94 protein-coding genes, 1 other RNA gene and 2 pseudogenes (2 of these 97 only partly in view) are annotated in these 115,343 nt (G+C 57.7%); 45 read left to right on the forward strand and 52 right to left on the reverse strand.

The window, feature by feature from the left end:
- The 7 genes from ACI512_RS30800 to ACI512_RS30830 all read left to right on the forward strand — a co-directional run.
- A protein-coding gene (locus tag ACI512_RS30800) for an FAD-binding and (Fe-S)-binding domain-containing protein (RefSeq protein ID WP_236378478.1) crosses the window boundary here: on the forward strand, positions 1-823 show its end. The gene continues 1,988 nt to the left of window position 1, outside the view; the window shows 823 of its 2,811 coding nt (coding positions 1,989-2,811); the start codon falls outside the window, past its left edge; it ends in the stop codon at positions 821-823.
- 149 nt (positions 824-972) lie between these two features.
- Positions 973-1,251, forward strand: a complete 279-nt coding sequence (locus tag ACI512_RS30805) for a hypothetical protein (protein WP_064053113.1) — start codon at positions 973-975, stop codon at positions 1,249-1,251.
- Between the two features lie 104 nt (positions 1,252-1,355).
- Positions 1,356-1,752, forward strand: a transfer-messenger RNA (tmRNA) gene (gene ssrA, locus ACI512_RS30810).
- Between the two features lie 838 nt (positions 1,753-2,590).
- Positions 2,591-3,523, forward strand: coding sequence for a chemotaxis protein CheV (locus ACI512_RS30815; RefSeq protein WP_405121480.1), 933 nt, complete (start codon positions 2,591-2,593; stop codon positions 3,521-3,523).
- 75 nt (positions 3,524-3,598) lie between these two features.
- Positions 3,599-4,744, forward strand: a complete 1,146-nt coding sequence (locus tag ACI512_RS30820; RefSeq protein ID WP_405121481.1) for an HD-GYP domain-containing protein — start codon at positions 3,599-3,601, stop codon at positions 4,742-4,744.
- Between the two features lie 130 nt (positions 4,745-4,874).
- Positions 4,875-7,037 (forward strand): methyl-accepting chemotaxis protein, encoded by a 2,163-nt coding sequence (locus ACI512_RS30825; RefSeq protein ID WP_064053096.1) that lies wholly within the window; start codon positions 4,875-4,877, stop codon positions 7,035-7,037.
- 146 nt (positions 7,038-7,183) lie between these two features.
- A complete protein-coding gene (locus ACI512_RS30830; RefSeq protein WP_236382520.1) occupies positions 7,184-8,617 on the forward strand; it encodes a glycosyltransferase family 39 protein in 1,434 nt (477 codons plus the stop codon).
- Positions 8,618-8,632: 15 nt separating this feature from the next.
- Here ACI512_RS30830 and ACI512_RS30835 read toward each other — a convergent pair whose 3' ends face one another.
- Positions 8,633-9,121: a TIGR00645 family protein gene (locus tag ACI512_RS30835; RefSeq protein ID WP_010206662.1), complete on the reverse strand. Its 489-nt coding sequence runs from the start codon at positions 9,119-9,121 to the stop codon at positions 8,633-8,635.
- 163 nt (positions 9,122-9,284) lie between these two features.
- Between ACI512_RS30835 and ACI512_RS30840 the strand changes: the two genes are divergently transcribed.
- Positions 9,285-11,108, forward strand: a complete 1,824-nt coding sequence (locus ACI512_RS30840; protein WP_236382518.1) for a hypothetical protein — start codon at positions 9,285-9,287, stop codon at positions 11,106-11,108.
- A gap of 7 nt (positions 11,109-11,115) precedes the next feature.
- Here ACI512_RS30840 and ACI512_RS30845 read toward each other — a convergent pair whose 3' ends face one another.
- A complete protein-coding gene (locus ACI512_RS30845) occupies positions 11,116-11,433 on the reverse strand; it encodes a hypothetical protein (protein WP_015885972.1) in 318 nt (105 codons plus the stop codon).
- 374 nt (positions 11,434-11,807) lie between these two features.
- A complete protein-coding gene (locus ACI512_RS30850; RefSeq protein ID WP_236382516.1) occupies positions 11,808-14,246 on the reverse strand; it encodes a Lon protease family protein in 2,439 nt (812 codons plus the stop codon).
- Positions 14,247-14,515: 269 nt separating this feature from the next.
- Here ACI512_RS30850 and ACI512_RS30855 point away from each other — a divergent pair, with 269 nt between their 5' ends.
- The 4 genes from ACI512_RS30855 (at position 14,516) to ACI512_RS30870 (ending at position 18,713) form a co-directional block, all read left to right on the forward strand.
- On the forward strand, positions 14,516-15,004 hold the full coding sequence (locus tag ACI512_RS30855; protein ID WP_015885974.1) for a DUF3015 domain-containing protein: 489 nt from the start codon (positions 14,516-14,518) through the stop codon (positions 15,002-15,004).
- Positions 15,005-15,096: 92 nt separating this feature from the next.
- Positions 15,097-16,950 carry a DUF4105 domain-containing protein gene (locus ACI512_RS30860; RefSeq protein ID WP_236382515.1) on the forward strand — a complete coding sequence of 618 codons (1,854 nt, stop codon included), beginning with the start codon at positions 15,097-15,099 and terminating at the stop codon, positions 16,948-16,950.
- Positions 16,951-17,123: 173 nt separating this feature from the next.
- Positions 17,124-17,450, forward strand: coding sequence for a chorismate mutase (locus tag ACI512_RS30865; protein ID WP_236383674.1), 327 nt, complete (start codon positions 17,124-17,126; stop codon positions 17,448-17,450).
- A gap of 177 nt (positions 17,451-17,627) precedes the next feature.
- Positions 17,628-18,713: a type I restriction endonuclease gene (locus tag ACI512_RS30870; protein WP_236383671.1), complete on the forward strand. Its 1,086-nt coding sequence runs from the start codon at positions 17,628-17,630 to the stop codon at positions 18,711-18,713.
- Between the two features lie 100 nt (positions 18,714-18,813).
- Here ACI512_RS30870 and ACI512_RS30875 read toward each other — a convergent pair whose 3' ends face one another.
- Positions 18,814-19,116, reverse strand: a complete 303-nt coding sequence (locus ACI512_RS30875) for a DUF3077 domain-containing protein (RefSeq protein WP_405121926.1) — start codon at positions 19,114-19,116, stop codon at positions 18,814-18,816.
- A 102-nt stretch (positions 19,117-19,218) separates the two neighbouring features.
- On the opposite strand from ACI512_RS30875, the gene ACI512_RS30880 reads away from it, so the two are divergent.
- Together ACI512_RS30880 and ACI512_RS30885 are read left to right on the forward strand one after the other, a co-directional pair.
- Positions 19,219-19,575 (forward strand): hypothetical protein, encoded by a 357-nt coding sequence (locus ACI512_RS30880; RefSeq protein ID WP_236383672.1) that lies wholly within the window; start codon positions 19,219-19,221, stop codon positions 19,573-19,575.
- A gap of 70 nt (positions 19,576-19,645) precedes the next feature.
- The gene (locus ACI512_RS30885; protein ID WP_064053091.1) at positions 19,646-20,134 is read left to right on the forward strand and encodes a GreA/GreB family elongation factor; all 489 of its coding nucleotides are present in this window, start codon (positions 19,646-19,648) and stop codon (positions 20,132-20,134) included.
- On the opposite strand, the gene gdhA is transcribed toward ACI512_RS30885, so the two are convergent.
- Both gdhA and ettA read right to left on the reverse strand, forming a co-directional pair.
- Positions 20,131-21,468: an NADP-specific glutamate dehydrogenase gene (gene gdhA / locus ACI512_RS30890; protein WP_236383673.1), complete on the reverse strand. Its 1,338-nt coding sequence runs from the start codon at positions 21,466-21,468 to the stop codon at positions 20,131-20,133. The two genes, ACI512_RS30885 and gdhA, sit on opposite strands and share 4 nt — an antisense overlap.
- 259 nt (positions 21,469-21,727) lie before the next feature.
- Positions 21,728-23,392, reverse strand: coding sequence for an energy-dependent translational throttle protein EttA (gene ettA, locus ACI512_RS30895; RefSeq protein WP_015885979.1), 1,665 nt, complete (start codon positions 23,390-23,392; stop codon positions 21,728-21,730).
- A 163-nt stretch (positions 23,393-23,555) separates the two neighbouring features.
- Here ettA and ACI512_RS30900 point away from each other — a divergent pair, with 163 nt between their 5' ends.
- From ACI512_RS30900 to glyA, 3 genes are all read left to right on the forward strand, one after another.
- Positions 23,556-24,167: a LysE family translocator gene (locus ACI512_RS30900; RefSeq protein WP_405121482.1), complete on the forward strand. Its 612-nt coding sequence runs from the start codon at positions 23,556-23,558 to the stop codon at positions 24,165-24,167.
- A 116-nt stretch (positions 24,168-24,283) separates the two neighbouring features.
- Positions 24,284-28,135, forward strand: a complete 3,852-nt coding sequence (locus ACI512_RS30905; protein ID WP_329616552.1) for an EAL domain-containing protein — start codon at positions 24,284-24,286, stop codon at positions 28,133-28,135.
- Positions 28,136-28,364: 229 nt separating this feature from the next.
- Complete coding sequence (gene glyA, locus ACI512_RS30910; protein ID WP_015885982.1) at positions 28,365-29,618, forward strand: serine hydroxymethyltransferase; 1,254 nt, start codon at positions 28,365-28,367, stop codon at positions 29,616-29,618.
- Positions 29,619-29,736: 118 nt separating this feature from the next.
- Here the strand turns inward: glyA and yjiA are convergent, their stop codons facing one another.
- The 3 genes from yjiA to ACI512_RS30925 form a co-directional block, all read right to left on the reverse strand.
- The gene (gene yjiA, locus ACI512_RS30915; RefSeq protein WP_015885983.1) at positions 29,737-30,696 is read right to left on the reverse strand and encodes a GTPase; all 960 of its coding nucleotides are present in this window, start codon (positions 30,694-30,696) and stop codon (positions 29,737-29,739) included.
- Positions 30,697-30,844: 148 nt separating this feature from the next.
- Entirely contained in the window at positions 30,845-31,042 is a 198-nt protein-coding gene (locus ACI512_RS30920) for a YbdD/YjiX family protein (protein WP_003176208.1), read from the reverse strand.
- Between the two features lie 15 nt (positions 31,043-31,057).
- Entirely contained in the window at positions 31,058-33,124 is a 2,067-nt protein-coding gene (locus tag ACI512_RS30925; protein WP_015885984.1) for a carbon starvation CstA family protein, read from the reverse strand.
- Positions 33,125-33,298: 174 nt separating this feature from the next.
- On the opposite strand from ACI512_RS30925, the gene ACI512_RS30930 reads away from it, so the two are divergent.
- Both ACI512_RS30930 and ACI512_RS30935 read left to right on the forward strand, forming a co-directional pair.
- Positions 33,299-33,667, forward strand: a complete 369-nt coding sequence (locus tag ACI512_RS30930) for a PilZ domain-containing protein (RefSeq protein ID WP_231808048.1) — start codon at positions 33,299-33,301, stop codon at positions 33,665-33,667.
- Positions 33,668-33,676: 9 nt separating this feature from the next.
- The gene (locus ACI512_RS30935) at positions 33,677-34,423 is read left to right on the forward strand and encodes a sulfite exporter TauE/SafE family protein (protein ID WP_064053086.1); all 747 of its coding nucleotides are present in this window, start codon (positions 33,677-33,679) and stop codon (positions 34,421-34,423) included.
- 27 nt (positions 34,424-34,450) lie between these two features.
- Here ACI512_RS30935 and ACI512_RS30940 read toward each other — a convergent pair whose 3' ends face one another.
- From ACI512_RS30940 to katB, 4 genes are read right to left on the reverse strand one after another with little or no spacing between them, the layout of a single operon-like run.
- Positions 34,451-35,185, reverse strand: coding sequence for a hypothetical protein (locus ACI512_RS30940; RefSeq protein ID WP_236381979.1), 735 nt, complete (start codon positions 35,183-35,185; stop codon positions 34,451-34,453).
- A 16-nt stretch (positions 35,186-35,201) separates the two neighbouring features.
- A complete protein-coding gene (gene radA / locus ACI512_RS30945) occupies positions 35,202-36,569 on the reverse strand; it encodes a DNA repair protein RadA (protein WP_003235145.1) in 1,368 nt (455 codons plus the stop codon).
- 35 nt (positions 36,570-36,604) lie between these two features.
- The gene (locus tag ACI512_RS30950; RefSeq protein ID WP_236381981.1) at positions 36,605-37,144 is read right to left on the reverse strand and encodes an ankyrin repeat domain-containing protein; all 540 of its coding nucleotides are present in this window, start codon (positions 37,142-37,144) and stop codon (positions 36,605-36,607) included.
- 58 nt (positions 37,145-37,202) lie between these two features.
- Positions 37,203-38,744, reverse strand: a complete 1,542-nt coding sequence (katB, locus tag ACI512_RS30955) for a catalase KatB (protein ID WP_064053083.1) — start codon at positions 38,742-38,744, stop codon at positions 37,203-37,205.
- A gap of 287 nt (positions 38,745-39,031) precedes the next feature.
- Between katB and mscL the strand changes: the two genes are divergently transcribed.
- Entirely contained in the window at positions 39,032-39,451 is a 420-nt protein-coding gene (mscL, locus tag ACI512_RS30960; protein ID WP_015885990.1) for a large-conductance mechanosensitive channel protein MscL, read from the forward strand.
- Positions 39,452-39,688: 237 nt separating this feature from the next.
- On the opposite strand, the gene ACI512_RS30965 is transcribed toward mscL, so the two are convergent.
- On the reverse strand, positions 39,689-40,465 hold the full coding sequence (locus tag ACI512_RS30965; RefSeq protein WP_236381043.1) for a ferredoxin--NADP reductase: 777 nt from the start codon (positions 40,463-40,465) through the stop codon (positions 39,689-39,691).
- Between the two features lie 377 nt (positions 40,466-40,842).
- Here ACI512_RS30965 and ACI512_RS30970 point away from each other — a divergent pair, with 377 nt between their 5' ends.
- Both ACI512_RS30970 and ACI512_RS30975 read left to right on the forward strand, forming a co-directional pair.
- Positions 40,843-41,553, forward strand: coding sequence for a LuxR family transcriptional regulator (locus ACI512_RS30970; RefSeq protein ID WP_015885992.1), 711 nt, complete (start codon positions 40,843-40,845; stop codon positions 41,551-41,553).
- Between the two features lie 158 nt (positions 41,554-41,711).
- Complete coding sequence (locus ACI512_RS30975; protein ID WP_093544276.1) at positions 41,712-42,836, forward strand: class I SAM-dependent methyltransferase; 1,125 nt, start codon at positions 41,712-41,714, stop codon at positions 42,834-42,836.
- 66 nt (positions 42,837-42,902) lie between these two features.
- Here ACI512_RS30975 and ACI512_RS30980 read toward each other — a convergent pair whose 3' ends face one another.
- From ACI512_RS30980 to ACI512_RS30990, 3 genes are read right to left on the reverse strand one after another with little or no spacing between them, the layout of a single operon-like run.
- Entirely contained in the window at positions 42,903-43,070 is a 168-nt protein-coding gene (locus ACI512_RS30980) for a DUF2474 domain-containing protein (RefSeq protein WP_010206690.1), read from the reverse strand.
- Positions 43,071-43,082: 12 nt separating this feature from the next.
- A complete protein-coding gene (cydB, locus tag ACI512_RS30985) occupies positions 43,083-44,090 on the reverse strand; it encodes a cytochrome d ubiquinol oxidase subunit II (RefSeq protein ID WP_015885994.1) in 1,008 nt (335 codons plus the stop codon).
- A 1-nt stretch (position 44,091) separates the two neighbouring features.
- Positions 44,092-45,531, reverse strand: a complete 1,440-nt coding sequence (locus ACI512_RS30990; RefSeq protein WP_015885995.1) for a cytochrome ubiquinol oxidase subunit I — start codon at positions 45,529-45,531, stop codon at positions 44,092-44,094.
- Between the two features lie 316 nt (positions 45,532-45,847).
- Between ACI512_RS30990 and ACI512_RS30995 the strand changes: the two genes are divergently transcribed.
- Complete coding sequence (locus tag ACI512_RS30995; RefSeq protein WP_015885996.1) at positions 45,848-47,098, forward strand: MFS transporter; 1,251 nt, start codon at positions 45,848-45,850, stop codon at positions 47,096-47,098.
- Positions 47,099-47,219: 121 nt separating this feature from the next.
- Here the strand turns inward: ACI512_RS30995 and ACI512_RS31000 are convergent, their stop codons facing one another.
- From ACI512_RS31000 to ACI512_RS31015, 4 genes are all read right to left on the reverse strand, one after another.
- Positions 47,220-49,403 carry a xanthine dehydrogenase family protein molybdopterin-binding subunit gene (locus tag ACI512_RS31000; protein ID WP_236381040.1) on the reverse strand — a complete coding sequence of 728 codons (2,184 nt, stop codon included), beginning with the start codon at positions 49,401-49,403 and terminating at the stop codon, positions 47,220-47,222.
- Positions 49,400-50,389 (reverse strand): xanthine dehydrogenase family protein subunit M, encoded by a 990-nt coding sequence (locus ACI512_RS31005; RefSeq protein ID WP_015885998.1) that lies wholly within the window; start codon positions 50,387-50,389, stop codon positions 49,400-49,402. The genes ACI512_RS31000 and ACI512_RS31005 overlap by 4 nt, the downstream gene beginning before the upstream one ends.
- Positions 50,386-50,892: a (2Fe-2S)-binding protein gene (locus tag ACI512_RS31010; RefSeq protein WP_236381038.1), complete on the reverse strand. Its 507-nt coding sequence runs from the start codon at positions 50,890-50,892 to the stop codon at positions 50,386-50,388. The genes ACI512_RS31005 and ACI512_RS31010 overlap by 4 nt, the downstream gene beginning before the upstream one ends.
- Positions 50,893-50,987: 95 nt before the next feature.
- Positions 50,988-51,434, reverse strand: a complete 447-nt coding sequence (locus ACI512_RS31015; protein ID WP_102060215.1) for a DUF4879 domain-containing protein — start codon at positions 51,432-51,434, stop codon at positions 50,988-50,990.
- A gap of 173 nt (positions 51,435-51,607) precedes the next feature.
- On the opposite strand from ACI512_RS31015, the gene ACI512_RS31020 reads away from it, so the two are divergent.
- Positions 51,608-52,903: an NCS2 family permease gene (locus ACI512_RS31020; protein ID WP_015886001.1), complete on the forward strand. Its 1,296-nt coding sequence runs from the start codon at positions 51,608-51,610 to the stop codon at positions 52,901-52,903.
- The gene (trmA, locus tag ACI512_RS31025) at positions 52,900-53,979 is read left to right on the forward strand and encodes a tRNA (uridine(54)-C5)-methyltransferase TrmA (protein WP_064053077.1); all 1,080 of its coding nucleotides are present in this window, start codon (positions 52,900-52,902) and stop codon (positions 53,977-53,979) included. Before ACI512_RS31020 ends, trmA begins: the two co-directional genes overlap by 4 nt.
- Here the strand turns inward: trmA and ACI512_RS31030 are convergent.
- From ACI512_RS31030 to ACI512_RS31060, 7 genes are all read right to left on the reverse strand, one after another.
- Positions 53,962-54,432, reverse strand: coding sequence for a DUF2442 domain-containing protein (locus ACI512_RS31030; RefSeq protein WP_236381037.1), 471 nt, complete (start codon positions 54,430-54,432; stop codon positions 53,962-53,964). The two genes, trmA and ACI512_RS31030, sit on opposite strands and share 18 nt — an antisense overlap.
- The gene (locus ACI512_RS31035) at positions 54,429-54,857 is read right to left on the reverse strand and encodes a DUF4160 domain-containing protein (protein WP_236381035.1); all 429 of its coding nucleotides are present in this window, start codon (positions 54,855-54,857) and stop codon (positions 54,429-54,431) included. The genes ACI512_RS31030 and ACI512_RS31035 overlap by 4 nt, the downstream gene beginning before the upstream one ends.
- A gap of 135 nt (positions 54,858-54,992) precedes the next feature.
- On the reverse strand, positions 54,993-56,309 hold the full coding sequence (locus tag ACI512_RS31040) for a TolC family outer membrane protein (RefSeq protein ID WP_236381033.1): 1,317 nt from the start codon (positions 56,307-56,309) through the stop codon (positions 54,993-54,995).
- Complete coding sequence (locus ACI512_RS31045) at positions 56,306-57,631, reverse strand: HlyD family type I secretion periplasmic adaptor subunit (protein WP_405121483.1); 1,326 nt, start codon at positions 57,629-57,631, stop codon at positions 56,306-56,308. Before ACI512_RS31045 ends, ACI512_RS31040 begins: the two co-directional genes overlap by 4 nt.
- A complete protein-coding gene (locus ACI512_RS31050) occupies positions 57,628-59,364 on the reverse strand; it encodes a type I secretion system permease/ATPase (protein WP_236381030.1) in 1,737 nt (578 codons plus the stop codon). The genes ACI512_RS31045 and ACI512_RS31050 overlap by 4 nt, the downstream gene beginning before the upstream one ends.
- A 173-nt stretch (positions 59,365-59,537) precedes the next feature.
- Positions 59,538-60,170: a heme acquisition protein HasA gene (locus tag ACI512_RS31055; protein WP_015886008.1), complete on the reverse strand. Its 633-nt coding sequence runs from the start codon at positions 60,168-60,170 to the stop codon at positions 59,538-59,540.
- 103 nt (positions 60,171-60,273) lie between these two features.
- Positions 60,274-63,030, reverse strand: a complete 2,757-nt coding sequence (locus tag ACI512_RS31060; protein ID WP_236381028.1) for a TonB-dependent receptor — start codon at positions 63,028-63,030, stop codon at positions 60,274-60,276.
- A gap of 582 nt (positions 63,031-63,612) precedes the next feature.
- Here ACI512_RS31060 and ACI512_RS31065 point away from each other — a divergent pair.
- Entirely contained in the window at positions 63,613-64,914 is a 1,302-nt protein-coding gene (locus tag ACI512_RS31065) for an IS4 family transposase (protein ID WP_405121912.1), read from the forward strand.
- A gap of 682 nt (positions 64,915-65,596) precedes the next feature.
- Here the strand turns inward: ACI512_RS31065 and ACI512_RS31070 are convergent.
- The gene (locus ACI512_RS31070) at positions 65,597-66,595 is read right to left on the reverse strand and encodes a FecR family protein (RefSeq protein ID WP_015886010.1); all 999 of its coding nucleotides are present in this window, start codon (positions 66,593-66,595) and stop codon (positions 65,597-65,599) included.
- A gap of 63 nt (positions 66,596-66,658) precedes the next feature.
- A complete protein-coding gene (locus ACI512_RS31075; RefSeq protein ID WP_015886011.1) occupies positions 66,659-67,180 on the reverse strand; it encodes an RNA polymerase sigma factor in 522 nt (173 codons plus the stop codon).
- Positions 67,181-67,388: 208 nt separating this feature from the next.
- Between ACI512_RS31075 and aroQ the strand changes: the two genes are divergently transcribed.
- A complete protein-coding gene (aroQ, locus tag ACI512_RS31080; RefSeq protein WP_015886012.1) occupies positions 67,389-67,838 on the forward strand; it encodes a type II 3-dehydroquinate dehydratase in 450 nt (149 codons plus the stop codon).
- Positions 67,835-68,683 (forward strand): shikimate dehydrogenase, encoded by an 849-nt coding sequence (locus ACI512_RS31085; RefSeq protein WP_236381415.1) that lies wholly within the window; start codon positions 67,835-67,837, stop codon positions 68,681-68,683. The genes aroQ and ACI512_RS31085 overlap by 4 nt, the downstream gene beginning before the upstream one ends.
- 134 nt (positions 68,684-68,817) lie before the next feature.
- On the opposite strand, the gene ACI512_RS31090 is transcribed toward ACI512_RS31085, so the two are convergent.
- Both ACI512_RS31090 and quiC read right to left on the reverse strand, forming a co-directional pair.
- The gene (locus tag ACI512_RS31090; RefSeq protein WP_043205941.1) at positions 68,818-69,459 is read right to left on the reverse strand and encodes a TetR/AcrR family transcriptional regulator; all 642 of its coding nucleotides are present in this window, start codon (positions 69,457-69,459) and stop codon (positions 68,818-68,820) included.
- A gap of 77 nt (positions 69,460-69,536) precedes the next feature.
- Positions 69,537-71,438 carry a 3-dehydroshikimate dehydratase QuiC gene (gene quiC / locus ACI512_RS31095; protein WP_405121484.1) on the reverse strand — a complete coding sequence of 634 codons (1,902 nt, stop codon included), beginning with the start codon at positions 71,436-71,438 and terminating at the stop codon, positions 69,537-69,539.
- A gap of 221 nt (positions 71,439-71,659) precedes the next feature.
- On the opposite strand from quiC, the gene ACI512_RS31100 reads away from it, so the two are divergent.
- Positions 71,660-72,994, forward strand: a complete 1,335-nt coding sequence (locus ACI512_RS31100) for an MFS transporter (protein WP_064052944.1) — start codon at positions 71,660-71,662, stop codon at positions 72,992-72,994.
- Positions 72,995-73,007: 13 nt separating this feature from the next.
- On the opposite strand, the gene ACI512_RS31105 is transcribed toward ACI512_RS31100, so the two are convergent.
- Positions 73,008-73,886 carry a DMT family transporter gene (locus tag ACI512_RS31105; RefSeq protein WP_046036589.1) on the reverse strand — a complete coding sequence of 293 codons (879 nt, stop codon included), beginning with the start codon at positions 73,884-73,886 and terminating at the stop codon, positions 73,008-73,010.
- A gap of 199 nt (positions 73,887-74,085) precedes the next feature.
- Between ACI512_RS31105 and ACI512_RS31110 the strand changes: the two genes are divergently transcribed.
- Genes ACI512_RS31110 through ACI512_RS31120 form a run of 3 tightly spaced genes read left to right on the forward strand, consistent with a single transcriptional unit; the run spans position 74,086 to position 76,433 of the window.
- Positions 74,086-74,499 (forward strand): membrane lipoprotein lipid attachment site-containing protein, encoded by a 414-nt coding sequence (locus ACI512_RS31110; protein ID WP_064052945.1) that lies wholly within the window; start codon positions 74,086-74,088, stop codon positions 74,497-74,499.
- A gap of 56 nt (positions 74,500-74,555) precedes the next feature.
- Positions 74,556-75,443: a neutral zinc metallopeptidase gene (locus ACI512_RS31115; protein WP_015886019.1), complete on the forward strand. Its 888-nt coding sequence runs from the start codon at positions 74,556-74,558 to the stop codon at positions 75,441-75,443.
- On the forward strand, positions 75,444-76,433 hold the full coding sequence (locus ACI512_RS31120) for an alpha/beta hydrolase (protein ID WP_236381413.1): 990 nt from the start codon (positions 75,444-75,446) through the stop codon (positions 76,431-76,433). It begins immediately after the preceding gene.
- A gap of 57 nt (positions 76,434-76,490) precedes the next feature.
- Here ACI512_RS31120 and ACI512_RS31125 read toward each other — a convergent pair whose 3' ends face one another.
- From ACI512_RS31125 to ACI512_RS31135, 3 genes are read right to left on the reverse strand one after another with little or no spacing between them, the layout of a single operon-like run.
- Positions 76,491-77,090 carry an HAD family hydrolase gene (locus tag ACI512_RS31125; protein WP_236381412.1) on the reverse strand — a complete coding sequence of 200 codons (600 nt, stop codon included), beginning with the start codon at positions 77,088-77,090 and terminating at the stop codon, positions 76,491-76,493.
- Positions 77,087-77,956: an acyl-CoA thioesterase II gene (tesB, locus tag ACI512_RS31130; RefSeq protein WP_015886022.1), complete on the reverse strand. Its 870-nt coding sequence runs from the start codon at positions 77,954-77,956 to the stop codon at positions 77,087-77,089. Before tesB ends, ACI512_RS31125 begins: the two co-directional genes overlap by 4 nt.
- 38 nt (positions 77,957-77,994) lie before the next feature.
- Entirely contained in the window at positions 77,995-78,564 is a 570-nt protein-coding gene (locus ACI512_RS31135; RefSeq protein ID WP_015886023.1) for a GNAT family N-acetyltransferase, read from the reverse strand.
- 75 nt (positions 78,565-78,639) lie between these two features.
- Between ACI512_RS31135 and ACI512_RS31140 the strand changes: the two genes are divergently transcribed.
- Positions 78,640-79,560 carry a histone deacetylase gene (locus ACI512_RS31140; RefSeq protein ID WP_015886024.1) on the forward strand — a complete coding sequence of 307 codons (921 nt, stop codon included), beginning with the start codon at positions 78,640-78,642 and terminating at the stop codon, positions 79,558-79,560.
- Between the two features lie 171 nt (positions 79,561-79,731).
- On the forward strand, positions 79,732-80,958 hold the full coding sequence (locus ACI512_RS31145; RefSeq protein WP_236381411.1) for a TIGR03862 family flavoprotein: 1,227 nt from the start codon (positions 79,732-79,734) through the stop codon (positions 80,956-80,958).
- A 136-nt stretch (positions 80,959-81,094) separates the two neighbouring features.
- Here the strand turns inward: ACI512_RS31145 and ACI512_RS31150 are convergent, their stop codons facing one another.
- Positions 81,095-82,429, reverse strand: a complete 1,335-nt coding sequence (locus tag ACI512_RS31150) for a DEAD/DEAH box helicase (protein ID WP_064052950.1) — start codon at positions 82,427-82,429, stop codon at positions 81,095-81,097.
- Positions 82,430-82,477: 48 nt separating this feature from the next.
- Positions 82,478-83,374, reverse strand: coding sequence for a drug/metabolite exporter YedA (gene yedA / locus ACI512_RS31155; RefSeq protein WP_015886027.1), 897 nt, complete (start codon positions 83,372-83,374; stop codon positions 82,478-82,480).
- A gap of 160 nt (positions 83,375-83,534) precedes the next feature.
- Here yedA and ACI512_RS31160 point away from each other — a divergent pair, with 160 nt between their 5' ends.
- Together ACI512_RS31160 and ACI512_RS31165 are read left to right on the forward strand one after the other, a co-directional pair.
- Positions 83,535-83,990 carry an Lrp/AsnC family transcriptional regulator gene (locus ACI512_RS31160; protein WP_405121485.1) on the forward strand — a complete coding sequence of 152 codons (456 nt, stop codon included), beginning with the start codon at positions 83,535-83,537 and terminating at the stop codon, positions 83,988-83,990.
- Positions 83,980-84,678, forward strand: coding sequence for a cyclase family protein (locus ACI512_RS31165; RefSeq protein ID WP_236380938.1), 699 nt, complete (start codon positions 83,980-83,982; stop codon positions 84,676-84,678). Before ACI512_RS31160 ends, ACI512_RS31165 begins: the two co-directional genes overlap by 11 nt.
- Before the next feature lie 22 nt (positions 84,679-84,700).
- Here the strand turns inward: ACI512_RS31165 and ACI512_RS31170 are convergent, their stop codons facing one another.
- Positions 84,701-84,940, reverse strand: coding sequence for a hypothetical protein (locus tag ACI512_RS31170; RefSeq protein WP_064052952.1), 240 nt, complete (start codon positions 84,938-84,940; stop codon positions 84,701-84,703).
- 230 nt (positions 84,941-85,170) lie between these two features.
- Between ACI512_RS31170 and ACI512_RS31175 the strand changes: the two are divergent.
- Positions 85,171-85,490 (forward strand): annotated as a pseudogene (locus ACI512_RS31175) (DUF3077 domain-containing protein).
- A 133-nt stretch (positions 85,491-85,623) separates the two neighbouring features.
- On the opposite strand, the gene ACI512_RS31180 reads toward ACI512_RS31175, so the two are convergent.
- The 3 genes from ACI512_RS31180 to ACI512_RS31190 all read right to left on the reverse strand — a co-directional run bounded on the left by ACI512_RS31180 (position 85,624) and on the right by ACI512_RS31190 (position 87,619).
- Positions 85,624-86,235, reverse strand: a complete 612-nt coding sequence (locus tag ACI512_RS31180; protein ID WP_236380925.1) for a PolC-type DNA polymerase III — start codon at positions 86,233-86,235, stop codon at positions 85,624-85,626.
- Positions 86,236-86,278: 43 nt separating this feature from the next.
- A complete protein-coding gene (locus ACI512_RS31185) occupies positions 86,279-86,755 on the reverse strand; it encodes an NYN domain-containing protein (RefSeq protein ID WP_015886033.1) in 477 nt (158 codons plus the stop codon).
- Between the two features lie 117 nt (positions 86,756-86,872).
- Positions 86,873-87,619 (reverse strand): DUF2076 domain-containing protein, encoded by a 747-nt coding sequence (locus tag ACI512_RS31190; RefSeq protein ID WP_015886034.1) that lies wholly within the window; start codon positions 87,617-87,619, stop codon positions 86,873-86,875.
- 176 nt (positions 87,620-87,795) lie between these two features.
- Here ACI512_RS31190 and ACI512_RS31195 point away from each other — a divergent pair, with 176 nt between their 5' ends.
- Positions 87,796-88,455: a YciC family protein gene (locus ACI512_RS31195; RefSeq protein WP_015886035.1), complete on the forward strand. Its 660-nt coding sequence runs from the start codon at positions 87,796-87,798 to the stop codon at positions 88,453-88,455.
- 40 nt (positions 88,456-88,495) lie between these two features.
- Complete coding sequence (locus ACI512_RS31200; protein WP_015886036.1) at positions 88,496-89,584, forward strand: endonuclease/exonuclease/phosphatase family protein; 1,089 nt, start codon at positions 88,496-88,498, stop codon at positions 89,582-89,584.
- Between the two features lie 608 nt (positions 89,585-90,192).
- Here the strand turns inward: ACI512_RS31200 and ACI512_RS31205 are convergent.
- A complete protein-coding gene (locus tag ACI512_RS31205; protein ID WP_405121486.1) occupies positions 90,193-91,191 on the reverse strand; it encodes an SMEK domain-containing protein in 999 nt (332 codons plus the stop codon).
- Between the two features lie 675 nt (positions 91,192-91,866).
- Between ACI512_RS31205 and ACI512_RS31210 the strand changes: the two genes are divergently transcribed.
- Positions 91,867-94,386 (forward strand): DEAD/DEAH box helicase, encoded by a 2,520-nt coding sequence (locus tag ACI512_RS31210; protein ID WP_405121487.1) that lies wholly within the window; start codon positions 91,867-91,869, stop codon positions 94,384-94,386.
- A 346-nt stretch (positions 94,387-94,732) separates the two neighbouring features.
- On the opposite strand, the gene ACI512_RS31215 is transcribed toward ACI512_RS31210, so the two are convergent.
- Positions 94,733-97,066, reverse strand: coding sequence for a type I restriction enzyme HsdR N-terminal domain-containing protein (locus tag ACI512_RS31215; RefSeq protein WP_405121488.1), 2,334 nt, complete (start codon positions 97,064-97,066; stop codon positions 94,733-94,735).
- 360 nt (positions 97,067-97,426) lie between these two features.
- On the opposite strand from ACI512_RS31215, the gene ACI512_RS31220 reads away from it, so the two are divergent.
- The 4 genes from ACI512_RS31220 to ACI512_RS31235 all read left to right on the forward strand — a co-directional run bounded on the left by ACI512_RS31220 (position 97,427) and on the right by ACI512_RS31235 (position 104,112).
- Positions 97,427-98,230, forward strand: a complete 804-nt coding sequence (locus tag ACI512_RS31220; RefSeq protein ID WP_405121489.1) for a restriction endonuclease — start codon at positions 97,427-97,429, stop codon at positions 98,228-98,230.
- A gap of 555 nt (positions 98,231-98,785) precedes the next feature.
- The gene (locus tag ACI512_RS31225; protein ID WP_405121490.1) at positions 98,786-100,171 is read left to right on the forward strand and encodes an ABC-three component system protein; all 1,386 of its coding nucleotides are present in this window, start codon (positions 98,786-98,788) and stop codon (positions 100,169-100,171) included.
- 597 nt (positions 100,172-100,768) lie between these two features.
- Positions 100,769-103,663: an AAA family ATPase gene (locus ACI512_RS31230; RefSeq protein ID WP_405121491.1), complete on the forward strand. Its 2,895-nt coding sequence runs from the start codon at positions 100,769-100,771 to the stop codon at positions 103,661-103,663.
- A 179-nt stretch (positions 103,664-103,842) separates the two neighbouring features.
- Positions 103,843-104,112 (forward strand): transposase, encoded by a 270-nt coding sequence (locus ACI512_RS31235; protein ID WP_405121492.1) that lies wholly within the window; start codon positions 103,843-103,845, stop codon positions 104,110-104,112.
- Here the strand turns inward: ACI512_RS31235 and ACI512_RS31240 are convergent.
- The 5 genes and pseudogenes from ACI512_RS31240 to ACI512_RS31260 form a co-directional block, all read right to left on the reverse strand.
- Positions 104,096-104,281: pseudogene (locus ACI512_RS31240) on the reverse strand (transposase); the annotation flags it as partial. The gene ACI512_RS31235 and the pseudogene ACI512_RS31240 sit on opposite strands and share 17 nt — an antisense overlap.
- Positions 104,282-104,507: 226 nt before the next feature.
- The gene (locus ACI512_RS31245) at positions 104,508-107,150 is read right to left on the reverse strand and encodes a DEAD/DEAH box helicase (protein ID WP_405121493.1); all 2,643 of its coding nucleotides are present in this window, start codon (positions 107,148-107,150) and stop codon (positions 104,508-104,510) included.
- 2 nt (positions 107,151-107,152) lie between these two features.
- A complete protein-coding gene (locus ACI512_RS31250; RefSeq protein WP_405121494.1) occupies positions 107,153-108,664 on the reverse strand; it encodes a site-specific DNA-methyltransferase in 1,512 nt (503 codons plus the stop codon).
- A 239-nt stretch (positions 108,665-108,903) separates the two neighbouring features.
- The gene (locus ACI512_RS31255; RefSeq protein WP_405121496.1) at positions 108,904-109,224 is read right to left on the reverse strand and encodes an antitoxin Xre/MbcA/ParS toxin-binding domain-containing protein; all 321 of its coding nucleotides are present in this window, start codon (positions 109,222-109,224) and stop codon (positions 108,904-108,906) included.
- 227 nt (positions 109,225-109,451) lie between these two features.
- On the reverse strand, positions 109,452-109,955 hold the full coding sequence (locus ACI512_RS31260) for a hypothetical protein (RefSeq protein WP_405121498.1): 504 nt from the start codon (positions 109,953-109,955) through the stop codon (positions 109,452-109,454).
- A gap of 36 nt (positions 109,956-109,991) precedes the next feature.
- Here ACI512_RS31260 and ACI512_RS31265 point away from each other — a divergent pair, with 36 nt between their 5' ends.
- On the forward strand, positions 109,992-110,273 hold the full coding sequence (locus ACI512_RS31265; RefSeq protein ID WP_405121499.1) for a helix-turn-helix domain-containing protein: 282 nt from the start codon (positions 109,992-109,994) through the stop codon (positions 110,271-110,273).
- A gap of 804 nt (positions 110,274-111,077) precedes the next feature.
- Here ACI512_RS31265 and ACI512_RS31270 read toward each other — a convergent pair.
- From ACI512_RS31270 to ACI512_RS31280, 3 genes are all read right to left on the reverse strand, one after another.
- The gene (locus ACI512_RS31270) at positions 111,078-111,488 is read right to left on the reverse strand and encodes a hypothetical protein (RefSeq protein ID WP_405121501.1); all 411 of its coding nucleotides are present in this window, start codon (positions 111,486-111,488) and stop codon (positions 111,078-111,080) included.
- 2 nt (positions 111,489-111,490) lie between these two features.
- A complete protein-coding gene (locus ACI512_RS31275; protein WP_405121502.1) occupies positions 111,491-113,320 on the reverse strand; it encodes an integrase in 1,830 nt (609 codons plus the stop codon).
- A gap of 218 nt (positions 113,321-113,538) precedes the next feature.
- A protein-coding gene (locus ACI512_RS31280; protein WP_405121504.1) for a hypothetical protein crosses the window boundary here: on the reverse strand, positions 113,539-115,343 show its 3' portion. It continues 121 nt past the right edge of the window; only the last 1,805 of its 1,926 coding nucleotides appear in the window; the start codon falls outside the window, past its right edge; it ends in the stop codon at positions 113,539-113,541.

A 115,343-nucleotide genomic window follows, 5' to 3' on the forward strand; every position in this document is an offset into this window, starting at 1 on the left:
GCTGTCGGCCAGCGTGACCAAGCTGTCCAAGGGACAGATTCCGCAATGGACCCCTGCCATGCCGCAGCCGGAAAAAGCCATTCGCTTCAGCCCGGCCGTGACGGACGAGCGGCCACGCGTGGTCTACCTGGCCGCCTGCGTGTCACGCGCCATGGGCCCGGCGGCGGGGGATAAGGAACAGATGTCGCTGTATGACAAAACCCGCAATCTGTTGGAAAAAGCCGGTTACCAAGTCGTGTTTCCCGACAATCAGGACAGCCTGTGCTGCGGCCAGCCTTTCGCCTCCAAAGGCTATGCCGAACAGGCCGAACACAAGCGCCAGGAACTGATCGGCGCGCTGCTGCACGCCAGCCGTGGCGGGCTCGATCCGATCTACTGCGACACCAGCCCCTGCACCCTGCGCCTGGTACAGGACCTGGGCGAAACCCGCCTGGATCTTTACGACCCGGTGCGTTTTATCCGCACCCACCTGATGGATCGCCTCGACTTCACGCCCCAGGAAGCGCCGATCGCCGTGCACGTCACCTGCAGCACCCAGCACCTGGGCGAAAGCCAGGCCCTGATCGACCTGGCCCGACGCTGCTCCAACACCGTGGTCATCCCGGAGGGCATTCATTGCTGCGGTTTTGCCGGCGACAAAGGCTTCACCACGCCGGAGCTCAACGCCCACTCACTGCGCACGCTCAAGGACGCGGTGCAATATTGCAGCGAAGGCATCTCCACCAGCCGCACCTGCGAGATCGGCCTGAGCCAGCATGGCGGCATTGATTATCACGGCTTGGTCTACCTGGTGGACCGTGTTACCCAGGCCCGCGCACACTGATCCAGCAAAAATGATCCTGCAAAAAACAGAACCCCTGCGCGCCGGCGCAGTCATCTGCATAGGCCTCGACAAACGAGGCTCATCCGTGATGTCGCTGGCAGCCGTTCAACGCCAGCAGCGTCGAGCCCCTTTGCGCAAGGAGATACCCTATGAAGCGTTCCGCTCTTGCTGGCTTGTTCGTTACCGCTGCGATGTTGGCTTCGCCTGTGTTCGCTGCGGGCGAGCCCGATCTGTGCAAAATCAATCTGGACAAAATCAACAACGGTAAAGCGCTGCTCGCCACTGACACCAGCGGTAAAAGCGGCGAGATCGACACCGCCGTCTCCCAGGCCAAAGCGGCCCACGCCGCGGGCGATGACAAAAGGTGCATCGAGATCACCTCGAAGGCGCTGCAAGACCTGCAGAACAGCGAAAAAGGCGGTCAATAGGCTGCTCCTTCACGGAAGGCCAACCTTCGGGTTGGCCTTCCGTGACCGTTTGGCGTACACTGCACAGGCTTGTCACTCACTAAGAAACAACGAGTTACAAGCACGGGGCCGTTTAGGATTCGACGCCGGTCGCGAAACTTTAGGTGCATGCCGAGTTGGTAACAGAACTCGTAAATCCACTGTTGCAACTTCTTATAGTTGCCAATGACGAAAACTACGGCCAGGAATTCGCTCTCGCTGCGTAAGCAGCCTTAGCCCTGAGCTTCTGGTACCTTCGGGTCCAGCAATCACCAGGGGATGTCTGTAAACCCAAAGTGATTGTCATATAGAACAGAATCGCCGTGCAGTACGTTGTGGACGAAGCGGCTAAAACTTACACAACTCGCCCAAAGCACCCTGCCCTTCGGGTCGCTGAGGGTTAACTTAATAGAAACGGCTACGCATGTAGTACCGACAGCGGAGTACTGGCGGACGGGGGTTCAAATCCCCCCGGCTCCACCACTTCAACGAAAAAAGACGTCCTTGGACGTCTTTTTTTGTGCCTGAAATCCAGGAAATGCAGGGCTTCAGCGCTTAGGGGCTTTGCAAGGTTTGTGAGTTCCAGGCGCGTTGGCATTCCAGGTGGCGACAGCGGCAGCCCTCGGCAACACGTCATTGACGGCGAGTGCGTGCGGTGGCGAGGTGTTTCGAGCGACTGATAACCAGACACCCGCCGAGGGAATGACCGATCAGATTGACCGTATCAATGCCCAAGTGGTGATCACGCTGGGACCCACTTAGCTGATCAAGCAGCGAGCGGCCCATATCCTCGGCTCGAGGACGGATTTGTCAAAAATGCGAGCCACAGTCGACTGCGGCGTCCGATTGAAATAGGTGAAATACGCTCGACGGCCATGGCTTGGCGATGATGATCATGTGCGCACATAGCGCGACGCCGACCAACACCGCCAGTACGTCGGCGTCCCTGCCAAAAAACCCGCACATATGGGGACAAAAAGCCCAGCAGCAAGCCGATATTCGCTACAGCACGAGGCGCGCGCTGGGTGTCCGCACCGGCCCGCTGCACAACCGCCGCTTAACAAAGTTAAATGACGCGTCCTGTACTGAACGGACAACACACGCAGTATGAAACTGCCGTTCTAAATCGTTCTCAACAATAGCACCAATAAGTTAGCCAACTAACCATTTCAAACACTCATCCGAATAGACAACCAATTAATTTCATATCGCTTTAACGATAAACCCAAGATTTATTTATTTTCACATATCTTTTACATAGCCCTACATAGGATAGTGTCATTACGGCATCAACGCTGTCAGCCGAGCTAAAGGAGTGTGTATGACAGGTGTATTGGCATCCGTTAACAGTCGCACACAACTGGTCGGTCAGAACCGGCTTGAACTGCTACTCTTCAGGTTCAACAACCTCCAGCTGTACGGGATCAACGTTTTTAAAGTTCGAGAAGTTATACGTTGCCCAAAGTTATCTCTACTACCAAAGTCTAATAACAATATCTGTGGCGTTGCCAATATTCGAGGCGCCTGCATTCCTATTCTAGACCTCGCCATGGCCACTGGACTGCCAGGCGTACAAGACCAGGAAAGTGCTTTTATCATACTTACGGAGTACAACAACCGCGTTCAAGGCTTCCTCGTCTATGCGGTTGAGCACATCGTCAATTTGAACTGGGAAGACATTCATCCACCGCCCAAGGGCAGTGGTGAACACAATTACCTGACGGCCGTGACCCATGCGGATGATCGTCTGGTCGAGATTATTGACGTTGAAAAAGTACTGACTGAAATATCGCCATCGTCCGAGGAAATATCCAGCGGCGTGGTGGATCACGACGTCACCCTGCGGGCCAGGCACCTGCGTGTCCTGACCGTGGATGACTCCCTCGTCGCGCGTAAACAGGTGACACGCTGCTTGGAGACCGTGGGTGTCGAGGTGGTTGCCTTAAATGACGGTCGACAAGCGCTTGATTACCTGCAATCCATGCTCGACGAGGGGCGCAAGCCGGAGGAGGAGTTTCTGATGATGATCTCCGACATCGAAATGCCAGAGATGGACGGCTACACCCTGACCGCCGAAATCCGTAACGACCCGCGCATGGCCAAGCTGCACATTGTGCTGCACACCTCGCTCTCCGGCGGGTTCAACCAAGCCATGGTCAAGAAAGTGGGCGCCGATGACTTCCTGGCCAAGTTTCGCCCCGACGACCTTGCCGGGCGCGTTGTTACGCGCATCAAGGCTGCACATCCGAACTGAAGCGTTAGCCCGACAACACCCAAGCCAAGGAGGCTCGCAAGAAACGTATAAGAACAAATCAACAGAGGTAATATCATGTTGAAATGTAATGAGTTCTACCATCTGGCGCCAGACAGCGAGGCAAGACCTTTCTGGCGGGACCGCGCGCGTCACGCGCAGTCGGCTATCCAATGCGCCCTGGGCTGCGGCGTACAGCCTACCCACTCGGTCCCCTTGCCTGATACGACCCCACCGCAGGACGTCACAGCCCCCCCGACAACCTCGACCTCCATGCAAGAGGAGCTGGTCACTGCACAGGCCATCTGCGCCCGAGCCAAGACCGCCGTGGTCGAGATGTTCAGCCACGCTCGCATGGGCCGAGCCCTGGAGCTTGAACACATCAGTACGCTGGTCGACGATATTTCAAGTTCAATCGCACGCCATCCCAATGCGTTTATCAGCCTGGCACGCCTGAAAAGTCTCGACGACTACACCTATATGCATTCGGTCGCCGTGTGCGCACTGATGATTGCACTGGCCAATCAACTTGCCCTACCCACTGCAATGGTGCGCAGGGTCGGGCTGGCCGGCCTGCTGCACGATATCGGTAAGATGGCGATACCCGGTGCCGTGCTGAACAAGCCAGGTCGGTTGAGCAATGACGAACTGCAATTGGTGCGTACCCATCCGCAGGAGGGTGAGAAAACCCTGCTGGGCACATCGCAGGTGTGCGAAATGGTCGTGGATGTATGCCTGCATCACCACGAGCGGTTCGACGGCACCGGTTACCCGGATCGGTTGGCAGGCGAACAGATCAGCCTTTTCGCTCGGATGGCCGCTGTGTGTGATGTCTATGATGCCGTCACGTCGGACCGTTCTTACAATCAAGGCTGGGATCCCGCCGTTGCCATCCAGCAAATGTCGACGTGGGAAGGGCATTTTGATGATGAGGTGTTTCGGGCGTTTTTAAAGGCTGTGGGTATTTATCCTGTCGGGTCCATCGTTCAACTAAAAAGCGGCACAATTGGTGTCGTCATTGAGCAACATGCCCACTCCCTGTTAACGCCCAAGATCAAATTATTCTTCTTGCCGGTTCTAAACATCTACATCACACCCAAAACAATCGATTTGAGCGACCCCACCCAGACCGATAAAATTATTGCGCGCGTGCCGTCACAGCGTTATGGCTTTAAAGATACCGAGCGTTTATGGCGCGATGAAGATACGCACACACAGAGTTAAGCACTCTACAGCTGTACAGCATTCCGATGCCTAAGCAGCACATGATCAAGCATTAAGCCTTGCGTGAAAAATATATTGGAATGTCGACATCCGATTATGTTGACAACTATTAGCGTGGGCGGGAAATACCATGAAATTCAAATCATTGCAGACTCGAATTTGCTTCACCGCCGGACTCTGCCTGTTTATCTCATGTGCGAGTCTGGTGTTGTATGGGCTGTACTCTTCAAACGCCAATCAAGCCTATGTGGGCACCGAAGTTTCAACATTGATTGAAAGCGCCACCATCCGCGAAATGCAAAACCTGGCGGAGTCCCGCGCCAACGCCATACAGGCCAAACTGCAGACTGCCCTGGATTCGGCTCGTACCCTGGCCAACACACTGGGCGCCAGCAAAAATGCACACAGTTCGCTGACATTAGGCCGTGATCATATCAATGCGATGTTGCTCAGCGTGCTCAAAGACAACCCGGACTTCAACGGCACGTATTCATGCTGGGAGCCGGATGCACTGGACGGCCAGGATCAAGCCTTTCGTAACAATGAAGGCGGCAACAACCCATTGACCGGCCGCTTCACCCCCTATTGGACGCGCAGTGCAGATGGCCACATCGCGGTACAACCGCTGGTCGAGTATGACTCCGACACACGCCACCCCAACGGTGTATTGAAGGGCGGCTGGTACTCCGGCCCTCGGGATACCCAGAAGGAAAGCGTGCTGGACCCCATCCCCTACGTGGTGCAAGGCAAAAACGTGTGGCTCACCACGCTGTCGGTTCCAATCACTGCCAATGGCACTTTCTACGGCGTCGTCGGCGCTGACTTCGACATTTCGTTTATCCAGAAGCTCAGCGAGCAAATGTCTGCCGACCTGTACGGCGGTAAAGGCTCCGTGTCGATTGTGAGCCATCAAGGGCTGGTGGTGGCCGACAGTAAACGGCCGGAACTGATCGGCCAGCCACTGAAGGGGTTGCTGCCCAACACCTGGGATAAGGTGCTGGCCAATGTGCAGAAAGGCCAGGGCGATAGCCGACTCAATCAAGAGTCCCAGGAAATCGAGGTGCAGATGCCCATCCCCTTGGGTCGCACCGACAAACCCTGGGCCATACTGATCCACTTGCCCAAGGCCGTGGTCATGAGTCAGGCCCTTGCCCTGGAGAAGGAATTGCAATCTCGCGGCTTCAAGAGCAGCGTATGGCAGGTTTCGGTCGGCGTACTCATCTCGGTAGCGGCATTGCTTGCTCTTTGGTTTGCCACCGCAAAAATCGTCGGCCCGATACGTGAAGCCGCCGCCTTGGCCGCCAACATCAGCCTGGGCGATTTCTCTCATCGCCTGGTGCAAAAGTCCGAAGATGAAGTCGGCCAATTGTCCTTCGCCTTGAACGATATGTCGGAAAGCCTGCAGCGCCAGGTCCGTGTAGCCGAGCGCATTTCCGAGGGAGACCTGGACCTGGAGGTACGCCTATCCTCCCCCAACGACACGTTGGGCAAATCGCTGGAAAAAATGGTCGGCAACTTGAACGCGTTGATTTCCCAAGTGCAGGCCAGTGCAACGCAGATCACCGGCAGCTCCGCACAGGTCACCGAATTGAGCCAGTCGTTGTCCGACGGCGCATCCAACTCGGCATCGTCCATCACCGAAATCAGCGCTGTCATGACCCAAATGGCGGCGCAAACCACCGACAACGCTGCCAACGCCAAAAAAGCCGACGAGCAATCCCAAGCCTCGCGAGCCGACGCAGGTGAAAGTGACAAGCTGATGAGTGAATTGATAGCCGCCATGGCGGAGATCGACAACTCGGGTAAAGACATTACCGCCATCATCACCACCATCGACAACATCGCCGCCCAAACCAACCTGCTGGCCTTGAACGCTGCAATCGAGGCTGCACGCGCCGGGGAGTTGGGTCGAGGTTTTGCAGTGGTTGCCGATGAGGTCAGGAGCCTCGCCGCCCGCAGCGCCGAAGCAGCCCAGCAAACAGCGGCGCTGATTGCGGACTCTTCGACCAAAACGCAGCGAGGCATGGTTATCGCCGGGCGCACGGCCGATTCGTTGAGAAACATCGTGACCGGCACCAGCACGGTTTCCAGTCTGGTCTCATTGATCTACCAAGCCTCCAGTGAACAGGCCTCCGGCTTGCAACAGGCCAGTATCGGGCTGGAGCAAATTGATGAAGTCACTCAGCAAAATCAGACCAACTCCCAGCAATGCGCAGTGGCCGCGCGGAACCTGTCGGAACGGGCCAACGCCATGCAGCAAGGGCTGAGCCGCTTTAAAGTCAAAGCCTCTTAGCGCCTCCAGCGAAGCCAGGGGGTGATCCCTCTGGCCCAGCGCCTTCAATCTGTTGTTTGTTCATCAAATATTAAGAATCGCCTCCCTATACTCACTGATTGCGGGCCGTTCCCCCGAGCGCCCCCCTGCTTCGGTAGCCACACCCTATGACGCGTACCGCTCCCCTCCTGCTCCTGCTGGCTGGTCTGTTGTTTTTCTTTGCCCTCGGTAACCATGAATTGCAAGGCTCCACCGAAGCCCGCGTGGCCGGCATCGCCATGGCCATGCACCTGGACAATAACTGGGTGGTGCCCCAGCTATTTCGTGAGCCCTTCCTGGAAAAACCGCCCCTGAGCCTGTGGATCGATGCCGCGGCGATTCGCCTGTTCGGCGGCACCACCTGGGCCGTGCGCCTGGCGTCGGCGTTTGCCGGGTTGTTCAGCGTGATGCTGCTGTATGGCATGCTGCGCAGGTTCGGGCGACCGCAGACGCTGGCGTTCAGTGCGGCCTTGATCCTGGCGACCATGGCCAGCTACTGGGGCAATGTGCGCGGCGTGGGTGAAGACTCGCTGCTTACCCTCGGCGTGACCACCGCGTTGCTGGCGTTCTACCAGGCCGTGCGGCCCGATCGTGAAGGCTCCAGCGCGGGCGCATGGGCACTGTTTACTGCAGGGATGGTGATCGCCACGCTCAGCAAAGGCGTGCTGGGCCTGGCGATGCCGGGCATTGTGATTTTTGTGTACCTGGCCATCACCAGCCTGATGGACAAGCGCCTGCGCATTGGCGATTGGCTCAAGCCTGCGCTGTTTACCTTATTGGCGTTGGTGCCGCTGGTGATCTGGTTGGGTTTCCTGTTCCAACGCGGCGGGCTGCAGGCCGTGGCCGAAGTGGTGTTGACCAACAGCGTCGGCCGGTTCAGCGGCTCGTTTGTCGAGGCCGGACACTACGAGCCGTTCTACTACTACATCGCCAAGTTGCCCGAAGCGTTCCTGCCCTGGAACATCCTGGTCTACCTGGGCCTGTGGCATTTCCGTAAAAGCCTGATGCGCAACCGCTACCACCTGTTCTTCAGTGTCTGGCTGGTGGCGCAGTTCACCCTGCTGACCCTGGCATCGAGCAAACGCACCGTGTACCTGATGGCACTCACTCCGGCCGCCGCCGTACTGGCTGCGGAATACGCACGGGTATTACTGGACTGGCTGAAAACTCACAAACCCGCACTGCACACACATCACAGAACCCTGGTGGGCGGCGTGTTCACCCTGGCCGTCGGTTGCTACCTGATTGCGGCCTTCTGGTTCGCGCCCAAAGCCGACGCGCACCACTCGTTTATACCGGTGATCAGCCAGGTGCAGGCATTGAAAGACGAAGGCAGGGAGGTGGTGTTGTTCCGGCCTAACGAGCGCATCGCCGGGGCCAGCGTGTTTTACCTGCAGGCCTATTTGCCGATCCTGCAAACCGAGGCGCAGTTGCACAACTACCTCAGTGCCAAGCCCGGCAACGTTGCATTGCTGGACCATACCGATGACCTGACCACCCCGGTCAAGGTGATCAAGCAGATGTCGATCAATCGCCAGCCTTACTACTTCGTGGAGGAGTAAGGCCAGCGCAGGGCATCAGTGCTTGGTGACTTTGTCCAGGTACCCCATGGCAAACGCCGAGACCACGAAGGTCATGTGAATGATCACGTACCACATCAAGTGCTGCGGATCGACGTTCTTGGCGTCCATGAAGATGCGCAGCAAGTGGATGGACGAAATCGCCACGATGGACGCCGCCACTTTCATCTTCAGCGACGAAGAGTCCATGGTGCCCAGCCAGTTGAGTTTCTCTTTGTTGTCATCGATATCCAGCTGCGAGACGAAGTTCTCGTAGCCGGAGATCATCACCATGACCAGCAAGCCACCGACCAGGGCCATGTCGATCAACGACAGCAGCACCAGGATCAACTCGGACTCGGCCATCGAGAACACGCTCGGCAGCAGGTGAATCACTTCCTGGAAGAATTTCAGCGCCAGCGCCAACAACCCCAGGGACAAGCCGAAATAGATCGGCGCCAGTAGCCAGCGCGAGGCGTACATAGCATTTTCGATAAAGCGTTCCATTGGATCTCACACAGCTTGGCTAGAAATGGCGGCGAGTATACCAGCCGCCACAAGACACCTGTCACCACCAGAAAACTGACGTGGGCGGCATCTGTAAGGGAATTTTTCTGCTAGTGTCGAGCCCAATAAATCGGCTCGATGACGTCGGACAGGAAAAACTCAGATGATGGATGTGCGATCCCCTTTGGCCAGTATCGGCCTGTGCGCGGCATTGCTGCTGGCCGGCGGCTGCTCCCCCAGCGACGAGCAGAAGCAGGCGACCCTCGAAGAGAAAACCGCCAAGTTCGAACAGTCCCTCGACAGCATCCAGGACCCCAAGCTGCGCGACGCCATCGCCGATCTGGGCGGTTCGTTGCTGTTACTGGAACGGGCTCAGGCCAAGCTCGCCACCAAGCCCATCGAAGCCGAATACGGCGAAGACAGCTTGGCGCTGCTCAAGCACTACCCTACGCCCCAGGCGCTGGTGGACACCTATATCAACGGCCTGTTCGTGCTGCGCAAGACCTCCCATTCCGACTATTTGACGGACTTGCAACCGGTCTTCCCGTTCACGTTCAATACGTCTGACCAGTTCCCCTTCCCCCATGGCCTGGAATGGCAGTCGGTCACCTTGAGCAACAACAAGGTCATCCCCTTCCAGCCGGAATGGTCGGAAACCGATCCCGGCATCCAACTGAGCCCCAGCAGCTCCAACTTGACCAACCCGGATGACCTGACGGTGACCTACCCGTTCATCGACGGCATCGAGACGGAAAACAAGAGCCAGCCCCAACCCGTCAACCTAAAGGGCACGGTCGAAGTGATCGCGCCGGGCAAGGTGTTGACGTTTGACCTGTCGAAAAAGGACGTGGGCCACACGCGTACCGAAGGCAATATCACCCTCAAGCTGCTGCTCCTGGAGAAGAATTACGCCGAGATCGAGCTGACCAACAGCCAAGCGTTGGCGCCGGAAGTCGGCGATGAATCGCCCAACCCGCTGCTGGTACAGGCACGGGACAGCACCGGGCAATTCCTCACGCGCTCCGGCTCGATCAATGAGAGCAGCGCGCAGGTGGCGTTCTACGAGAAGCAACTGGCCGAGATGCAAAAGCAGAAGGCCTGGTCGGACGCATTCGAAAAACAGCTTACCGATGAACAAAAAGCCTTCGAACACAAGCAGAGCAGCCATTACGCCAAGGTGTATTTCAATGGCGTGATCGACAACCTGCAGGTCAACGTACTGGATTTCTCCACCGCTACCCGCACCCGCAAGGACCTCGACCTGCCGGTGCTGCGTTTCGACAAGAACAGCCTGCAACAAACCGTACAGGCCTTGCCGATGCCGGTCACCGTGTATGACGACGGCGCCGCCAGTTGGCTCAAAGACGCGAGCATGACCGAAGAACAGTTGAAAAACAGCGTCACCATCAGCCAGTCGGTCGAAGACGCCAGCGCGGCGCACATCGTGTTTGACCATCCTTTCACCTTCAATGACGACCTGGTGGGCAGCGAGCGCAACAGCAGCGAATCACCGGTGACCTTCTTCACCGCCGACGAAAAAGGCGAGCGCGGCGAGCCGATCGAATTACCGACCGAGGCCTTCGAACTGAACCCGGCGCGCGGCACCCTCACCTACGATCTCAACCTGTTTCCGGAAAACCCGGCGTATGTGGTGGGTTCGATTCCGCTGTTCCTGGCGACCATCGAGAAAGCCGAGATAGACGTGGCCAAGCTGCCTAAAGGACTGTCGCTCAAGGACAACGCGCTGGTCGTCGACCAAAAGGAATTCCCCGCCGACAGCTGGCGCTTCTACGCCAAGGACGCCAGCGGCAACTACCTCAAGGAAATCCTCGGTGTGAGCCACCGCGCCGAGGAGTACGGTACGGCGATGTTTGACGTGCATTACTTCTACGGCCAGCCGACGACCCTGGAAAGTTACCAGCGCACCGACCTGAGCACCGTGCAATACGGCTTCGAAGTCAAACTGGACAAGCCCGAGAGCAAGTAACCGGCGCCTACAGGGCCAGTTGGTCATGCCCACCGTTGAGCTGGCGCAGATGGGCCTGCATGTGCAGGCACCAGATCTGCGGGTCGCCCGCCAGCTCATAGCCGTGCAGGGTCAGGCTGTCCACGATGGATTCGAGAATATTTTCCGCCACGAAAGGCCCTGGAAACGGGCCTTGGGACTTGATGGTGGACGGCTGTTCACCGGTCATTCCGGCGGCAAACAACAAGGTCCACATCCCGTTATCCCCCGCAAGAGGGCGAATGGAACATTCAATACGGGTGACCAGGCCAAAGCACTGGCGGGTGAGGCAGAGGTTGCGCGACATGGCGGCGGCCCTCGGTAGATCGGTGTTCAACCTGCGCCTGGGGCGAGGCTGTTTCTATCCAGCGACTCCTGTGGATATCCCTTGAGCTCAGAATAGAAGAAAACCACGACAAACCAAGGTTGTAGAGACCAACGGGCGTCGGCGCTAACGTCTCGCCAAATTTGTGACGGTTTTGCCCGTCATGTGGTGAGCGGGCTGTTGTGGTGAGCGGGCTTGCCCCGCGCTGGGCTGCAAAGCGGCCCCAGTGGGACCGGTGCGGTGTGTCAGTGAGATTGAATTGTTTGGTTTTGGGGCTGCTACGCAGCCCAGCGCGGGGCAAGCCCGCTCACCAGAACAAGCGTGCTCACCACAACAGCCCACCAGTCACGACACCATCAAGTCGGCTTGGCTTCCGCCAGCGCCTGTTGTGCCAACTCTTTCTCCGCTTCTTTCAGGTCCTCTTCGTTGATCATCTCGGCAATTGCCCGCAGACGCTCTACCACGCGCGCATTGACCGTGCCTTCGGGGAACTGACCTTCTGCATCCGGCTCACCGGCATCCTCGCCCACCAGCAGGCTCAATGCCTCATCCGCCTGGCGCACCGCATAGATATGGAACTGCCCGGCACGCACGGCCTGCAGCACCTTTTCATCGAGCATCAGCGTGGCGACGTTGGCCTGGGGAATGATCGCCCCTTGCTCTCCGGTCAGACCGCGCGCTTCACACAGGCGGAAGAAGCCTTCGATCTTCTCGTTGACCCCGCCCACCGCCTGCACTTCACCAAACTGATTGATGGAACCGGTGATGGCAAAGCACTGCTTGAGCGGGGTTTTCGACAAGGCCGAAATCAAGGTGCACGCCTCGCCCAGAGACGCACTGTCGCCGTCCACGTAGCCGTAGGACTGCTCCAGCGCGATGCTTGCGGAGATCGCCAGCGGGAATTCCTGCGCATAACGGCTGCCCAGGTAACCGGTGAGGATCATCACGCCCTTGGAGTGAATCGGCTGGCCGAGGTTGACCTCACGCTCGATGTCGACAATACCGCTGCCGCCCGGGTACACCGTGGCGGAAATCCGCGCCGGCACGCCAAAGGCCGAGTCACCGACTTCCAGCACCGTCAGCCCGTTGCACTTGCCCACCGCCGCACCGGCGGTGTCGATCAGGATGACCCCGGCGAGCATGTCGTCGAGAATCCGCGCCGAGACTCGCCCAGTGCGCGTGGCCTTGGCCTTGAGTGCACGCTCGATATGGCCGGCGTCGGTCATCTCGTCACCCGCCAGGTGGCGAATGAAATCCGCCTCGCTGACCAGCTGGAACAAGTCACCAATGCGCGCCGACAAGCGCCCCTGGTGTTCCGCCAAGCGTGCGCTGTAAGTGGCCAGCCGCGCCACCGCGTCCGAGGTCAGCGGCGCCATGCCTTCTTCCGAGGTGCGGGTTTTGAGCAACTGGGCGAACTGCTCCAGGCTTTCGTCGACCATCGGGATGTCTTCGTCGAAGTCCACCAGTACCCGGAACATCTCCTGGAAGTCCGGGTCGGCGTCCTGCAACGCGTAGTACAGCTGGCGGGAGCCGATGATGATGACCTTGACCTGCAACGGGATCATCTGCGGGTTGAGGGTCACGGTGGCCAGGCGGCCCAGCTCGCCCAATGGTGACTCCATCTTCAGCTTGCGCGACTGCAGGGAGCGCTTGAGGGCGTCCCAGACAAACGGCTCACTGAGCATTTTTTCGGCTTCAAGAATCAGGAAACCGCCGTTGGCACGGTGCAGCGCACCTGGGCGCAACTGACGATAAGTGGTGTAGAGCGCACCCTGATCGGTGCTGTATTCGATACGGCCGAACAGGTTGTCGTAGGTCGGGTGCGGTTCAAACACCACCGGTGCGCCACCGTTGACCGGATGGCCGACCACCAGGCTCGGGCAGTACTGTTCTTCAAGCAGCTTGCGCGCCTGGGCGTCGGTCTTGGCGTCGTCGACCAATTGCTCGACCACGGTCTTGAGCAGGTACACCTGCATGGCTTGCAGGTAACCGCAGACAGCCGCATTTTCCGCATACTTTTCCGACAGCGGTGCGAGCAAGGGCTGCAGGGCCAGGGTGATGGTTTCTTCGTTGAACTGGCGCAGTTGGTTGTTGGACTCACGCTTCCACTGCGGCAGGCTGGCCAGTTCTTCGTTGAGGCGCTCTTCCAGCTCGGAAATATCCGTGTGGAAACGCTCACGGTCGGCTTCCGGCAACTGCGAGAACTCGGCCTCATCCAGCGCCTTACCGTCGAGCATCGGCGTGAACGCGATGTTGGTGCTGTCACGGTACAGCGCCACGTCCTTTTCCAGGGCCAGGCGTTCGATCACGTCCAGTGCCTTGTCGTAGCGCTGGTTGAACGCACGGTCGATGGCGCTTTTGCGCTGTTGATACGTCGGGTGCTCGAAGACCGCCGGGAAAGTGGCCACCAGGTTGTCGACCAGGCCGTTGATATCGCTGATGAACGCCGCTGCGCCGCCGCCCGGTAATTCCAGGGCACGCGGTTCGCGAGGCTCATCGAAATTGTTCACATAGACCCAGTCCGCCGGGGTCTGCAGGCGCTTGCCTTCGGCCTTCAGGTAGCGTTTGACGAACGAAAAGCGGCCGGTACCCGGCTCGCCCATGACAAACACGTTGTAACCAGGGCGTGGCATGGCCACACCGAACTGCAAGGCTTCAACCGCACGTTCCTGGCCAAGCACACCGCGAAAGGGCTCCAAATCATTGGTGGTCGAGAAGCTGAACTGTTCAGCGGAGAAAGGGCGAGTCAGCGCTTCGGGCGCTAGACGCAAGCTGGCAGCAACAGGATCAGGCATCGGGCTTCCTTACATCAGGCGGGGCAGATGACGGCATTCTGGCTCCCGCTTACGCGCTCTGGCAAGGCGCGCTTGAGGGAAAGCAATAGACGCGGGATGCGTCTTGCAAAAAAAACGCGACATCGCGAATTGTTTTATAAAAACACACGGAACCCTTGGAACGTGCCTAAACTCCAAACTGCGCGGGTTGGACTAATAACCGATCCCTGGGGCGCTATGAAGTGCCTGAACCCTTGTCCATTGGTTTGCACACAATAGAGAACAAAGCTATGAAACGGATCCTTCTCGGTACTCTCTTCACCGTCGTCTCCCTCAATGCAATGGCAGAAGCACCAGGTGGCCCGAACTGCGGTTGGGGCAACATGTTGTTCGAAGGCCAGCGCGGTACTCCAGCTCACTTCCTGGCTTCCACCACCAACGGTACTTCGGGTAACGCCACCTTCGGCATGACCTCGGGCACCAACGGTTGCAGCACCAACAGCGCCCTGACTTACGGCGGCAAATCGTGGATTGCCATGAATGGCATGATGAACGAGCTGTCCGAAGACATGGCCAAGGGTAACGGCGAAGCGCTGACTACCTACGCTGTGGTACTGGGCGTTGCGCCTGAAGATCGCGAGCACTTTGCTGCCGTGACCCACGAGCACTTCCAGCAGATCTTCAGCAAGGCTGACGTGACCGCTGACGACGTGCACAACAACACCATTGCTGTACTGAAAAGCGATGCCCGTCTGGCGAAATACGCTACCCAGGCTTAAGCTCGATCCGCCCGCGTCTTTCGAGGCGCGGGTTTTATTTTTTCGACCTGTCCCCCTTGGGTCTTTTTTTTATTCCGACTTAAGTAGCCCCCATGCTCAAACGCCTCGCTTGCCTGGCTCTCTTCGCCTGCGCCCCGCTGCATGCGGCCCCGCACCTCGATGATCAACGTTTGCAGCAACTGGCCAACGACCCTTTCTGGTTGTCTTTGGGCCACTACGAAGCCGGAAAAATCAGTGGCTGGCGCAGCTATGTCAGCGAAAAAAAGTTTTTCCTCGCCGCTGACGGCGCCCACCACCCGGACGCCGAACTCAAGGCCACGGTCGATGCCCTCTACGCCCCGGCCAGCCTGGGTGAAAAACACGCCCAATGCGTTTACCCCGCGCGCACCCGCTGGCTCAAGGACCAGTTGCACCTGGCCGACCTGCCCGCTGTCGACTGCAAAGAATTCAAACAGTGGTTCAAGGACGTTGCGCCCCACAGCGCGGTGATGATCTTCCCGGCGGCCTACCTCAACAGCCCGTCGTCGATGTTCGGTCACACCCTGCTGCGCATCGACCAGGCCGACGTGCAAAGCAACAACACCGCCTTGCTCAGCTACGCGATCAACTTCGGCGCCTACATCGAAGGCTCCGACAACAGCATCCTCTACGCCTGGAAAGGCCTGATGGGCGGTTATCCCGGCCTGTTCGCGCTGGTGCCTTATCAGGAGAAGTTGTCGGAATACCGCAGCCTCGAAAACCGCGACCTGTGGGAATACCGCCTCAACCTCACCCAGGTCGAGACCGAGCGCATGGTCGAACACGTGTGGGAACTCAAGCAGATCCAGTTCGACTACTTCTTCTTCGACGAAAACTGCTCCTATCGCCTGCTGGAACTGCTGCAAGTGGCCCGCCCCGGCCTGCGCCTGACCGAACAATTCCCGCTGACCGCCATCCCCACCGACACGGTAAAAGCCGTGAAGGACGCCGGCCTGGTCGAGAAAATCGACTATCGCCCCTCCCGTGAACGCGAGTTGCTGGAACGCGCCAAGCCGTTGGACAGCGACGAGCAACAATGGGTATTGAAGGTCAGCGACGACCAGAAGCAACTGCAGGAGCCGGCTTTCAAAGCGCTGCCCCGCGAACGCCAGGCCCTGATCATCGACGCCGCCTACCGCCTCGGCCGCTACCGCGCGAATGGCTTGGAACGCGACACCGAACGCTCCCAACGCAGCTTCGAACTGCTGCGCGCCATCAACCAGAACCCCGCGCCTGACCTGAAAATCACGCCCCCAGGCCTGCCGGAAAACGGTCACGAATCGCGCACCTGGCAAGCCGGCATCGGCACCCGTGGCGACAAAGCCTTTGGCGAATACGGCCTGCGCATGGCCTACCATGACCTCAACGACAACGCCGAAGGCTTCCCGCTGGGCGCGCAGATCGAAATCCTGCAAATGAAACTGCGCCAGTACGAAGGCAACCACTGGCAACTGCAGCAACTGGACCTGGCCACCATCCGCTCCCTGACCCCGCGCAACGCCCTGTTGCAGCCGTGGTCATGGCAAGTCACCGGCGGCCTGGAGCGAGTACCGGGCAAGCACGACGACGAAACCCTGGTCGCCCACGTCAACGGCGGAGCCGGCAGCACCTGGCAACTGCGCGACGACATGCTCGGCTTCGCCCTTGGCACCGTACGCGTGGAACACAACAACGACTTCAACGAAGCCATCTCCCCGGCGGCCGGGTTCAACACCGGTGTGCTGTGGAAGAATCCGCTGGGCAACCTGAGCCTGGAAGCCAAGGGGGACTTCTTCACCAACGGCGAAGTGCGGCGCAGCATCAGCCTGAACCAGCAGTGGGAGTTGTCCCGCAACCTGGGCCTGCGCCTGAGTGCACAGCGCGAGTACAGCCATTTATCAACGCCGGTGAATGAAGTGATGCTTGAAGTGAAGTGGTATCACTACTGATCGGTAAGACCCGGCGAGGATCCAATGTGGGAGGGGGCTTGCTCCCGATGGTGGTGTGTCAGTTAAGTATCCAGTGACTGACATACCGCTATCGGGAGCAAGCCCCCTCCCACATTTGTCTCGCGTATATTCAGATGCATGGCGTTGCCCGCCCAATCAGGAGTTCCATCAACATGGCCGTTATCTGCACCAACCTCGAAGAAATACGCGCAAACATCGATCACCTTGACCAACAGATCGTCACCCTGCTGGCCGAACGCGGCCGCTACGTATGCCAGGCCGCGCGCTTCAAAAAAGACGCGGATGGCGTCAAGGCACCGCAACGGGTTGAACAGGTGATAGCCAAGGTGCGGGGTATATCGGAGACCGTGGGTGCCAATCCCGAGGTCACTGAACAGGTATATCGAGCGATGATTGCGGCGTTTATTCAGTTGGAGTTGGCTGAGCACGCCGCTCCAAACGCCCAAAGAGAACCAGCGCTTACACATACAAATTCTTAGCTTGCTTCTAACTTATTGAAAAATAGTCAGGAAATTTCGGACATTTTTTTAGCTTTTTTCAATCAAGCCAAACTGCCTCCGACCTCATCCTCTTTAAGGGTGTTTTGGACTAGTATCGGGTGGCAATCAAATTGCCATCCCATCTATACACGGATCTGAATAGGTAAGAGGCTCACTATGGATTTCTTCGAAAAGCTAACCAGTTTGGCAGCAAAAGTTCGGCTACAAGGCCCTGCCATTCAAACAGAAGAAGCGACAAAAAATGCTTTCGTAATGCCTTTCATCAACACCGTGTTGGGCTACGACGTATTTGATCCACAGGAAGTAACGCCAGAATTTGTCTGTGATGTAGGGACGAAGAAAGGTGAAAAAATAGATTACGCGATCATGAAAGAGGGTGAAGTCCAAATACTCATCGAATGCAAAAAAATTGGTGAGTCATTGAGCATCAACCATGCCTCACAGCTTTTTCGGTATTTTCATGTTACGAGCGCAAGGATCTCAATTCTCACCAACGGCCAGGTCTACAGGTTTTTTACCGACTTGGACGCCCCCAACAAAATGGACGAGAAGCCATTTCTAGAGCTGGACCTGCTGGATATTGACGAGTACGCGGTACCGGAGTTGGTCAAACTCACCAAGTCGGCTTTCGATGTTGACTCCATCATCAATGCAGCCGGAGAGCTGAAGTACGTCAGCCAGCTTAAAAAGCTCATTGGCATTCAGGTAAGCAAACCAGAAGACGACTTCGTGAAGTTCTTCGCATCCCGTGTTTACGAGGGTGTCATCACGCAAAAAGTGCGTGAGCAATTTTTTGAACTGACCCGAAAAGCGTTAGCGCAATTTCTGAACGACCAGATCAACGATCGGCTGAAGTCGGCGATGAGTGGCGCGATCCAACCGACCATGGCATCAATCCCCATCGCGAACAGCGCGAATGCAGATGCGCAGGACAGGGACGAGTCCGAAGATAAGATTCTAACTACGCTTGAAGAACTGGAGGGTTACCACATCGTTCGCGCCCTCGTCCGATCCGTAGTCGATGCAAAACGCATCGTTCAACGAGATACCCAGAGCTATTTTGGGATACTGCTAGACGACAATAACCGCAAGCCCATCTGCCGACTTCACTTCAATCGAAGCCAGAAGTACATCGGGATATTCGATGAGGAAAAAAATGAGACCCGACACGCTATTTCATCTATCGATGAAATTTACGAGTATGCGGATCAACTGAAAAAAACTGTGGGCTATTACGACTGACAGTCGCGCCTGGATGGCCGGAGTCATCGATAAACCTCGTGGTGAACAGGCCTGCCCTGCGCAGGGCAAGCCTGCTCACCACAAAGGCAGTGCCGACCTATTAGCCTGGTGGCGTCATCGCTTGGGTCAGGTCATCCACGACTGCCTTGCCCATCTCACACAGATAGTGAGCGGCCCAGGCGTATTGCTCACCACGCACATCCATGGCGGCTTCCATGGCGAGTTTCTTGGAGTAAAAAAGCAGGGTGGAGGCGTGCTCCAGTGCTTGATCAATCGGCATGCCGGAATTGACGCGGAATAGAGGTTTCTCGTTTTCGCCGTAGTCGCCAAATGTGACGACGCCGAGGGTGGTGATTGAGGACAGGGGTGGGTCGGGGACGACGTTAAGGGAATCGTCGTTGATAGCCCTTTAGCCCAACACCTTTCTCACGCGCCTTTCACACCTCCTCGACAAATCCCCTTCTAGACTCTCCCTATCAGCCGTGAAACGGCCAGGGAGTACGCCATGTGGCGGTCTGCGGTATTGCTGTGTGTGTGGGTGGGGCTGTCGGGTTGCCAATCGACCCATCAGGATTTACTGGCCAAAGGTTACCCACCGGCCTTTGCCGATGGTTTTGACGATGGCTGCAGCAGTGGTCGCCAGGCAGCTGGCGTCATCAGCGGGGAGTTTCGCAAGAACGTGCCGCGTTATCTCAAAAACCGCGAATACGCCGAAGGCTGGGAAGATGGTTTTCGCCAGTGCAAAGCCATGCGTGAGAATGAAGAGCTGCGTGACTACAAAGACAATCACTGGGACGACCGCGACCGCGCCTGGCAGCACGAGAAAGACCGCGACGCAGCCCGGGCCTATCGCGCGCAATAGGTCGTTTTCAGACATCCATCGAAACTAAAGCGCGGCGACCATGGCCCAAGCTCCATAGAGGGAGAACGTCATGAGCCGAGCTTTTGTAAACGAAGACAACGCCGCCGCCCAGGCCGACCAGCCGGTGGAGCGCCAGGTCAGTGAGCAGCCCAACCGCCTCACCGCGCAAGGGCTGGCGCAGTTGCAGGCCAAGGTTGCGCAGTTGCAGCACGCATACAGCATCGAATCCGCCAAGGGCGATAAACAGCGCCAGGCTGACCTTGAACGGGATTTGCGTTACTTCAACCAGCGGCTGCAAAGCGCCCAGGTCGTGGCACCGGCCACCTCCACCGACAAGGTGCAGATCGGCAGTTGGGTGACCTTCGTCAACGAACAGGACGAGCAGCAGCGTATCCAGTTGGTTGGCGAAGACCAGGCCGATGCCAACGCCGGCTTGATCAACTGGGGCTCGCCCCTGGGCCGCGCATTGCTGGGCGCTCAGGTGGGCGACGAAGTGCTGTGGCAGCGCCCCGTCGGCGATCAGTTGATCGAAGTGCTGCGCATCGAGCCCGAGGTTTAGACGATGCCTTGGGCCAACATCGCGTCGGCGACTTTCACAAAGCCCGCGATGTTCGCGCCTTTGACGTAGTTGACCCGGCCGTTTTCCTCACCGTAGTGCACGCAGGCATGGTGGATCGACTGCATGATGTTGTGCAGCTTGCTGTCCACTTCACCCGCGGTCCATAGCAGGCGCATGGCGTTCTGCGACATTTCCAGGCCACTCACGGCCACGCCGCCGGCGTTGGATGCTTTGCCGGGCGCGAACAGAATGCCCGCGTCGATAAAGATATCCACAGCCTCCAACGTAGTCGGCATGTTGGCGCCTTCGGCCACGCAGAGGCAACCGTTGCGCAGCAGGGTGCGGGCGGCTTCGGCGTCGAGTTCGTTCTGGGTGGCGCAAGGCAGCGCGATATCACAGGCCAATTCCCACGGGGTTTTACCGGCGCGGAATTCCAGGCCGAAACGCGCGGCCAATTCGCTGATGCGACCACGCTGGACGTTTTTCAACGCCAGCAGGGCTGACCATTGCTTCTCGGTCAAACCGCTTTCGGCGTACAGGGTGCCTTCGGAGTCGGAGAGGGAAATCACTTTGCCACCCAGGTCCATGACCTTGCGCGCGGCGTACTGCGCGACGTTGCCGGAGCCGGATACCGCCACGCGCTTGCCTTCCACCCGCTGACCATTGCGCTTGAGCATTTCTTCGGCGAAGTACACGCAGCCGAAACCCGTGGCTTCGGGCCGAATCAGGCTGCCGCCGTAGGTCATGCCCTTGCCGGTCAGCACGGAGGTGAACTGGTTGCTCAAGCGTTTGTACTGGCCGAACAAAAAGCCGATCTCGCGCGCGCCCACGCCGATATCGCCGGCCGGTACGTCCACATCTGCGCCGATATGCCGGTACAGCTCGCTCATGAACGCCTGGCAAAAGCGCATGACTTCGGCGTCGCTCTTGCCCTTGGGGTCGAAGTCGGAGCCGCCTTTGCCGCCGCCCATCGGCAGTGAGGTCAGGGAATTCTTGAAGGTTTGCTCGAAGGCGAGGAACTTCAACACGCCCAGGTTCACCGATGGGTGGAAGCGCAGGCCGCCTTTGTACGGGCCAATGGCGCTGTTCATCTGGATACGGAAACCGCGATTGACCTGGACCTTGCCGTGATCATCCACCCAAGACACCCGAAAGGTGATCGCGCGTTCCGGCTCGCAGAGGCGCTCCAGGATGCCCGAGGTCAGGTAGTGGGGGTTGGCTTCAAGAAACGGCCACAGACTACGTAGGACTTCTTCTACGGCCTGGTGGAATTCTGGCTGGTCAGGATCGCGTTTCTTGAGGCGGGCAAGGAAAGATTCCACGGATTCGATCATGAAAAGTCTCGGCAGATTGATTGTTTTTAAATGAGATTGAGCCGGACCTTAGCAACTCGAATCGCACCTGAAAAGCGCAAAATGTCGCCTTTGTGAATTTAAATGGTGCATTTGATATAAATACACGCGCTTACTCGCACCAAAAAAGGGATATCAACTCAGGGCACGCACCAATAGTTAAACCGCCTCGGTCTTCCAGAAAAGACGCAAAAAAAAGCGGAGCCCCGAAGGCTCCGCTCTTTCACACCACCCACCCAGATCAGGCGAGTTTTTTGTGGCGTACACGGTGCGGCTGGGCAGCGGCTTCGCCCAAACGCTTTTTACGGTCCGCTTCGTACTCGGTGTAGTTACCTTCGAAGAACACCGCTTGGGAGTCGTCTTCGTACGCCAGGATGTGGGTCGCGACGCGGTCAAGGAACCACCGATCGTGAGAGATCACAATGGCAGCGCCCGGGAAGTCCAGCAGGGCTTCTTCCAGGGAACGCAGGGTTTCAACGTCGAGGTCGTTGGACGGTTCGTCGAGCAGCAGCACGTTGCCGCCCTCTTTCAGGGTCAGGGCCAAGTGCAAGCGACCGCGCTCACCACCGGACAGGTCCTTGACGAACTTCTGCTGGTCGCCGCCCTTGAAGTTGAAACGGCCGACATAGGTACGCGACGGGATTTCATAGTTGCCGATACGGATCTGGTCGGAACCTTCGGAAATCTGCTGGAACACTGTCTTGCTGCCGTCCAGGTCTTCACGGCTCTGGTCCACACAGGCGAGCTGCACGGTTTCGCCGACTTCGATAGTGCCTGAATCCGGCGTTTCCTTACCCATCAGCATGCGGAACAGGGTGGACTTACCCGCGCCGTTACCACCAATAACGCCGACGATCGCGCCTTTTGGCATGGAGAACGACAGGTTGTCGATCAACACGCGGTCGCCATAGCCTTTGGAAACGTTCTTGAATTCGATGACCTTGTCACCCAGGCGCGGGCCGGCCGGGATGTAGATCTCGTTGGTCTCGCTGCGCTTTTGGAATTCCTGCGATTGCATTTCTTCGAAGCGTTGCAGACGTGCCTTGGATTTGGACTGGCGGGCCTTGGCGCCTTTGCGCACCCACTCCAGTTCTTCCTTCATGGCTTTTTCATGCGCCGATTGTTGCTTGGATTCGGCAGCCAGACGGTCGGACTTGGCTTCCAGCCAACCGGAGTAGTTGCCCTCGTAAGGGATACCGGCGCCGCGGTCGAGCTCGAGGATCCAACCGGCAACGTTGTCCAGGAAGTACCGGTCGTGCGTGATCGCAACCACGGTGCCCGGGAAGTCGTGAAGGAAATGTTCCAGCCAGGCGACGGAATCGGCGTCCAAGTGGTTGGTAGGCTCATCGAGCAGCAGCATGTCGGGGGCCGACAGCAGCAGGCGGCACAGGGCCACACGACGTTTTTCACCCCCCGACAGGAATTCGACCTTGGCGTCCCAGGCCGGCAGGCGCAGCGCGTCGGCGGCGACTTCCAGCTGGCGCTCCAGGTTGTGACCGTCGCCGGCCTGCAGGATGGCTTCAAGCTTGGCCTGTTCCGCTGCCAGCTTGTCGAAGTCGGCATCCGGTTCGGCGTAGGCGGCATAGACTTCATCCAGGCGCGCCTGGGCGTCCTTGATGACGCTGACGGCCTCTTCGACCACTTCACGTACGGTCTTGGTCGGATCCAGGATGGGTTCCTGTGGCAGATAGCCGATGTTCAGGTCGGGCATCGGGCGGGCTTCGCCTTCGAACTCAGTGTCGACGCCGGCCATGATTTTCAGCAGCGTGGACTTACCCGAACCGTTGAGGCCGAGCACGCCGATCTTGGCGCCAGGGAAAAAGGACAGCGAAATATTTTTCAGGATTTCCCGCTTCGGAGGGACAACTTTACCCAGCCGATGCATGGTGAAGACGTATTGAGCCAAAATGTGGACCTCATGAAAAAGTGAGAACAGGCCTACGTAGCGTCATGGCGCGGTACATAGCATTGCGAATCCTCAAGGTTAACCTAAGTGACCGAGCGTATCGAAATCTATCTGTTAGATTAGCCGGCCATCCCCCCCTCAGCGGTTTCAGGAAACAACCTTCATGCTCAGCGTCATGTCTGCACTCGCGTTGCTGCTGTTAATGCCGGGGCCCACTAACACATTGCTATTGCGCTCGGGATTACTCACCGGGTTCAGGCGCGCCTGGCCACTGAGCCTGCTGGAATGCCTGGCGTATCTGGTGCAAATATCCTTTTGGGGCTACCTGCTCAGCCATCTGGGCGACAGCGCGCCATGGGGGCTCAAGCTCGTGCAGTTCGCTTCGGTCTGTTATTTGATCAGGACTTCCTACCTGCTGTGGTGCAATCCCGACGAAACACTCCACTCCCCGCCTGCAGCACGCGTATCCAAACTGCATTTCTTTTTGCTGACGCTGATCAACCCCAAGGGATTGCTGATCGTCTCGTTCATCGTCCCGATGCAGACGTTTGCCGACGTGAACCTGTATGTGCAGTTCGTCGCACAATTCACGCTGGTGGTGATACCGGTGGGGTGCACCTGGGTACTGTTCGGTGCCCGCATCAAACGAGGCGGATACGCCTGGTTGACGCCCCACACCATCAACCGCGCGGCCTCTGTGGTGATCAGCCTCTTCACGCTGGCGATCCTGACCCGGCTGGCAGACAGCCTGATCCATACCGGCAGCGCGCTTTAGTCCCCGCCAAGCGGGGCTGGCACTTTGCCACAAGTCAAGGCATGCTAGCCGCCCTCCGGGCGTCCGGCTTATAGTGCACGTCGCGCGCCAGTCCAGCCAAACCGCAGGATCACAGCTTGTCCAAAGTCACGCCGCCAACTCCCCTGCGCGCCGCTCATATTGCGCCGGGAGCGCCCCTGCACGGCACCCTCAAAGGCGCATTGGCGACGCTCGTCCTCATGCTGCTCGCCTTATTGTTCTGGCAACTGCTGGACCAGCTGCAGCAAAACCAGAAGAACCAGCAGCAATACACCATCGACTACAGCGCCGACCTGGCTGAACAGATCAGCCTGAACATGGCCCTGAGCGCAAAAATCGCCCTGAACCTGCTGCCGATGATCGAACCACCGCGCGACAGCGAACAGCAACAGGCGTTGATGCGCACCCTGCAGCGCTCGCTGCCGGAGCTGCGCAGCCTCGCCCTGCTCGCCCCCAGCGGCGCGGTGATCAGTGACAGCGCCAGTGACAGCCAGGACAGCGCCTTGCTCGAGGAGTTGGTGCAGCGCAGCCACGGCCAGTCCTACTACCTGAGCAACAGCAACGACGGCACCCTCATCTATCTATTGCTGCACCAGCCCAGCGGTGGCTCGAGGGTTTACTGGGCGCTGCGCCTGTCGCCCAATTACCTGGCAAACCTCACACGCCAGGACGGCCAGGGCCTGCGCCCCATGTGGGCCATCGAGAATCGCCTCAACCACCGCGTCATCAGCCGCGACAGTGGTATGCCGGCGCAGTGGACGTCCGCCCTCACCCCGGACGAACTGAATAAAAGCGTACTGGTCACGCCCCTGAGCAAAAGCGATTGGCAGTTGCGCGGGTTGTTCGACCGCACCGCCGTGCTGGAACAACTGCTGCCGGCGTTCATCGGCAAATGCCTGCTGGGCCTGGCCTTCTCGCTGATCCCGGTAATCGTGCTGCTGAACATGCGCCGTCGCCAGCGCCAGGTGCATGAAGGGCGGCGACGCTACCAGGATATTTTCGAAGGCACCGGCGTGGCCCTGTGCGTGCTTGACCTGTCAGGCCTGAACGCCTTCTTCCAAAGGACCCCACTGGAGACTCGCGAGCAACTGCACGCCTGGCTGCAGGACAACCCCGATGAGCGTCAGCAACTGCTCAAGGAACTGCGCATCACCGAGGTCAACCAAGTGGCGGTGCGCCTGCTCAACGTGGGGTCTTGCGAGGAGGCCTGGGAGCGCCTGATCGATGACTGCCCGCGCAACGCCACCTCCATCGGCTACCAGATCCTCGAAGCCGTGCTGACCCAACAGCACCAGTTGGAGCTGGAAATCCAGCTCAAGGACATGGCCGGTAACGAGCAGTACCTGTGGCTGGTGATGCGCCTGCCGGAGCAGCAGGACGACTCCAAGGCCGTGATCCTCAGCATCAGTGATATCACCAGCCGCAAGCTGATCGAGTTGTCGTTGGTGGAGCGCGAGAGCTTCTGGTCGGACGTGGTGCGCACCGTCCCCGATCACCTGTACGTGCAGGACGTGATCAGCCAGCGCATGATTTTCAGCAACCACCATTTGGGCCACACCCTCGGCTATAACAAAGCCGAACTGCAGCAAATGGGCGAATACTTCTGGGAAATCCTGCTGCACCCCGAGGACGCCGAGCACTACCACGACTTGCGCCAGCAACAACGCCAGGTCGGCTACACCACCCAATTGCAATGCCAGCTGCGCTTTCGCCATCGCAACAACCAATGGCGGCGTTTTGACATCCGCGAACAGGCCCTGGCCCGCGACAAGTCTGCGCAGATCACCCGCATCATCGGCGTGGCCAAGGACATCACCGATCAGATCGAAGCCAGCGAATCCCTGCGCGACAGCGAACAGCGTTACCGCATGCTCGCCGAAAGCATCAGCGACGTGATCTGCTCCACCGACAGCCAGTTGGCCCTCAATTACATCAGCCCTTCGGTCAACGCCGTGCTGGGCTATGACGTGGATTGGGTGTTCAAGAACGGCTGGCAGTCGATCATCGCCAACCCGCAGCAATTGACCGGCATTTATAGCCTGGTGGAACAGGTCAGCCGCGCCTTGGGCGATATCGAAGCACTGAATAAGCTGCGCGATGAGATCCAAACCCAACTGTTCCTGTTCGACTGCCTGCGCGCTGACGGTCGCAAAGTGCCGATCGAGTTACGCCTGGTGCTGGTATGGGACGAACACGGCGCCTTCGAAGGCATCCTTGGCGTGGGCCGCGATATCAGCCAGCAACGCCGTGCCGAGAAAGACCTGCGCATGGCGGCCACGGTCTTCGAACACTCCACCTCGGCGATCCTGATCACCGACCCCGCCGGTTACATCGTGCAAGCCAACGAGGCGTTCAGCCGGGTCAGCGGCTATGCGGTCAGCGATGTACTCGACCAGTTGCCGAACATGCTCACCGTCGACGAACAGCAGGAAGCCCACCTGCGCTACGTGCTCAAACAGTTGCACCAGCACAGCACCTGGGAAGGCGAAGTGTGGCTCAAGCGCCGCAATGGCGAGCATTACCCGGCCTGGGTCGGCATTACCGCCGTGTTCGACGACGAAGGCGACCTGGCCAGCTATGTGTGCTTCTTCAGTGATATCAGCGAGCGCAAGGCCAGCGAGCAGCGCATCCACCGCCTGGCCTACTACGACGCCCTGACCCACCTGCCTAACCGCACGCTGTTCCAGGACCGCCTGCACACTGCGTTGCAGTCGGCCGAACGGCAGAAGTCGTGGGTGGTGCTGATGTTCCTCGACCTCGACCGCTTCAAGCCGATCAACGACTCCCTGGGCCACGCCGCCGGCGACCGCATGCTCAAGGAAATGGCCACGCGCCTGCTGGGCTGCGTGGCCGAAGACGATACCGTAGCGCGCATGGGCGGCGACGAGTTCACCTTGCTCCTGCAACCGCGGATCAGCCGCGAAATGGCGCTGAACCGTGCGATCCATGTGGCCGAGCAGATCCTCGCCAGCCTGGTGAAACCGTTCGTACTGGAAGGCCGCGAATTCTTTGTGACGGCCAGTATCGGCATCGCCCTCAGCCCGCAGGACGGCAACGAGCTGAGCCAGTTGATGAAAAACGCCGACACCGCGATGTATCACGCCAAGGAACGCGGCAAGAACAATTTCCAGTTCTACCAGGCGGACATGAACGCCAGCGCCCTGGAGCGCCTGGAGCTGGAAAGCGACCTGCGCCACGCCCTGGACCAGAACGAATTCGTGCTCTATTACCAACCGCAGTTCAGCGGCGACGGCAAACGCCTGACCGGCGCCGAAGCCTTGCTGCGCTGGCGTCATCCACGACGTGGCCTGGTGCCGCCGGGGGATTTCATCCCGGTGCTGGAAGAATTGGGCCTGGTGGTGGACGTGGGCGACTGGGTGATCAGCGAAGCCTGTCGCCAGCTCAAGACCTGGCACCAGAACAAGGTCCGCGTGCCGAAAGTCTCGGTGAACATCTCGGCGCGGCAGTTCTCCGACGGGCAGTTGGGCACGCGCATCGCCACCATTCTCAAGGACACCGGCCTGCCGCCGGCGTGCCTGGAGCTGGAGCTGACCGAAAGTATCCTGATGCGCGAAGTCAACGAAGCCCTGCATATCCTCGACAGCCTGAAAAACCTGGGCCTGAGCATTGCGGTCGACGACTTCGGCACGGGTTATTCGTCGCTCAACTACCTCAAGCAATTCCCCATCGATGTGTTGAAGATCGACCGCACCTTCGTCGATGGCCTACCGTCCGGCGAACAGGACGCACAGATCGCCCGCGCGATTATCGCCATGGCCCACAGCCTGAACCTGGCCGTGATCGCCGAGGGCGTGGAAACCCATGAGCAGCTGGACTTCCTGCGTGAGCATGGGTGTGACGAGGTGCAGGGCTACTTGTTCGGGCGGCCGATGCCGGCGAATCGGTTCGAGGCGCAGTTCAGCAATGATGCGCTGTTCATGTTCGACTGAAATTCTGCGGTGAGGCTACTGGCCTAATCGGGGGCAAGCCCCCTCCCACAGTTGAATGTGTTCACAGATCAGAATGTGGGAGGGGGCTTGCCCCCGATTAGGCACTCACAGCCACCGCCTATCCCAGATGAGCCCCGCTTGTCCGCGACATGATGTCCTTTCATATGCCATCTAAAACCCATTGGGTTAGAATGCCCTCCTTTTCTGCCCCCGATCCTTGAGGACCGCCATGTTCAGCCGTGATTTGACTATTGCCAAGTACGACGCCGATCTCTTCGCCGCCATGGAGCAAGAAGCCGTGCGCCAGGAAGAGCACATTGAGCTGATCGCTTCGGAAAACTACACCAGCCCTGCGGTGATGGAGGCTCAAGGTTCGGTTCTGACCAACAAGTACGCCGAAGGCTACCCAGGCAAGCGCTACTACGGTGGTTGCGAGTACGTCGACGTGGTTGAGCAGTTGGCCATCGACCGTGCAAAAGAACTGTTCGGCGCCGATTACGCCAACGTCCAACCGCACGCCGGTTCCCAAGCCAACAGCGCCGTGTACCTGGCCCTGCTGCAAGGCGGCGACACCATCCTGGGCATGAGCCTGGCCCACGGCGGTCACCTGACCCACGGCGCCAGCGTTTCGTCCTCCGGCAAGCTGTACAACGCCGTTCAATACGGTATCGATGCCAACGGCCTGATCGACTACGACGAAGTCGAGCGCCTGGCGGTCGAGCACAAGCCAAAAATGATCGTGGCCGGTTTCTCTGCCTACTCGCAGATCCTGGATTTCCCACGCTTCCGCGCCATCGCCGACAAGGTGGGCGCGTACCTGTTCGTTGACATGGCTCACGTAGCCGGTCTGGTCGCCGCTGGCGTCTACCCGAACCCGGTGCCTTACGCTGACGTAGTGACCACGACGACCCACAAGACCCTGCGCGGTCCACGTGGCGGCCTGATCCTGGCACGCGCCAACGCCGAGATCGAGAAGAAGCTGAACTCCGCCGTATTCCCTGGCGCCCAAGGTGGCCCGCTGGAGCACGTCATCGCCGCCAAAGCGATCTGCTTCAAGGAAGCGCTGCAGCCTGAGTTCAAGACTTACCAGCAACAAGTGGTGAAAAACGCCCAGACCATGGCCAGCGTGTTTATCGAGCGCGGCTTTGACGTGGTGTCCGGCGGTACTGAGAACCACCTGTTCCTGCTGTCGCTGATCAAGCAGGACATTTCCGGTAAAGATGCTGACGCTGCCCTGGGCAAAGCCTTCATCACCGTGAACAAGAACTCCGTGCCGAACGACCCACGTTCGCCGTTCGTGACTTCGGGCCTGCGCTTCGGCACTCCGGCGGTGACCACTCGCGGCTTCAAGGAAGCAGAGTGCAAGGAACTGGCTGGCTGGATCTGCGACATCCTGGCTGACCTGAACAACGAAGCCGTGATCGACGCGGTGCGTGAGAAGGTCAAGGCCATCTGCAAGAAGCTGCCGGTGTACGGCGCTTGATTGCAGTTGCTTGACTAAAAAGCCCGGCGCTTGAGCCGGGCTTTTTTATGCTTGAAAACACTGCATTCTCAACCTGTGCAAGCCCCCTCCCCCATTTTTGACTGTGTTTCAGGTCAAGTCAGGGTTGATAGACCTTTGCAAACCCTTCGCGAATCTTGTCTTCCGGCAATTCGTCGGCAATAAACACAATCACACTCTCCCGTGCCTCGCCTTCGGCCCACTCGGTATCCCAATCGAAACCGTAGAGCTTAAGCACACCCTGGAACACCATGCGCCGGTCTTCCCCGGCGATGTTCAACACGCCCTTGTAACGCAGCAATTGCTTGCCATGGTCTTCCAGCAGTTCGTTCATAAACTCACTGAGCCGGTCGATATCCAGCGGTTCCTCGGTACGCAGCACCAGGCTGGAAATACGGTCGACGGACGGCGCGGCGCTCACCGGGCGCAGGCTCATGCCGGCGTTGAGGTTGAAACCGCGCACATCGAGCAGTTCAGCCAGGTCAATGATGCCATGGTCCACCACGCGTATCGGCGCACGGCGGTTGATGCGCGTGAGGCGTTCGCTGAGCGCATCGAAGGTGGCGTCATCCACCAGGTCGCGTTTGCTCACCAGCAGGCGGTCGGCAAAACCGATCTGGGCCTGGGCAATGGTCTGGGTCAGGTGATGTTCAGCGTGGGCTGCGTCCACCAAAGTGATGATGCCATCGAGGATGTAGCGCTCGCGCAGTTCCTCGTCGATGAAAAAGGTCTGGGCCACGGGGGCGGGGTCGGCGAGGCCGGTGCACTCGATCACCAGGCGGTCGAAGGCGATCTCGCCGCTGTCCAGGCGCTCGAGCAGCAGGTACAGGGCTTTGGTCAGGTCGGTGTGGATGGTGCAGCACACGCAGCCGTTGGACAGGGTCATGACTTGCACCGGTTCGGCACCCAAGAGCTGGGTGTCGATACCGGCGTCACTGAATTCGTTTTCGATCACGGCGATTTTAAGGCCATGCTCGGCCTTGAGCAGGTGGCGCAGCAAGGTGGTCTTGCCGGCCCCGAGGAAGCCGCTGAGGATGGTTACTGGAATGGGAGAGGACAAAATATTCTCCTTGGAGGAATACAAAAACAAATGTGGGAGGGGGCTTGCCCCCGATAGCAGTGTGTCAGGCACTGGTATGTCACTGACACATCGCTATCGGGGGCAAGCCCCCTCCCACAATAAACCACTGCTAGCCCGGGTTACCGAGTCAGCAGCACTTGGGCCCACCCTTGCCGCCGTAACGGGCCTCTTGGCGTTCCCGAAAGAACGCCTTGTAGTCCATCATCGGTTTGTCCGGGTGCTTGGTTTGCATATGCTCGACGTAGGTGTCGTAGTCGGGCATTCCGACCATCAGGCGCGCGGCCTGACCGAGGTATTTACCGAGGCGACTGATGTCATTGAACATGGTTGCAATCCTCAATCACGCGTCCGGAACAGCCTGGAACGGGGCTTCTTTATCCGTACGTTCTTTGTTGCCCCAGGCGGCGACGCCGACCTTGAGCGCATAGAACAGGATGCTGAATACCACGAACAGGAACAGCGCCGTCAGCGTTGCGTTGGTGTAGGCGTTCCAGATCACGTGCTGCATCTGGTCGATGTTCTTGGCCGGGGCCAGGATCTGACCATTGGCCAACGCATCGCTGTACTTCTTGGCCAGCGACAGGAAGCCGATCGCCGGGTTGGCGTCGAACAGCTTGATGAAGCCCGCGGTGGTGGTGCAGATCAGCAGCCAGACGGCCGGCAGCATGGTCACCCAGATGTAGCGTTGGCGTTTCATTTTGATCAGCACAACGGTCGCCAGCATCAGCGCGATACCCGCCAGCATCTGGTTAGAGATACCGAACAGCGGCCACAAGGTGTTGATGCCGCCCAGTGGGTCGATCACGCCTTGGTACAGCAGGTAACCCCACATGGCCACGCAACCGGCGGTCGCGATCAAGTTGGCGGTCCATGACTCGGTGCGTTTCAGCGCGGGCACGAAGGAGCCCAGCAAGTCCTGCAGCATGAAGCGACCGGCACGGGTACCGGCGTCGACGGCGGTCAGGATGAACAGCGCTTCGAACAGGATCGCAAAGTGGTACCAGAACGCCATGGTGTTTTCACCCGGCAGTACGCTGTGCAGGATCTGCGCGATACCCACCGCCAGGGTCGGTGCACCGCCGGCACGCGCCAGGATGGTGGTTTCACCGATGTCATGGGCCACGGCCGACAGGGCTTCAGGGGTAATTGCAAAACCCCAGCTGCTGACGGTTTGCGCCACGGTCACCACGTCGGTACCGACAATAGCGGCCGGGCTGTTCATGGCGAAGTAAACGCCGGGCTCGATCACCGAAGCGGCAACCATCGCCATGATGGCCACGAACGACTCCATCAACATGCCGCCATAACCGATGTAGCGGGCATGGCTTTCGCTGGCCAACAACTTGGGCGTAGTGCCCGAAGAAATCAGCGCGTGGAAACCCGAGACCGCGCCGCAGGCGATGGTGATGAACAGGAACGGGAACAAGCCGCCCTTCCACACCGGGCCGGTGCCGTCGATGAACTGGGTCAGTGCCGGCATTTTCAGGTCGGGCATGGTCACCAGGATGCCGATGGCAAGCGCGATGATGGTGCCGATTTTCAGGAAGGTGGAGAGGTAGTCACGCGGCGCAAGGATCAGCCACACCGGCAGTACCGCTGCAACGAAACCGTAGCCGATCAGCATCCAGGTGATCTGGATCCCGGTGAAGGTGAAGGCCTTGGCCCACACCGGATCAGCAGCAATCTGCCCACCCAGCCAGATCGAACCCAGCAGCAACAGCACGCCAATGATCGAGATTTCACCGATGCGGCCCGGGCGGATGTAGCGCATGTAGATGCCCATGAACATCGCGATCGGGATGGTCGCCATCACGGTGAAGATGCCCCACGGGCTCTCGGCCAGGGCCTTGACCACGATCAGCGCCAGCACCGCGAGGATGATGATCATGATCAGGAAGCAGCCAAACAGCGCGATGGTGCCGGGGATGCGCCCCATCTCTTCGCGAACCATATCCCCCAGGGAACGGCCGTTACGACGCGTGGACAGGAACAGGATCATGAAGTCCTGCACCGCACCGGCCAGGACCACGCCGGCAATCAGCCAGAGCGTGCCAGGCAGATAGCCCATTTGCGCCGCCAGCACCGGGCCGACCAGCGGGCCTGCACCGGCAATCGCGGCAAAGTGGTGACCGAATAGGATGTGTTTGTTGGTCGGCACATAGTCCAGACCGTCGTTGTTGAGCACTGCGGGGGTGGCCCGCCGTGGGTCGAGTTGCATCACATTGTTAGCGATGAACAGACTGTAGTAACGGTACGCAACCAGGTAGATGGCCACAGCCGCGACCACAATCCACAAGGCGTTGATCGCCTCGCCGCGGCGCAAGGCCACTACGCCTAGGGCGCACGCGCCTACAATTGCCAGCACCAGCCAGGGTAGGTGGCGTAGCAGGCTATTATTATTTTTCATTTTTATATTCCAGCCAGGGTGGACAGAAAGGACAGCCATCCGGAGTTTAGCGCTACTGGCCTTAAAGGCCACCCCCCTACGTTGGTCTAGAGCCTTCTAGGGGCAAAAAAAGCAGAAATAACGGCCCGATGATGGCGCAGGGCTACAATCCTTTTAACCACAGAGGGTTTCACCATGACCGAGCAGCCGTCTGACCGCCGTCGTTTTCGCCGGATCGCCTTTGATGCCAAGACCGAGCTTCGGCAAAACGGGCGCGAATGGCCAGTGCAATTAGTAGATTTGTCGCTGAAGGGCCTGTTGGTGCAACGGCCCGAAGACTGGAAGGGCAATAAGGCGCTGCCGTTCGATGTCGACATACGCCTGGACCCCAAGGCGCATATAAAGATGCAAGTGAAGCTCACTCATGAGGATCATGGGCAACTGGGTTTTGTGTGCAAAGACATCGATCTGGAGTCGATCAGCCACTTGCGGCGGCTGATCGAGTTGAATCTGGGCGACCAGGAAGAGTTGGAGCGAGAGCTGGGTGCTTTGCTGGAGGTATGACCCCCCATTATGGTTGAGCATGAATGGCTGACAGGCGCTGGATTGGTGCTGCTGGGTGTTATAACGGGTTTTATCGGAACCAATACGGGAGGCAGTGTATTTCTAACCGTTCCAGTGATGATCTGGCTTGGGATACCCCCTCAGTCTTCGATAGCGACCGCTCGCCTGGCTTCGGTAGGCACTATGTTCGCCGGCTTGAGGCACTTTCATAACAGTGGAAAAGTGGATTACAGGCTAGCGGCCCCCGCGGCGGCACTTGGGTTGGCGGGCGCCTTGATCGGTGCAAGTCTGCTCGTGCAAATAGACCCCGCGCTGCTGCATAAAATCATTGGCGGCCTGACGCTACTCTTGGTGGCACTTTCACTCATCAGGAAGCCTCATTCGCCGAAGGCCACCCCCTCATCGCTCAGGCGCTTTTGCGGCTATGTACTGTTTGTTCCCGTGGGCATGATTGGCGGTTTATTTGGCGGCCAAGCCAAGTTATCAACTTATTTGTATATTATTTTTTTTAAAAAAACGATCAGTGAATCAATTGGCACTCGGAAAGTCGGAGGTCTCATCCTCTCCGTTGGCTCGTTAATAATATTCGGTATCAGCGGCATCATTAATTGGCAGTACGGATGTTGCCTGATCATAGGCACGCTGGTGGGCGCCAATGCGGGCGCCAAGTTTGCTCTACAGAAAGGCGATAAGTGGATGGAGAGCGCTTTCAATGTCGTCGTCGTCGCCTTGGCGTTGAAAATGCTCTTCTGGTAACGGTTCTCTCACGGGAAAAACGACAGTTCAGGGAAATGCCGTACGCGTGGGGAAGTCGCTTTCCGTGTCCCAGTAACCCGCTTTCTGGCTCACCGCGACCTGCCACTGCCCATCCACAAAACGATAGGTTTGGTAGCGGGTGGCAAAATCATCCTCGCCATCACCGTCCATAAATGAAGAAACTTGCAGCAGCTCATCCGCGCCACCTTTGACCGCCGATGCAACCCGCCACGCGGCCTTGCCGGTCTGGGCCAAGGTCAGCGTTTTGACCTTGCCGTCAGCGTCCTTGTAACTCATAGGCTCAAGTTTTTGCTTGGCCGGCAGCAGCAGTTGAGTCGCTGGGCCACTGTAACTCCCCATTGGCGCGGTCTGATCAATGATCAGAAAATACACCGCGTCCGGCAGGCCTTTGAGCGGGGCTTTCTTGACCTCGGCCAAAGGATAACCGAGGTCGTCGTGCGCGACTAAATCCCCCGACGCCGACAGCAATCGCACCTGGGCTCCGAGCAGCGGGTTTTCTACCAGGTCACCGGGTTCGTCGAACGATTCCTCATCCAGGCCACTGCCCCAACTGTCCTTGTGCATCTGTGCGCTGATGCGTTGATCTTCGAGTACCTGCAAGACGCTGCCGTCTTGCGTCACTAGTTTTTGGGCCAGGCGGTAACCGGCCGGCAGCTTGGCCGTGTCGGCCCACGCCATCGCAGGCAACCCGGCCAAGGCGATAAACAAGGCGATTACGCCCCACCTACTCGATCGTTGCATTGCATCCATCCTTGATCTACTCGAAAAGTGCATCCAACGCCTGCTCCAAGCGCGTCACCCCAATAATCTGTATCCCCGGCGGCGACTCCTTCGGCGCATTACCCTTGGGCACGATGGCGCGCTTGAAGCCGTGCTTGGCTGCTTCCTTGAGGCGCTCCTGGCCGCTGGGCACCGGGCGAACTTCCCCCGACAGCCCGACTTCGCCAAACACCAGCAGGTCATGAGGCAACGGCCGATTGCGCAAGCTCGACATCACAGCCGCCATCAACGCCAGGTCGGAGGCGGTTTCCAATACCTTGACCCCGCCCACTACGTTAAGGAACACGTCCTGGTCGTGGGTCGGAATACCACCGTGACGGTGCAGCACCGCCAGCAGCATCGCCAACCGGTTCTGATCCAGGCCCAGCGTCACGCGGCGCGGGTTGGCCAGATGGCTGTCATCCACCAATGCTTGCACTTCCACCAGCATCGGGCGAGTGCCTTCCCACGTCGCCATCACCACGCTGCCTGGGACTTCTTCCTGGGCGCGGGTCAGAAAAATCGCCGACGGGTTGGAGACTTCTTTCAATCCGCGGTCAGTCATGGCGAACACGCCCAACTCATTCACCGCGCCGAACCGGTTCTTTACCGCTCGCAGCAAACGCAGGCGGCCATCGGATTCACCTTCGAAATACAGCACGGTGTCGACCATATGCTCCAGCACCCGTGGCCCGGCCAATGCGCCCTCTTTGGTCACATGGCCGACCAGGAAGATCGCCGTGCCGCTCTGCTTGGCATACCGCACCAACAGCGCGGCGCTCTCACGCACCTGGGATACACCGCCCGGCGCCGATTGCAGTTGCTCGGTGAAAATCGTCTGGATCGAGTCGATCACCATGACCTTGGGTTTTTCGATCCGGGCCGTGGCGATGATGCTTTCGATGCAGGTTTCGGTCATCACCCGCAGTTGGTCCTGGGGCAAGCCCAGGCGGCGGGCGCGCATAGCGACTTGTTGCTGGGATTCTTCGCCCGTGACATACAGCGCCGGCATGCGGCTGGCGATGCTGCACAGCGTCTGCAACAGGATGGTCGACTTGCCGATACCAGGGTCACCGCCGATCAGCACCACCGAGCCGTCCACCAGGCCGCCGCCCAACACGCGGTCGAGCTCACCGGAGGCTGTGGAGAAGCGCGGGATTTCTTCGACGCTGACTTCGGCCAGGGTCTTGATCTGCGCCTGCTGGCCGGTCCAGCCGGCACGGCCGGTGGGAGCCGCCGCGCCGCCGCTTTCGATCATGGTTTCAGTCAGGGTGTTCCACGCGCCGCATTCGGTGCACTGGCCGGCCCACTTGGGAAAGGTCGCGCCGCACTCGGTGCAGCCGTACATGCGCTTGGCCTTTGCCATTTGAGAACCTCCAACTGAAAAAACGCGATGATAGCTCAGCGCGGCGCCGGGGTCCGGATTTCACCGCTGGCCAATCGTGAAGCACTGTTGCCGATCGGGTCTTCAGCATTGAGGTCCGCGCCCTTGGCTTTGAGTTCGTCCAGCAACTCGACACGCTTGAACAGCCCGGCGTACATGGCCGCGGTCTGCCCGGCGCCGTTGCGCTGGTCGGGGTTGCAGTCGGTGGTGAGCAGGCGCTGGGCAATCTTCAGTTCGCCTTTGAAAATCGCCCCCATCAGCGCGGTGTTACCACGTTTATCCTGCACGCAGGCGTCGGCGCCGGCGCTGAGCAGGCGTTCCACGAACGGGCCCTGCCCGTGGTAGGCGGCGAGGATCAGCGCGGTGTAGCCCTTATCGTCCTGAGTGTTGAGGCTGTAGCCGGAGTCGATAAAGGTATTGAGCATGTCGATATCGCCCCGCCGGGCAGCGTCGAAATAGTAGTCCTGCAACTGGGCCTTGAGCGCCACCGGGTCAGGGGACTCGGCCTGGGCGACGAAGGCCAGCATGGCCATCAGCAAACCGATAGAGATACGCATGAGGTGTTCTCCTGCAAGGGTCGACGCCCAGGCATGGGCGTCGACCGCAACCAACGGATCAGTCAGTCAGTTTTTCAGCCAGCGCTTTCACGCGCGACAGGTCACCTTTGGCGACCTTGGCCACGCCAGTGCCGTATTCCGGGTCGGCCTTATAGAGGAACGACAGGATGATGTGCTTGCTTTCGTCATCCGTGGTGGCCAGGGAGCCGCCGAAGTTATCGATCAGGTCCTGACGCTCTTTGGGGCTGTAAGAGCGATACAGGTCACCGGCCTGCTTGAAGTTCTGCTCGCGCTGGATCTTCGCTTGCTGGGTGCTGCCCGACAGCGCCGACTGGCTGTAACGCGCGGTCTGTGGCTCTTCGCGAGGTTCCAGGCGGCTTGGCTGGTAGTTCACTCCGCTGGTGGTCTTGCCAGTATTGAGTGCACCGTCCTGGTTACCGTTGTTGACGGTCACCCGTGGCGCGTTGATCGGCAGTTGCAGGGCGTTGGCGCCCAGGCGGTACATCTGGGTGTCGGCGTAGGAGAACACGCGACCTTGCAGCAGGCGGTCTTCCGACGGCTCGATGCCCGGCACCAGGTTGGCCGGGGCCATGGCCACCTGCTCGGTTTCCTGGAAGACGTTGGCCGGGTTACGGTTCAACACCATCTGTCCAACTTTGCGCTCGGGCACATTCGGCCAGATCTTGGTGGCGTCCAGCGGGTCGAAGTCGAACTTGGCCAGGTCTTCAGGCTTGAGCACCTGCACGTACAGGTCCCACTTGGGGAAGTCGCCCTTGTTGATATGGGTGACCAGGTCGTTGGTCATGTGGCTGTAGTCACGCCCCTGCACTTCGGTGACTTGCTTGGGATCAAGATTCTTGATGCCTTGCAGGCTCTTCCAGTGGAACTTGACGTAGTGCACCTCGCCCTTGGCGTTGATCAGCTTGTAGGCGTGCACGCCGTTGCCGTCCATCTCCCGGTAGCTGGCCGGGGTGCCGGAGTCGGAGTACAGCTCGGTGAGCGTACGGGTGGACTCGGGTACGTGGGAGAAGAAATCGAAGCGACGGGAATCGTCATCCAGGTTGGTGCGCGGGTCCGGCTTGAAGGCGTGGACCATGTCCGGGAACTTGATGGCATCACGGATAAAGAACGTCGGGAAGTTGTTGCCGACCAGGTCCCAGTTGCCGTCGGCGGTGTAGAACTTGGTGGCGAAACCGCGTGGGTCACGCAGGGTTTCCGGGGAGTGGTTGCCGTGGACTACGGCGGAGAAGCGCACAAACACCGGGGTGGCTTCGCCGGCTGCGAATACCTTGGCCTTGGTCAGGTCGCTGAGGCTGTCAGTGACGGTGAAGGTGCCGTGGGCGCCGGTGCCACGGGCGTGTACCACGCGCTCGGGGATGCGCTCGCGGTCAAAGCGTTGCAGCTTTTGAATAAGCTGCACGTCTTGCAGCAGCACCGGGCCATTAGCGCCGGCGGTCTGCGAGTTCTGGTTGTCGCCGACAGCGGCACCATTATCGCGGGTCAGGTTAGCGGCTTGCACTGAGAGGGAAAGCAGGCTGGCGGTCACCAGTACCAGCGCGGTTCGCGCTGCAACAGGCCCGCGGGTCATTGGGGTTTTCATCAGGGTTTCCTCTGGTTTTTTTAGTGCACATTCAGTTGTGCTTGCCAGAGGCTAGTGACCCGAGCGCCAGAAGATAAATAGAAAAGCCATACCGACCCGATTAATAAAATAATCTGGTAACCCACTGATGCCACGCGTATTTCGCGCGCGATTGGTGGCACTTTGCAAACTATTTGCGATTTAATGTGTCGATTAAAGCTAACAGTGTTAGCGGTTGTGTCAGGCAAGCCCGCTACGACTGACTTACACTAAGTGCCACCCTTCTCATCTGTAACAAGGAATAACCTATGGGCGTGATCAGTGAGTTCAAGGCCTTCGCGGTCAAAGGTAATGTGGTCGACATGGCCGTCGGTATCATCATCGGCGCAGCCTTCGGCAAAATTGTTTCTTCGTTTGTAGGCGACGTGGTGATGCCGCCCATTGGTCTGTTGATCGGTGGCGTGGACTTCGGCGACCTGGCGATCACGCTCAAGGCGGCGCAGGGCGATGTGCCTGCGGTGGTGCTGGCATACGGCAAGTTCATCCAGAGCGTGATCGACTTTGTGATCGTCGCGTTTGCGATCTTCATGGGGGTCAAGGCGATCAACCGTCTGAAGCGTGAAGAGGCGGTAGCGCCTAGCCTGCCACCGACGCCGACCAAGGAAGAAGTATTGCTGGGTGAGATCCGCGATCTGCTCAAGGCGCAGAATGACAAGCCGCTTCCGTAAGTACAGGCTTGGAAAAAAGGCGCCTGCTTGAGGCTAAGCCAGTCAGTTAAGAAGCAGCAAGAGCGAACAGTAACCTGTGGCGAGGGAGCTTGCTCCCGCTGGACTGCGCAGCAGTCCCAGTCTTTTGAAACAAAGAGCTGGGGCCGCTTCGCGACCCAGCGGGAGCAAGCTCCCTCGCCACAGGTACGGTGCTCACCCTTAACTGACTGACATTACCTGCTTGAGGCGCCTTTTTTATTACCAGTAGTTTTCCACGGCCACCTGGCCAGGGCGGCGGCTCAAGCTCAGATTCATGTCGCGCTGTTTGAGCAACTGCCGCGTGTCATCGACCATCTGCGGGTTACCGCAAATCAGCACGCGGGAATACTCCGGGGTCAGTTCGACGCCAGCCGCGCGCTCCAGCTCGCCATTTTCGATCAACGTGGTAATACGCCCATTCAGCGCGCCCGGATGTTGCTCACGGGTGACGATAGGGATGTAGGTGAGCTTATGCGCATGCTCAGCCAGGTACTCGCGCTCGCCCAGTGCCTTGATCAGCGACTGATAAGCCAACTCCCTGGCTTCCCGCGCGCTGTAGACGAGGATGATGCGCTCGAATTTCTCCCAGACTTCGAAGTCCTGCAGGATCGACAGGAACGGCGCCACGCCAGTACCGGTGCCCAACAGCCATAAGTCGCGACCATCGACGAAGCGATTCAAGGTCAGGAACCCCGTGGCCTGGCGCTCCACCATCAAGGTATCGCCCACTCTCAGGCGGCTCAGTTCACTGGTGAACTCACCCTCCGGGACGACGATCGAGAAGAAATCCAGGTGCTCATCAAACGGCGAAGACACCAAGGAATAGGCGCGCCATACGGTGCTGCCATCCGCCTTGGTCACCCCCAGGCGCACGAACTGGCCGGCGGTAAAACGAAAGCCTGGGTCGCGGGTGGTGCGCAGCGTAAACAGGCTGGGGGTCAGCGATTGCACATCGAGCAAGGTCTGGCGGGTAAATTTCTCAGCACTGGCCGTCATGGGGGGCTCCGTTCTACAGGTGCCCTAGTGTCCCTCAAAGTCGCTCGCATAAACACCTACAGCAGGTAGTGGCATGATAGGCCCACAGGGTAGTGGCAATTTAACACCCACTAAACAATTGGCTATTAGCCCGTATCCCAGCATCGCAAACTTACTGTTAGTTGAGCGTTACAGGTTTCTCAACCCACTAAAAAACCGCTAAAAATCCATTATTTTTTTGAGACTCACTAAACGTCTTGTGAAAAAATTCTTAAACATCATCGTGCAAGAGCGAAAATTTCCTCTCCAGATGTAGGCCTTGTCCTACACTCATTCCCGTACAGCGTTGGGGGTCCAGGACGTACCCCAAGTCAGAGAAAACCCATGGAGAGTTACCAATGCTTAACTGGCGAAACACTAGACTCCCCAAACTGGAAGGCGAGAACGAGATCACCAGTGTATTTGAGATGGTTATCAACCAAACGTATGAACTCGGCTTCCAATATTGTTCCTTCAAAATGAGCTCGCAGGTATCCGAAAACCAAACCAATCCGATTGAATTCACCAACTATCCGAAAGAATGGACGACCGTGTATAACCAAGCGCGCTACTTCGATGTAGATCCCGTTGTTAAACACTGCAAGCGATGTGTATTGCCCGTCGTCTGGGAGGGAACCCTATTTAAAGATGCACCCAGCCTATGGTCCTTGGCCCAAACCTTAAATGTGAACGTGGCATGGACCCAGGCCGTGCATGATTTCCAGGGTGTGTTCAGCATGCTGACCCTGAGCCGTGGCACCGACGATGTAAGCCCGGTAGAGTTGTATGAAAAGGCGGGCCACGTCTTGTGGCTGTGCCATGCCATGCATGCCGTCGTGGCGCAAAAATACGCCGGTAAACCCAGTGCCCTGCCACCGAGTAAGCTGACGCCACGGGAAACTGAAATTCTCAAGTGGTCCGCCATGGGCAAGACAGCGTCGGATATCGCTACCATCCTTTGCCTGTCGGAGCGTACGGTGGGGTTTCACATCAGCAGTACGTTCAAGAAACTGGGGGTCAATAACAAGATTGCCGCCGTGCTCTGTGCCTCCAAAGCGGGGCTGTTCTAACCGTGCAGAAACACCGCATGTAATCGCTCTGAAAAAAACGTAACATTTACGCCCGGTTCTGAGTGATGAGCAGCCCCCCAGGTGCCGCTCGACGTTCGCTCAGACGGTTCGGCCCATGACTGCCGAACACCCATCGTTTACCCAGAGCCTGTCCCGCCATGCCCCTGCTCGAAAGCCCTTTCGCCCAGCTCGATCTGATCCGCCAGCCAGAGCAACATAACGATCCGCTGCAAGCCTTCGACGCCGCCGACGAATACCTGCTGAGCCATTTGGCCGATCAAACGCCGAACGCCAGCACCCGCGTGTTGGTCCTCAATGACAGCTTTGGCGCCCTGGCCGCCAGTCTCGAAGGCAAGGTGCAGGTCACCTCCAGCGGCGACTCGTTCCTCGCGGCCCAGGGTCTGGAGAAAAACCTGGTGCGCAATGGCAAGACGTTTAACGCCGTGCCGTTCATTCCCGCCAATCAGACCCTGGCCGGGCCTTTCGATCGCGTGCTGATCCGCGTTCCGAAAACCCTGGCCTTGTTGGAAGAACAACTGATTCGCTTGCAGGGCCAACTGGCACCGGGTGCCGAAGTCATCGCCGGGGCGATGATCAAGCACTTGCCACGGGCGGCGGGCGAATTGCTGGAGCGTTACATCGGGCCGATGCAAGCGTCGCTTGCGGTAAAAAAGGCGCGTTTGCTGATCGCCTCCGTTGAAGACCGCCCCGTTGCCGTCTCGCCCTACCCCACCCGCTACACCGTGGACGCACCGGCCATTGAATTGCTGAACCACGCCAATGTGTTCTGTCGCGAAAGCCTGGACATCGGCACCCGCGCGTTCCTGCCACACCTGCCGAAGAACCTGGGCAGTGCCCGCGTGGCAGACCTGGGCTGCGGCAACGGCATACTGGCGATCGCCAGCGCGCTGCAGAACCCCGAGGCGCACTACACCTTGGTGGACGAATCCTACATGGCCGTGCAATCGGCGCAGGAAAACTGGCACGCCGCCCTCGGCCAGCGCGAGGCGGTCATACGCGCCGGCGATGGCCTGGCAGGGCAGGCGCCCGACTCGCTGGACGTGGTGCTGTGCAACCCGCCCTTCCATCAGCAACAAGTGGTCGGTGACTTCCTTGCCTGGCGCATGTTCCAACAGGCACGGGACGCCCTGGTGGTAGGCGGCGCCCTCTATATAGTCGGCAACCGTCATCTGGGTTACCACACCAAGCTCGCGCGCTTGTTCCGGGGTGTCGAGCAAGTCGCCACCACGCCAAAATTCGTGGTCCTCAAAGCGCGCAAATAAAAAAACCCTGCTTCTCTTGCGAAAAGCAGGGTTGAAAAGCCGGGCCGCGAGGCTCGGATCGGGATGTCAGTGGGTCGTCAGGCCGGCCGCATTCATGAACATGCGCATCAGGCTGGCCACGACGAACAGGGCCAGCACGCTGCCGGTCCAGATCATCGCCAGCCACCCCAGGCGCCGCCACAACGGCTGTTTCTCGGCCTGTTCAATCTCGTGCAACGAAGGTTTGCCGGACATGGAACGACCCTCCTAGTGATAACCGTCTTCGTGGGTGACCTTGCCGCGGAACACGTAGTAGCTCCAGAAGGTGTAGCCCAGGATGAACGGAATGATGAATAACGTGCCCACCAGCATGAAGCCCTGGCTTTGCGGCGGCGCGGCAGCGTCCCAGATCGACACTGAGGGCGGAATGATGTTCGGCCACAGGCTGATGCCCAAACCGCTATAGCCCAGGAAAATCAGCACCAGCGTCAGCAGGAACGGTGTGTAGTGCGCATTACGCGCCACGGCGCGGATCAGCCCGTACATGGTCACCAGCACCAGGATCGGCACCGGCAGGAACCAGAACAGGTTCGGCAGCGTGAACCAGCGCGAGGCGATTTCCGGGTGCGTCAGTGGCGTCCAGATACTCACGATGCCGATGACCGCCAGCACCACGAAGGCCAACGGCCGCGCGAGGTTGTGCATCTTTTCCTGAAGCGGGCCTTCGGTCTTCATGATCAGCCAGGTGCAGCCGAGCAACGCATAGGCAACGATCAGCGCCACGCCGCAGAACATCGTGAACGGCGTGGCCCAGTCCAGCGAACCGCCGGCGAACTGACGGTTGACCACCGGGATGCCGTCGATAAACGCCCCCAACGCCACGCCCTGGAAGAACGTCGCGGCCAGCGAGCCGCCGATGAACGCCTTGTCCCACAGGTGACGTTTATGGTCCTTGGCCTTGAAGCGGAACTCGAACGCTACGCCACGGAAGATCAAGCCGATCAGCATCAGGATCAACGGCAGGTACAGCGCCGACAACACCACCGAATAGGCCAGCGGGAACGCGCCGAACAACGCCGCGCCGCCGAGTACCAGCCAGGTTTCGTTACCGTCCCAGACCGGCGCCACGGTGTTCATCATCACGTCACGGTCGGTCTTGCCCGGGATAAACGGGAAGAGGATGCCGATACCCAGGTCGAAGCCGTCCATGACCACGTACATCATGATGCCGAAGATGATGATCACGGCCCAGATCAGCGGAAGATCAATACCCATCTCAATTCCCCTTGTGCTGGATGTGCGCGTGATCGTCGTCGGCACCGTCATCGGCTGCAGACAACGGACGAGCCGGCGTGCGTTTCTGGCCAGGGCCACCGTGGGTAGGTTCGCTGCCTTCGTGGGTCTGGGGCCCTTTGCGCACCAGGCGCATCATGTAGCCCAGCCCCGCACCGAACAGCGCGAAGTACACCACTACGAACAACACCAGGGTGATCGTCATCTGCGCCAGGCTATGCCCGGAAGAAGCGTCCGCCGTGCGCATCAGCCCGTAGACCACCCACGGCTGGCGGCCGATCTCGGTGGTGAACCAGCCGGCGAGAATCGCGATCAGGCCGGACGGGCCCATCCACAACGCCAGGTACAGGAACGGTTTGGACGTGTACATTTTGTCGCCCCGGCGCAGCCAGAGGCTGAACAGGCCGGTGAAGATCATCAGGAAGCCCAGGCCGACCATCACCCGGAACGACCAGAACACGATGGTCGAATTTGGGCGGTCCTCAGGCGGGAACTCCTTGAGCGCCGGCACCTGTTTGTCCAGGGAGTGGGTCAGGATCAGGCTGCCCAGGTAGGGGATTTCCACCGCGTACTTGGTTTTTTCGGCCTTCATGTCGGGCCAGCCAAACAGGATCAGCGGCGTGGGTTCGTTGCCGATGTTTTCCCAGTGACCTTCAATCGCCGCGATCTTCGCCGGCTGGTGCTTCAAGGTGTTAAGACCATGGAAGTCGCCGATCACCGCCTGGATAGGCGCGACGATCAAGGCCATCCACATCGCCATCGAGAGCATTTTACGGATCGCCGGGTTGTCCTTGCCGCGCAACAAGTGCCAGGCCGCCGAGGAGCCGACGAAGAACGCGGTGGCCACGAAGGCTGCGGTGGCCATGTGCGCCAGGCGATAGGGGAACGACGGGTTGAAGACGACGGCAAACCAATCGGTCGGAATCACCCGGCCATCAATGATTTCAAAGCCCTGGGGCGTCTGCATCCAGCTGTTGGACGAGAGGATCCAGAACGTGGAAATCAGCGTCCCGACGGCCACCATCACGGTGGAGAAGAAGTGCAGGTTGCGCCCGACCTTATTCCAGCCGAACAGCATTACACCGAGGAAACCGGCCTCAAGGAAGAAGGCCGTGAGCACTTCATACGTCAGCAGCGGCCCGGTGACGGCGCCGGCGAAGTCAGAGAAGCGGCTCCAGTTGGTGCCGAACTGGTAAGCCATGACCAGGCCGGAGACCACACCCATGCCGAAGTTGACGGCAAAGATCTTCGACCAGAAATGGTAGAGGTCACGGTAGGTGTCGTTACGGGTCTTGAGCCACAAGCCTTCCAGCACCGCGAGGTAACTGGCCAGGCCGATGGTGATCGCCGGGAACAGGATGTGGAAAGAGATGGTGAACGCAAATTGAATTCGGGCGAGATCTAGCGCCTCCAAACCGAACATAAGTCTTCCTCTGTCAGGTAATACCGGCTGCTGGCGGAAGCCTGCACCCACTGCCCCCACGGATATGGAGTCTGGCGAATTTCAATTCGTTTCTTTTTTTAACCATCGCGTAGGGAATCTGGCCCTGAGGCCGCCAGGTCAATGCCCGGGCGGGCATTGATCTGGATCAAGCATTGCTAAAAGAGTAGTCCCATTTTCAGGAATGAACTGTGTGGTCTTTTGCCGCGTGACAGACTGCCTCAGCTCAGTTGTTGCAACTATCTGTTACAACTTAATGATAATCTCGGCCCTCCTCCAGCCCTGACCTGAAGCCCCGATGCCTAGTGAACCCGCGTTGCTGTTGCGTCATCACCGCCCTTTCATCGCGTTCTGGCTGGCGCGCATCTTTACCGCCAGCGGTTTCCAGATGCTCACCGTGGCCATCGGCTGGAACCTCTACCAACTGACCGGCAATGTGCTGGACCTGGGTTTGGTTGGCCTGGTGGAGTTCGTGCCGCGCGTGCTGTTCATGTTGCACACCGGGCACGTGGCCGATCGCTATGAGCGGCGCAAGGTCGCGGCCATCTGCCAGACCGTGCAGGCGCTGATAGCCCTGAGCCTGGCGATTGGCGGCCTGACCGGCAACGTAACCCGCGAGATGATCTTTATCCTCGCCTTCCTGCTCGGCGCCGCGCGCTCGTTTGAAATGCCCACCACCCAGGCCATGTTGCCAAGCATCGTGCCCAGCGCGTTGTTCCCACGGGCCGTGGCGTCATCGCAGTCGGCACAGCAGTTGGCAACCATCGTCGCGCCGGCGCTCGGCGGTTTGCTCTACGCGTTTGGCAGCGTGTGGGTGTATGGCCCCACGGTGGTGCTGTATCTCATTGCCTGCGTGCTGACCCTCAACCTGCCCGCACGCCAGACGCCGCTCAACAAAGGTAAGGCCACGCTGGATTCGCTGTTGGCCGGCATCCGTTTTATCCGCAGTCGCCCGGACATCCTCGGCGCTATCTCCCTCGACCTGTTTGCCGTGCTGCTGGGCGGCGCCACCGCGTTGCTGCCGGTGTTCGCCAAGGACATCCTGCTGACGGGTGCCTGGGGCCTGGGCCTGCTGCGGTCGGCGCCGGCCGTGGGAGCGTTGTTGATGTCGCTGTGGTTGGCGCGGTTCTCGGTGGACCGCCATGTAGGCCGTGTGATGTTCACTGCCGTTGGCGTGTTCGGCGTGGCGACCATCGCCTTCGGCCTCTCCACGTCGTTCTGGTTTTCCCTGGCGGTGCTGGTGGTGCTCGGGGCGGCGGACATGATCAGCATGGTGATCCGCGCATCGTTTGTGCAGTTGGAGACACCGGATGAAATGCGCGGGCGAGTCAGTGCCGTCAACGGCCTGTTCATCGGCGCGTCCAACCAATTGGGCGAATTCGAATCCGGGATTACCGCCCACTGGTTCGGCACCGTGCCCGCCGTTGTCATGGGCGGGATCGGTACGCTGGTGGTGACTGGGGTGTGGATCAAGCTGTTCCCGACCCTGGCGAATCGGGATCGCATGCATGTGCCGGTGGAAGAGCCCATTCAAAAAACCAGCGTATAACCCATGTGGGAGGGGGCTTGCCCCCGATAGCGCCATGTCAGTCACAGCATCGTTGACTGACACCCCCCATCGGGGGCAAGCCCCCTCCCACCTTTAGATAATCAGTGCTTGCCAGAGCATGTCAGAGCACCTTATCCAGGGTGATGGGAAACTCCCGAACCCGTTTGCCGGTGGCGTGATAAATCGCATTCGCCACCGCCGCTGCCACGCCGACAATACCGATTTCACCGACCCCCTTGGACCCCAGGGCGTTGACGATCTCGTCATGCTCCTCGACAAACACCACGTCGATCTCGCCAATATCCGCGTTTACCGGGATGTGGTACTCGGCCAGGCTGTGGTTCATGTAGCGCCCCAGTTGGTGGTCGATCTGGGTTTCTTCGTGCAGGGCCATGCCGATACCCCACACCACACCGCCAAGGATCTGGCTGCGCGCCATCTTCGGGTTGACCACACGCCCGGCGGCAATCGCGCTGACCACCCTACGGACCTTGATGGTGCCCAGGTCCTCATCCACCTGCACCTCGACAAATACCGCCGAATGGGTGGCAGTGCTGTAGCCCTCGCGTTTTTTGTCGGGCTGGCTGTCGACCTGCACGTCCAGCGCGTCTTCGCCACTGTCCTTGACCAACTGCGCCAGCGACACGCTCACGTCGCCCGTATGCAACTGGCCGTCTTCGAAGCGTACGGATTCGGCGTCCTTGAAGACCGGGTAAGTCTGGCGGGCAATGTCCAGCAACTTGGCATTCAGCGCCTCGCAGGCTTGCTGTACGGCGGTCCCCACAGAGGACACGGTAAACGATCCGCCCTGCAGCGGCGCGGTGGGCAATGACGAATCGCCCAGCATAAAGACTACGTCCTCGACCGCCACACCACTGGCCTGGGCCGCGATCTGGGTCATCACCGTGTAAGTGCCGGTGCCGATATCGGTGGTGGCGCTGCTGACCGTCAGCTTGCCCTGCGCGTCGATCCGCGCCTTGGCGCTGGCCTTCATCTGCATGGCCTCCCATACCCCGCCGGCCATGCCCCAGCCGATCAACTGGCGGCCGTCGCGCATACTGCGCGGTTCCGGGTTGCGCTGGCTCCAGCCGAAACGCTCGGCACCTTCGCTGTAGCATTCGCGCAGGGCCTTGCTCGACCAGGGTTTGTCTTCGTTCTGGTTGCGCTCGGCGTAGTTGATCAGCCGCAGTTGCACCGGGTCGATCCCCAGCGCGCAGGCCACTTCATCCATGGCGCACTCCAGGCCGATCACGCCAAGGGCGGCACCGGGAGCGCGCATGTCCAAGGGCGTGAACACATCCAGGGGCACCAGTTTGTAGGTCAGTTGCACGTTATCGCAGTGGTAGAGCATGCCGCTCCACTCCACCACATGTTCGCTGAAATCCTCGAAGCGCGAGGTCTGGCCGATAGCGGTGTGTCCCAGTGCCAGCAGGCGTCCGTTGGCGGCGGCGCCCATTTGCAAGCGCTGCAAGGTGCGCGGGCGGTAGCCGAAAGTGAACATCTGTTGGCGGGTCAGGGTGACGCGCACCGAGCGCTTGAGCGCCAGGGAGGCCATCACGGCCAACGGCAACTGGTACTGCGGGCGCAAGCCGGAGCCAAAAGCGCCGCCGACGAATGCGGCGAAGATGCGCACCTGGCTTTTATCCAGGCCAAAGACTTTTTGCACATAGGCCTGGCAATTCTGTGGGCCCTGGGTCTTGTCATGGATATGCAAGGTGCCATCGGGTTGATACAGCACGGTGCTGGCGTGGGGTTCCATCGGGTTGTGGTGTTCGATGGGCGTGCTGTAGTGCAGATCCAGGCTGACGGCGGCGCCGGTCCACTCGGCCTGGAAGTTGCCACGCGGCGCGGGCGGGGTTTGCGGCGAAGCATGGGCCTGTTCCTGCAAGGCCAGCAGGTCGGTTTCGAAGGCTTCGGTTTCGTACTCGATGTCCACCAGGGAACCGGCATGCCGCGCCAGCTCCAGGTTATCGGCGATCACCAAGGCCAGGGGCTGGCCGCTGTACAGCACGCGGTCGTTGTACAGCGGGCGGAACGGCGAGCCATCGGCGGCGTCGTCGTCCTGGAAAGCGTCGTCATAACTGGCAATTCTCGGGCGGTTGAGGTGATGGATAACCTCCACCACGCCCGGCAGGGCCAGCGCCCTGGAAGCATCGACGCGCAGCACACGGCCCTTGGCGACGGTGCTGGACACCACGCTGCCGTGCAGCAGGCCATGCTCGGGAAACTCCCCGGCATAACGTGCCTGGCCGGTGACTTTGAGCAGACCGTCCACCCGGTCCAAGGGTTTGCCGATAGCGGTCATGGCTGTTCTCCTGCGACAGCAGCGTCGCTCAGGGCGCGAATGATCGCCCGGCGCGCCAGCTTGATCTTGAAGCCGTTGTGCGCCAGCGGCTCGGCGTCTTGCAGCAGGGCGTCGGCGGCGTGACTGAAGGTTTCACGGCTGACGACCTGGCCGATCAGGCCGGCTTCCACGGCGCGGTCACGCCAGGGTTTGTGGGCCACGCCGCCGAGGGCCAGGCGTGCATCAACGATGAGGTCGCCGTCCAGTTCAAGCGCTGCGGCAACGGACACCAGGGCGAAGGCATAAGACGCGCGGTCGCGGATTTTCAGGTAGTGACTGTGGCTCGCCAGGTTATCGGCAGGCAACTCGATCGCGGTGATCAGCTCATCGTCAGCCAATTGGTTGTCCCGTTGCGGCGCGTCACCGGGCAGGCGATGGAAATCGGCAAACTCGATGATCCGCGCACCACCACGCCCTTCCACATGCACCCGCGCCTCCAGCGCAGCCAGCGCGACGCACATGTCGGACGGATGGGTCGCGACACACTCTTCACTGGCGCCGAGGATCGCATGGATGCGATTCAAGCCGGTTCGCGCCGGGCAACCGCTGCCGGGTTCACGTTTGTTGCAGGGCACGGTGGCGTCATAGAAGTAGTAGCAACGGGTGCGCTGCAACAGGTTGCCGCCGGTACTGGCCATGTTGCGCAGTTGCGGCGAGGCGCCCGCGAGGATGGCTTGCGACAGCAATGGATAACGCTGTTCGATCAGCGGGTGCCAGGCCAGGTCGGCGTTGCTCACCAGGGCGCCGATCAGCAGTCCGCCTTCGGCCGTTTGCTGAATGTCATGCAACGGCAGGCCGGTGATGTCGATGAGGTGCTCGGGGCGGCTGATGTTTTCCTTCATCAAGTCCAGCAGGTTGGTGCCACCGGCAATAAAGCGCGATGCCGCGCTGCTGAGGTGGACCGCCTCCTGTACATCCGCCGGTTTGCTGTAATGGAAGGGGTTCATTGCTCACCTCCCACGACGTCCACGATGGCATCGCGGATATTGCTGTAGGCACCACAGCGGCACAGGTTGCCGCTCATCAGCTCTTGGATCTGCGCGGTGTCGTGGGCGCGGCCTTCATTGATCAGGCCGACGGCGGAACAGATCTGGCCGGGGGTGCAGTAACCGCACTGGAAGGCGTCGTGCTTGATAAAGGCTTGCTGCATCGGGTGGAGCACGTCGCCGTCGGCCAAGCCTTCGATGGTGGTCAATTCGGCGCCGTCGCACATGACGGCGAGGGTCAGGCAAGCGTTGACGCGTTTTCCGTCGCGCAAGACGGTGCAGGCGCCGCATTGGCCGTGGTCGCAGCCTTTTTTGCTGCCGACCAGGTCCAGTTGCTCGCGCAGCAGGTCCAACAGCGTGGTCCAGGGCAACACGTCCAACTGGCGGTCCTGGCCGTTGAGGCGCAGGCGTATCGGGTGGCTGACGAACGGCTGGGCCGCCGCGCCATTGGGGGTCGCGCTCATAAACACCTCACGGGTTGGTGTACATCCGCGGCGTTAGAAAAGTCGCCGTCTCAGGGGTACGACTTCTCGTGGTTTTGAGCGTTCAAGAAGATTGATCAGCGGATATTGAGCAGGGTTTTCAGGGTGTTTCGCGGGGGGTTGATCGAGGCGTTGCTGTATTCGAACCAGCCCTGGGCCTCCACATTCAGGTCAAACACATAGATGTAGCCCATCAACGTGCCGGCCCCGCTGCAGGCCTCGCTGATGTTGCCGACCTGGCATACCGGCGTGCGCTGGCCGTTCAACACCGCGCCATTAAAGAGGCCCACCGGGTTATTGCCCAGGCCGACTTCCATGACAGAAACCTTAGTCGGCCCACGGTGCGTACACATCTGGGTCGTGCTCACACGCTCAGGAATGGTTTCCGTGCAACGCGCCGACTCAACCTTGAACACACGCACTTCGCTCAACGGCGGTGCAGTCGCGCCCCACGCCGGTGCTGCACCGAGCAACAGGCTGATACAGGGGATCAGGGCTAGACTCCACGGGCTGGCGTTTTTCATGCGGCGGATGACCTTCGTTTAAACGTCGGCGCAGTATGCCTCAAGGCCTCGGCTGCTGGTATGATGCGCCGCTTTTTCCGATCCTCTCTGGAACCAAAGGCGCTTGGCGCAGTTTGTGCTTTGACTTAGAGGTCAACAAATCACGACGCCACAGAGCGTCACTGGGAGCAGGCATGCTGGAAAAGCTGTTTCAACTCAAGGCACACAACACCAACGTGCGCACCGAGATCCTCGCGGGCATCACGACATTCCTGGCCATGGCCTACATCCTGTTCGTGAACCCGAGCATCCTCGGCGAGACCGGCATGGACAAAGGCGCGGTATTCGTCGCCACCTGCCTGGCCGCCGCCATCGGTTCGACCGTGATGGGCCTGATCGCCAACTACCCGATCGCCCTTGCGCCGGGCATGGGCCTCAACGCCTTCTTTACCTACACCGTGGTCCTGCACATGGGCCACACCTGGCAGGTTGCGCTGGGGGCGGTGTTTATCTCCGCGGTGCTGTTCTTCCTGCTGTCGATCTTTCGCATTCGTGAATGGATCATCAACGCCATCCCCCTGCCCCTGCGCTCGGCGATTGCCGCCGGTATCGGCCTGTTCCTGGCGCTGATCGCCTTGCATAACGCCGGGATCGTGGTGAGCAACCCAGCCACCATGGTGGGCCTGGGCGACCTGAAACAACCGGCGCCCATCCTGGCCACCCTGGGTTTCGTGCTGATCGTCGCGCTGGAAGCCCTGGCCGTACGCGGCGCGGTGCTGATCGGCATCCTGGCGGTGACCATCGCCTCGATCGTATTGGGCTTCACCCCGTTCATCGGTATCACCTCGGCACCACCGTCCCTGGCCCCGACCTTCCTGCAGTTGGATATCAAGGGCGCCCTGGATATCGGCCTGGTCAGCGTGATCTTCGCCTTCCTGTTCGTGGACCTGTTCGATAACTCCGGCACCTTGATCGGCGTGGCCAAGCGCGCCGGCCTGATGGGCAAGGACGGTCACATGCCGAAAATGGGCCGTGCGCTGATCGCCGACAGTACCGCCGCCATGGCGGGCTCCCTGCTGGGCACTTCGACCACCACCAGCTACATCGAGTCCGCTGCGGGCGTGAGCGCCGGTGGCCGTACCGGCCTGACCGCCATCGTGGTCGCGATCCTGTTCCTGCTGGCGTTGTTCTTCTCGCCACTGGCCGCCAGCGTGCCGGCCTACGCCACCGCGCCGGCACTGCTGTTCGTGGCTGTGTTGATGACCCAGGGCCTGGCCGAGATCGACTGGGACGACATCACGGTTGCAGCGCCGGTAGTGGTCACCGCCCTGGCGATGCCTTTCACTTACTCCATCGCCAACGGCATCGCCTTCGGTTTCATCGCCTGGACCGCCATCAAGCTGCTTTCGGGCCGCTATCGTGAGCTGAACCCGGCATTGGTGATTCTGTCGATTCTGTTTGTAATCAAGCTGGGCTGGTTCAACGCATGACTTTTGACGCCGCACGCTACACCGCTCAACTGCAAGACAAGGTCACGCGCTTGCGTGACCTGCTGGCACCGTTTGACGCGCCAGAGCCACAGGTCTTCGACTCGCCGCTGCAGAACTTCCGCCTGCGCGCCGAGTTCCGCCTGTGGCGCGAAGGCGGTGAGCGCCACTACGCGATGTTTTCCCAGGACGACAAGCGCACGCCGATCCTGATCGAAGAGTTCCCCATCGCCAGCCAACGCATCAACCAATTGATGCCGCAGCTCAAGGCCGCCTGGCAAGCCAGCGCCGCCCTGAGCCACAAGCTGTTCCAGGTGGAGTTCCTGACCACCCTGGCCGGCGATGCGATGATCACCTTGTGCTATCACCGCCCACTGGACGAGCATTGGCACACCGCCGCGAATAAGCTCGCCACCGACTTGAACGTCAGCATCATCGGTCGCTCCAAGGGCAAGCGCGATGTAATCGGCCACGACTATGTGGTGGAAAAACTCGAGGTCGGTGGCCGCACGTTCAGCTATCGCCAACCCGAAGGCGCCTTCACCCAGCCCAACGGCACGGTGAACCAGAAGATGCTCAACTGGGCCTATGACGCCCTGGGCGATCGCCCGGACGATTTGCTCGAGTTGTATTGCGGCAACGGCAACTTCACCCTGCCCCTGGCAACACGTGTACGCAAGGTGCTGGCGACCGAGATCAGCAAGACCTCGGTGAATGCGGCCTTGAGCAACCTCGATGAAAACGCGGTGGGTAACGTCACCCTGGTGCGCCTCTCCGCCGAAGAACTCACCGAAGCGCTGAATGAAGTGCGCCCGTTCCGCCGCCTGCACGGTATCGACTTGAAGCGCTATGAGTTCGGCAGCGTGTTCGTCGACCCGCCGCGCGCCGGCATGGACCCGGACACCTGCGAACTGACCCGGCGCTTCGACAACATCCTGTACATCTCCTGCAACCCGGAGACGTTGGCGGCGAACATCGCGCAATTGCATGACACGCACCGGATTACGAAGTGCGCAATGTTTGACCAGTTCCCGTGGACGCACCACATGGAATCCGGGGTGTTACTGACTCGGCGGTAGTTCAACGTCCTCAGGTTCCTTCTTGCGTGGCCGCCCGCCCTTCTTGCCATTGGCTCGGGCGGCGGCGGATTTGGCGGCGCTGCTTTTGCGACCGTTGCGCGACGCAACCAAACTGGTGGCCAGGTCCATGAGCGGTTTGCTGGTGGCGATCAGGCCCGTGACCGAAACATCCAAGTCCCGAGCCTCACAGCACAACGCCTTGCCGCCAAAGCCGACTTCCAGTTGCTCAAAGTCCTCCAAGGAAAACCCCTCGAACTCGGGCAGGCCAGCCACCGGCAGTACAACGCGACTGCCGTCGCTGAAGCCGATGGAAATGCAGTTGTCTTCATAACGCACAGAGCTGGCCCGGGCATAAAGGTGCCGTGTCTTGCGCCCTCGGGCTATCGCCTTTTCGACGTCGGCCTCAGTGAGCGGTTTATAGGGTACGACTTTGGCTTTTACGATTTGCTTCATAGTTCAATCTCCACAAAACCCGGCGCCCTGACCAGATTCAATATTGTTTTCTGCCCCACGACATCGTGCCGGGCACGGGCGATCACATAAACACCCGGCTGAATGATCAGCCCAGGCAACACCTCGTGGGCCTCCCAATCCCAAGAATGATTCTCCAGGCAGACCGTTTGCAGGTATTCCCACCAGATCCTGCGTGCCCGCGCCAGGTAATGCCGCTGCATGATCGCCCCGCGTATTTCTTTCAAAACCGCCATGGGTGGCTGCCGCCGCTCAGGCTCTACGTCCCACAATTCCACGTCTCCATCCAGAAAACTGAAACGAAAACGCGCATCCCATTCCTTCCCCCTCACATGCACATGGGGCGGGCAATGCTCATCCCTGATAAACACCGAAATCACATATCCCTTGTAAGCGCCTACTCTCATCGTAACCCATCCGTTAGGTTATTTTCCGCCAGGTAACAATTTTCCCCTGTCACCCGACAACCGGCTCCATTTTCCCGAAGCTGTTTCACAGACTAGTAAGCACAAAAAACCCGGCGAATGCCGGGTTGTAACCACTCATGCCGAGGGCTGGAAATACCCCGCCAAGGCCCGCAAGTCCTGCTCGCTCAGCAACCCCGCGTAATACTTCAGTTGAATCCTCGCCAGCAGATACGCATGCCGCGCATTCGCCAGGTCGCGGCGGGCGGTGAAGAGTTGTTGTTCGGCGTCGAGCACGTCGAGGTTGACGCGCTCACCGCCGGTGACGCTTTTCTGGGTCGCAGCGACCAAGGCAGTGGCCGAGCTGACGGCCATTTCATAGGCGCGCACTTTGGCGGCGCCGCTGGTGTTGAGGTTGAACTGCTTGCCCAACTCCACCAGCGTGGCCGAGGTTTGCGCGTCCAACTCGTACTGGGCCTGGGACAGCTGGTTCGCCGCCTGGCGGGTGGAGGCCGACACCCCGCCGCCGGCAAACAGTGGCAGGCTGACCTGAATGCCGACACTGTTGGTGTCGTACTGTTGGTTGTAGCTGCTTTCCGAGTCAGAGCGGGTCTGGCGACTGGTGGCGTACAGGCTGACCTTGGGCAGGTGGCCTGCACGTTTGCGCTCCACTTCGTAGGACGCTACGTCCAGGGCGTGGTGCTGGGATTTAAGCTCCGGGTTATTGGCCATGGCCATGTCGCGCCAGGTCTCGAAACGGTTGGGCTGCAGGGGCGGGATGTCGAATTGGCGCGTCAATGGTGCCAACTCTTCGATCTGCAGCGGCTGGCCGACGATGGCTTCCAACTCGCGCAGGGCACTGTCCTGGGCATCCAGGGATTCGATTTCTTCTGCCTGGGCCAAGCTCAGGCGCGCCTGGGTTTCCAGCACATCGGTGCGCGTCCCCTCACCGCCCTTGAGCAGGCGATCATTGAGTTGCAGGCGCTCGGCATACGCACGTTTCTGCGCACGGCTCAGCTCAATACGCTCTTGCGCCAGCAAGGCCTGGCTGTAGGCACTGAGCACCCGCACCGCCAGTTCCTGGCTCTTGCCGCGAAAGCGCTCGTCGGCCATCAAGGCCTGGGCGGTGCCCTGGCGAAACCGCGCATAGGCTTCGTAATCCAGCAACGGTTGCTGCAAGGTCAGGGTCGAAGCATAGCTGCGGTAGTCACGGTCGCTGGTGACCTCACCCGCCGTCACTTCAGACGCGTTGCGCGAGTTGTTATAGCTCCATGACAGGTTCGGCAACAACGCCGCACGCCCGATCACGCGATGTTCTTCACCGGCTTCACGCTCCTGGATAGCGGCCTGAAAAGTCGGATCATTGCGCAGGGCCAAGTCGTAGGCATCCAGCAAACCCAAGGCGTGCGCCGCCGAGGTACAACCGAAAAACAGGGTAAACAACAGCGCCTTCATTCTTCCACCAGGGCCATATGGGTGCGATCCAGCAGGGGTTTGAACAGGTAGTTGAGCATCGAGCGCTCACCGGTCTTGATGAAGGTTTCCACCGGCATGCCGGGACGTATCTGCACGCCGTCCAGTTGTTGCATACCGGCCGCGCTGACCTGGGCGCGCAGCGTGTAGTAAGGCTCGTCGGTGCGTTCATCGACTTGGCGATCAGCCGAGACCAGTGTGACCTCGCCGGCCACCCGTGGCGTGGTGGCCTGGTTGAAGGCCGAGAACAGCAACTCCACCGGCAAGCCCGGATGCACCTTGTCGACCATCTGCACCGGCACGCGCGCCTCCACCAGCAAGGGCTCGCCCTGGGGCACGATGTCCATCAACGCCTGGTCGGGCTTGATTACACCGCCTTCGGTGTACACATCCAGCCCCACCACCACACCGGACGCCGGGGCGCGCACCAGGCTGTTGGCCAATTCGAACTCGGCCGAGGCCAGTCGATTGCGCAGGTCGTCGCTGCGGGTACGGGTCTCGGCCAACTGGCCGCGCAGGTCTTTCTGGAAGTCTTCGCCGAGCTGACGGATGCGTAGCCGCAGTTCGAGCACCTGGCGCTGCAACTGACCGATACGACCATAGTCCTCGGCGATGGCGCCATCGACCTGCGAGTACAGGCGCTCGCTGTCGAGCAGGCGGTTGCGTGGGATGTAACCGTCACGCGCCAACGCGCGCAGGCCTTGCAGCTGCTCACTCAACGCCGCACGTTGCTGGACTTTGCTGGCTTGCGAATCCCGCGTACCGCGCAACTGCGCCTCGGCGCCGGCGATGGTTTCGCGCAGGCCTTGTTGCTCGGTAGCCAGGGCCTGGGCACGGCTATTGAACAGCTGCCGTTGCAGGTTCAGGGTGGCCGCTGCTTGAGGATCGTCGAGCAGTTCGGGAGCAAAAGTGATTGCCGACAACCCTTCACTTTCGGCACTCAAGCGCGCTTCGCTGGCCAGGGACGCCACGTACTGGCTGCGCAGGGACTGCATCTGCCCGCGCAATGGGGTTTCCTTCAAGCGCAGCAGCACCTGGCCGGCGCTGACCACCTCACCGTCGCGCACGTCGATGCGCTCGACGATACCTCCAGCCGGGTGTTGCACGGTCTTGCGATGGCCCGAGACCATGACCTTGCCCGACACCGCAACGCCCTTGTCCAACGGCGCCAACGCCGCCCAACCGAGGAAACCGGCAAAGCCACCGAGCACCAACAGCCAGCCAATGCGCGAATATTTCTTGTCATCCAGCGCCAGCACGTTGTTCGGCGCCTCGCTGACCAACACAGGTTTGCTCTGGCTCATGCCTGTTTTCCTTCACCGAGGCGGTAACTCATGCTCAGGGTCGATACCGGCTTGCTCGCGGCGGGCTTCTGCCGTGCCTCCAACACACGCGCCGTAGGGCCGAACGCCTGCAATTGACCGTCCTTGAGGATCAGCAACTGGTCAGTCAGGCTCAGCACGTTGGGTTTGTGGGTGATCAGGATCACGGTACGGCGCTGTTGCTTGAGCTGGCCGATGGCTTGGAGCAGGGCGTGCTCGCCCACCTCGTCGAGGTTGGCGTTGGGTTCATCCAGCACGATCAAAGCAGGCAGGCCGTACAGCGCACGGGCCAGCGCGACGCGTTGCTTCTGGCCGCCGGACAAGCCGGCGCCGCCCTCCCCCAATTGCGTGTCGTAGCCTTGGGGCAGTTGCAGGATCAATTCATGCACGCCAGCCATTTGCGCAGCAGCGAGGACTTTATCCGCGTCGACCTCGGCAAAGCGTGCGATGTTTTCCGCAATGCTGCCGCCGAACAATTGAATGTCTTGCGGCAGGTAACCGATGTGCGGACCTAACTGCTGCTTGTCCCACAGGGCCAGGTCGGCACCGTCCAGCCGCACCTTGCCGGCCAGGGGCGCCCAGGCGCCCACCAGTATTCGCGCCAGGGTGGATTTGCCGCAGCCCGACGGCCCGATCACGCCCAGCACGTCGCCTGCCGCCAGGTTAAAACCGAGGTTGGCCAGCGCCGGCCGACGGCTGCCGGGGGCACAGGCGCTGATGTGCTCGACGCTCAGTTGGCCTTTAGGCACCGGCAGGCTCATAGGGACGGGTCGCGCCGGGTTGGCCTCCAGCATCTGCGACAAGCGTTCGTACGCCAGCCGCGCCGAGCCCCATTGCTTCCACACGCCGATCAGTTGGTCGATGGGGGTCAACACCCGGCCCATCAGGATCGAGCCGGCAATCATCATCCCCGGCGTAATATCGCCCTGCACCGCCAGCAACGCGCCAACGCCCAGGACCAGGGATTGCAACGCGAGGCGCACGCCCTTGGACCAGGCGCTGACGGCCGCGGTCTTTTCACTGGCCAGGTTTTGCTGGGCCAAAAACGCTTGATGCTGGCCGAACCAGCGTGCGCGCAACGTGCCGAGCATGCCCATGGCTTCGATGGTGTCGGCATTACGCAGGTTGGCCGTGGCCTGCTGGCTGGCGCTGATGGACAGTTGGCTGGCCAGGGCCATCGGCGCCTGACTGATGTGGTGGTTGACCCACGCCAGCGTCATCAACAGCAGCGCGCCGACCAGTGCCAGCAGGCCGAGCCAGGGGTGAAACAGGAAAATCACCAACAGGTACACCGGAAACCACGGCGCATCGAAAAACGCGAACAACGCCTGGCCGGTGGCGAACTGGCGCAGCGTGGTCAGGTCATGCAGCGCCTGGCCGGCCGCCTGGGTGCCGCCCTTGAGCTGCGCTTCGAACGCCGCGTCGTACACCCGCTGGTTCAAACGCATGTCCATCTGCGTGCCGAGGCGAATCACCACCTGGCTGCGCACCCACTCCAACGCGCCCATCAGGACGAACAGGCCGAGGATCATCAGCGTCAGCATCAACAGGGTCATCTGATTGCCCGAGGCCAGCACCCGGTCGTACACCTGCAGCATGTACAGCGCCGGGGCGAGCATCAGCAGGTTGATCACCGCCGAGAACAGGCCGATGTTGAAGAAGCCACTTTTATAGGCCGTGAGGGCGGCCAGGGTTTCGTTGCCGGCGTGGCGCATCTGGGGATTCTCAAAGGGTTGAGCGGGCAGCGTCGTCGCGTTGACAGGCCATGCGACGCTGCGCAGAATTCGGCACCGCCGTCGCCTGAAGAGTTAGAAGGCTTGGGCAACGGCGGTGTGTCATGCGGCGAATGGGAGAGCGATCTTCCATTCGCTTTTTTCATGCAGCGGATTTAGGCCGCAAGTGCCCAGTCCTGGGCCACGTCCTGCACGCCCACCAGTGCAACGTCGGTGGTGGTCGAGGACGCCGCGTGGGCCGCGAGGCCGGCGGAGATCTCGTCGAAGGTGTTGGCCGTCGACAGGCTCGGGTCGATAGCGCCCAGCAGCTCGTTGAGTGCCGATTCCAGTGCACTGGTGTTGCCCTGGATCAGGCCGTAGATCACGCTCTGCACATCGTTGCCGACGCGGCCTGCACCTTCGGCGGCGGACAGGTCGAGGCCATTGAAGGCGACTTTGTAGGCACTCAGGTCGAAGTCGCTGCCACTGCCGCCGGTCAGGCCGGTGCCCAGCTCGACGTTATCCAGTTCGCCCCACAGGTAGTGGTTCAAGTTGCTGCTGGCCGGCAGTGTTGGATTGAACACGTAGTGAAGGCCGTTGCTGGTGTCGCTGTCGGCGATGAACGCGTAGTCGGAGTTGTTGGCGCCATGGGACGCGTATTGGTCACCGGCGAAGGTCCCGTTACTGAAACCACCGTTGTTGCCGCCAGTGCCATGACCTGCCGTGGCAAAACCAAGAGCCCAGTCCGACAGGTAGTCAGACAGCGAAGTAGTGCCCAGGTACGACTCGTAGCTAACAGAAATAGTCATCACTAAACCTCATAATTACAGCGCTATTGATCAATGCGCAGCTGCGCACTTTTTACCCAACCCTGGGCAAAATCGTGGTTGATGCGGTGCCGTGGCACCGGTATCAGAATTTGTATTCGAGCATTCCGCTCAAGGTCCGGCCGCGAGCCAGGCTGAGGTTGTTGGCATCGCCCATGGCGACGAAATACGCTTCGTCCGTGGCGTTTTCCAACGCCAACGCGATGTTCAATTGATCGGTCATCCAGTAACTGGCGTAGACGTCATACACGGTGTATTTGGGCCACATGGCCTGGTCGATCAGGTTGTAGCCCTGGTTGTCCAGGTTTTCCCCGTTACCCGAGCTGTAGCGAACACGCACACCGGTATCCAGGCGCTTGTCCAAAAAGCGCGCGCCCAACGTCAACGACGCGCGATCAGCGGGGGTGTAGGTGGCGTTGCCCATGATCTTGCCGCAGCTTTCCTTGGCATTGGCGGCCTCGTCATCCAACAATTCGTAGCGGGTCACAGGGCGGAAACCGATGGTGCCGTTAGGCCGGGTAAACCGTTCGATAACGGTGGTGCTGGGACCGGCCTTCTTGGCCCCGCCCAGGTAGTAGTTCTTCGAACAGAACTCGTTGCTGCCGATCATGTGCGTGTAACTGAGGTTGGTATACGCACGCCCCATGTCGTAGTTGAGTTGATACTCAAGGCCCCTGAACCGCGTGTCATTGAGGTTGTTGGTATACGCCATGATCCCGTTGAAACCCCCAACGGACGTCTCCGGCAAACTCACACTGGTATTGAGGAAGGTGAAATTCTTAATCTTGGTGTCGAAGTACGCCACCTTGATGCCCAGTCGGTCGTCATTGAAAAAGAGCGACTCCTTGAACACGTTCATCCCCACTTCCCAATCGCGAGACTCCTCTGGCTTCAGGTAAGGATTGGGGAATACCCGTTCATTCGAACCCCCACCGTGGGGGCGGCCGCTCATAAAGGTTTCCGTGACAGCCGGCGGGCGCCAGCCCTTGCCCCAGCGGGTATACAGTTGCAGCCAGTCGACCCCAGGCTTGATGCCGATACCGAAGGTCGGCGAAAACCGTCCGTCTTCACGGTCGATATCAAAAATGTCCTCGACACGCTTCGCGCCCGTCGTACTGGTGTAAAACCGGTCGCGCTTCCACAGCGTCATCCCGGTGACACCCTCCAGCCGATAACGGTCGTAACGCAGCCCGGCATCCACGGTCAGCCAGTCGTCATATTCGTATTGCAGGTTGTTGAACACACTGGCGATGGTGCGCTTGCCTTCCGGGTCGGCACTGGGGGTGTAGGGCAGTGATCCGGAGTTGATCGTGTTGGTGGACTCGATCTTGTTGGTACTGGGCTTGAAGGTGTCCTGATACATCTCCAGGCCATAGTTCCAGCTCAGATGCCCCACGCGGCCGAGGTCGAAGCGCGCCGTGTTTTCGCCCTGCAGGCCCCAGGTATCGGTCTGGAAATGGTCGGTGTATGCCGGCGTATAGTTGCCGGAACTCAGGGACGCAAGGTTGCCGGCGTTGGAGCGATCCAGTTGGGTGGTGACGTAATAGAGCTTGGCCTTGAAATCGATCAGCGCGTTATCCGGGCTGTAGCTGTAGTCCAGCGCCGCGTTTTTCGCGTTGAGGTTGTTCTTGCCGGTGCGTACGTAATAGCTGCTCTGAAGATCATCACTGATGTAGCCCCAGGCATCATTGCTGTCGGTATCGCTTTCCAGGTAGCTCAATTGCACGCGCTGATCGTTGGGCAGGTTCAGGCCGAACTTGACGATCTGCGACCGGGTCACGCTGCCGGTATCACCGACTTCGCTGTTCAACCAGTCGTCGAAGGCGACCGGGGCATACTTCCTGGCCCGCAGATTGGTGCCCAGGTTCTGGTCATTGTGGGTGCCGGCCCGGTAGTTGCCGAAATGGCGCTCGCTGTAGCCGAGCATGACGTCGCCGCGCTCATCACCAAAGGCAAACACGCCACTGCCATTGAAGTAGGTACCGTTGCCCAGCTCACCGATACCGCTGCCCGCGCGAAAACGTCCGCCGATCTCTTTACCGTCCTTGAGGAACTCGCTGGCCTCCAGGGTCTTGAACGAGGCGATCCCGCCGAGTACGGCCGCCCCACCCTGCCCCGACTGGCTGCCCTTGTCGATCTCGATGCTGGAAATGAACTCCGGGTCAATCAGCATGGTGCCATTGCGCTGCTGGTGCCCATTGACGTTGAAGTTCTGGCGCATGCCGTCGATGTTCATGTTCACACGGCCATAGTCCTGAACGCCGCGAATGTTCACGGAAAGACCAGGGTCGCGTTGGTCAACAGCGGTGTAGACCCCCGCAGTTTCCTCCAGCATGTCGGCCGCGTGACGGGGTGGGCGCTTGTCGATCATGTCACGGCTGATGACTGCCACGGACTTTGGGGTCTGGTACACCCAATCGCCGGCCTGGCCATTGGTGTTACCGGTAATGGTGGTAGTGCCCACGGTCATGGCGCCGTCGTGATCGTCACTGACGCGGTTGAGCGTGACCTGGCGCTCGCCGGTAAAGCGATACTCCACCGGCGCGGCGCCGAGCAAACGGCCCAGGCCTTCCTGCACGCTGAAACTGCCCTTGATCGCCGTACTGCTCAAACCTTGCAGGCGCTGGCTGTCAAACAACACCTGCAAGCCAGCCTGGTCGGCAAAGGCCAGCACGGCACTGCCGAGAGATTGCACGGGAATATCGAACGTCAACACAGCAGGTTGGGTAGCGCCCGATTGAGGCTGCGCGGCATACACCGGCGCCACTGCGGCGAACAGGCCCAAGTGAATGGAAAGGGCTAACCGGCTACCGGTGATACGCCCCTTGTTAAGTGCTGACATTTCGATTGTTCCCTGCGCTAAGCGTTTTTGTTTATGCGAATGCTTCTCACCTAGCAAGACGTGCGACGCGCAGGAAGTCAGTAAGACTTTTTCAAAAGTTTTTAACGAAGGGACTCAAGCAGGAAACTGAGCCGGCTCGCCGGCGATAGCCATAGATACCGACACACCGTTGTAGCAACCAACGCTAACCACGATGCGAAGCGAGCCGCTCTTGATCGTGATCTTGATCTTGATCTAGCTTTTGATCTCAGGCGCCCCGTCAAACACGCTGGCCGGAATTCGACAGGGATTTGGGGGGTAAACCGGCAGGGATGCCGGTTTAGCCGCCCCGCGCCATGGATGGCGCGTGGCGGCGGCCCCCCAAATACCTGTCGGATTACGGGCACACCGAGCGTGAGCGAGGTGCCGAGTGTTGGGGCGAAGGCCTTTTGGTTACTTTTGGGCCTTTTCCAAAAGTGACCCGCCGTAAGGGCCATCCCTTTCAAGGTCTTTAGTAAAATCCCCTGAAATTTCATTCAGGGGTACCGAAAGATGTGGGCCGATGTTCTAGCGCGTTTCGAGAAAAAAGCACCTGCGAGCGTCATGGCCAAGTTGGCGCTCGAACAGGCTATTGCCCCTGAGTGGGTCGATCAGGTTTTCGAGGAGCATCGGCAACGGCAGTATTCTCGTGAGCTACTGTTCTCGACCATCATCAAGCTGATGTCCCTTGTTTCACTGGGCTTGAAGCCATCCCTGCACGCCGCCGCGCGGCAACTGGAAGATCTTCCTGTCAGCTTGGCGGCCCTTTACGACAAGATCAGTCGTACCGAGCCTGCTCTGTTGCGTGCCCTGGTTACCGGCTGTGCACAGCGCCTGACTCCAACCATCAGAGAGCTGGGCTGCACGGCGATGCTGCCGGGTTGGCAAGTTCGGGTAGTGGACGGTAATCACTTGGCATCCACTGAGAAACGCTTGGGGGCTTTACGTCAGGAGCGCGGCGCTGCTCGTCCCGGTTTTTCGGTGGTGGCCTACGACCCCGACCTGGATCAGGTCATCGACCTTCAGGCGTGTGAGGATGCCTATGCAAGCGAGCGCGTTTGTGTGCTGCCTCTATTGGCCAATGCCGAGCCAGGTCAAGTGTGGCTGGCTGATCGACTCTATTGCACGCTCCCGGTTATGGAGGCTTGTGAGCAGGTCCAAACCTCCTTTGTCATTCGTCAGCAAGCCAAGCATCCACGCTTGATTCAAGAAGGTGAGTGGCAAGAGCCGGTGCCTGTGGAAACGGGCACTGTGCGTGAGCAGATCATCCAGGTCAGAGGCGGTTACCAATGCCGGCGTGTCGAACTGACCCTTCATTCCCCAACGGACTCGGGTGACAGCAGCTTGATGTTCTGGAGCAATCTACCCCAGAGCGTCAGTGCACAGCAGATCGCCGAACTCTATCGCCGCCGCTGGAGCATTGAAGGTATGTTCCAGCGACTGGAAGCGATCCTGGAAAGTGAAATCGAAAGCCTTGGCAGCCCAAAGGCCGCCTTACTCGGGTTCGCTACTGCGGTATTGGCCTACAACGTCCTGGCCGTCCTCAAACGAAGCGTCGAGCAAGCTCATCGGGGTACCCAGCCTGAAGGATGGGAGGCCTCGATCTATCACTTGGCGATTCAGGTTAGAAGTGGTTATGAGGGAATGCAGATTGCGCTGCCCTCGGAACATCTTCCCGTCATTGCTCTGGAAAAACTGGCCCGGCGCTTACTGGAGCTGGCTAGAAACATCCAACCAAAACAAGTGGCGAAAAGCCCCCGCGGCCCCAAGGTGCCTAAGCCCAAAACATGGGTCCAAGGCACTGCGGTACATGCACATGTTTCAACCGACCGGGTAATCAAGGCTGCCAAAACGAAAAGACCTTGAAAGGGATGGCCGTAAGGGCGGAACCCATAGTGGCCGTGACCTAAATAACGGATATGTACCCGGTCTGATCCAACATCTTGGTCGTCTGCCAGCCCGCCAGCGGGAGCAAGCTCCCTCGCCACAGGTCCAGCGCCATACCCAGAATGGTGTAGATACCGAGGCCTCGATGGCGCTGAATCAGTCACCTGATGAATTGACTGACACACCGCTATCGGGGGCAAGCCCCCTCCCACATTTGGATCGCGGGGTAACCGTTAGATTATGGTCAGCTGCCAGCCCGCCAGCGGGAGCAAGCTCCCTCGCCACAGGTCCAGCGCCATACCCAGAATTGTGTAGATACCGAGGCCCCGATGGCGCTGAATCAGTCACCTGATGAATCGACTGACACACCGCTATCGGGGGCAAGCCCCCTCCCACATTTGGATCGCGGGGTAACCGTTAGATTATGGTCAACTGTCAGGCCGCCGGCGGGAGCAAGCTCCCTCCCCACAGGTCCTGCGCCATACCCGGAATTGTGTAGATACCGATGCCTCGATGGCGCTGAATCAGTCACCTGATGAATTGACTGACACACCGCTATCGGGAGCAAGCCCCCTCCCACATTTGGATCGCGGTCAGCTGTCAGGCCGCCAGCGGGAGCAGGCCTAACTCACCACAGGTCCAGCCCACACCTACAGGACAATCAATAGATCAAGCTGAGGCCCGCCAGATCCAAACGCTGCACGTGCAGCTCCTGGGTGAGAATGCCAAGGGCAGTGTCGAGCATATCAAGCCGAAACACCCCGCTGACCTCGCGATCCCCCAGCGCCGAATCCGCCAGCACCACACGCCCAGGACGATAGCGGTTAAGTTGCTCGATGACCTTGGCCAGCGGCTGGCGATCAAAGATCAACACACCGCGCCGCCAACTGGTGGCCCGCTCTACATCGAGCTGGTCGATGGGCACGATGCCTTCCTGGAGGTTGTAGCGTGCAGCCAGGCCCTCCTTAAGCACCCTGTCGGCCGGACCTTTTTTCGGGATAGCTTGCAGGGAAACCTCAACACTGTGCTCCAGCACCCCAACCCACGCCTGGCTATCGCCCTCGCGCGCCACCACAAACCGCGTGCCCAGCGCACGGGTTTGCCCCCCGGCGCTCTGCACCACGAACGGCCGGGTTTCCTGGCCCACCCTCGGCGCCACATCAAAGATCGCCGAGCCCTGGAGCAGACTGATACGGCGTTGCACACCGTCGTAGTCCAGGCGGATGGCACTGCCGGAATCCAGCTCTACGGTACTGCCATCGGCGAGGTGCACGGTGCGCACCTCGCCTTTCTGGGTGATGTAGTCGGCTTGCAGGCGCAACAGCACGTCCGGCCCGCGCACCCAGCCAACACCGGCCACCACCACGACCAGCGCGACAGCCGCCGCACGTTGCCATGGCCTGCGCCGCTTGGACCGGCGCACCGGCAGCGTCGCCGCCGGCGGGCGTTGACGCTGCAGCGGTTCGTCCTTGTACACCTCACCCAATGCCGCCCACGTCTGTTCGGCAAAGCGCAAGGCCGCTTCGTGGCGGCTGTCGCAGGCGATCCAATGCTGCAGCTCGGCCTGCTCCTGGTCGGTCAGGGCACCGGCGTGCAAGCGCACCGCCCACTCGGCGGCTGCCTCGGTAATGCTGTGCTGTTGCGGACCCTGGCTATTCACGTGTGAATCTCGAATTTTTCGTTATGTAACGCTGTGACGACTGACCTGGCATTTTTCGGTAATTCATTCGTCGGATGGCGCCACCTCGCCTTCCTGCAAGCGCTGCATCACGTAGGCCAACGCCTTGGCCAAGTGCTTTTGCACGGAACTGTCAGAAATGTCCAGGTGCCGGGCGACCTGGGCGTGGGTCATGCCTTCGATGCGGTTGAGACGGAAAATCTGCTGGGTGCGTTCCGGCAACTCCGCCAGTGCCTGCTTCAATGCCTGTCGCTGTTGCTGCGCCATTGCCTGAGCCTCCAACCCGGCCACGTCATCTTCAATCTCGGCCAGCGCTTCATGGGGCACGGAGTCTGTCTTGCGCCGTGCTTCCTGGCGAATATGGTCGATCAGCAGATTGCTCGCCGTTCGATAGAGATAGCCCTGGGAGTTGTCGATGCGCTCACCGGCCGGTTTTTCCGCCAGGCGCAGGAAGCTCTCCTGCACCAGGTCTGCGGCCAACTGCGGGTCCCGTACCTTGCGCGCCAGATACCCGCGCAGGGTATCGGCGTGCTTGAGAAACAGGCCTTTGAGATCCACGTCCGACAAACCGACTCTCTGGAATGTTAAGGAAACAGGCGGGCATCTTAAGCGTTGTCGAGAATGATTTTCAATTGATATCTAATCTGATTCCAGCGCGGCGGAGGGTCTGATTAACAGTTCGATAATCGAACAGATCCGCTGCCATCAATTGACCAAATTAACTAACCAGTACATTTTATCCCCACAACGAACAATAATTGTGGAGACCCTCCCTATGCCGCCCATCGTGCTGGTGCTCAACGGCCCCAACCTCAACCTGCTCGGCACCCGTGAGCCCGCCACCTATGGCCATGAAACCCTGGCCGATGTCGCTGCCCTGTGTGGCCGCAGCGCCGAACAACTCGGGCTGAAAATCGAATTTCGCCAGACCAACCACGAAGGCGAATTACTCGACTGGATCCACGGCGCCCGCGCCCGTTGCGCAGGTATTGTGATCAACCCGGCAGCCTGGACGCACACGTCGGTGGCGATTCGCGATGCACTGGTCGCCAGCGAAGTGCCGGTGATCGAAGTGCACCTGTCCAACGTGCATGCCCGTGAGGCGTTCCGTCATCACTCTTTCGTATCGCCCATCGCCAAGTCGGTGCTCGCCGGGTTCGGCAGCCATGGCTACCACCTGGCCCTGGAACATTTCAGCCACCTGCTCAAAGGGGCGGCCCGATGAAACCGCGCATTCTCGCCGGCTTGATCGGCAGCGGCATCCAGGCCTCGCGCACCCCTGCCCTGCATGAACAGGAAGGCGATGCCCAAGGTTTGCGCTACCTGTATCGCCTGATCGACCTTGAACCGCTGCGCCTGGACATCAACGCCCTGCCCGACTTGCTGGAGGCCGCCGAGCTGATGCACTTTACCGGGCTGAACATCACCTACCCGTGCAAGCAGGCAATCCTGCCATTGCTCGATGAATTGTCCGACGAAGCCCGGGGCATTGGCGCGGTTAACACGGTGGTGTTCAAGGACGGCAAACGCATCGGCCACAACACCGATTGCCTTGGGTTCGCCGAAGGGTTTCGGCGCAACTTGAACGACGTCGCCCGCCAACGCGTGGTGCAGATGGGCGCCGGCGGTGCAGGTGCAGCAGTGGCCCATGCGCTGCTGGCGGAAGGCGTGGAGCACTTGAGTATTTTCGATGTGGACGCCAGCCGAGCGCGCGACCTTGTGGATAACTTGGCTCAGCGCTTCGGCACGGGGCGTGCGCAGGTCGGCACACACTTGGAAAATGCGATGGCCGAGGCCGATGGTTTGGTCAACACCACACCGATGGGCATGGCCAAGTTGCCCGGCACGCCGGTGCCTGCGTCCTTGTTGCGGGCTGAATTATGGGTCGCCGAAATCGTGTACTTCCCGCTGGAAACCCAACTGCTGCGCGACGCCCGCGCCTTGGGTTGCCGCACGCTGGATGGCGGCAACATGGCGGTGTTTCAGGCGGTGAAGGCGTTTGAGTTGTTCAGTGGAGAAGCGCCGGATGCACAGCGGATGCTGCTGCACTTCCAAAGCATGAATACCTGACGGTAGAAACCGGAGCAAAATGTGGGAGGGGGCTTGCCCCCGATGGCGGTGGATCAGCCACCTTATCAGGAACTGGCCTGCCGCAATCGGGGGCAAGCACCCTCCAACATTTGATTGCATTCCAACCTGAGTAATCAAGCCTGCAAGTAGCGCATCACCGACTCACAAATCATCTCGCGGTGCCGCTGCTTGATCGCCTCATCCGACAGTTCGATCTGAAAGATCTCACTGAACGTATGGCGGTTGGACACCCGGTAAAAGCTGAACGAATTGATCAGCAAGTGAACATCCAGCGGCTCCAACCCTTCCCGAAACACGCCCATCTCGGCCCCACGACGCAACGTCGCACCCAGCGCCTCGAGGATGTTGCTGTTCATCGCCTTGATCGAATCCGAACGCTTTACGTATTCGGCATTGTGGATATTTTCGATGCTGACGATGCGCACGAAATCCACGTTCTGGTCGTGGTGATCAAACGTGAACTCCACCAGCCGCCGAATAGCATCACGCGGTTCCAGGGCGGTGAGGTTCATGCGGGTTTCGGTGTTGCGGATGTCACCGTAGAGCTTCTCCAGCACCTCGACGTACAACTGCTCCTTACTGCCGAAGTAGTAATAGATCATGCGTTTGGAGGTGTGGATGCGCTCGGCGATCGCATCCACGCGAGCGCCGGAAAGGCCCTGCTGGACAAACTCGACAATGGCTTCCTGGAGTATGTTTTCGCGGGTCTTTTCCGGGTTGTTCTTCCGGCTCTTGCGGGGTGCCTCGGAGGTCATGGTGCGCTCACGGCCAGTGTTATGCAGGCGCTGATTATGGGCCGCGAGGCCTCCCGAAGGAAGCACCTCGCCAGCCGTTATAAACGCGCCTGGCGCACCGCACCGCTGCGCGATTTGGCCATCGCCGCCAGGCGCACCGCCACGTTGGCCGCGCCGTAGCCGGCATAACCGTTCTTGCGCTGGATGATCTCGAAGAAAAACCGCCCTTCAAATGGCTCGGTGTACACGTGAAACAACTCACCGCCTTGGGCGTCGCGGTCGTACAGCACGTTGTAGTACGCCAGCTCGCTGAGGAATTCGTCATCGAAATCGAAACGCGCCGCCAGGTCATCGTAATAGTTGAGCGGAATATCCAGCAGCGGCACACCCGCGTCTTTGGCGCGGCGCACTTCGGCGAAAATATCCGCGCAGTCGAAGGCAATGTGGTGCACGCCCGAGCCGCGATAGCTCGACAGTGCGTGGGAAATGGCGGTGTTGCGGTTCTCGGAGATATTCAGCGGCAGGCGGATCGAACTGCAGCGGCTGCGCAGGGCGCGGCTTTTCACCAAGCCGTAAGGGTCAGGCAGCACCACTTCGTCGTCGGCTTCGAAATCCAGCAGGCTCTTGTAGAACAGCACCCAACTGTCGAGGCTGTCGGCCGGCAACGCCATGGCCATGTGGTCGATGCGCAACAAGCTGCCGCTGGTTGAAGCGGCGGGCTGCAGGTTGAAGTCGGTGTCGTACAGCCCGCCTTCGCTCGGGTCCACCAGGTAAATCAGGCTGCCATCCGGCGCGCGCACCGCCGCCAGCTCCAACTCGTTGGGCCCGACCAGGCCGCGATACGGCTGGCCCTTGTACGCCACCGCCCGCTCCAGCGCCTTCGCGCTGTCCTTGACCCGAATCGCGGTGGCGCACAACGACGGCCCGTGGGCTTCGAAAAAGTTGTGGGCAAACGAATAGGGTTCACAGTTGAGAATCAGGTTGATATCGCCCTGGCGCAACAGGCTCACGCTCTTGGAGCGATGCTGCCCGGCCTTGACGAACCCCAGGCGTTCCAACCAATGAGTGAGCTTGGCGCCGAGGCTTTCGTCCACGGCAAACTCGAGGAACTCGATGCCGTCGTATTCGCTGGCCGCCGGGGTATCAAACAGAATCTCGGCAGGTTGCGCGGGCGCTTCCTGTTTCAGGCGCTCGCGGGTTTTCTCTTCCAGGTACAGCAAGGAGCGCAGGCCATCCGCTGCGTTCGCCCGAGTTGGCGCGGCGCGGAAGCCGTCGTTGAAAATCTCCAGGGACAGTGGCCCGGTGTAGCCACTCTTGATGATCGGCGCGAGGAAACCCGCCAGGTCGAATTCGCCTTGGCCGGGGAAGCAGCGAAAATGCCGGCTCCACTCCAGGACGTCCATGGCCAGGACCGGCGCGTCGGCCATTTGCACGAAGAAAATCTTGTCGCCGGGGATGTCGGCAATGGCGCTCGGGTCGCCCTTGAGCGACAGGGTGTGAAAGCTGTCGAGCAACACGCCCAGGCTGGGGTGATCAACCTGACGCACCAGGTTCCACACCTGTTGCCAGGTGTTCACATGCTTGCCCCAGGCCAAGGCTTCATAGCCGATACGCAGGCCACGGCGGCCAGCATGTTCGGCCAGCAGGCTCAAGTCATCCAGTAGAATGCGTTCATCACCCACGCAATCGGCCGAGGCATTGCTGCACACCAGCACTAAGTCGGTGCCCAACTCCTGCATCAGGTCGAACTTGCGCTCGGCACGCTCGAGGTTGCGCGCCAGGCGGTCACGGCGGCAACCTTCAAAGTCGCGGAACGGCTGGAACAACGTGATAGCAATGCCGAGGTCGGCGCACATCTGCCTAACTTCACGCGGGCTGCCATCGTAATACAGCAGATCGTTTTCGAAGATTTCGACGCCATCAAACCCGGCGGCCGCGATGGCTTCGAGTTTTTCCGGCAGGGTTCCGCTCAAGGAAACGGTGGCAATAGAGCGTTGCATGGGCGACTCCCGGCATTTGAGGCTGGTCTTATTTACGGCAAATTATTGGCCGCTAAACTGTCGACAGCAATTAAAATGTACGAACCGGTTAGTTTTTGGTGCGATTATCGAACACTATGCCTGTTTGGCGAATTGACGATTTTTTAAGCGCTGCGCACCATCGATCCAGTAACAAAGACCCAGAACACACCATAAAAATTTCAAAAAACGGGTACAACCACATGCCTCTGCAAAACTCCGTCCTGGCCGACCGCCCGGGCAACCCGCACGCCGGCATCGGCGACAAGATCCGCGGCGCCCTGGCCGTGGGCAAAACGCGCTGGGGCATGCTGGCCCTGGTGTTTTTCGCCACCACACTCAACTACATCGACCGCGCCGCACTGGGCGTGATGCAACCGATCCTGGCCAAAGAGATGAGCTGGACGGCGATGGACTACGCCAACATCAACTTCTGGTTCCAGGTCGGCTACGCCGTCGGCTTTGTGCTGCAAGGCCGCCTGATCGACCGGGTCGGCGTCAAACGCGTGTTCTTCTTCGCCGTACTGCTGTGGAGCCTGGCAACCGGCGCTCACGGCCTGGCCACCTCGGCGGTGGGCTTTATGGTCTGCCGCTTTATCCTCGGGTTGACCGAAGCCGCCAACTACCCGGCGTGCGTCAAGACCACGCGGTTGTGGTTCCCGGCGGGTGAACGTGCCGTGGCCACCGGCATCTTCAACGCCGGCACCAACGTCGGCGCGATGATGACCCCGATGCTGCTGCCGTTGATCCTGCATGTGTGGGGCTGGCAGGCGGCGTTCCTGTGCATGGCCTCGCTCGGTGCGATCTGGCTGGTGTTCTGGGGTTTGAAATACTACAACCCGGAAGACCACCCTTCGGTCAAACAATCCGAATTGGACTACGTGCAGCAGCAAGTCGAGCCGGAACAACCGGGCGTCCCCTTCAGCCGTATCCTGCGGATGCGCGGCACCTGGGCCTTCGCCATCGCATATGCCCTCACCGCGCCGGTGTTCTGGTTCTACCTGTATTGGCTGCCGCCGTTCCTGAACCAGCAATACAACCTGGGCATCAACGTGACCCAGATGGGTATCCCACTGATCATCATTTACCTGACCGCCGACTTCGGCAGCGTGGGGGGTGGGATTCTGTCGTCGTTCCTGATCGGCCGAGGCATGAACCCGATCAAGGCACGCCTGCTGTCGATGCTGCTGTTTGCCTGCTGCATCGTCGGCGTGATCATGGCCGCCGGTTCCAGCCAGCTGTGGGTCGCGGTGTTTGCCATCTCCCTGGCGATTGGTGCGCACCAGGCCTGGACCGCCAACATCTGGAGCCTGGTGATGGACTACACGCCCAAGCACATGATGAGTACGGTGTTTGGTTTCGGCGGCATGTGCGCGGCCATCGGCGGTATGTTCATGACCCAGATCGTCGGCCACATCCTCACCGTGACGAACAACAACTACACAGTGTTGTTCACCCTGATCCCGGCGATGTACTTCATTGCGCTGACCTGGATGTACTTCATGGCACCGCGCAAGATCCCTACCGTAGACGTCTGAGCAACCGTCTGAGCTATCTGCGCCGCTGCTGCCAGGCAGCGGCCAACCCGCTCATGCAGATCACCCCGATGCCGACCACCGTGGTCACATCGGGGGTATGGTTGAACACCAGCCAGCCCAACAACCCCGCAAACACGATCTGGCAATAGCCGAACGGCGCCAGCAAGGCCGGCGCCGCGAAGCGGAACGCCTGGGTCAACATCAAGTGCGCGGTCATGCCGCACGTGCCCAGGGCCAGCATCAACACGCCATGCCACAGCGTGGGGATCTGCCAGAAGAACGGCACCATGGCGCTCATCACCAAGGTATTGCACAGCCCGGCAAAGAAGTTGCTGGTGGTGGGGGTGTCGAACTTACTCAAGATGCGCGTGAGCAGTTGGTAGAAGCAGAAGAACAGCGCCGAACACAGCGGCAGCAACACCGCCGGCGTGAAGAGTTCGCCGCCTGGATGGATGATCACCAGCACCCCGATAAAGCCACAGATCACCGCCAGCCATTGGCCGCGTGTCACGTGCTCACCCAGCAGCGGCACCGACAGCGCCGTCACTAGGATGGGCGCCAGGAAGTTCACTGCCGTGGCTTCGGCCAAAGGGATGTAATGCAGCGCCGCCGTGAAGAACAAGCTGGTGCCCAGCAGACACAGCGCCCGCACGACCTGCATCCCCGGCCGTTTGCTGCGCAGTACGCGCAACCCCGATTGCGGCAGGAAAATGCCGGCCATCAACAAGGTGTGCACTAGGTAGCGCGCCCACACCACCATCACGATCGGGTAGAACCCGGCCAGGTATTTGGACAAGGCATCGTGGCTGGAGAACAGGAACGTCGCCAGTACAATCAGCAGAATGCCTTTGAAAGGATGGTTGATGCCGGAAAGGGGGGTACTGACAGTCATTGGATTCTCTTGCGTGGCGAGCTGAACGCTGAGCACTGAACGAAGCAGCGCTCAACCCGGTAATCTAGCAGCCGGGCCGGAGTCTGCCCCAAGAGCATAACCAAACACCGGGCGAACAGCGCACTAAATCACAGGATTCGAGTCCAACGCTGCACGATTGCCCTCGCGCTGTACACTTTTTAACCAAGGCCTTGCCGCTATGAAAAAAACGCTTTTTATTCTGTCTGCCCTTGCTCTGCTGACTGCCTGTAATCAGGAATCCAAGGAAGCGCCAAAACCTGCACCGGCGTCCGTACAAGCGACCCTCGTGCCGCAAACGCCGCCAACCGACAAATGGGTGGGCAAGTGGATCGGCGTCGAAGGCCTGTACCTGACCATCGCCAAGGATGACAGCATCGGCCGTGGTCACTACCTCCTCACCATGCAATACGGCCTCGACGCCGATGACGCCGGCACCTTCAAAGGTGAGGCCAATGAAGACGGCATCGCCTTCAACCGCCCGGACGGCCCACAACTGCTGCGCGCCGGTGACGGTGAAGCCACCGGGCTGAAATGGCTGGCGGATAAAAAGGACTGCCTGATTGTCGATACCGGCGAAGGGTATTGCCGCTAATAACGGCCATACTCAACCAACATCCCTGTAGGACCGTTCATCAAGAGGATTGCCCCATGCTATGGAAAAAAGGCCGACGCAGCGACAACGTGGTGGATGCCCGCGATGACAGTGGCGGGGGTGGCGGCGGCATGCGCTTTGGGGGCGGTAAAGGCTTGAGCCTGACGGCGATTGTGCTGATCGTCGGCATCGGCTGGATGACCGGCCAGGACCCGTTGCAGATCCTCGGCCAACTGACCGGCCAGATGGAACAGGCGCCCTCGGTGAGCACCCAATCGCGCCAGGCGCCGCCGGCCAACGATGAACAAGCCGATTTTGTACGGGCCGTGTTGGGCGATACCGAGGACACCTGGGGCCAGGTGTTCAAGGAAAACGGCCTGGCCTACAAGAACCCGAAACTGATTCTGTTCCGTGGCCGGGTCAACTCCGCCTGCGGTGGCGCCACCTCGGCCAGTGGCCCGTTCTATTGCCCGGCTGACCAACAGGTGTACTTGGACCTGGACTTCTTCCGGGAAATGTCGCAACGCTTCCAAGCCGCCGGCGACTTCGCCCAGGCCTATGTGATCGCCCACGAAGTCGGGCACCACGTGCAGACACTGCTGGGCATTTCGTCGAAGATCCAGGCCGCACGCCAGCAAGGCCGCCAGATGCAAGGCGACGGCGGCCTGTTGGTGCGCCAGGAGCTGCAAGCCGACTGCTTCGCCGGGGTGTGGGCCAACCGTGCGCAAAAGCGCCTGAACTGGCTGGAACCCGGTGACATTGAAGAAGCACTGAATGCGGCCAACGCCATTGGCGATGACCGCTTGCAGCAACAGGGTCAAGGGCGCGTGGTGCCGGACTCGTTTACCCACGGCACCTCGGCGCAGCGCGTGCGCTGGTTCAAGACCGGCTTCGCCCAGGGCCAGATCACTCAATGCGACACCTTTGCCGCCAAGAGCCTCTAGATGAATAAACGATTGGGATTGCTGCTGGGTGCGCTAGTCACCTGTTCCGCCTTGGCCGCCGAGCCTGTCGTAAAAGAGCATGGCGTAAAAGAAGTCAGTCCCGATCGTTTCCACCTGGAGGCCGGCGACCTCAGCCTGGGCTTGAGCCAGGACTGGCGACAGCCACTGCCCACGGTCACCCGCGCCTTGATCATCGTGCACGGCCGCCTGCGCAATGCGCAGACCTACCTGCAAAGCGGTGAAGATGCCGCCGAGCATGCCGGGCTTACCGCCAGCACGCTGGTGATCGCGCCGCAGTTTCTCAACGCGTCCGACGTGAAGCGCAACCACCTGGGCAACTCGGTACTGCGTTGGAAGGGCAACGACTGGATGGCCGGCGAGCCCTCGACCGGACCGGGCCAAATCAGTTCCTACGGCGCGCTGGACCAGATTATCAAGCACCTGGGCAACCGCACATTGTTCCCGGCGCTGAAAGAAATCGTGGTCGCCGGCCACTCCGGCGGCGGCCAGGTGGTGCAGCGTTTCGCCCTCACGGGCCACGACCACCCGATGCTGCAGACCGAAGGCATCAGCCTGCGCTACGTGGTGGCCAACCCGTCGTCCTACGCCTACTTCAGCCCGCAGCGCCCGGTGAAGTTCGACGCCGCCAGTTGCCCCGGCTTCAACGACTGGAAATACGGCATGCAAAACCTGCCGGACTACGCCAAGGGTCAGAGCGCCGAGCAGCTTGAAAACACGTACGTGTCACGCAACATCACCTACCTGCTGGGCCAGCAAGACACCGACCCGAACCATCCCGCGCTGGATAAAAGCTGCGCCGCCGAGACCCAGGGCGCGTATCGCCTGATTCGCGGGCACAACTATTTTGACTACCTCAAGCAGCGGCATCCGCAGTTGAGCCATAGGCTGGTGGAGGTGCCGGGGGTTGGGCATAACGGGGATGGGATGTTTACGTCGCCGGAAGGCCAGAAAGTACTCTTCGGGAAATAACTGCCGAAACCGGATTAAAAATGTGGGAGGGGGCAAGCCCCCTCCCACATTTGATTGTCAGCGTATGGGCTGGATCATCCGGCGCAGCACCGCACAATCCTCGGCATGCCAATCCGCCAATTCAGGCCAGGGATTTTCCGGCAGGTTCACCAACACCGTCCGCGCCCCCGCCGCCCGGCCACAGTCCAGGTCAAAGCGATAATCGCCGACCATCACCATCTCGCTCGGCGCCACGTCCCAGGCTGCTGCCAGTTTCAGCAAACCACCCGGGTCCGGCTTCGGCGGCGCATCGTCACGCCCCAGCACATCCTCGACGGCAAAGCAGTCCGCCAGGCCAATCGCCTCCAGCGTGATATGCGCCAATTCCCGCGCATTGCGGGTCAGGATACCCAGGCGATCACCACGCCCGGCCAGCTCGCGCACCAGTTCCACTGCGCCTTCAGCCGCGACGGAACCCTGCGCCAGCTCCCGTTCATGCTCCAGCAGCCAGGCATGCTTGGCCGCCGCGACCTCCGCCGGCAATGCCGCCAAGTGAGTGAGGATGTCGTCCTCGGGTGGAATCTCCAGCGCCGCGCGAATGGCCGCAAAGTCATGCACGGCCACCGTGAGGGTGCCGTCCATGTCGAACACCCAGTGCCTGACGTCCGCCAGGCTCATGCCCAATCCTTGCGATGACGAATCAAACCTTCCTGCGTCACCGAGGCCACCAACTGCCCGGCGCGGTTGTACACGCTGCCACGGGAGAACCCACGGGAATTACCGGCCCACGGGCTGTCCATGGCGTACAACAGCCAATCATCGGCACGCAGGTCGGCATGGAACCACAACGCGTGGTCGAGGCTGGCGACTTGCATGTCTTTCTGCCACACGGTCTTGCCGTGGGGCAGCAAGGAGGTGGTCAGCAGGCCGAAGTCCGAGGCGTAGGCCAGCAGGTACTTATGCAACGCCGGCGTGTCGGCCAGGGCGCCGTCGGCACGGAACCACACGTATTTGACCGGGTCGGAGGGCTGCGGGTTGAACGGGTCTTTCTCGGTCACCGGGCGCACTTCGATCGGTTTGGGGCACAGCAGCTTGTCGCGCATGTGCTCGGGGATCAGGTGCGCCCGCTGCTGGGTCAGTTCCAGCTCCGACGGCAAGTTTTCCGGACCGACCACTACGGGCATGGTGGTCTGGTGATCGAAGCCTTGTTCGTCGTATTGGAACGAAGTGGTGCAGGTGAAGATCGGGTGGCCCTTCTGGATCGCCGTCACGCGGCGCGTACTGAAACTGCCGCCGTCGCGCACGCGGTCCACCGAGTACACCACCGGCAACTTCGCGTCGCCAGGGCGCAGGAAATAACCGTGCAGGGAATGCACATGCCGCGCTTCTTCTACGGTCTGGCTGGCTGCCGACAACGACTGGCCGAGCACCTGGCCACCAAACAATTGGCGAAAGCCCAGGTCCTGGCTGCGGCCGCGAAAGAGGTTTTCCTCGATCGGCTCCAGGGTCAGCAAGTCCACCAGATCTTCCAATACTTGGCTCATAGAGCAACTCCTAAAATCTACGGGGCATTCCGGGCTGCCTATCCGTGCAGCGTGTCCAACCATTGGGCGCGGGTGATGCGATACAAAACATGATGGCGCAGCGGGTCATCGGCTGCGACCTTGGGGTGTTCAAAATCTGCCAGGGGATCGTAATGCATACCGATGGCCTGCATGACTTTTTGTGATGGCAGATTGGCTTCGGTGGTGAAGGCGACGATTTCGTCCAACTGCAAACGGTCGAAACCACAGCGCAACGCCGTCCAGGCCGCCTCGCTGGCGTATCCCAGGCCCCAGTGCTCGCGGGCCAGGCGCCAGCCGATTTCCACCGCCGGGGTAAAGTCGGTTTCAAAGCTGACATTCGCCAGCCCGGTGAGGCCGATGAATTCACCCGTGTCCTTGCGCTGTAACGCCCACAGGCCAAAGCCGTATTCGGCGAAGTGGCCGCGAATCCGGCCGATCAAGGCGGCGCTTTCCAGGTGGCTCAACGTGGCCGGGAAATAGCGCATCACCTGCGGGTCGGCGCACATGCGTGCAAATTCCAGCAGGTCGCTGTCGCGCCATTGGCGCAGCACCAGGCGTGCGCTTTCCAATTCAAGTATCGGCTCCATGGGTCCCCTCCCTTGCCATGTGCGTGAGTGTACCGCGCTGTTAAGATCCCTCGCAGGTTCCCGTCAGAAAATCCCATGCCTTTGCCATTGATCTACCACGATGACTACAGCCCCGAGTTCCCGGCGGAACATCGGTTCCCCATGGACAAATTCCGCCTGTTGCGCGACCACCTGGTGGACAGTGGCCTGACCGAGGACAGCCAATTGCTGCGCCCGCAGCTGTGCCCCGCGCAGATTCTGGCCCTGGCCCATGACACGGGGTATATCGAACGCTACATGAGTGGCGAACTGTCCCGCGAAGACCAGCGCCGCCTCGGCCTGCCGTGGAACGAAGCCCTGGCCCGGCGCACCGTGCGTGCGGTCGGCGGCTCGATTCTCGCGGCAGAACAGGCGCTGGAACACGGCCTGGCGTGCCACCTGGCGGGCGGCACCCACCACGCCCATTACGATTACCCTGCGGGCTTTTGCATCTTCAATGACCTGGCGGTGATCAGCCATTACCTGCTGGCCAGCGGCCGGGTCAACCGCGTGCTGATCTTCGATTGCGACGTGCACCAAGGCGACGGCACCGCGCGCATCCTCCACGACACGCCGGATGCCATCACCGTGTCGCTGCACTGCGAAAAGAACTTCCCCGCACGCAAGGCCCAAAGCGACTGGGACATTCCGCTGCCCATGGGCATGGGCGACGCCGATTACCTCAAGGTGGTGGACGACGCGCTCAACTACCTGCTGCCGCTGTATCAACCGGACCTGGTGCTCTACGACGCCGGCGTCGATGTGCACAAGGACGACGCCCTCGGTTACCTCAAGCTGACAGACGCCGGCGTCGCCGCCCGCGACGAAAGCGTGATGCGCCACTGCCTGGGCCGCGATATTCCAGTGATGGGTGTGATCGGCGGCGGCTACAGCAAGGACCGCCCCGCCCTGGCCCGTCGCCACGGCATCCTGCACCACAGTGCGCAACGGGTGTGGACGTCATCAGGTTGTCATTGAACCGTGGGCGTTACCCACATTGCCTGTGGAACCACCTGTGGATAACTTGAGCGTAAGCCTCTGAAAGCGAGCAGCCGTAAGGCTTGTAGGAAAGTGTACGTTTTTTGATCAGGCAGCCACACTGTGGTCGGGTAGAATACGCGGCCTATTCAAGCCACCAAAGCCCTGCCCATGCCCCAGACCTCACCTCACCACGTCACCCTGATCGGTGGCGGCCCTGCCGGGCTGATGGCTGCCGAAGTCCTGAGCCAAGCGGGCGTGCGCGTGGACCTGTACGACGGCATGCCCTCGGTGGGGCGCAAATTCCTGCTGGCCGGCGTGGGCGGCATGAACATCACCCACTCCGAGGCGTACCCGGCGTTTCTGTCGCGGTATGCCGAACGTGCGCCGCACATGGCGCCGCTGCTGCGTGGGTTTGGCGCCGAGGCGTTGTGCGAATGGATTCACGGCTTGGGCATCGAGACCTTCGTCGGCACCTCCGGCCGAGTATTCCCGACCGATATGAAAGCCGCCCCGCTGCTGCGCGCCTGGCTCAAGCGCCTGCGCGATCAAGGCGTGGTTATCCACACCCGGCATCGTTGGGTGGGGTGGAATGCAGAGGGTGGTTTACTTATCCACAGCCCGGACGGCGATAAAGTTGTCCACAGCGACGCCGTGCTGCTGGCGTTGGGCGGTGGCAGTTGGTCGCGCCTGGGTTCAGACGGTGCCTGGCTCAAGTTGCTGGAAGACAAAGGCGTGCCCTACGTCCCCTTGCAACCGAGCAACTGCGGCTTCGAGGTGTCGGCCTGGAGCGAATTGATGGTCAGCAAATTCGCCGGCGCGCCGCTGAAGAACGTTGCCATTGGGCTGGCGGATGACAAGCCTCGGCTGGGCGAATGCGTGGTCACGGCGACCGGTATCGAAGGCAGTTTGATCTATGCACTGTCGGCGCCGATTCGTGAGGCGATCAATCGCAACGGTTCGGCCACCGTGCATATCGACTTGCTGCCGAGCAAGCCGCTGGACAAGGTCCAGGCCGCCTTGGCCAAGCCGCGCGGTTCACGTTCGATGAGCAAGCATTTGCACAGTCAATTGGGGTTGGAGGGGGTGAAGGCCGCGCTGTTGCGTGAGTTGGCACCGGCCGGGCACTTCAATGACCCGGCGCAACTGGCGGTGGCTATCAAGGCCTTGCCGTTGACGCTGGTGAAGACACGGCCGATGGATGAGGCAATCAGTACGGCGGGCGGGGTGCCGTTTGAGGCGCTGGATGAGCGCTTGATGCTCAAGCAGTTGCCGGGGGTGTTTTGTGCGGGGGAGATGCTGGATTGGGAAGCGCCGACGGGGGGCTACCTACTGACAGGATGCTTTGCCAGCGGAAGGGCGGCTGGGCGGGGGATGTTGGAATGGCTTAAGCGCTGAGTTGTGTGGTGAATCTAGAGCCAGCATCGCAGGCAAGCCAGCTCCCACATTTTGATGTGTGAACACAGTCAAATGTGGGAGGGGCGGTGCGACGATTCGACTTGCCCCCGATGAGGCCATCAGCAGCGCCGAAAAATCACTTCTTCTTACGCGGCCCCGTATTAAACACCGGCACCTTGCGCACCGGCTTGATCGAAGGCTCCACCGGGGCCGCATCCCCGCTGTCCACCCACTTACCCAGGTTGCGCTTACCGCCACCCCCTGACGCCTTAGGCTTCTTCGGTTTTTTCGGTTTCTTCACCACCTGCCCGCTGGCGTCGGTGTCCGGGACACGGTGCTCCGGTTCGAAGTCCGGCTCCATCTTGCGGGTCAGGGTCTGACGCGTGAGCATCTCGATCGCCGACAGCATGTTCACTTCATCGGCACACACCAGGGAAATCGCCTCGCCGGTGTTGCCCGCACGCCCGGTACGACCGATGCGGTGGATGTAATCCTCGGCCACGATCGGCAGGTCGAAGTTGACCACCAGCGGCAAATCTTCGATGTCCAGGCCACGGGCCGCCACGTCGGTGGCCACCAGGATCTGCACTTCGCTCGACTTGAAGCGGTCCAGCGCACGTTGGCGGGTGGCTTGTGGTTTGTCGCCGTGGATACCGTCGGCGTTGATGCCCAGGCCTTGCAACTTATCCACCAGCGCATCCACGCCGTTACGGGTCTTGGCGAACACCAGCACCTGCTTCCAGCGGCCTTTGCGCATCAAGTGCACAAACAGCTCCGGCTTGCGCTTCTTGTCCACCGGCACCACCCACTGCTTCACGGTGTTGGCGGCGACGTTGCGCGGGCTGACTTCGATGGTCAGCGGGTCGTTGAGCATCTGCCCGGCCAGCAGGCGGATCTCATCGGAAAAGGTCGCGGAGAACAGCAGGGTCTGGCGCTTTTTCGGCAACATGCGGTAGATGTTCGCCAGCTCTTCGGAGAAGCCCAGGTCGAGCATGCGGTCGGCTTCATCCAGCACCAGGGTTTGCAGCTGGTTGAGTTTCAGCGCGTTCTGGCGGAACAGGTCGATCAGGCGGCCAGGCGTGGCGACCAGAATATCGACACCTTTGCGCAGCTTCATCATCTGCGGGTTGATGCTCACGCCGCCGTACACCGCGTAGGTGGTGAGTGGCAGGTGTTGGGCGTACTCGGCGACGCTGGCATGAACCTGCTCGGCCAGCTCGCGGGTCGGGCACAGGATCAGCGCGCGCGCCGAGTTGGCGGCGACTTTCGGCCCTTCGGTGGTCAGCAGTTGCAGCAGCGGCACGGCAAAACCGGCGGTCTTGCCAGTGCCGGTCTGGGCCGCGGCCATCAGGTCGCGACCGGCCAGCACCGCCGGAATGGCTTGCGCCTGCACCGGCGTCGGGGTCTGGTAGCCAAGCGTCTCAAGGGCGCGCAGCAAGGGTTCGATCAGGCCAAGGGAGGCGAAAGTCATGTGTTTACCGTAGGAAAAATTCAGCGCAAGGGCGTAATGCGCCGCAGTTTACCTTATTTCCGGCTTGGGCTTTCGCCACTGGGGCAAGCTGATCAGCAGCACCGCGCTGATGATCACCAACATCGCCAAGGCTTCTTCCAGGCCGATGGTCTCGCCGATAAACACGATCCCCAGCAACACCGCCACTGCGGGGTTGACGTAGGCATAACTGGTCGCCGCTGCGGGGCGTACGTGCTTGAGCAGGTACATATAAGCGTTGAAGGCGATGATCGAGCCGAACACGGCCAGGTACGCCAGGGCCAGCCAGCCTTCCAGCGGCGGCATGGCTTGCAGGCGTTCGCCGGTGAGCGCGCTGGCGATCAACAGCGTCACGCCGGCCACCAGCATTTCCGCAGCGCTGGCCATGGCCCCCGGTGGCAACGGCAGGCGCCGGCTCCACACCGAACCAAACGCCCACGACGCCGCAGCAAACAGCAGCAAAGCAGCACCCATCGGGCTCGATTGCAACGTGCTGCCCATATTGAGCATAGCGATGCCGATCATCCCCAAGATCACGCCCGCCCATTCCAGCCGGGTATTGCGCGCGCCCCAGAAATAACCGCACAACAACGTGAACAGCGGTACGGTCGCCACCGCCAGTGCCGCCACGCCGGACGACACGCCAGTGTGCTCGGCCACACTCACTGCGCCATTGCCGAAGGTCAGCAGCAAAATGCCAATCTTGGCCGCCGCCTTCCACTGCTCCCACGTCGGCGCCGGCGCTCCACGCCAGCGCAAAAACCCGTACATCGCCGCACCCGCCACCAGAAAACGAATCCCGCCCAGCATCAGCGGCGGCCAGTACTCCACGCCGATGCGAATCACCAAATAGGTGGACCCCCAAATCACATACAACGCAAAAAAGGCAGCGATCAACGGTAAGGGGAAGCGACGTGGGCCAGGCATTGGGTAGCTCTGCGGCAGGAGATAGGAGGCTTATTCTAAAAAAGCAGGTCGTTAAACATAAGTTACAAAACCTGTTTAAAACGCCGTTACACTTTTCAAAGCATGGTTATGAACGCTATAACCCGTGCTTTCGAAAGCCACACGCAACTGGAGCCTTATCATGGACAAATACGACCGCATGCTCCTCAGCGCCCTGCTCGAAGACGGCCGCGCGTCCTACGCGCAATTGGCCCGCGCGGTAAACCTCTCCGCCCCCGCCGTGGCCGAGCGCGTGGCCAAATTGGAGGCCAGCGGGGTGATCACCGGGTATCAGGCCAAGGTGGATTTATCCAAGGTGGGGTTGCCGATCCAATGCGTGATTGAGCTGCGGTTGACCAATCATGGCAGTCAGAAGGTGTACGACGCGCTGGCGGAAATCCCCGAACTGACGGAGTGCCATCGGGTGACCGGCGATCCGTGCGTGATCATGCAGGCGGCGGTGGGGTCGATGCCTGAGCTGGAGAATTTGATCAACCGGATCGCGAAGTTCGGGTTCAGCAAGACCTCGATTATTTTGTCGAGTGCGATAGAGCGGCGGGTGCCGTTGGGGCAGTTGGAGGGCAAAAATGGTGGGTAAGCTCAGCAAGGTCGTCAGCCTCAGCCACCCGATCAGTCCGCGTATCCCGCTGTGGCCGGGCGATCCCCCCGTGGCGTTCGAAGACGTCGCTTCGTTGGAAAAGGACGGCTATTTCCTACTGCGCTTCAGCATGGGTGAACACAGCGCCACGCATATGAATGCGCCGAATAGTTTCTATGCTAACGGAATGGGGATTGAAGGCTATCAACCCGAAGAGTTGGTACGCCCTGCTGTGGTGATAGATGTGCGCGGTAGAACCCAAAGCAATCCGGATTACGAAATCTGCCCGCAGGATGTTGAAGAGTGGGAACGCGTGCACGGCCTCATCGAAGCGGGTTGCGTGGTACTGATGTACACCGGCTGGCAGCATCTTTGGAACGACCCGACAGCGTTTTTCGGGCTGGACGCGCAAGGCTCCCACTTCCCGGGCATTGGCGAGGCGGCGATCCGGTTCTTGCTTGAGCAACGCCAGATTGCCGGAGTCGGGATAGATACCCACGGGGTTGATCCGGGACAGAGCACTGCATTTGTGACAAACCACGCCGTGTTGGGCAGGAATGGGATTGTGCTGGAATGTTTGAGCAATCTCGACCGCTTACCGGCCAGGGGCGCCACGTTAGTGATCGGTGTACTGGGACTGGAGGGCGGTTCAGGATCACCCGCATCGGTGATGGCGTTTATCCCCTGACGACTCAGTTGCTTCAACGCTGCTATGAGCGCTGAACAATCAAATCGACAATCTGGTTGATCGTGGTGATGTGGTCCCAATCCGCCTGAGTGGCGTGTAGATTGAACTGCCATTTGATCTGCATGACAAAGCAGGTCAGGTCGTCATCAATGATCTTAAAGTCGTGAATGAAATCCGTTTGTTCCGACACCTGGCTTCGGTCGATGAAGCCGCAGATGTCGACAAACAATTGCATGACCTTTTCGCTGATATCGGCCCTCATTTACCCAGTCTCCTCCCCCCCTGAATAACTGAATAGATACCAGAGGGCAGTTTTTAATGGCCAGCAAGATCGATCGTATTCATATGCGGGAAATTTCCGAGTGAGGTTTGCCCCCCTTGTCCCGCTGAGACAGCACAACTAACCTGCCTCGCGTCATCGGCCTCTCGATGACCGGAAGTGCAAGCCGAAATTGACGGAAGGAGCGAGTTAAATATCCTGGAGGTCTCAACATGGTTAAAGCAACTTCCGCATCAACTGACAACGGCGTGGCCTTCCCCAGCGAAGACGACCTGCTCAACCGCCGAGCCATCGACTACCTCAAAGCCTGCGCCCCGGACGCGCCCACCTTCACCCTGACGACAACCTGAGTTTCGAAGACGCCCTCGCCCATGCGGCGGATTTGCTGCATTGCGCGGTGGAGACGGCGCATGCGTCGAGTGAAGCGATGAAGGCGCAACAGCGGGCGGTGAGCGGGCTTTTTGTGGTGAGCGGGCTTGCCCCGCGCTGGGCTGCGGAGCAGCCCCAAAACCTGATACTCCGTTCTAACTGAAAGAACGCGGCGCCCTTAATTGGGGCTGCTTCGCAGCCCAGCGCGGGGCAAGCCCGCTCACCACAGCAAGCCCGCTTACCACAGCAAGCCCGCTCACCACAAAAGCACACGCCCACAGGGCATTGTGGCGAGGTCAGAACCCGCGATGCTTCTTCAGGTGTTCATTGATCTTCGCCGCCGGCACTTTCTGCAAGGTGCACAGCAGCTCATGGGACAGTTCGCGCAAGCCGTGCGTACGGCGCAGTTCCTGGGCCAGATGGGCTGTGAGGTTGGCCGCCATTTCCGCATCCGCCATCGCCCGGTGAGCCTTACCCGTGTGGGGCAGTTGCGCGTAGGTGTTGAGGGTGCCGAGCTTGTGGTTGGGCGCGGCCGGCATGAGGCGACGGGCCAGTAGCAAAGAGCAGGCGAATTTTTGCAGGCGGGTGCGGCGGATCAGGCCCAGTTCGTAGTCCCAGAACTTCTGGTCGAACGCGGCGTTGTGCGCCATCAGTGGCGTGGTGCCGACGAATTCGTTGACTTCGTTCATCACCCGCTCGGCCGGTGGCGCACTGCGCAGCATGGCGTTGCTGATGCCGGTGAGTTGTTCGATAAAGCCCGGCACGCGCACGCCGGCGTTCATCAGGCTCTGGTAGCGGTCCACGATCTGGCCACGCTCAAGGATGACCACAGCGATCTCCGTGGCCCGGCAATGACTGTTCGGCGTAATGCCGGTGGTTTCAAAGTCGATGACCGCTATACGTTCCAAACCTGTTCCCACTCCGTCTAACTGTTTATTAAGCCGCCGCGCTCTATTTGAGCAGCAGCGCGCCTTCGATCGGCACGTAGCGGCTGGCCGCGCGTATCAGCGAGTTGGCCGTCAGCCCCGGTACGCCGTAGGCCACCGCTTCGACGCCATGCTTATTGATGATGCGGTCGAGCAGCATGTCGAAATCACCGTCGCCGGAAGCCAGCACGATTTCGTCGACGTGGTCGGCGGCGTCCATGATGTCGATGGTGATGCCCACGTCCCAGTCGCCCTTGGCCGAACCGTCGCTGCGCTGGATGTAGGGCTTGAGTTTTACCGTAAAGCCCAGGTTGCGCAGGATCTGCTGGAATTGCTGCTGCTTGCTGTCGCCACGGTCGATGGCATACGCGTACGCCTCGACGATCTGCCCGCGCGAGCTGATATCAGCCCACAAAGCGGCGTAGTTGAAGTGGCAACCATAGGCCTGGCGGACGGTGTAATAGAGGTTCTGAACATCGGCGAACACTGCAATTTTCTTCACCGCACTTCCTCATGACAGCCAGGCGCCAGGGCCCGGAAAGGGTGCCAGTATGCCAGCCGCGAGTGAGTTGCCGGGAAAAATCAGACCGGGGCGACGAAGCGCCCCGGCCAAGATGCGTCAGACGAAGGAATCGTCATCGCCGAAAGAGGAAGAGTCGTCGGAATAATCGCTGTCTGCGAAGCTGTCCGAGTTGTTGCTGCCCCAACTGTCGTTACCGGCAAACTTCTGGTCATCATTGCCCCAGTTGCCGTTGTCACTGGCAGGCGCCGGCTCTTCGCGGATGATTTCTTCCACCACTTGCGGTTGTTGCGAGTTGTGGTTGAACAGGCTGCTGATACCTTCGGCCAGCAACACACCACCGGCCACGCCGGCAGCGGTTTTCATCGCGCCGCCGAGGAAACCGCTGCCCACTGGCGCTGCGGCAGGCGCCTGTTGCGGCTGTTGATAATTCTGCTGCGGCGCCGGCTGGCCAAAGGACGGCCGTGCCGGTTCACGCCAGCCACCGCCGGAGGACGTCGGCGCATTTTGGGCGGGTTGCGGGTCACGGGAACCGCCGCCGCCAAAGATGCTCGACAAGAACCCACCGCCACTCGAAGGCGCAGGTTGTGCTGATTTAGCCCGTTGCAGCTCATCCTGCAATTGCTGGATCTGCTGCGCCTGCTGTTTGTTCTGCGCGTCGAGACTCTTGAGCGCGTGTTCCTGCACCAAAATCGACTGGGTCATGTAGTACCCAGCGGCCGGTTGGCGAGTCATGTGCTCCTTGATCCGCGCTTCGGCCTGGGCGTCGCGGGGGGCTGAGTCCGTTTCGGCTTGTTGCAACCGTGAAAACAGTCCATCGATCAGGGTTTGCTCTTCGCTGTTCATGGCGACCTCGTTAGATTGCCGGTAGAAATCGTGGTGTCGCCTTTAATCAGGCGCCGTCCTAGTTATGGGGGTGTTACGAGTTGTTTCAATGGTCTTTACTCAAGGTTTACGTTTGCTTACCGCCAGTGATGATCGGTTAAAGTGTTGCCCTTGCTTTCAGGCCTGCGATGAACTTGATGAATCCGTTAGACGTATTGCGCGACTCTTTCCGCTTCACCCAACGCAACCTGGGCGCCATCGTCCAGCTGTGCTTGCCGTTGGTGATTTTCGAAGCCCTGCTGCAACAGGTGCTCAACCACGTGGTGGGCCCGGATGCGTTCCCCGGCTACAGCGTGGTGGTGGGGTTGCTGGTGTACCCGCTGTACACCGGCGCGCTGATCCTGTTTCTGGATGCTCGCACACGGGGCGAGTCGCCGCGCACTAAAGATATATGGGCCATGGCCCTCACCCTGTGGCCGCGCTTCGCCCTGCTGACGGCCATGAGCACGCTGCTGATCCTGCTGGGGCTGTCGCTGTACTTCCTGCCGGGCCTGTGGCTGATGGTGGTGCTGGCCTTTGCCGAGTACCTGCTGGTGCTGCGCGGCATGCCGGCGCTGGAAGCGATGAAGGAAAGCTTCCGCCTGAGCCGTGGGCATTTCTGGATGATCCTGGTGTGCCTGCTGTGTGTGATGACCCCCTTGTGGCTGCTCAAGGGCGCCAGTGTTGCAGCGTATCCCGAGCCTGCGCCGCTGCTGGGACTGTTGCTGGACAGCGCCCACAGCTTCCTGCAACTGTTTACCAGCGTGGTGCTGTTTCGTTTATTCATGCTGATCGGTGGCGATGCAGACGCACGGTGATATGCTCCGTGCCACTCCTGAAACGCTATAAGCCGAGCCGATGACCCGTTTATTGCGCATCACCCTGCTGGGCCTGTTGATCATCACAGGCCTGCTCGTCACCCTGATCTACAGCCTGACCTGGCGCCCCGAGCCGAAGGAAACCCTGCCGGTGAGCTGCGTTGCACCGCGTGCGCCCACGCTGCTGCCGGGGCAGGCGCTCAAGGTCATGACCTGGAACGTCCAATACCTGGCCGGCAAGAACTACGTGTTCTGGTACGACACCGCCGACGGCAGTGGCCCGGACGACCGTCCCACCGTGGAAGACATGGCCGCCAGCCTCGACGAAGTGGCACGGGTGATTCGCGATGAACAACCCGACATCCTGCTGCTGCAGGAACTCGACGAAAACGCCAAGCCCTCCCATTACCAGGACCAGCTTGCCCTGCTGCAAGAGCGCCTGGTCGACCTCTACCCCTGCAGCGTCCAGGCCTTCGACTGGAAGGCCGACTTTGTTCCCGACTGGCATATCTTCGGCAGCGTCGGTCGCAAGCTGGCGACACTGAGCCGCTACCAGATCGAGCACGCCGAACGCCTGCAGCTGCCGGCGCCCGAAGCCAATATCATCAGCCGCCAGTTCCAACCCAAGCCCGCCCTGCTGTTGACCTACCTGCCGCTGAGCGACGGTGGCCAACTGGCCGTGCTCAATACCCGTCTGGACGGTGATAGCCCTGGGCGCAGTGCGGTGCAGGAACAAGTAAAAACCACGGTCAAGCTGCTGGATAAATTCGAAGGCCGTGGCACGCCCTGGCTGATCGGGGGCGATTTCAACCTGCTGCCCCTGGGGCAATTCCTGCGCCTGGACGCCGGCAAGCGCGGGCAGTATTCGCCGGACAGCGAGCTGCATTTGCTGTGGGACAAGTACCCGATGATCCCGAGCAATAGCCAATCCAGCGGGATTGACCGTGAGAAATGGTTGACCCACTTCCCCAACGACCCGAGCGTGGACGGGCCCGACCGCACGCTGGACTACCTGTTCTACAGCCCGCGGATCAAGCGGGTGGAGGCGAAGGTGCGCCAGGAGGATACGTTGCGTATTTCCAACCATCTTCCGGTGATTGCCCGCTTCCTGCTGCCCGCTGCGCCATAACCAACACCGCAAAACCCATGTGGGAGGGGGCTTGCCCCCTCCCACATTTGGACCTGTGGCGTTACGACTTGCGAGGTTTTATCCGCGCAGTTGCTTCAGCCACCAACGGATCATCCGGCCAATAGTAGGAGGTATCACCTATCGTTAGACCACATTGACAGACGATCAGTCCAGCAAAATGGATGGTCGCAGAGTAAACAGTCCGAAAGTCCATTGACTGTCAATCATCGCCATAGAGATTGACGAATTCTGCCAACACCAAAGCCAACATTGACACCATCTGTAGAGCAGCGACTTTGCTCGCAGAGTATACATTGACAGTTTTTACGAAGATCTGGACCTATCGAAGCTTATTGATTCTGTCGCTTGAGACGGCTGAGCCCCGTGTGCTAGCAATGCTGTTCACTCAAGCTGCTGAGAGGTTTTTACTTTCGGCTCATCGGTGAAACCCAGGAAAAACGCGGAGTTCCTATTTGGACCGCATTAAAAGCAGGCAAGATGTAATGCTCTACGGTACTGCTCGATGCCACTTGCGTTGATTTAGCAGAGCAAAGAAGCTGTCGATTAGACGGAGAACTTCAGTGCCTCGCCATGGCGAAAATCATTACTTATTCCAAACTTGAATAATCCAGCTCCACCAACATACTCCTAAGCTGCTCCAGACTTCCTTGCGAAGCTTTTCTCAGTTCAAAAAAAATATTTGGCTCAGACTCACACTTATTCACAATCAGCAAAGCTGTTATCTCATTCTCCACATGGTTTTTTGAAAAACTTTCATCCCACTCTATGAGATTTTTACTTACAAGAGATGAAATCACCAGACGCTCCCTCTCGCAAAACTCCACGGCAATTTCGCTTTCTTCCAAATATAGACAAGTGTAGGACCCCACTTGGGTATGCGCCTTCCAAATCAAGTCGCAAAGTAATGTTCTTTGCTCTACGTTCAGCTTAGATACCTCATGGACCAATGCCTTCACATCGTCAATGTATTGCTCTACTTGATCGGGATCTATTTCCGAATCGAGCTGAGCCTGTTTTAAAAGTTTCCTAATCGAACCAAGCCGAACAATCTGCCCCCCTTTACATTTAATTACTTCGACCAGCGGCTTGAATATTTCCTCACCAATGAACAAGCTATTTACTTTAGAAATTTTCCCTTCATCATCCAGAGAATGGATCAAAGCGTTAAACGTTTTTATTGTTAGAACCGTGCAGCTTGTACCAAGCTCGCCAAAAGTTTTACTTATTTTAGGAGCCCTCTTATCCGAAAGAATAAAAAACTTAAGCTCATCAAAGTCTTTCGACATCTCAAGCCGATCAAAATTTCTCATTGTATCTTTCAATTTTTTAACACTATTAGTTGATGTCACTTGGCAGGCCACTCTGGCACCTCGGTCGATCAAATCAATTGCAGGATATGTCGAGGAGATCCCGCTAGCCAGCTCAAAGTTTAACCCGTAGTACAAGTTTAAGAGCCGCTTAACAAACCGCTCAAGCTCTACATTAATATCAGTTTTTCCAATTGAATTACTCATGCTTACATTAGCCACAATATAAGCCAAACACTTTTCAATATTCTTAAGCTCTTTCCCGGTCTTGGTAATCATATTATCACTATTAAAGTTTATATTTACATTCTAATGGCTTTTAAACATCGTTGCGATATCAACACATAGCATACCCCCCACTAAAACCCGGGCACCGCCTACGACAGCATATACGGCGACTAGCTCTCGACCATAGCGATCACCTCCTATTAGAGCTTTAGATGCTCGCATCACAACCTAGCAAGTTACCAATCTTACCCTATACACCAGTCTTAAACGCACTCGAGAAGAGCAATTTAGTAGCGCGCCACTTGCATAGCAGATCTGCGGAAGTGTAAGAGCCATAGTCGTAGCGAACAGAAGCCAGGCTACTCAGTCAGCCCCCTGAGCAAACTACACGTGAAGATACGGCGCTGCGAATTCGATGCCTCCTCACGGTCAATCGCCTCATAGGTCATTGACACGGTGCTTGGTCTCCATGTGTTTGAAGCTCCCCCCTCTCTCCCGATGAATTAATGCCCACCAATGTTGAACCGTCTCGAAGCCCCCTCCAGCTCCTCGAGTAGAACCGCCAGCTAAAAAGCTCTCCGCGACCAACATGGCAAACCGCTATCAACCATGGTAGGTTAGCTCATTAATTAGGCAGGGACGCCGAGCATCGCAACGCGATACCAAACCTGATTAAAGAGCTGTGCTTGATACTGAGTACTTCAAAATATCAGGAAGGATATGTCAATGGTCGACTTTAACTCAAAGCTAAACGATGTCGCAAAAGATAGCCCTATAGATCCCTTAGAACTATACGAAACCCTAGACCGAGCTAGCGATAAAGGCCCACTACGCGAGTCTCAAGAGGAAGTGCTGGTTGACTGGCACGCCAACCATCGATCCCAACGAGATACTATTGTCAAGCTTCATACGGGCCAAGGTAAGACCTTGATCGGCCTGCTAATGCTGCAATCACTAATAAATGAAAAAAAAGGCCCCGCACTTTATATTTGCCCGGACAACCTGCTCATCAACCAGACGAAAGAGCAAGCAAAGCTTTTTGGCGTAAAAGTATGTGAAGAGTCCGACGACATACCAGACGACTTTAGTAGCGGAGAAAAAATATTTATTACATCCGTACAAAAACTATTCAATGGCCTTACCAAGTTCTCACTAGGCGCACGATCCCTAAAAGTTGAATCCATTTTGATGGACGATGCGCATGCGTGTGCAGACAGTATTCGCCATGCCTGCTCTCTCAAAATACCGCACGACGAACACGCCTACAGCGAACTGCGCTCCCTGTTTGCACATCACCTAGCGAAACAAGGAGAGGGAACTTTCGCCGATATTGAAAACAAGCGATACGGTTCATATCTACCAATACCCTATTGGGCTTGGCTAGACAATATAGATGAAATAGCAAAAATCCTATCACGCCATCAAGATAAAAAAAGTATAAAGTTTGCCTGGCCTTTAATTAAAGATAGGCTTGATCAGTGCCAGTGTATCATTTCCGGATCTAGTGTAGAAATCGAGCCATATGTAGCGCCGCTAGACATGTTTGGCTCTTATTGGAAAGCGAGCCAGCGAATTTTCATGTCTGCAACTGTCACTGATGATGCTTTCCTCATCAAAGGGCTAAGACTCGCACCGAATACGATCGTTTCACCACTTACATACACCAAGGAAAAATGGTCTGGAGAAAAAATGATTCTTATCCCTTCCCTAATGGATGAGTCTCTAGACCGTGGCACAATGGTCAAGTTCTTTGGCAACGCTTGGCCTAAAGCAGATTTTGGAAGAGTGGCCCTCGTTAATAGCTTTAACAATAGCAAAGATTGGGCCGGATACGGAGCGACGGTTGCAGATGCGGACACGATTCAACCGAAATTAGTAGCACTGAAAAATAAATCATATGAAAAAGCCTTAGTTCTTGTTAACCGTTATGATGGCATTGATCTACCGGACAATGATTGTCGGATTCTGATTTTTGACGGCAAGCCTTACTCCCAAAATCTTGTTGACTTATACGAGGAGGATTGTCGCCCTGACGCCGAATCAACAATGATGCGTGCAGTCCGCTCGGTAGAACAAGGCTTAGGTAGATGCGTTCGAGGCGAGAAGGATTACGCTGCGGCGGTTCTCACAGGCCCCGAACTAATTCGCCTAGTACGCGATAAAAACTCAAGAAAATATCTGTCGTCGCAGGTATCCACGCAGCTGGAGATTGGGTTCGAAATATCTGTCATGGCGAGAGAAGATGTTGCGCACTCAGACCCTAGAAAAGCATTTATTGATATGCTAAATCAGAGTGTTCAACGAGATTCCGGATGGAAAAGTTATTACGTGCAGCGCATGCAATCAGTCAAAGAGAAAGGCGCCAACCTCCAGCTTTTGAATATTTATAAGCAAGAGCTTGATGCTGAAATCTTGTACCAGCAAGGTAAAAATGCGGAGGCCGTATCTGCACTGCAGAACTTAATTGACTCTCTCAACCCCAGCTCCGAGGACCGTGGATGGTATTTGCAGCAGATGGCTCGCTACAGCTACCTCCACCAGCGGGAGCAATCAAATAAATTCCAGATTGTGGCCCATCGAACAAACCCTCTTTTACTAGCACCAATATCTGGCGTCTCCTTTAGTAAACTTACGGCAACCAGCCAAGGAAGAATTGAGCGAATCAAAGGATGGATCTCGAACTTCGGCTCCTATGACCAACTACAGATCCATTTAACGGAAATACTAGACACGCTTAGCTTTGGCAAAAAAGCTGATAAATTTGAAGATGCGTTGGACAAGCTGAGTTTCGCACTAGGTTTTAGAGGCGAACGGCCTGACAAAATATGGAAAGAGGGGCCAGACAATCTCTGGGCTGTTAATGATAGCGAGTATTTGCTGTGGGAGTGCAAAAATGACGCACTTCCAAACAAGGCCAAAATTGACAAGCGAGAAGCTGAACAAATGAATCGCTCGTGCGCTTGGTTCACCAAGCATTATTCAGCCTGCAGTGCGATCAACATCATTGTTCACCCTACAAACAACTTAGAAAGCGGAGGAGCTTTCCTATCCGAGGTCGTCGCACTCAAAGAAAAAGCTTTAGGCAAGCTAAAGTCCCAAATCTCTAACTTCTACAAGACATTTGAACATCAAGACTTTAAAGATCTTTCCGAAGTTTATATAAAGGAAAATCTTTCAGCTTATCGACTTTCGCCGACTCAAATCATTGAAGATTATACGATAGCAATTAAAGACTATAAAGAGTAAGCATCAACAGGCCGCCTTTTAACTGAGGCGGCTTCGAGTCAAGCTAATTCCCGTCGCAACTCACCCCAAACTGTTTAATTAGGTTCACAAAAACGACAGGGTCTGAATGAAAGTTGCGTAAGCGCTCCATGAACCCAACATTCAAAGCGCTTCGCTGATCCCGGATGCAGTGCTGCCGAATCCCTCAGAAGCCAGCCCGCGATGATGCGACCCGATGCCAAAGTCGAAAAGTCTATCTCTACCCGAGGCCCCTCGACTTTCGAAAATCGATTGATGGCCTGGCCGGGCGGGTCGAACTGGATATCAACGTCGCGGTAAATCCCGAGTACGTAATGTCAGTCAGTCGTCACTCAATAACATCAACAACGACGAAAGAATCAGTCATCGTAGGAATGTTTGTATGTTTTCTCAGCAAGGGATGGAGTATCGCCGTTGAAGTAATCGCAGCCCAATCGCCCTGAGGCCCGCCGTGGCGCATCAGCTCGATCAGGACAGTGTAAGTTCGCGCCAGCAAGTGCGCAGATTCCATCGCTCCGAGCATCGTCATCCATGCGTCCCCCAAACTTGGCTGCATTCTGAACGTCTTGAAGATGGCGAAGGTCACGGGCTCTATAATGCCGGCATTCCAACCAGGGACAAACGTACCGTCGTTCATTACTTGTGATAATAGCTCGCGCGAGGCGGCGGTTGTCCCAGGGCGGCGAAGCGTCACCTCAGACTTGGCCATCTCCATCAAAATCAACAGTTGCGGAAAGAACCCAGTTTCTTCCGTGCTCAATGGATACGCTGCTAGCACATGCGAAAGGGTTATCCAGGGCAAAATATTGTCGCTGTAGTAAGCGGAGGATACGCCGTCCAGCTCGAAGCTATTATCCTCATCGTCCAGCGGCAGATCGACGGTTTTGATCGCAAATCGAGTTTTTGGCGAGCTATCACCATGGATTGGTTGTTGCGCCAGAAGCTCCTTGCACAGTGGTGTTGGATCGACGCCAGATTGGAAAATCGTGACTATTGCACGCGCAACGATAATTTCGCCCATAGGCAACAGCTCGGCTACACCCATCAGCCAAGCCACTGCTGCCGCGCACCCAGATTTAAGTAGATTCTTTAGGCACTCAGCAATGACAGTGGCCAGTTCGCTCACCAGCATTTCGCAAAATCCGATCCGAAAAATGCAAGCATCCCCAGACATTCGAGGCTTAAGCGCACCACATCCAACCAAATATTCTCTGGATTCAATCGTGAGCCCTCTCAGGGCTTCGCTACGCAATAGAAAAGTCGTTGTGGCGTCTGTCTCCATACTGTCGGAGCGACCCGCGCGAAGGTAGTCATCGAGCGTGACTATGGCGAGCTCGTGAAAGTGATGCCTTAGGGTGGAATCGTCGTAATGTTCGCGTACGTAATGTATGAAATCCACGCCCAACAGAGCTGGAGCCTCGGGCCCATGCCACTCGGTTCCGAAAGATCCCTTTTTGGCCTTGCTGATCACCGATCTGAAAATCCACGGGCGGCGGTAATCAACAGAACGAAAGCTACCCCTCATCAGTCTCACTCCGTGAGACCTAGCAGCTGATACGGCGCTTTCAAACTCATCGTCCAGCAGCGGCCCGACAGTGACTCGCGTACCCATCCGCCCCAAAGACGAAAGCGATCTACCCTTGCGTGATTTGATGACGCTTTCGGTCAAGCCATCATCCATAGCAATCACGACAACGAAGCCGCCGCTCTGTGCGATGTTTACCAGATCCTCCAACTCTCTCTGACTGGTTTCACTGGCATTTCTGTAGTCGTCGATCAGTATTACCAGCTTCATCTCCTGATCACGCTTTAGAGACTGAAGCCAGGAGCGTGCATCCTCAGCTTTGAAAGGCCACTCCACCGTTCGCCGCAATGCGTCAGCCACACATTGGAGATATCCAAGGCCGCCATCCTCGAGATACAACGGCACAAATACATCACTTTGTGCAGCCAGATCCACAAGCTCTCGCAGCACACTGCTTTTCCCAGCCAGCGGTTCCCCCTCAAGGATGACGAAACAGGAGTGTTCAAGCTCCTTGAGTAGCTCCCTCGTCGCGTTTCTCGGAATCAAAAAATCATGTGCGAACAATGCATCACTTGATGCGAGATCACCTGAAAGCTGAGCTATTTTTTCGGCGGAGCTCGCATTCACCACTTCAGACCAAACCCTGCAGTCCGTGCCCAGTAAGGTCTCCGCGGCTTTGCGTATGTCAGCGCTCGCCACGGTGAAGGTACTGTTGATCAACCCAGCAAGCTGCTTTCCTTCATCGCCGTCAGGCAGCCACTTCGACCCGTCATAGGTCGAATACAGCTCGGTCTGCGTTCCATTTGAGACCACCACCAGCGGCGCCATGGGATCGAGTAGTCGAGCGTAGGACATGCCTTGCAACCGATCTGCTTCGGTAAGAGGAAGCCCTTGGCGCTTCAACTCCAAGACAGCCAATGGACGATCTTCATGGAAAAGAACGATATCAGCCCGTCCTTCCTTCATCCAAGCCTGCCCACCGTCCAGCGCGACTGGGGCCCGACCTATTTGAAAGCTAAAGTGCACCTGATGACGGATCTGGATATTCGCACCAGGAAATGCGCTTGTGATTACAGAATGTACAGCGGCCTCTAAATCAGCCTCAGTTGGACGTCGCAGTGATTCGCTCTTAGCCATAAAAAATCCCAGCTCCGCTTTTATTTCGGTGGACAGATACAATCTAGAGCGAATCGCCCCTGATTTTCTAGACACCTTGCAAGCTTCCAGCTTCCGGTGTGAAGCAGGCGCGGCGGCCTCAGGGTGCGAAAACCGCGAGTGCTAGCAAGAACGCACCTTTGCAGTCTATTAGTCAATACACTCTCTAGTGTAGAACTCCCTTGCCCGGGCGCTGCTTGCATAGATTTGAAGTATTAGGGGAAGATCAGACACCATGGAAATTTGAGCCCTAGGAAGGAGTCCAACATTAGCTCAATCAGATCCCTCGATTTACGCTTTGTAGGCGATCTCGTCGAGTTCGTCCGTGGAGCGGGTTTTGTCTTGGACTTTTCAGACGCCAGTTTTTCGGCCTTTTTTGCCGCAGAACTCAATGTCGATATTGAGAATCCCCAGTTTTCGATCAATGGCCGGTCAAAGGGTAAACGCCTGAAGTGTTTCTTGCAGAGCTGCAACGACGCTGACGCTGTGCGGCTTCTCGCCGCCCTATGGGAGCATCGAAATGAGCATCTCCTTAGGACCAACACACCTGATCCGATCCCCCATTCAGAACAGCGATATCGAGCATTGTTGAATCGACTGTCGGGCCAAGTGCAGGCCTCAGAGACCGCAGCGAAGCCCGTTAAAATTGTGACTGAAGGTCACAAGTTTGCGAAATTCAAAAATGACCTTTTAGACGTCGGAAAACTGCTCCCACACGCTCGTGGCTATGCTTTTGAGGCATTTCTCAAGAACCTCTTTGACGCATTTCAACTCGCCGCCCGAGAGCCTTTCCGGGTGAGAGGAGAGCAAATCGACGGTAGCTTTGAGCTCGACAATGAAGTTTATCTTCTAGAAGCAAAATGGCATGGACATGCAATTGGTGTCGCTGACTTGCATACGTTCCACGGGAAGATCGAGCAAAAGGCTGCTTGGACTCGTGGGCTTTTTATTAGTAATAGCGGATTCACAGAAGAAGGTCTTGCCGCCTTCGGTCGAGGCAAGCGGGTAGTTTGCATGGATGGATTGGATCTTTACGAGTTATTAGATCGAGAAATTTCGTTATCCCAGGTGCTAAAAGTCAAAGTCCGCCGTGCGGCGGAGACAGGCTCACCTTTTGTTCGAGTACGCGACCTTTATCCACGTTGAATCATTCATGCAACGAAAAGCCGTGCTACCGATGATGGCATATTGACTCACCACAATCGCTGCTCTAACGTCCTTTCCACGATATCCTAGGCTAATGGCTGCACTACTGTGCCCGAACTGACTTTTGAGTTTCAAGATAACTACACCAGTGTTCAGGTTGATAGTGTGCTTCGTCCCAGAGGCGGACTCAATCTTTGCCTGCTCCAGCTTACGGCAACGGTTAATGAGGCATTAAACGATCTCAGTAGGCCAACTGCGCTAAACGTTTTGCGTAATTTGCTCGAGACGAAACCAGATGGGACCGGACCCGCCCTGTCCGCGTTCGCACCCGCTGGTGACCCAGTGCTCATTGTTGCCCCCGAGTGGGCGCTGGGCTCCGTGGACTGGAACACCGTAGACGCCCTTGTTAGAGCTACGAATCGATCGCTTGTGCTGATTGCGGGATTTGGCCTTCCATTTGGAGAAGCTGTAATCCAATGGCACATAGCATCGTCCGAAGACGGCACTGTGAGGCACCTAGCGTGGGACCAGACTCGTAGCGGCATTAGCCCAACAATGCGTGTGAATGGCGGTTGGTGCTGGATTCATGAACCAAACGGCCAGACTCACTGCATCACTTATCTTAAAAATGCCCTCCAGCAAAGTTATGAAGCTGTAGTACTAGATGATGTGCAGCCCCATGACACGCTTCTGCATTTGCGCTTTAACGACTTGGACCTGTTTCCGCTTATTTGTGCAGATTTACTGAGGCCCGCAGGACAAGACCAAAACTCACCTCAGGCACGTATCCGCCGCAAACTCGAAAGCCTGAACAATGACCGTCCAGCGCTCATCGTAGGGTCCTTGCTCCAATCCGGATACAACCAAAATTGGGGGATCGCTATCGACTCCCTTTTGAACCAAGTTCTTGCCGGTCGACGAGGAATAGTCGCGCTTTGCAACGTCGCTCACGATGTACCTGTTGCAGATGAGTCCGACGACAAATGGAGAAGTCTCAGCGGTGTTTTCGCGTCGTTCACTGAGATGCCTCACGGTCAGAAAAATCTCTCCGCGGCAAGATCGCTGAACGCTCAGGGCACCGTGGGGGCAGTAGTACGAGGGACTCACCCAACCGTCACCGCAGGTATCATATATTGGCCGCCGTACAATCCAGTCAACAGCCTGCTGATTTGGCGGGGGAATGTGGTATGCCCAATACAGAGTGTGGGGATCACCCTGCCTGTAACCTCAGTGCCCAACAAAGTCACTTATGAGATTGAACGATTTTTACGTAGGTACCCGCCCGATACAGGCGCTGCTCCACGACTGAGGGTTGGCATTGCCGAAATAGAAGAGTATTTGCACACCAACCCATTAGCCGACTCGAGCGCCATACTCAACGCCATTTTGGAAGGTACGGACTCCGGCAAGAAGGTCGATCCTGACGCGATTGCTGATCCTGAAGTAATCAGTGCACTCCGAGCCGGGCTTCACGCATTGGCAACGCTGAAATCGGTCGAAGGAATAGATTGGCAAGACTCTCGAGGGGCCACAGGTCAGCTCATCGTCCGCTCTCTAAACCGGCATTTACTGATATGGCGCTCTCATAAAGAATCACCTAGGGCGCTGAGACGCATTCTCGGAGAATGGAGAGACTCAGGCGGCCCACATCCGCATTTAGTCGTGCTTGGAGCAACTCCACTTGGAGACTTGGCGGACGGTGAATTTCACCCTGATAGACGTGATAGTTTCATCACCTTCCCAAAGGGCAACACCGACCTTCGTGCAGGCGGGTCACTTGCGCCCGTATCAGGCGATATTGGGGGGCTTCGGGGTATGCGTCGAGTTGCTGGCCTCGGATTGTCGAAAGCCGCAGCGGTCTACGCCGATTACGTGGCAGCAGAGGATGACGACCGAGTTGAGGAACTACTCGGTCAGATTGCCTCTTTTTTTAGGGAGTAGGAAGTATGAATGAAGACTCCGCATTTTGGACCTCCGCCAATGAGCAACTTAATGAGCTTTGCGTCAAAGTAGGTCTTGATCGCACTCCAGAGCTTCCGCCTCCCGGAATAGAGATTTCCGCCCCTGCGGGGACAACGCTTTGGTCTTCGTCTTACGCGCTTGTTCTCCTGTGGCCTTGCGGTGGGGGTGATTATGCTTCCATCGAGCAAGCAGCGGCGCAAGGTCAAGCATGGTTTGATGAGATTCTCGTCCGAAAAGAGCGAAGTTCTCTTGGGGGGCTGATAGACGGCTATCTGGTACTAGCCCTTCCTCAGGCACCGGAGGAGGATGCTCGAGAGAAAATTCGTCGACTAGAGCTGTCGGCGCAAGTGTGTCGTAAGCACATAATTTGGCCTTCGGCACCTGCAGACCACAACCATAAAACTGGGCTGTGGCAACGCGTAGCCGACATAACAGTCTTAGGACTGCCAGAGGCATCTGCCCCCACGAGTTGTGAACTGCAATGGCCAGAACTCGACTCTGAAGCACAAGCACTGTGGACCGAGCTTTCCACGCTTGGCGTTAACGGAACTGTCTTACGTCATGAGGGGCCTTTGAATGCGCGGAATTAGACTCAACTCTCTATATGTGTCTTATTTTCGTGGGATCAACGACTCCGTCAGATTTGATTTCAGCTCACCATTGACTGTGGTGTACGCCCCTAACGGGACTGGCAAGACAACGATGTGCGAGGCTGCTGAATGGCTGCTCACGGGGCAAGTAGAAAGGCTGAAGGAAGGTAATAGCTTCGATGCTCTGATTTTAAGTCCGAAGTTTTCCGGTCAAAATAAAACCGCTACCTCAGCAGCCGCGAACCTTTATATCGATGGAGACCAAAAGTTTGTCCAGCGGGATGTTAACGGGTCGCAGTCTTCTGCAATATTTGGTGCCAATGAAGATGGGGCGGTCACCGTTCGTCCCAATGACCTTTTAGCCCTCTTAGCTCCGGTCGCTGCGGCTGACGAAGCACACGCCTTAACGGCAATAAATTTAAGGCAGCGGTGGCTCAAAGGAACGCGTTTTTTAAGTTCTGAAGCGCTGGCCGCACTGGTCGATACTGACGAAGAAACTATCGAGCGGCGCACTCAAGTCTTCGCCGACCTGCTCGGTATTCGGCATTTACTAGATGCTGAACGTCTGTGTGAAAAATACATTGTTGAAATGACTAGGCGTCTGCGAAACCTTACAAAGATGACCGAATCGAAGTCAGCGGAGGTCGCTGATCTGGAGCTCTCTCTAGGTCCTGATGTGACAACGGGGGCTTCGCAAGCCAGCTCAGCGCGCTTGGAGGTTGACAATGCCATACTTCTCTTTTCGCCAGAAGATATTCGGGGGTTCGACGAACGATCTAGCCTAGATGATCAACTCTCCTCACTTACAGCTTTACACCGCCGTCAAAAGCACGCACTTGATGCACGCCTGGACGCAGCAAAACGCGTTGAAGCAAGGTGGAGTGTTCGAGGCAGCCTAGAAATTGCTGTGGCCGAAGGTGTGAATAGTGAGACTGAGTTGGCGCAGTCGCTAGCCCAGACTGAAAATGATGGTAGGCAAGCGGCAACTGAACTCACTGATTTCAATTCGAGGCGGGAAGCAACCTATCTTTTGGGACAAGAGCTAGCGAAGGCTCAAGATCAAATGTTTCAGCTGAGCTCGAAAGTTCTCGCAACTCTTCTAGATGGAGGTTTTGCAGATGATCTTTCTCTTAGCCTCATCGAGCTTGCTCATAAGTATTCTGAAAACCAATGGCCGGCGAGCGCACGCCAAAAACGTCGTCAAGAATTGAAAGCGCTTGAGTTATCAACTGACCGATCAGTGTATGAGACTACGCGCTTAGCGGAACTGGAGCTTGAGGTTAATGCAGCTCGCTTGGACGCCCCCTCGCATGAAGAGTTGGGGCATTTACAGAAAAAAGCCGTTGAGGCGGTCTCAAACGCTCAAGTTGCTGCCAAACTGCTAGATGCTGTGGCGAGCCCAGTTGCACGATTGCAAGCTGCTGGAAGAGAGCTTTTAGGTCATGACCACGGCGCCGACACTGGAAAGTGCCCTTTGTGCTCATATGACTGGAAGGACGCTGAAAACCTCAGATCCGCCATCAATGCGACGCTTGCGGCCGCGCCTGAACTGATTATAGCAGCCAGGTCTGGGGTGGCCGCGGCCGAAGATGCAGCCAAACATGCTCAATCCCAATTCGAAGCAGGCCTGCGAAAGCAAAACTTTCTGGACACCCTGGAGAGCGAGCGCTCGGATCTGCAGTTAGTCAACGCTGTTCAGCTTCGAGAACTTGAGAGGCTAGGAGTCAGCCCAGGTGCAACGGCAGAAGAGTTCAAGTCAATCGCTGCGCGTCTGGACGTTGCCGACGCGATTTCCACACTGCTATCAGCCCGTGATGCTATCTCAACTAAATTTTTCGGATCTGAATTTAGGATGCCAAGCTCCGGATTCCAGGTCGCAGATCTACACCAACACTTGAACGCTTCCTTTGAAGCACGAAATCGCGTGATTCAGCTTGAGCTTGCTGAACTCGCGAAGTCTATTGAGGCTGCAACCAGTAAACGTGACTATCTACGCGCGAAGTATGCCGGATCGCTGCAAAGTTTGAAGGAGTGTCGTCTAGCCTTGGAGCAGAAATCAGCGGAGCTCGCATCCTTGCAATCTGCATGGCAAGAGGTCTCACCGGGCATTGAATGGCCGAACGCTGAGCTTGATACACTAATGTCTCAACTTGCGGCAGAAAACTATCGCCTTACTGTAATTGAAGGACACATTGAGGCCGCTAGGGCAGCATGGGCAGCAGAATCTCGTCGCTCTCGCCTCTTTGAGCTTCAGCAGGCAACTCAACTATTAATCGATGAAGCTGATGAGATAACCGGAAGGCTGGATGCCGCAAAACGCGCACGCGCAGTTTTTTATGACGCCTACACCTCGATTAGCCGTCAGAAGGTTCAAGACCTCAGCCGCGTGGTAAATCCACTCTTCGCTCGCATGCATGCTAATCGTGTTTTTGACCGGATTAACCTTGGTGCGGATGCAGACTTTTTGCATTGGCTCGCCGATGCGGGTGACCAGCAGCTTGATCCGGGAAAAGACTTTAGCCAAGGCCAGCGACAAGACCTTGCGCTAGCACTATTCCTGGCGCGCGCGCGTAGTCTCGGTGGGACATTCTTTCTTGATGAGCCCATCGTCCATTTGGACGACTTGAATCGCGTCGGCCTGCTCGACATTCTGCGAGCGACTGTGTTGGAAAGCAGTAATACGCTCAATCTCGTTATCACCACGTCTAGCCGAGCTCTGGCTCGACACCTCATAGAAAAGTTTTCTGGTGTAGATTTGGTAGAAACACCAAACGGGCGGCAGCCACCTCTTCGAATACTAGAACTAGACGGTAATGGCCGAAGCGGGATCCGACTGACCACTGTATACCCCCTGGAAGGAATAGCTACTGCGGCCAATTGAGGCTGTTCATGGACGTCGGCGCTTATGGAGAATTATGCACATTTCAAAAATGACTTTGGTGAACTACAGAAACTTCGTAACCGTCCGGGCAACACACCTTCCTGACACCGTCGCTTGAGGCGATGGTGTACACCTAAATTTAAGTGGACACCATTTTCAGCCTTGTTAAGCGGACGCCTATGCCACAAGAACGCCGTTCCTATTCCAAGTCCTTCAAGGCCCAGGTTATCGCCGAATGCGCGCAGCCTGACACCTCGCTGGCCAATGTCGCGTTGACCCACAATCTCAACGCCAACCTCGTCCATAAATGGATACGCGTGCATGCGCGGAAAAACCTGACACTTCAACCCGAACCAATTTTGTCCGGTAGTGCTGTACCCACCGATGCGGTAGCAACCGGTCAATTTCACTTGCTCGCTGTGTCGGCAGTCAGTCATGCAATTTTTTGATGATCGGTGCTGCTTTTTCCTGACGTATGCGCCCGCGTTCTCCATCGCACAAGCCCCGCACATGGCGTTCAACTTCATACAGTCCGCAGATCGAATGCAGCGCCTGTTCGGCCAACGGACTCTTTTTCGCCACAAGCAACTCGAAGAACTTGCGGCGAGCACGGCGTAAGTCGACGCTGGCCATCGATACGCCGGGTTGCAGGCATTCCTGGACTACCTGGGCTTTTAAGGGTTTGGGATAAGAGGTTCGTTGGCGCATTACCCTGATGGTTGGGATCAGGTGGGTGAGTTCGCCGGACGCTTACAAATCAGCGAAGGGCATACCACTCGAACCGCGATCACACAGTGAACGGTAGTCATGGATGCCCTTCGGATGACGGTTAAATTACGTAGTGTCAATGAGCCCCGTTGATGGCATAGAGTAGCTGCTCTCGCAAGCCTCTTCCCTGCTCATCTTTCTTCTGGGCCATAAGGTAGATTCCTTTGCCACCTGATTTTTTGGCCCAAAGCTCACCGATGACTCGCTTTTCTTTGCTGTCGTCGTTGCTTACGCGATCTCCCCCTTTATACTCAATCACTAAAAGCCGGCCGTCTTTGAGCCGCGCTACGAAATCAGGATAGGTGCGTTGAGTCGCGGTAGGCATCCAGAACTGGGTCGCATGCACGAGGTTTCTTACCCAAAATTCGACTTCATCCAGCAGCTCGATCGCCTGCGCGCAGAGGTATTCTTCTGCATCCTCACCCTTCGATGTTTTCCAAGGAAGCATGCCGGGAAACGGGTAGTAGTGCTTCTTGAACTTGAATGACCCGGCGTAGTACGAGGTAGCTGGGTACAGCGCCATGTCTGCTGGATAAGTAAACGCATGGTCAGGTTCTGAAGATGTGACCAGCTCCAAATCATCATGGAACAGAGCCTGCTGGAATCCCTTGTCATAGGCATTCTTCTTAGCAAGGAACAGCTGCTCACCAAGTTTTCTGCGAAGAATGAATTGACCTTTGAGAAGCTGTGACAAGGAGAAGCCGCGATCCTCCAGCAGCACGGTAACAGCCCGACGCAACCACTCGCGAAGCACAGGCTGTTTGATTGATGGCTCACGGATTTCTTGATCCAACCAGCCAATCAAATCTGATGCGGTGCGGTCTTGAGCGAAGCCGGGAAGGTAAGTGCTCACATCGTCTTTGACATTCTGGAACTGGACTGTTTTATCGTCCAAATACACTTCAAATGTCATGCTCGATTCGTCAAAACGGAAGGATGACAGGTCTGGTGGTGACGACAGCAGATCCCAGCTAAACGACGCTGAAACCGCTCCACGGTCAACCAGCTCAAGCTCACCTTGCTCAACTGAGTAAAGGCGCGGAACCTGAAACACCACTCCCCTTTCACTAGGCGCTTTAGCAGCTACCGTAGCTTGCTGATGCCTCTCTACCTCAGCAGCAACCGCCGCCTTTTTATCCTTGCCTGATACGGTCGAAACGATGGCTTCAACTGTCAGCAGGTCGAGTTCATCTTTTAGCTCAACTACTCCACCAGGTCCTTCAGCATCCAGCACGAACAGAACCCGTTCATGGTCTCGCTCAGGAATCTTTGAAAAGTCAGGAACCTTTGCCACAACGACCCTGGATACAGGTAGCTCAGGAGTACCCACTTGACCACCTTGTAATGCCAGCTCAGGAGTCTTCTCTCTGCGGATTGCGGCAGCAGCTTCCATAGGGTTGAAGCCGATGTTAATAAGTGATTGGGTGAGCTCACCTGCAGCACGTCCAAAGGTATCCGTAATCACATGTGCATATGCTTTACTCATCGCTTCCTGACGCCGAGGAACCGCATACGGCATGCGCAGTACACGTCCTAGAAGCTGCTGAATATCCTTGTCAGATTTCACCTGAGCTACAGAGCAAAAGACGTAGGCAAATGAGCAGTCCCAGCCTTCTTTCAAAGCCTGTTTGGTGATGATGACTTCGATCGGGCAGTCATTGGCAAAAAGGTCGATTCCATCGATTTCGCGCTGTGCGCCGGTCGCGACTGCAATCGCCCTTTCGTCCATGCCATCAGTGTCAATGAGGTGTCGCTTCACCTCTTCAACGGTTGCTTCGCTCTTGGCGTTTTCAGCCTGGATTAGCAGGATAGGGCGAATGTATTCAGGTTCGTCGAGCGCTGTTTTAGCGAGACTTTTCCGTCTGGCTACTGCACTGCTGACCGCAGCTTGCCACTCCCCATTATGTTCCTTGAGGATCACAGGAAATTTGATCATGTTCTCTGCTTTCAGCTCGAATGCAGAAACGCTGACTAGGACGTTCGAACTGGACACATCAGGGGTGGCTGTAAGCTCTACCACAGCCTTTGGACCAAGACGTTCATAGACTGTATAGGAAAGTGGCGTTGTGGCGTTGTGCGCCTCGTCCATGATGACCAATGGACCATGAAGCTTTAGAAGGTTTGCGAAAGATGCTACGGCTTTCCCGTCTTTACCTTTATCAAGGTATTGGAGCTGTTTAGCGGATCCACTGAAATGACCCTCTAGATCCTCATGATGCTCGTAGACCTTGCGCCCCTCTTCTTTATCCACACGCAATGCAGCCACAGTGGAAATAACAACACAGACCTTTGTGACTAGATCCGCTGGACGGATTCGCGTGAATTCCGCCACATCGAAAACCGCAACCTGCGCACCAAAAGCATCATCAAGCTCTTGGCGATACGGATGGCGATGGTCGCGGAAAGCTTCAATGGTCTGGGTCTTAATCTGGGTCGTTGGCACCATCCAAAGAACAACCGGGTACTGACGCTCGAGATAGGTGGAACCACATATTTGGATGATGTGGGCACCCATCACAGTCTTCCCGCCACCCGTAGGAATACGGAGACAGACGTATGGGACTTCAGGCAAACCCGGCATCAACTTGTAGTCGCTGACTAGCCCCGTATCAACGGTTTGTTCAAAAGCCTTAGATGGTCCTTCCAAACGAGCCACGTCGAAGAATTTTCCAAGGCTCGACAATGCACGGTTTTGATACAGCTTTAGCGTGAGAGCCATGGTCAGCGAGCCTTAATGTCGTATGGGGTTTGTCGGAAGGTTATTTGTGATTCCAGAAGAAGCTCAGATGGAATTGCGCACGCCTCTCCGTAAATCACCATGGGACCTTCGGTCTTGGGTAAGGCTTTGAGAATACGCTTGGTCAGAACGTTGCCGCCTGCCGCTGTCAGATCGCCGAGAATGCCGTTGAACAAAAGGAAGTAGTACGTGCCGTGATGCTCACCAAGGAAAGGGGATTTCTCAGCGGATGAAGAACGAGCAGTGCCGGTTTCTGCGAACCATACGTGAGCCGCTAACTGCTCGAAGGAAATACCTTCTCGGATGTGCCCTGCGTCATCAAAAACGGGAACACCCAACTTGTAGTAACGGTAGCCTCCCCCACCATTCCAACCCATAGCTTCAGAGATACCGCCTTGTTCCCCGTTCACAACCTGACGCAAGCGTGGACCGCAGAAAAGCCTAGCATTCGCAGACATCTCGATGCCGATCCAATTACGCTTCATCTTGTGCGCAACCGCAGCCGTGGTGCCTGAGCCTAGGAAGCTGTCGAGTACCAAATCACCGGGCTTGCTTGCCACTTCTAGAACCTGCCTAAGAAGGCGCTCAGGCTTCGGAGTATCAAACGCTTCCACATCCTGAAACAAAGCCAAGATTTCCTTTTTGGCTTCCTCAGTGGTGCCAGCATCTACAGCATGCCAAAGCGTCATCGGCACTAGACCTTCGTCTTCCCATGGAAACCGCTTCAAGCGCGGTTTGCCCTTACCGTCTTTGGGGAAATAAACTCGGTTTTCGGCACGATACCGATTGAACTCTGATTCCACCGCGCCCCAGCATCGCCCCTTAGGAGGCAAATGAACATCACCTGAATCGCTGGTGATTGGGTACATCTGATTCGGCCTGAAACCTTGAGCAGAGAACGGAATCGACCGCCACGGACCACGGGGATCGTTATCTGGATTACCATAGCCCTTGTCGTTGGACGGAAGCAGGTTTCTATACTTCTTCCACTTGGACGCTTCCATTTTTGCGTACACAAGCATCGTGTCATGAGACGAGCCTACAGCAGCACGGTTTTCACGAGAGGTGCGTTTCTGCCAAATAATTTCAGCGATGAAGTTTTTACGACCAAAAATTTCATCGCAAATGACTTTCAGATAGTGCGCTTCGTTGTCGTCGATTGTTATCCAGATCGAACCCTCCTGACTCATCAGCTCACGTAGAAGCTCAAGACGGGGATAGATCATGGACAGCCACTTCGAATGCTCTAGGTTGTCATCGTAGCGTTCAAAGGCGGATTTAGTATTGTACGGCGGGTCGATGAAAATGCATTTCACCTGACCTGCATAATACGGGAGAAGCGCTTTCAACGCGTCGAGGTTGTCGCCTTCAATCAGCATGTTTGGAGAGTCCGGCTCTCCATGAGACAGTTCAGCAACCGGCTCAAGCAGACGGTAAGGCGCAAGGGCAGCCCGCGTCAGGTCTGCATCACGGTTGAACCAAGACAGTAGAGGCATTCAGAATGGGTTCCAAGGACGGCAAAATCAATCCTCTACTTTACCTGCTTTAAAGCTCAGCTAGCCATCGCTAAAGCCCCTTCATACCAGCTTGCCGGTATGCTCCAGACTAGGTAGAGCTGCCGAAGTTCGCAGTCAGTAAAGGGTGGTCCATAGGGCAGCAAGGTGGAAAAACAGATATCCAAAATCTCACGCCACGTCTGGTCGCCGCCCGTCGCAACTACATTGGCTTGGCGACGTTATGTATAGACCCCGTACTCGATTCGAGTCAGAAGATTCTTCACCAAAGTGCACCCAGTTTGCGTTGCTATCAGATCGCACGGCGCATGCCCGTCCAGGCCAAAAGCTTCTCGTTCTAGCCAATTTTCGGCCGACCGACGGCTACCAAGTACCCGTTCAGCCATATCTAGAATCTCCCTGCACCTGACAAGATAGCTCCGATATTCACTACTCCAGCACTCGACTGGAGCTTGGAAGCTGAGCGCTAAAGCTGGTGAGTCGTCCATTCCTACTGCCTCGAAAATATCTGGGTATGCTAGACGCGTGCAGCTGTCCAGCATGCTTGGGTGTGTTTGTGTTGATTGATTCCGTATTCAGTTTGATACGTCATTTCACTTCCTGCTCATGGTTACAAAGGCCTGAATGTTGCCATCACCACACAGCTATGACGCTAGTTGAGTGAACCGAACAGCCGTAATGGCCATCGCACCAGTCCACCTCCGAGTGATCGGCCAAGCAACGAGATTCGCGATGAATCATCCTCAGGGCCAAGTCGACAAGATTCGGTTTACCCACACGTACGTAGATGCCGCTCCGCCGAAAAAATTATTTCAGCAGTTTTGAGACCACCGCACGTGCTCTCGTGCTGAATGCTGTAGCAGGCGCCCCCTTCAACTTTGTAGATGTAACCCGCCAAATTGTTCGTGTCCCCTTCCGCAAGGCTCACCTCTACAAGTGGCTCCATCACCCAGCTTTTTTCGCCCCTCAGGTAGCCAGGAGATACGAGATAGGCTTGAGAAAACCAAGAGTGATCATCCAGTTCCAAAAGCATCCGCTGAAGTATCGGAACTGTCGGAACCATAAGCATGCTACCTACAACGTCGTCACCGTAGTCCCGCACCAGTTCCATGTAAAACCACGGAAAATGCATCTCGAGCTCAACATACTGCCAGTGCTGAACTCGCGCCCCCTCAAAAACGTGTTCTGGAAATAGCTCAGCGGCACTATGCGTTTTAAACACGGAAAATTCCCCCAAAATATTAACAATAGTTAATGGAGGTCTGGCGTTCAAGGCGGCTTCATCATTCCTTTTGCGGGGATGAGAAAAATGGAGCTAAAACAGGCGTTTGGTATGGCGTTGAGAGAGATGAGAAAATCTCGTCATCTGAGTCAAGAGGATTTCGGAGGCTTGAGCAGCCAAACCTACCTTAGCCAACTGGAGGGTGGCGGAAAGGGGCCAACCCTTGAAAAAGTGGACGCACTCGCCTCTGTCATGGACGTTCATCCGTTGACGGTTCTGATGCGCTGTTACCTTCTGCTGGATGACACTGCCACATTAGATTCTTTAATCACTCGCATTCGCGAAGAGTTGTCGATAACCGAAAACTGACCCAGTAAAGGCTGGGCCGGTTTTCAATCAGCGCCAACAGATGGTGTATCCGTAGCGCTCGACGGCATGTAAACCGCTTGCGGTGCCAGCCTGATCGCGAGTATTCCCAACGGCAACGCCGATAGTTGAGAATTGCCGAAGGCATTTTTGACCGAAGCTACTCCGGTAGCCCTGATTTCCATCGATAGGAATGGAACCTACTCAATGACCTGCCTCGCTTCGTTGCTGCTCGGTATACCCGACATAGATCATTGTTTCAAAATTCCTGGAAATTTAATACTTTCTGGAAGGAACACGTTACTGTGCTCAGGCTCACGGTACAGTCATCATCGATGCTGATGTGGCAGAGCGGGGTGAATGACCTGTTCGCGGGTGCTCCAAAGGAAATGAGTTGATGACAAGTGGTCTTTCGCGAACCACAGCAGTAGTCGATTATGGCTCATTACTGTCACGCCGATATTGGGAGTTCAGTTTTGTGATGCATCGCTGCATCACAATACCGCGTTTAGGCTTGTGCTTACTGTGGAATGGGCGTAATCGTTGGGGCCCGCATTGAGCCAAGGAGCGCTAGCCCAATTTTCCTCTATGTCTTCGAAGAACGGTCCGCTGTTGCTCCAAAACGCAAACTATCTCTAATAAAAGCCCTATTTTGCGTAGCAGACAGCAACGGCGCCGACTAGCGACCAGTAAATATGAGTCCGCCAAGCGCTTACCCGCTTAACCAATGCCTCTCTATCGGGTTGGTTGCCATAAACGACTCGGGGAGAGCCCCCTGACTTCGCCGGGCGTTTACACTGAATCGAATTAATTTATTCTATAAACATGACTCTCTTCAGCTTCAAGCTTCCGAACACGCTCCCATAGCTGAAGATTCTGAGTCAAAACTTTATCACGCAATTCATTAGCCATAACGAGCCTTACCTCTAGTGCTGCCAATTTACGTTCAAGATATGCAACCCTGTCAGCATTGGTAGATTTCGGGTTATTGGAGGATTCCTCTCGCAACGACTGTATTTTTGCGATTAATGGTAAGTGCGAATTACGGTTTTTTTTGAGATAGCCGGGGTCAAAACCAGCTTCTCGGCTCACAGCTCCCGCAGTTAGCTTAGACAGGGGTAAGCCAACGTGCTCGGCGACGTGGGGTTTACCAGCCACTAGGCGCTGTAATGCCTCCTCGCAAATAATCAATCCTTTACCCGTAGATTTCTGTTTCATTATTAAAGTTCCACCAAGTCAACAAGACGACTCTTGAAAGCATGCATTCGCTCAACTTCACTTTTGACAATCTGGTACTCGCCCGACCCCTCCGCGTATAAAGTTAGCTCCTGTTTTGCAGCTTCAATGGCAGCTATCAATTTTTTAGGTTTAATTACGGCTGCCTCGCAAACTAAACACTCACTGTAATCACCCAACAGGTAAAAATCACAACGACCTACCTTTGAACATCCACCAAGCAACGTTGGACGGTAGCTGATAGCTCCATCCTTGACACGCTGCAAAGTCTCGGCTCGAATATCTTCAATATGAATTGCACCTGATTCGAGTCGCTGCTTCTGTTTTTGCACATACGAGCCAGTACCGCCAAATAATGGCTCCTCACTGAAAAGCAGATCAGCGATTAATTGATTTGCGACAGACATAGGCATAGCCATCTGAAGCTCAAATGCGAAATGACTCGACGGCAAAACAAAATCTTTTTTTTCAGGATCGTAATAGCCGAAAATCGTACGAAGATTTTCAAAGTTATTAGCGTAATATCGCGCCATCTGGATGGTCATATGCTTAAACTGGCTTCTCAACGCTGGCAACGAAACAAATCCGCTGCTGCTGCCATAGAATGCGAGCGAGCGTCTGAATTGATGACTAGTTAACGGCCATGAATTACCAATCGAATATATTGACTCATTATAAAAGTCACGACTAGGATCACTCTGAGCCAGTTCTAGCAGGTCCTCTGCCTGAATCCTCAAACCACGCAATGCATGCAATTGCGCACTTCGATTTTTAAACCGAGTAACATTGACCCCTTGAGTTTTCCGACTATAACCTACGATTGAAGGACTAAGAAATAGTGGGCAGCTAGCATCTACATTAACACCATATAGACTTGCAAGTCCTCTACAGACCGCCTGCGCCACTTCAACTGCCTTAATGACCTCTTCCGGGGCGTACCATGCACCGTCTTTTTTATACCCTGTAAATTTTGTCGTACTGGAGATTACCATTACGGTTAGGGGCTGATCGCGTACTAAACCGTGATCATCAATTACAGGTGGCCTAGCAATTTCCGAGGAAAGACAGGAATAAGACATGCGCATCACTTCCTGTTCACGCATACCGGTATATAGATGAATTACAGTTTTAGCCAAATGCTGAATTTTAAGCAAAACTGTCTGAACATCCTTTTTAAAATCGCAGCGGAATTCATCAACTAACACACTCTCCAGACCGTGTTCTCGGAGCGCTTGCGCCATGTCGGGCCGATAGTAGCTTTTTCCACCAAGCCCGCGACTTTTCTGGTTATGTAAGTTAATCCCGTAATGTTCGTCAGAAAACGCTTTGACGAAAGACTGATAAGATCCAATCCCTTCGTAAAGCTGATCTAGCAGATCTCCAACCACATTGATCAGATTCAAATATATTCGCGTTGGTATCACGGGATACTGTTTAGAGTCAGGCCTTCTTAGGTTTAAGCGGTTCGGATTTAATACGGTGTACCCAATCCGTTCTGGGCCAACACGCACTAACTGGGACAATAGTCCGGACAAAGCTGTTCTATCTGTTCCTGAAAATTGTTCGCGAACTGATGCAGCCATATAGACCGGATTAGAAAAAAGCTGTTGCAAAGACAATACGCCGACAATCGGTTTTTGCTTCTGGGCGTAACAAAATTGCATCGCCCCTCGAAGAACCCCCCAATACCTATAAAGTGTCGCAACACTAAGCTTGCCGAGCCGCCCACCTCCACCAAAGTAGATCAGACAATACAACAGATATTTCGCCTCTTCAACGAGTGCGTTCTGTTCGTCATTCTGATTGTCAAACACGATAAAGCATATCCTGCTAATCTTATTAGCTGACAACCTATAAGGATTGAAATCCCAAACGCTCTGTCCATATATAGCTGTTGGCTGACCCTTTGCGCTACGGCACAATACAAAATCAGCGCGAGGTTTAGAGATCTTTACCGGAGCATTATCTGGCTCACAAGCAACAGAAAAATTTCCACTACTAAAAAGACTACCTATCGACTCGACTCCTCGTCTCAAAATACTACCCCTATCTGTTCATAGCGACTCAAACGATTTTCCCAAAACGGGGTCAATATACCGTAGCTATAGACGTTCTCTCTGACGGCCTCGACCAAATGCAGAGTGGATGCGGAGCGTTCGCCAATAGCGCTAATTATGAAATCAATTCTTATCGACAAGTCCTTAAAGAGAGCGTCAGCATGCCCTGCGTCTGCGTTTACCTTTCGCACTGACTCAATTACATATTGCAAACTAAGGAGCTTGTGCAAATCTTCTTCATCGGAGTGACATATATAATGCGAACAGTATAAGCAGCCATACTGTGTTCTACAGTTTGGCTCGATAAGCGACGTGCCCAAGCTGCCTGAGACCGATGGTCGATTAAAGTCATCACAATGACCAGCCGCTGTTGAGATTGAATCGCCAGAATAAGTTTCACTGCGCTCACGAACTACATCAGCGGCATGGCGCACAGACTGCCAAAACAGACCAAATTCCGCTTCCTGCTGCTCCCATGTTGCCTCAGCATAGGTAGACAGATTAACGGCTTCGGTGTGATTCAGTGATTTAGAAACTGTAGCGGGAGATAAGCGAGCTGAATGCTGTACATTGCTTTTATGCTTTCGCATTTTTCGCGAAGATAGCTTCGGAACCTTAGGATCTAAAAAGACTCCTGAGATCGACTCATGAAATTTTTTCATCGTGCTCGACGCAGAAAACACTTCAAAATTTTTATTATTGTCTTGCACACTTTTACTCATAGCGAAAAATAAACTAGACACCTCTTTTCCATTCAAAATCCACTCACGAAGCTTGAGATACTGCCTTAGTAGCGGTAAACCATTGTGTCGACCTATATTATACAAAGTACCCTTCCCGCCAGCCCGAAACTTAATAGCTTTTAATTCTTTTTTGAGTGGAGACTTCTCAACCTCTATTGCCTCCTCATAGGTAAATTGAGAGAACTCAGTAGGTGAGGCCCCTGTAATTAACAAAAAAAGTCCGGCGTAGGCTTTTGCAGCGAGAGCGCTCAGATATAGTCGGTGCCAATGACGATTATTTTCATTAGCCGCATCAAGATTTTCTTGCGCGCTCAATACAGCACGGTTTGAATCAAATCTAACTATAGTTTTTCTGTCTAATTTTTTCTTCGCGGCCATATGCTCTTCCGGCGTCGCTACTCGCCGTTGAACGGGATTGTAAATTGCCGGAGGCATCTTAAACGGCCCAATCGCTCCGTGATTTGATGGAAATATTACAACTTCATAGTCCCGAATATTTACCACGCAAGGATAAGAGCTATTATTCAAAACAAAGTCGCTGCACTGCTGCGCAATTGCCAAGAAAACGTCTTTGTATAATTGCACATGAGCATCACTTGGCGTTGCAGAACCACTGGGAGCAAGAATTTTAACAACACCAGATAAAATATAGTGAAAGGTGTCAGGACATAACAACTCAATAATATTTACAGCACCATCTTGATATCCACTTGCAGTCAAGGGCTTGATCTCTCCAACCATGACCCTGTGATTGAGGTAAGACGTAAAATCTCGATACGCTCGCTGCGCGTGTACGTCACTTTCGAAAATCTCTTCATAACCATTACTATTTAACCATTCAACAAAATACTCCGAACGATAGCTCCAAGTCAAAATTGAAGACTCACGCATTACTGCGTAGCTCTCAAGCAGTCTCCTAATTAAATTTCGACGACCCTCAACAAATGAAGACTTAACTACCGGCGTCCCACTATCATCATGATTATTTATATTTTTCCCCCGTATAAAATATGCCAGACTGCCTACATCGATCGATT

Origin of the sequence: Pseudomonas petroselini, from assembly GCF_045037875.1 — a bacterium.
In the GTDB taxonomy this organism is placed as follows: domain Bacteria; phylum Pseudomonadota; class Gammaproteobacteria; order Pseudomonadales; family Pseudomonadaceae; genus Aquipseudomonas; species Aquipseudomonas petroselini.

Bases quoted from the DNA above. Each gene is read 5' to 3' on its own strand.
- ACI512_RS30805 (WP_064053113.1), top strand. From the start codon at position 973: ATGAAGCGTTCCGCTCTTGCTGGCTTGTTCGTTACCGCTGCGATGTTG.
- ACI512_RS30815 (WP_405121480.1), top strand. From the start codon at position 2,591: ATGACAGGTGTATTGGCATCCGTTAACAGTCGCACACAACTGGTCGGT.
- ACI512_RS30820 (WP_405121481.1), top strand. From the start codon at position 3,599: ATGTTGAAATGTAATGAGTTCTACCATCTGGCGCCAGACAGCGAGGCA.
- ACI512_RS30825 (WP_064053096.1), top strand. From the start codon at position 4,875: ATGAAATTCAAATCATTGCAGACTCGAATTTGCTTCACCGCCGGACTC.
- ACI512_RS30830 (WP_236382520.1), top strand. From the start codon at position 7,184: ATGACGCGTACCGCTCCCCTCCTGCTCCTGCTGGCTGGTCTGTTGTTT.
- ACI512_RS30835 (WP_010206662.1), bottom strand. From the start codon at position 9,121: ATGGAACGCTTTATCGAAAATGCTATGTACGCCTCGCGCTGGCTACTG.
- ACI512_RS30840 (WP_236382518.1), top strand. From the start codon at position 9,285: ATGATGGATGTGCGATCCCCTTTGGCCAGTATCGGCCTGTGCGCGGCA.
- ACI512_RS30845 (WP_015885972.1), bottom strand. From the start codon at position 11,433: ATGTCGCGCAACCTCTGCCTCACCCGCCAGTGCTTTGGCCTGGTCACC.
- ACI512_RS30850 (WP_236382516.1), bottom strand. From the start codon at position 14,246: ATGCCTGATCCTGTTGCTGCCAGCTTGCGTCTAGCGCCCGAAGCGCTG.
- ACI512_RS30855 (WP_015885974.1), top strand. From the start codon at position 14,516: ATGAAACGGATCCTTCTCGGTACTCTCTTCACCGTCGTCTCCCTCAAT.
- ACI512_RS30860 (WP_236382515.1), top strand. From the start codon at position 15,097: ATGCTCAAACGCCTCGCTTGCCTGGCTCTCTTCGCCTGCGCCCCGCTG.
- ACI512_RS30865 (WP_236383674.1), top strand. From the start codon at position 17,124: ATGGCCGTTATCTGCACCAACCTCGAAGAAATACGCGCAAACATCGAT.
- ACI512_RS30870 (WP_236383671.1), top strand. From the start codon at position 17,628: ATGGATTTCTTCGAAAAGCTAACCAGTTTGGCAGCAAAAGTTCGGCTA.
- ACI512_RS30880 (WP_236383672.1), top strand. From the start codon at position 19,219: ATGTGGCGGTCTGCGGTATTGCTGTGTGTGTGGGTGGGGCTGTCGGGT.
- ACI512_RS30885 (WP_064053091.1), top strand. From the start codon at position 19,646: ATGAGCCGAGCTTTTGTAAACGAAGACAACGCCGCCGCCCAGGCCGAC.
- gdhA (WP_236383673.1), bottom strand. From the start codon at position 21,468: ATGATCGAATCCGTGGAATCTTTCCTTGCCCGCCTCAAGAAACGCGAT.
- ACI512_RS30900 (WP_405121482.1), top strand. From the start codon at position 23,556: ATGCTCAGCGTCATGTCTGCACTCGCGTTGCTGCTGTTAATGCCGGGG.
- glyA (WP_015885982.1), top strand. From the start codon at position 28,365: ATGTTCAGCCGTGATTTGACTATTGCCAAGTACGACGCCGATCTCTTC.
- ACI512_RS30920 (WP_003176208.1), bottom strand. From the start codon at position 31,042: ATGTTCAATGACATCAGTCGCCTCGGTAAATACCTCGGTCAGGCCGCG.
- ACI512_RS30925 (WP_015885984.1), bottom strand. From the start codon at position 33,124: ATGAAAAATAATAATAGCCTGCTACGCCACCTACCCTGGCTGGTGCTG.
- ACI512_RS30930 (WP_231808048.1), top strand. From the start codon at position 33,299: ATGACCGAGCAGCCGTCTGACCGCCGTCGTTTTCGCCGGATCGCCTTT.
- ACI512_RS30935 (WP_064053086.1), top strand. From the start codon at position 33,677: ATGGTTGAGCATGAATGGCTGACAGGCGCTGGATTGGTGCTGCTGGGT.
- ACI512_RS30940 (WP_236381979.1), bottom strand. From the start codon at position 35,185: ATGCAACGATCGAGTAGGTGGGGCGTAATCGCCTTGTTTATCGCCTTG.
- radA (WP_003235145.1), bottom strand. From the start codon at position 36,569: ATGGCAAAGGCCAAGCGCATGTACGGCTGCACCGAGTGCGGCGCGACC.
- ACI512_RS30950 (WP_236381981.1), bottom strand. From the start codon at position 37,144: ATGCGTATCTCTATCGGTTTGCTGATGGCCATGCTGGCCTTCGTCGCC.
- katB (WP_064053083.1), bottom strand. From the start codon at position 38,744: ATGAAAACCCCAATGACCCGCGGGCCTGTTGCAGCGCGAACCGCGCTG.
- mscL (WP_015885990.1), top strand. From the start codon at position 39,032: ATGGGCGTGATCAGTGAGTTCAAGGCCTTCGCGGTCAAAGGTAATGTG.
- ACI512_RS30965 (WP_236381043.1), bottom strand. From the start codon at position 40,465: ATGACGGCCAGTGCTGAGAAATTTACCCGCCAGACCTTGCTCGATGTG.
- ACI512_RS30970 (WP_015885992.1), top strand. From the start codon at position 40,843: ATGCTTAACTGGCGAAACACTAGACTCCCCAAACTGGAAGGCGAGAAC.
- ACI512_RS30975 (WP_093544276.1), top strand. From the start codon at position 41,712: ATGCCCCTGCTCGAAAGCCCTTTCGCCCAGCTCGATCTGATCCGCCAG.
- ACI512_RS30980 (WP_010206690.1), bottom strand. From the start codon at position 43,070: ATGTCCGGCAAACCTTCGTTGCACGAGATTGAACAGGCCGAGAAACAG.
- cydB (WP_015885994.1), bottom strand. From the start codon at position 44,090: ATGGGTATTGATCTTCCGCTGATCTGGGCCGTGATCATCATCTTCGGC.
- ACI512_RS30990 (WP_015885995.1), bottom strand. From the start codon at position 45,531: ATGTTCGGTTTGGAGGCGCTAGATCTCGCCCGAATTCAATTTGCGTTC.
- ACI512_RS30995 (WP_015885996.1), top strand. From the start codon at position 45,848: ATGCCTAGTGAACCCGCGTTGCTGTTGCGTCATCACCGCCCTTTCATC.
- ACI512_RS31000 (WP_236381040.1), bottom strand. From the start codon at position 49,403: ATGACCGCTATCGGCAAACCCTTGGACCGGGTGGACGGTCTGCTCAAA.
- ACI512_RS31005 (WP_015885998.1), bottom strand. From the start codon at position 50,389: ATGAACCCCTTCCATTACAGCAAACCGGCGGATGTACAGGAGGCGGTC.
- ACI512_RS31010 (WP_236381038.1), bottom strand. From the start codon at position 50,892: ATGAGCGCGACCCCCAATGGCGCGGCGGCCCAGCCGTTCGTCAGCCAC.
- ACI512_RS31015 (WP_102060215.1), bottom strand. From the start codon at position 51,434: ATGAAAAACGCCAGCCCGTGGAGTCTAGCCCTGATCCCCTGTATCAGC.
- ACI512_RS31020 (WP_015886001.1), top strand. From the start codon at position 51,608: ATGCTGGAAAAGCTGTTTCAACTCAAGGCACACAACACCAACGTGCGC.
- trmA (WP_064053077.1), top strand. From the start codon at position 52,900: ATGACTTTTGACGCCGCACGCTACACCGCTCAACTGCAAGACAAGGTC.
- ACI512_RS31030 (WP_236381037.1), bottom strand. From the start codon at position 54,432: ATGAAGCAAATCGTAAAAGCCAAAGTCGTACCCTATAAACCGCTCACT.
- ACI512_RS31035 (WP_236381035.1), bottom strand. From the start codon at position 54,857: ATGAGAGTAGGCGCTTACAAGGGATATGTGATTTCGGTGTTTATCAGG.
- ACI512_RS31040 (WP_236381033.1), bottom strand. From the start codon at position 56,309: ATGAAGGCGCTGTTGTTTACCCTGTTTTTCGGTTGTACCTCGGCGGCG.
- ACI512_RS31045 (WP_405121483.1), bottom strand. From the start codon at position 57,631: ATGAGCCAGAGCAAACCTGTGTTGGTCAGCGAGGCGCCGAACAACGTG.
- ACI512_RS31050 (WP_236381030.1), bottom strand. From the start codon at position 59,364: ATGCGCCACGCCGGCAACGAAACCCTGGCCGCCCTCACGGCCTATAAA.
- ACI512_RS31055 (WP_015886008.1), bottom strand. From the start codon at position 60,170: ATGACTATTTCTGTTAGCTACGAGTCGTACCTGGGCACTACTTCGCTG.
- ACI512_RS31060 (WP_236381028.1), bottom strand. From the start codon at position 63,030: ATGTCAGCACTTAACAAGGGGCGTATCACCGGTAGCCGGTTAGCCCTT.
- ACI512_RS31065 (WP_405121912.1), top strand. From the start codon at position 63,613: ATGGCCAAGTTGGCGCTCGAACAGGCTATTGCCCCTGAGTGGGTCGAT.
- aroQ (WP_015886012.1), top strand. From the start codon at position 67,389: ATGCCGCCCATCGTGCTGGTGCTCAACGGCCCCAACCTCAACCTGCTC.
- ACI512_RS31085 (WP_236381415.1), top strand. From the start codon at position 67,835: ATGAAACCGCGCATTCTCGCCGGCTTGATCGGCAGCGGCATCCAGGCC.
- ACI512_RS31090 (WP_043205941.1), bottom strand. From the start codon at position 69,459: ATGACCTCCGAGGCACCCCGCAAGAGCCGGAAGAACAACCCGGAAAAG.
- quiC (WP_405121484.1), bottom strand. From the start codon at position 71,438: ATGCAACGCTCTATTGCCACCGTTTCCTTGAGCGGAACCCTGCCGGAA.
- ACI512_RS31100 (WP_064052944.1), top strand. From the start codon at position 71,660: ATGCCTCTGCAAAACTCCGTCCTGGCCGACCGCCCGGGCAACCCGCAC.
- ACI512_RS31105 (WP_046036589.1), bottom strand. From the start codon at position 73,886: ATGACTGTCAGTACCCCCCTTTCCGGCATCAACCATCCTTTCAAAGGC.
- ACI512_RS31110 (WP_064052945.1), top strand. From the start codon at position 74,086: ATGAAAAAAACGCTTTTTATTCTGTCTGCCCTTGCTCTGCTGACTGCC.
- ACI512_RS31115 (WP_015886019.1), top strand. From the start codon at position 74,556: ATGCTATGGAAAAAAGGCCGACGCAGCGACAACGTGGTGGATGCCCGC.
- ACI512_RS31120 (WP_236381413.1), top strand. From the start codon at position 75,444: ATGAATAAACGATTGGGATTGCTGCTGGGTGCGCTAGTCACCTGTTCC.
- ACI512_RS31125 (WP_236381412.1), bottom strand. From the start codon at position 77,090: ATGAGCCTGGCGGACGTCAGGCACTGGGTGTTCGACATGGACGGCACC.
- tesB (WP_015886022.1), bottom strand. From the start codon at position 77,956: ATGAGCCAAGTATTGGAAGATCTGGTGGACTTGCTGACCCTGGAGCCG.
- ACI512_RS31135 (WP_015886023.1), bottom strand. From the start codon at position 78,564: ATGGAGCCGATACTTGAATTGGAAAGCGCACGCCTGGTGCTGCGCCAA.
- ACI512_RS31140 (WP_015886024.1), top strand. From the start codon at position 78,640: ATGCCTTTGCCATTGATCTACCACGATGACTACAGCCCCGAGTTCCCG.
- ACI512_RS31145 (WP_236381411.1), top strand. From the start codon at position 79,732: ATGCCCCAGACCTCACCTCACCACGTCACCCTGATCGGTGGCGGCCCT.
- ACI512_RS31150 (WP_064052950.1), bottom strand. From the start codon at position 82,429: ATGACTTTCGCCTCCCTTGGCCTGATCGAACCCTTGCTGCGCGCCCTT.
- yedA (WP_015886027.1), bottom strand. From the start codon at position 83,374: ATGCCTGGCCCACGTCGCTTCCCCTTACCGTTGATCGCTGCCTTTTTT.
- ACI512_RS31160 (WP_405121485.1), top strand. From the start codon at position 83,535: ATGGACAAATACGACCGCATGCTCCTCAGCGCCCTGCTCGAAGACGGC.
- ACI512_RS31165 (WP_236380938.1), top strand. From the start codon at position 83,980: ATGGTGGGTAAGCTCAGCAAGGTCGTCAGCCTCAGCCACCCGATCAGT.
- ACI512_RS31170 (WP_064052952.1), bottom strand. From the start codon at position 84,940: ATGAGGGCCGATATCAGCGAAAAGGTCATGCAATTGTTTGTCGACATC.
- ACI512_RS31190 (WP_015886034.1), bottom strand. From the start codon at position 87,619: ATGAACAGCGAAGAGCAAACCCTGATCGATGGACTGTTTTCACGGTTG.
- ACI512_RS31195 (WP_015886035.1), top strand. From the start codon at position 87,796: ATGAATCCGTTAGACGTATTGCGCGACTCTTTCCGCTTCACCCAACGC.
- ACI512_RS31200 (WP_015886036.1), top strand. From the start codon at position 88,496: ATGACCCGTTTATTGCGCATCACCCTGCTGGGCCTGTTGATCATCACA.
- ACI512_RS31205 (WP_405121486.1), bottom strand. From the start codon at position 91,191: ATGATTACCAAGACCGGGAAAGAGCTTAAGAATATTGAAAAGTGTTTG.
- ACI512_RS31210 (WP_405121487.1), top strand. From the start codon at position 91,867: ATGGTCGACTTTAACTCAAAGCTAAACGATGTCGCAAAAGATAGCCCT.
- ACI512_RS31215 (WP_405121488.1), bottom strand. From the start codon at position 97,066: ATGGCTAAGAGCGAATCACTGCGACGTCCAACTGAGGCTGATTTAGAG.
- ACI512_RS31225 (WP_405121490.1), top strand. From the start codon at position 98,786: ATGCGTGTGAATGGCGGTTGGTGCTGGATTCATGAACCAAACGGCCAG.
- ACI512_RS31230 (WP_405121491.1), top strand. From the start codon at position 100,769: ATGCGCGGAATTAGACTCAACTCTCTATATGTGTCTTATTTTCGTGGG.
- ACI512_RS31235 (WP_405121492.1), top strand. From the start codon at position 103,843: ATGCCACAAGAACGCCGTTCCTATTCCAAGTCCTTCAAGGCCCAGGTT.
- ACI512_RS31245 (WP_405121493.1), bottom strand. From the start codon at position 107,150: ATGGCTCTCACGCTAAAGCTGTATCAAAACCGTGCATTGTCGAGCCTT.
- ACI512_RS31250 (WP_405121494.1), bottom strand. From the start codon at position 108,664: ATGCCTCTACTGTCTTGGTTCAACCGTGATGCAGACCTGACGCGGGCT.
- ACI512_RS31255 (WP_405121496.1), bottom strand. From the start codon at position 109,224: ATGCTGGACAGCTGCACGCGTCTAGCATACCCAGATATTTTCGAGGCA.
- ACI512_RS31265 (WP_405121499.1), top strand. From the start codon at position 109,992: ATGGAGCTAAAACAGGCGTTTGGTATGGCGTTGAGAGAGATGAGAAAA.
- ACI512_RS31270 (WP_405121501.1), bottom strand. From the start codon at position 111,488: ATGAAACAGAAATCTACGGGTAAAGGATTGATTATTTGCGAGGAGGCA.